The organism is Pseudomonas khorasanensis (assembly GCF_014268505.2).
Lineage (GTDB): Bacteria > Pseudomonadota > Gammaproteobacteria > Pseudomonadales > Pseudomonadaceae > Aquipseudomonas > Aquipseudomonas khorasanensis.
On sequence record NZ_JABWQP020000004.1, the window covers coordinates 173,015 to 288,357 of the forward strand.

General features: G+C 60.4%; 97 protein-coding genes, 2 tRNA genes and 4 pseudogenes (1 of these 103 cut by a window edge). 51 read left to right on the forward strand and 52 right to left on the reverse strand.

Annotation, left to right across the window (positions count from 1 at the left end):
• Positions 1–85: 85 nt before the first annotated feature.
• Positions 86–799: a PqiC family protein gene (locus HU727_RS12310; RefSeq protein WP_186531763.1), complete on the forward strand. Its 714-nt coding sequence runs from the start codon at positions 86–88 to the stop codon at positions 797–799.
• A 345-nt stretch (positions 800–1,144) separates the two neighbouring features.
• Here the strand turns inward: HU727_RS12310 and HU727_RS12315 are convergent, their stop codons facing one another.
• Positions 1,145–2,647 carry an AhpA/YtjB family protein gene (locus HU727_RS12315; RefSeq protein ID WP_186531761.1) on the reverse strand — a complete coding sequence of 501 codons (1,503 nt, stop codon included), beginning with the start codon at positions 2,645–2,647 and terminating at the stop codon, positions 1,145–1,147.
• Between the two features lie 134 nt (positions 2,648–2,781).
• Here HU727_RS12315 and serB point away from each other — a divergent pair, with 134 nt between their 5' ends.
• Positions 2,782–3,996: a phosphoserine phosphatase SerB gene (gene serB / locus HU727_RS12320; RefSeq protein ID WP_186531759.1), complete on the forward strand. Its 1,215-nt coding sequence runs from the start codon at positions 2,782–2,784 to the stop codon at positions 3,994–3,996.
• 103 nt (positions 3,997–4,099) lie between these two features.
• Here serB and HU727_RS12325 read toward each other — a convergent pair whose 3' ends face one another.
• From HU727_RS12325 to HU727_RS12340, 4 genes are all read right to left on the reverse strand, one after another.
• Positions 4,100–5,848 (reverse strand): cyclic-di-GMP receptor FimW-related protein, encoded by a 1,749-nt coding sequence (locus HU727_RS12325; RefSeq protein ID WP_186531757.1) that lies wholly within the window; start codon positions 5,846–5,848, stop codon positions 4,100–4,102.
• Between the two features lie 67 nt (positions 5,849–5,915).
• Positions 5,916–6,776, reverse strand: coding sequence for an archaetidylserine decarboxylase (asd, locus tag HU727_RS12330; protein ID WP_186531755.1), 861 nt, complete (start codon positions 6,774–6,776; stop codon positions 5,916–5,918).
• Positions 6,776–7,609, reverse strand: a complete 834-nt coding sequence (rhdA, locus tag HU727_RS12335; protein ID WP_186531753.1) for a thiosulfate sulfurtransferase — start codon at positions 7,607–7,609, stop codon at positions 6,776–6,778. Before rhdA ends, asd begins: the two co-directional genes overlap by 1 nt.
• A 42-nt stretch (positions 7,610–7,651) precedes the next feature.
• Positions 7,652–9,190: an HDOD domain-containing protein gene (locus tag HU727_RS12340; RefSeq protein WP_186531752.1), complete on the reverse strand. Its 1,539-nt coding sequence runs from the start codon at positions 9,188–9,190 to the stop codon at positions 7,652–7,654.
• A 166-nt stretch (positions 9,191–9,356) separates the two neighbouring features.
• Here HU727_RS12340 and motA point away from each other — a divergent pair, with 166 nt between their 5' ends.
• From motA to dinD, 3 genes are all read left to right on the forward strand, one after another.
• Entirely contained in the window at positions 9,357–10,208 is an 852-nt protein-coding gene (motA, locus tag HU727_RS12345; protein ID WP_186531751.1) for a flagellar motor stator protein MotA, read from the forward strand.
• A gap of 3 nt (positions 10,209–10,211) precedes the next feature.
• Complete coding sequence (motB, locus tag HU727_RS12350) at positions 10,212–11,276, forward strand: flagellar motor protein MotB (RefSeq protein ID WP_186531750.1); 1,065 nt, start codon at positions 10,212–10,214, stop codon at positions 11,274–11,276.
• Between the two features lie 156 nt (positions 11,277–11,432).
• The gene (gene dinD, locus HU727_RS12355; RefSeq protein WP_186531749.1) at positions 11,433–12,281 is read left to right on the forward strand and encodes a DNA damage-inducible protein D; all 849 of its coding nucleotides are present in this window, start codon (positions 11,433–11,435) and stop codon (positions 12,279–12,281) included.
• Positions 12,282–12,356: 75 nt separating this feature from the next.
• Here dinD and HU727_RS12360 read toward each other — a convergent pair whose 3' ends face one another.
• The 4 genes from HU727_RS12360 to rsgA form a co-directional block, all read right to left on the reverse strand.
• The gene (locus tag HU727_RS12360) at positions 12,357–12,848 is read right to left on the reverse strand and encodes a toll/interleukin-1 receptor domain-containing protein (RefSeq protein ID WP_186531748.1); all 492 of its coding nucleotides are present in this window, start codon (positions 12,846–12,848) and stop codon (positions 12,357–12,359) included.
• Positions 12,848–13,807, reverse strand: coding sequence for a caspase family protein (locus HU727_RS12365; protein WP_186531747.1), 960 nt, complete (start codon positions 13,805–13,807; stop codon positions 12,848–12,850). Before HU727_RS12365 ends, HU727_RS12360 begins: the two co-directional genes overlap by 1 nt.
• A gap of 2 nt (positions 13,808–13,809) precedes the next feature.
• Positions 13,810–14,217: a TIR domain-containing protein gene (locus tag HU727_RS12370; protein WP_186531746.1), complete on the reverse strand. Its 408-nt coding sequence runs from the start codon at positions 14,215–14,217 to the stop codon at positions 13,810–13,812.
• A gap of 211 nt (positions 14,218–14,428) precedes the next feature.
• On the reverse strand, positions 14,429–15,460 hold the full coding sequence (rsgA, locus tag HU727_RS12375; RefSeq protein ID WP_186531744.1) for a small ribosomal subunit biogenesis GTPase RsgA: 1,032 nt from the start codon (positions 15,458–15,460) through the stop codon (positions 14,429–14,431).
• A 107-nt stretch (positions 15,461–15,567) separates the two neighbouring features.
• Here rsgA and orn point away from each other — a divergent pair, with 107 nt between their 5' ends.
• Positions 15,568–16,110 carry an oligoribonuclease gene (gene orn / locus HU727_RS12380; protein ID WP_186531742.1) on the forward strand — a complete coding sequence of 181 codons (543 nt, stop codon included), beginning with the start codon at positions 15,568–15,570 and terminating at the stop codon, positions 16,108–16,110.
• An 84-nt stretch (positions 16,111–16,194) separates the two neighbouring features.
• Positions 16,195–16,806 (forward strand): trimeric intracellular cation channel family protein, encoded by a 612-nt coding sequence (locus tag HU727_RS12385; RefSeq protein WP_186531741.1) that lies wholly within the window; start codon positions 16,195–16,197, stop codon positions 16,804–16,806.
• 29 nt (positions 16,807–16,835) lie between these two features.
• Here HU727_RS12385 and queG read toward each other — a convergent pair whose 3' ends face one another.
• A complete protein-coding gene (gene queG, locus HU727_RS12390; protein ID WP_186531740.1) occupies positions 16,836–17,900 on the reverse strand; it encodes a tRNA epoxyqueuosine(34) reductase QueG in 1,065 nt (354 codons plus the stop codon).
• A gap of 63 nt (positions 17,901–17,963) precedes the next feature.
• On the opposite strand from queG, the gene HU727_RS12395 reads away from it, so the two are divergent.
• From HU727_RS12395 to HU727_RS26120, 13 genes and pseudogenes are all read left to right on the forward strand, one after another.
• On the forward strand, positions 17,964–19,463 hold the full coding sequence (locus HU727_RS12395; RefSeq protein ID WP_186531734.1) for an NAD(P)H-hydrate dehydratase: 1,500 nt from the start codon (positions 17,964–17,966) through the stop codon (positions 19,461–19,463).
• Positions 19,451–19,921: a tRNA (adenosine(37)-N6)-threonylcarbamoyltransferase complex ATPase subunit type 1 TsaE gene (tsaE, locus tag HU727_RS12400; RefSeq protein WP_186531732.1), complete on the forward strand. Its 471-nt coding sequence runs from the start codon at positions 19,451–19,453 to the stop codon at positions 19,919–19,921. Before HU727_RS12395 ends, tsaE begins: the two co-directional genes overlap by 13 nt.
• Positions 19,922–21,352 (forward strand): N-acetylmuramoyl-L-alanine amidase, encoded by a 1,431-nt coding sequence (locus tag HU727_RS12405; RefSeq protein WP_186531730.1) that lies wholly within the window; start codon positions 19,922–19,924, stop codon positions 21,350–21,352.
• A complete protein-coding gene (gene mutL, locus HU727_RS12410) occupies positions 21,349–23,256 on the forward strand; it encodes a DNA mismatch repair endonuclease MutL (protein WP_186531728.1) in 1,908 nt (635 codons plus the stop codon). Before HU727_RS12405 ends, mutL begins: the two co-directional genes overlap by 4 nt.
• On the forward strand, positions 23,256–24,227 hold the full coding sequence (gene miaA, locus HU727_RS12415) for a tRNA (adenosine(37)-N6)-dimethylallyltransferase MiaA (RefSeq protein ID WP_186531727.1): 972 nt from the start codon (positions 23,256–23,258) through the stop codon (positions 24,225–24,227). Before mutL ends, miaA begins: the two co-directional genes overlap by 1 nt.
• A 93-nt stretch (positions 24,228–24,320) precedes the next feature.
• Positions 24,321–24,581: an RNA chaperone Hfq gene (gene hfq / locus HU727_RS12420; protein WP_007902656.1), complete on the forward strand. Its 261-nt coding sequence runs from the start codon at positions 24,321–24,323 to the stop codon at positions 24,579–24,581.
• A 12-nt stretch (positions 24,582–24,593) separates the two neighbouring features.
• Complete coding sequence (hflX, locus tag HU727_RS12425; protein ID WP_186531726.1) at positions 24,594–25,895, forward strand: ribosome rescue GTPase HflX; 1,302 nt, start codon at positions 24,594–24,596, stop codon at positions 25,893–25,895.
• Between the two features lie 96 nt (positions 25,896–25,991).
• A complete protein-coding gene (gene hflK, locus HU727_RS12430) occupies positions 25,992–27,164 on the forward strand; it encodes an FtsH protease activity modulator HflK (protein WP_186531722.1) in 1,173 nt (390 codons plus the stop codon).
• Entirely contained in the window at positions 27,164–28,033 is an 870-nt protein-coding gene (gene hflC, locus HU727_RS12435) for a protease modulator HflC (RefSeq protein WP_042557389.1), read from the forward strand. The genes hflK and hflC overlap by 1 nt, the downstream gene beginning before the upstream one ends.
• A 312-nt stretch (positions 28,034–28,345) precedes the next feature.
• Positions 28,346–29,533 carry an ATP phosphoribosyltransferase regulatory subunit gene (locus tag HU727_RS12440; protein ID WP_186531720.1) on the forward strand — a complete coding sequence of 396 codons (1,188 nt, stop codon included), beginning with the start codon at positions 28,346–28,348 and terminating at the stop codon, positions 29,531–29,533.
• Positions 29,534–29,587: 54 nt separating this feature from the next.
• On the forward strand, positions 29,588–30,877 hold the full coding sequence (locus HU727_RS12445) for an adenylosuccinate synthase (protein WP_186531719.1): 1,290 nt from the start codon (positions 29,588–29,590) through the stop codon (positions 30,875–30,877).
• A 1,114-nt stretch (positions 30,878–31,991) separates the two neighbouring features.
• Positions 31,992–32,045, forward strand: a pseudogene (locus HU727_RS26115) (hypothetical protein); the annotation flags it as partial.
• 390 nt (positions 32,046–32,435) lie between these two features.
• Positions 32,436–32,951 (forward strand): annotated as a pseudogene (locus tag HU727_RS26120) (methyl-accepting chemotaxis protein); the annotation flags it as partial.
• 94 nt (positions 32,952–33,045) lie between these two features.
• Here HU727_RS26120 and HU727_RS12455 read toward each other — a convergent pair.
• The 4 genes from HU727_RS12455 to HU727_RS12470 form a co-directional block, all read right to left on the reverse strand.
• Positions 33,046–34,611: an ABC transporter permease gene (locus HU727_RS12455; protein WP_186531717.1), complete on the reverse strand. Its 1,566-nt coding sequence runs from the start codon at positions 34,609–34,611 to the stop codon at positions 33,046–33,048.
• On the reverse strand, positions 34,611–35,621 hold the full coding sequence (locus tag HU727_RS12460; protein ID WP_186531716.1) for an extracellular solute-binding protein: 1,011 nt from the start codon (positions 35,619–35,621) through the stop codon (positions 34,611–34,613). The genes HU727_RS12455 and HU727_RS12460 overlap by 1 nt, the downstream gene beginning before the upstream one ends.
• 277 nt (positions 35,622–35,898) lie before the next feature.
• Positions 35,899–35,985 (reverse strand) — tRNA-Leu (locus HU727_RS12465).
• A gap of 180 nt (positions 35,986–36,165) precedes the next feature.
• Positions 36,166–36,252 (reverse strand) — tRNA-Leu (locus HU727_RS12470).
• 225 nt (positions 36,253–36,477) lie between these two features.
• Between HU727_RS12470 and rnr the strand changes: the two genes are divergently transcribed.
• The 7 genes from rnr (at position 36,478) to dnaB (ending at position 43,771) form a co-directional block, all read left to right on the forward strand.
• Positions 36,478–39,108, forward strand: a complete 2,631-nt coding sequence (gene rnr, locus HU727_RS12475; RefSeq protein WP_186531715.1) for a ribonuclease R — start codon at positions 36,478–36,480, stop codon at positions 39,106–39,108.
• The gene (gene rlmB, locus HU727_RS12480; RefSeq protein ID WP_097089872.1) at positions 39,105–39,869 is read left to right on the forward strand and encodes a 23S rRNA (guanosine(2251)-2'-O)-methyltransferase RlmB; all 765 of its coding nucleotides are present in this window, start codon (positions 39,105–39,107) and stop codon (positions 39,867–39,869) included. The genes rnr and rlmB overlap by 4 nt, the downstream gene beginning before the upstream one ends.
• 306 nt (positions 39,870–40,175) lie before the next feature.
• A complete protein-coding gene (rpsF, locus tag HU727_RS12485; RefSeq protein ID WP_016771938.1) occupies positions 40,176–40,598 on the forward strand; it encodes a 30S ribosomal protein S6 in 423 nt (140 codons plus the stop codon).
• Positions 40,599–40,627: 29 nt separating this feature from the next.
• A complete protein-coding gene (gene rpsR / locus HU727_RS12490) occupies positions 40,628–40,858 on the forward strand; it encodes a 30S ribosomal protein S18 (RefSeq protein WP_002551829.1) in 231 nt (76 codons plus the stop codon).
• 36 nt (positions 40,859–40,894) lie between these two features.
• Positions 40,895–41,788, forward strand: a complete 894-nt coding sequence (locus HU727_RS12495) for a hypothetical protein (protein ID WP_186531714.1) — start codon at positions 40,895–40,897, stop codon at positions 41,786–41,788.
• 18 nt (positions 41,789–41,806) lie between these two features.
• Positions 41,807–42,253, forward strand: coding sequence for a 50S ribosomal protein L9 (rplI, locus tag HU727_RS12500; RefSeq protein ID WP_003221136.1), 447 nt, complete (start codon positions 41,807–41,809; stop codon positions 42,251–42,253).
• Positions 42,254–42,373: 120 nt separating this feature from the next.
• On the forward strand, positions 42,374–43,771 hold the full coding sequence (gene dnaB / locus HU727_RS12505) for a replicative DNA helicase (RefSeq protein WP_186531712.1): 1,398 nt from the start codon (positions 42,374–42,376) through the stop codon (positions 43,769–43,771).
• Between the two features lie 86 nt (positions 43,772–43,857).
• Here the strand turns inward: dnaB and HU727_RS12510 are convergent, their stop codons facing one another.
• Positions 43,858–45,774 carry a hypothetical protein gene (locus tag HU727_RS12510; protein ID WP_186531710.1) on the reverse strand — a complete coding sequence of 639 codons (1,917 nt, stop codon included), beginning with the start codon at positions 45,772–45,774 and terminating at the stop codon, positions 43,858–43,860.
• A gap of 588 nt (positions 45,775–46,362) precedes the next feature.
• Between HU727_RS12510 and HU727_RS12515 the strand changes: the two genes are divergently transcribed.
• The 4 genes from HU727_RS12515 to HU727_RS12530 all read left to right on the forward strand — a co-directional run bounded on the left by HU727_RS12515 (position 46,363) and on the right by HU727_RS12530 (position 55,756).
• Positions 46,363–48,666 (forward strand): YgiQ family radical SAM protein, encoded by a 2,304-nt coding sequence (locus HU727_RS12515; protein WP_186531708.1) that lies wholly within the window; start codon positions 46,363–46,365, stop codon positions 48,664–48,666.
• A gap of 338 nt (positions 48,667–49,004) precedes the next feature.
• Positions 49,005–52,280 carry a transglutaminase family protein gene (locus HU727_RS12520; protein ID WP_186531706.1) on the forward strand — a complete coding sequence of 1,092 codons (3,276 nt, stop codon included), beginning with the start codon at positions 49,005–49,007 and terminating at the stop codon, positions 52,278–52,280.
• A 99-nt stretch (positions 52,281–52,379) separates the two neighbouring features.
• On the forward strand, positions 52,380–54,866 hold the full coding sequence (locus tag HU727_RS12525) for a circularly permuted type 2 ATP-grasp protein (protein WP_186531704.1): 2,487 nt from the start codon (positions 52,380–52,382) through the stop codon (positions 54,864–54,866).
• Positions 54,866–55,756: a transglutaminase family protein gene (locus HU727_RS12530; protein ID WP_186531702.1), complete on the forward strand. Its 891-nt coding sequence runs from the start codon at positions 54,866–54,868 to the stop codon at positions 55,754–55,756. Before HU727_RS12525 ends, HU727_RS12530 begins: the two co-directional genes overlap by 1 nt.
• Positions 55,757–55,964: 208 nt before the next feature.
• Here HU727_RS12530 and HU727_RS12535 read toward each other — a convergent pair whose 3' ends face one another.
• Together HU727_RS12535 and HU727_RS12540 are read right to left on the reverse strand one after the other, a co-directional pair.
• Complete coding sequence (locus HU727_RS12535; protein WP_186531700.1) at positions 55,965–56,162, reverse strand: hypothetical protein; 198 nt, start codon at positions 56,160–56,162, stop codon at positions 55,965–55,967.
• A 68-nt stretch (positions 56,163–56,230) separates the two neighbouring features.
• Positions 56,231–56,818 (reverse strand): cytokinin riboside 5'-monophosphate phosphoribohydrolase, encoded by a 588-nt coding sequence (locus HU727_RS12540; protein WP_186531699.1) that lies wholly within the window; start codon positions 56,816–56,818, stop codon positions 56,231–56,233.
• Positions 56,819–57,159: 341 nt separating this feature from the next.
• On the opposite strand from HU727_RS12540, the gene azu reads away from it, so the two are divergent.
• Entirely contained in the window at positions 57,160–57,603 is a 444-nt protein-coding gene (gene azu, locus HU727_RS12545) for an azurin (protein WP_186531697.1), read from the forward strand.
• A 131-nt stretch (positions 57,604–57,734) separates the two neighbouring features.
• Here azu and nadE read toward each other — a convergent pair whose 3' ends face one another.
• From nadE to HU727_RS12560, 3 genes are all read right to left on the reverse strand, one after another.
• Entirely contained in the window at positions 57,735–58,562 is an 828-nt protein-coding gene (gene nadE / locus HU727_RS12550; protein WP_186531695.1) for an NAD(+) synthase, read from the reverse strand.
• Positions 58,563–58,566: 4 nt separating this feature from the next.
• Entirely contained in the window at positions 58,567–59,790 is a 1,224-nt protein-coding gene (pncB, locus tag HU727_RS12555; RefSeq protein ID WP_186531690.1) for a nicotinate phosphoribosyltransferase, read from the reverse strand.
• A 211-nt stretch (positions 59,791–60,001) separates the two neighbouring features.
• On the reverse strand, positions 60,002–60,901 hold the full coding sequence (locus tag HU727_RS12560; protein ID WP_186531689.1) for a LysR family transcriptional regulator: 900 nt from the start codon (positions 60,899–60,901) through the stop codon (positions 60,002–60,004).
• Positions 60,902–61,063: 162 nt separating this feature from the next.
• Between HU727_RS12560 and amaB the strand changes: the two genes are divergently transcribed.
• The 9 genes from amaB to HU727_RS12605 all read left to right on the forward strand — a co-directional run bounded on the left by amaB (position 61,064) and on the right by HU727_RS12605 (position 72,218).
• Positions 61,064–62,554, forward strand: a complete 1,491-nt coding sequence (amaB, locus tag HU727_RS12565; RefSeq protein ID WP_275967717.1) for an L-piperidine-6-carboxylate dehydrogenase — start codon at positions 61,064–61,066, stop codon at positions 62,552–62,554.
• Between the two features lie 155 nt (positions 62,555–62,709).
• Positions 62,710–63,993, forward strand: coding sequence for an L-pipecolate oxidase (gene amaA, locus HU727_RS12570; protein WP_186531687.1), 1,284 nt, complete (start codon positions 62,710–62,712; stop codon positions 63,991–63,993).
• 368 nt (positions 63,994–64,361) lie between these two features.
• The gene (locus tag HU727_RS12575) at positions 64,362–65,495 is read left to right on the forward strand and encodes an ABC transporter substrate-binding protein (protein WP_186531686.1); all 1,134 of its coding nucleotides are present in this window, start codon (positions 64,362–64,364) and stop codon (positions 65,493–65,495) included.
• Positions 65,496–65,736: 241 nt separating this feature from the next.
• Positions 65,737–66,651, forward strand: a complete 915-nt coding sequence (locus HU727_RS12580; protein WP_041480712.1) for an ABC transporter permease subunit — start codon at positions 65,737–65,739, stop codon at positions 66,649–66,651.
• Between the two features lie 3 nt (positions 66,652–66,654).
• Positions 66,655–67,956 (forward strand): high-affinity branched-chain amino acid ABC transporter permease LivM, encoded by a 1,302-nt coding sequence (livM, locus tag HU727_RS12585; protein ID WP_186531684.1) that lies wholly within the window; start codon positions 66,655–66,657, stop codon positions 67,954–67,956.
• Complete coding sequence (locus HU727_RS12590; protein WP_186531682.1) at positions 67,953–68,825, forward strand: ATP-binding cassette domain-containing protein; 873 nt, start codon at positions 67,953–67,955, stop codon at positions 68,823–68,825. Before livM ends, HU727_RS12590 begins: the two co-directional genes overlap by 4 nt.
• Complete coding sequence (locus tag HU727_RS12595) at positions 68,822–69,538, forward strand: ABC transporter ATP-binding protein (RefSeq protein ID WP_186531674.1); 717 nt, start codon at positions 68,822–68,824, stop codon at positions 69,536–69,538. The genes HU727_RS12590 and HU727_RS12595 overlap by 4 nt, the downstream gene beginning before the upstream one ends.
• 836 nt (positions 69,539–70,374) lie before the next feature.
• A complete protein-coding gene (locus HU727_RS12600; protein WP_186531672.1) occupies positions 70,375–71,139 on the forward strand; it encodes an SDR family oxidoreductase in 765 nt (254 codons plus the stop codon).
• 173 nt (positions 71,140–71,312) lie between these two features.
• Positions 71,313–72,218, forward strand: a complete 906-nt coding sequence (locus tag HU727_RS12605) for a cation diffusion facilitator family transporter (protein ID WP_186531671.1) — start codon at positions 71,313–71,315, stop codon at positions 72,216–72,218.
• A 118-nt stretch (positions 72,219–72,336) separates the two neighbouring features.
• Here HU727_RS12605 and HU727_RS12610 read toward each other — a convergent pair whose 3' ends face one another.
• The 7 genes from HU727_RS12610 to HU727_RS12640 form a co-directional block, all read right to left on the reverse strand.
• The gene (locus HU727_RS12610) at positions 72,337–73,473 is read right to left on the reverse strand and encodes an AGE family epimerase/isomerase (protein ID WP_186531670.1); all 1,137 of its coding nucleotides are present in this window, start codon (positions 73,471–73,473) and stop codon (positions 72,337–72,339) included.
• A 169-nt stretch (positions 73,474–73,642) separates the two neighbouring features.
• The gene (locus HU727_RS12615) at positions 73,643–74,215 is read right to left on the reverse strand and encodes a HupE/UreJ family protein (RefSeq protein ID WP_186531669.1); all 573 of its coding nucleotides are present in this window, start codon (positions 74,213–74,215) and stop codon (positions 73,643–73,645) included.
• A gap of 27 nt (positions 74,216–74,242) precedes the next feature.
• Complete coding sequence (ureG, locus tag HU727_RS12620; RefSeq protein ID WP_186531668.1) at positions 74,243–74,857, reverse strand: urease accessory protein UreG; 615 nt, start codon at positions 74,855–74,857, stop codon at positions 74,243–74,245.
• A gap of 21 nt (positions 74,858–74,878) precedes the next feature.
• Complete coding sequence (locus HU727_RS12625; RefSeq protein ID WP_186531667.1) at positions 74,879–75,553, reverse strand: urease accessory protein UreF; 675 nt, start codon at positions 75,551–75,553, stop codon at positions 74,879–74,881.
• Positions 75,550–76,050 carry an urease accessory protein UreE gene (ureE, locus tag HU727_RS12630; RefSeq protein WP_186531666.1) on the reverse strand — a complete coding sequence of 167 codons (501 nt, stop codon included), beginning with the start codon at positions 76,048–76,050 and terminating at the stop codon, positions 75,550–75,552. Before ureE ends, HU727_RS12625 begins: the two co-directional genes overlap by 4 nt.
• A 301-nt stretch (positions 76,051–76,351) precedes the next feature.
• Entirely contained in the window at positions 76,352–76,984 is a 633-nt protein-coding gene (locus HU727_RS12635; protein WP_186531664.1) for a TetR family transcriptional regulator, read from the reverse strand.
• Between the two features lie 153 nt (positions 76,985–77,137).
• Entirely contained in the window at positions 77,138–77,644 is a 507-nt protein-coding gene (locus HU727_RS12640; RefSeq protein ID WP_186531662.1) for a hypothetical protein, read from the reverse strand.
• Between the two features lie 382 nt (positions 77,645–78,026).
• On the opposite strand from HU727_RS12640, the gene HU727_RS12645 reads away from it, so the two are divergent.
• On the forward strand, positions 78,027–80,102 hold the full coding sequence (locus HU727_RS12645) for an AsmA family protein (protein WP_186531660.1): 2,076 nt from the start codon (positions 78,027–78,029) through the stop codon (positions 80,100–80,102).
• Positions 80,103–80,219: 117 nt separating this feature from the next.
• Here HU727_RS12645 and HU727_RS12650 read toward each other — a convergent pair whose 3' ends face one another.
• Both HU727_RS12650 and HU727_RS12655 read right to left on the reverse strand, forming a co-directional pair.
• A complete protein-coding gene (locus HU727_RS12650; RefSeq protein ID WP_186531658.1) occupies positions 80,220–80,750 on the reverse strand; it encodes a ferritin-like domain-containing protein in 531 nt (176 codons plus the stop codon).
• 98 nt (positions 80,751–80,848) lie between these two features.
• A complete protein-coding gene (locus HU727_RS12655; protein ID WP_186531656.1) occupies positions 80,849–81,787 on the reverse strand; it encodes a LysR substrate-binding domain-containing protein in 939 nt (312 codons plus the stop codon).
• A gap of 122 nt (positions 81,788–81,909) precedes the next feature.
• On the opposite strand from HU727_RS12655, the gene HU727_RS12660 reads away from it, so the two are divergent.
• The 3 genes and pseudogenes from HU727_RS12660 to HU727_RS12670 all read left to right on the forward strand — a co-directional run bounded on the left by HU727_RS12660 (position 81,910) and on the right by HU727_RS12670 (position 83,634).
• On the forward strand, positions 81,910–82,548 hold the full coding sequence (locus tag HU727_RS12660) for an FMN-dependent NADH-azoreductase (protein WP_186531654.1): 639 nt from the start codon (positions 81,910–81,912) through the stop codon (positions 82,546–82,548).
• Between the two features lie 4 nt (positions 82,549–82,552).
• Positions 82,553–82,648, forward strand: a pseudogene (locus HU727_RS12665) (QacE family quaternary ammonium compound efflux SMR transporter); the annotation flags it as partial.
• Between the two features lie 107 nt (positions 82,649–82,755).
• On the forward strand, positions 82,756–83,634 hold the full coding sequence (locus HU727_RS12670) for an esterase/lipase family protein (protein WP_186531652.1): 879 nt from the start codon (positions 82,756–82,758) through the stop codon (positions 83,632–83,634).
• A gap of 117 nt (positions 83,635–83,751) precedes the next feature.
• On the opposite strand, the gene HU727_RS12675 is transcribed toward HU727_RS12670, so the two are convergent.
• A complete protein-coding gene (locus HU727_RS12675) occupies positions 83,752–84,639 on the reverse strand; it encodes a DMT family transporter (protein ID WP_186531651.1) in 888 nt (295 codons plus the stop codon).
• A gap of 185 nt (positions 84,640–84,824) precedes the next feature.
• On the opposite strand from HU727_RS12675, the gene HU727_RS12680 reads away from it, so the two are divergent.
• Positions 84,825–85,130 carry a PsiF family protein gene (locus HU727_RS12680; protein ID WP_186531650.1) on the forward strand — a complete coding sequence of 102 codons (306 nt, stop codon included), beginning with the start codon at positions 84,825–84,827 and terminating at the stop codon, positions 85,128–85,130.
• Positions 85,131–85,335: 205 nt separating this feature from the next.
• Entirely contained in the window at positions 85,336–86,349 is a 1,014-nt protein-coding gene (locus HU727_RS12685; protein ID WP_186531649.1) for an AI-2E family transporter, read from the forward strand.
• A 201-nt stretch (positions 86,350–86,550) separates the two neighbouring features.
• Here HU727_RS12685 and HU727_RS12690 read toward each other — a convergent pair whose 3' ends face one another.
• Entirely contained in the window at positions 86,551–87,819 is a 1,269-nt protein-coding gene (locus HU727_RS12690; RefSeq protein ID WP_186531648.1) for an Hsp70 family protein, read from the reverse strand.
• A gap of 290 nt (positions 87,820–88,109) precedes the next feature.
• Between HU727_RS12690 and HU727_RS12695 the strand changes: the two genes are divergently transcribed.
• The 3 genes from HU727_RS12695 to HU727_RS12705 all read left to right on the forward strand — a co-directional run bounded on the left by HU727_RS12695 (position 88,110) and on the right by HU727_RS12705 (position 90,967).
• On the forward strand, positions 88,110–89,054 hold the full coding sequence (locus tag HU727_RS12695) for a DnaJ C-terminal domain-containing protein (protein ID WP_186531647.1): 945 nt from the start codon (positions 88,110–88,112) through the stop codon (positions 89,052–89,054).
• 23 nt (positions 89,055–89,077) lie between these two features.
• Positions 89,078–89,383: a chaperone modulator CbpM gene (locus HU727_RS12700; RefSeq protein ID WP_186531645.1), complete on the forward strand. Its 306-nt coding sequence runs from the start codon at positions 89,078–89,080 to the stop codon at positions 89,381–89,383.
• Positions 89,384–89,572: 189 nt separating this feature from the next.
• The gene (locus HU727_RS12705; RefSeq protein WP_186531644.1) at positions 89,573–90,967 is read left to right on the forward strand and encodes an SET domain-containing protein; all 1,395 of its coding nucleotides are present in this window, start codon (positions 89,573–89,575) and stop codon (positions 90,965–90,967) included.
• A 60-nt stretch (positions 90,968–91,027) separates the two neighbouring features.
• Here the strand turns inward: HU727_RS12705 and ureC are convergent, their stop codons facing one another.
• From ureC to urtA, 11 genes are all read right to left on the reverse strand, one after another.
• Positions 91,028–92,728, reverse strand: a complete 1,701-nt coding sequence (ureC, locus tag HU727_RS12710) for an urease subunit alpha (RefSeq protein WP_186531643.1) — start codon at positions 92,726–92,728, stop codon at positions 91,028–91,030.
• 139 nt (positions 92,729–92,867) lie between these two features.
• Complete coding sequence (locus tag HU727_RS12715; protein WP_186531642.1) at positions 92,868–93,173, reverse strand: urease subunit beta; 306 nt, start codon at positions 93,171–93,173, stop codon at positions 92,868–92,870.
• Positions 93,170–93,706 (reverse strand): GNAT family N-acetyltransferase, encoded by a 537-nt coding sequence (locus HU727_RS12720; RefSeq protein ID WP_186531637.1) that lies wholly within the window; start codon positions 93,704–93,706, stop codon positions 93,170–93,172. The genes HU727_RS12715 and HU727_RS12720 overlap by 4 nt, the downstream gene beginning before the upstream one ends.
• A gap of 4 nt (positions 93,707–93,710) precedes the next feature.
• Entirely contained in the window at positions 93,711–94,244 is a 534-nt protein-coding gene (locus HU727_RS12725; protein ID WP_186531636.1) for a GNAT family N-acetyltransferase, read from the reverse strand.
• A gap of 8 nt (positions 94,245–94,252) precedes the next feature.
• Entirely contained in the window at positions 94,253–94,555 is a 303-nt protein-coding gene (gene ureA / locus HU727_RS12730; RefSeq protein ID WP_033055605.1) for an urease subunit gamma, read from the reverse strand.
• A gap of 155 nt (positions 94,556–94,710) precedes the next feature.
• Positions 94,711–95,550 carry an urease accessory protein UreD gene (locus tag HU727_RS12735; protein ID WP_186531635.1) on the reverse strand — a complete coding sequence of 280 codons (840 nt, stop codon included), beginning with the start codon at positions 95,548–95,550 and terminating at the stop codon, positions 94,711–94,713.
• A 43-nt stretch (positions 95,551–95,593) separates the two neighbouring features.
• Positions 95,594–96,292 (reverse strand): urea ABC transporter ATP-binding subunit UrtE, encoded by a 699-nt coding sequence (urtE, locus tag HU727_RS12740; protein ID WP_186531634.1) that lies wholly within the window; start codon positions 96,290–96,292, stop codon positions 95,594–95,596.
• 145 nt (positions 96,293–96,437) lie between these two features.
• A complete protein-coding gene (gene urtD / locus HU727_RS12745) occupies positions 96,438–97,307 on the reverse strand; it encodes an urea ABC transporter ATP-binding protein UrtD (RefSeq protein ID WP_016771888.1) in 870 nt (289 codons plus the stop codon).
• Positions 97,304–98,383 (reverse strand): urea ABC transporter permease subunit UrtC, encoded by a 1,080-nt coding sequence (gene urtC, locus HU727_RS12750; protein ID WP_186531632.1) that lies wholly within the window; start codon positions 98,381–98,383, stop codon positions 97,304–97,306. Before urtC ends, urtD begins: the two co-directional genes overlap by 4 nt.
• Positions 98,383–99,885, reverse strand: a complete 1,503-nt coding sequence (urtB, locus tag HU727_RS12755; protein ID WP_186531630.1) for an urea ABC transporter permease subunit UrtB — start codon at positions 99,883–99,885, stop codon at positions 98,383–98,385. The genes urtC and urtB overlap by 1 nt, the downstream gene beginning before the upstream one ends.
• Before the next feature lie 229 nt (positions 99,886–100,114).
• Positions 100,115–101,380 carry an urea ABC transporter substrate-binding protein gene (urtA, locus tag HU727_RS12760; RefSeq protein ID WP_186531628.1) on the reverse strand — a complete coding sequence of 422 codons (1,266 nt, stop codon included), beginning with the start codon at positions 101,378–101,380 and terminating at the stop codon, positions 100,115–100,117.
• A 306-nt stretch (positions 101,381–101,686) separates the two neighbouring features.
• On the opposite strand from urtA, the gene HU727_RS12765 reads away from it, so the two are divergent.
• Entirely contained in the window at positions 101,687–106,504 is a 4,818-nt protein-coding gene (locus HU727_RS12765) for a DUF4329 domain-containing protein (RefSeq protein ID WP_186531626.1), read from the forward strand.
• A gap of 50 nt (positions 106,505–106,554) precedes the next feature.
• Here the strand turns inward: HU727_RS12765 and HU727_RS12770 are convergent, their stop codons facing one another.
• From HU727_RS12770 to cbiE, 10 genes and pseudogenes are all read right to left on the reverse strand, one after another.
• Entirely contained in the window at positions 106,555–107,928 is a 1,374-nt protein-coding gene (locus tag HU727_RS12770; protein ID WP_186531624.1) for a PepSY-associated TM helix domain-containing protein, read from the reverse strand.
• 127 nt (positions 107,929–108,055) lie between these two features.
• Positions 108,056–110,176: a TonB-dependent copper receptor gene (locus HU727_RS12775; protein ID WP_186531622.1), complete on the reverse strand. Its 2,121-nt coding sequence runs from the start codon at positions 110,174–110,176 to the stop codon at positions 108,056–108,058.
• A gap of 84 nt (positions 110,177–110,260) precedes the next feature.
• Positions 110,261–110,707: a DUF2946 domain-containing protein gene (locus HU727_RS12780; protein ID WP_186531620.1), complete on the reverse strand. Its 447-nt coding sequence runs from the start codon at positions 110,705–110,707 to the stop codon at positions 110,261–110,263.
• A 21-nt stretch (positions 110,708–110,728) separates the two neighbouring features.
• A complete protein-coding gene (locus HU727_RS12785) occupies positions 110,729–111,208 on the reverse strand; it encodes a copper chaperone PCu(A)C (protein ID WP_186531618.1) in 480 nt (159 codons plus the stop codon).
• 47 nt (positions 111,209–111,255) lie between these two features.
• Positions 111,256–111,654: a DUF2946 domain-containing protein gene (locus HU727_RS12790; RefSeq protein ID WP_186531616.1), complete on the reverse strand. Its 399-nt coding sequence runs from the start codon at positions 111,652–111,654 to the stop codon at positions 111,256–111,258.
• Positions 111,655–111,767: 113 nt separating this feature from the next.
• Positions 111,768–112,091, reverse strand: a complete 324-nt coding sequence (locus HU727_RS12795) for a helix-turn-helix domain-containing transcriptional regulator (RefSeq protein WP_186531614.1) — start codon at positions 112,089–112,091, stop codon at positions 111,768–111,770.
• 4 nt (positions 112,092–112,095) lie between these two features.
• Positions 112,096–112,430 (reverse strand): annotated as a pseudogene (locus tag HU727_RS25730) (type II toxin-antitoxin system RelE/ParE family toxin).
• Positions 112,431–112,486: 56 nt separating this feature from the next.
• Positions 112,487–113,212, reverse strand: a complete 726-nt coding sequence (locus tag HU727_RS12805) for a cobalt-precorrin-6A reductase (RefSeq protein ID WP_186531610.1) — start codon at positions 113,210–113,212, stop codon at positions 112,487–112,489.
• Positions 113,209–114,306 (reverse strand): cobalt-precorrin-5B (C(1))-methyltransferase, encoded by a 1,098-nt coding sequence (locus tag HU727_RS12810; protein WP_186531608.1) that lies wholly within the window; start codon positions 114,304–114,306, stop codon positions 113,209–113,211. Before HU727_RS12810 ends, HU727_RS12805 begins: the two co-directional genes overlap by 4 nt.
• Positions 114,299–115,343, reverse strand: partial view of a precorrin-6y C5,15-methyltransferase (decarboxylating) subunit CbiE gene (gene cbiE / locus HU727_RS12815; RefSeq protein WP_186531606.1) — the 3' portion only. It continues 167 nt past the right edge of the window; only the last 1,045 of its 1,212 coding nucleotides appear in the window; the start codon falls outside the window, past its right edge — the gene reads right to left on this strand; the stop codon is at positions 114,299–114,301. Before cbiE ends, HU727_RS12810 begins: the two co-directional genes overlap by 8 nt.

Below are 115,343 nucleotides of genomic sequence, written 5' to 3' on the forward strand. Positions count from 1 at the left end.
CAAGCGCCGGCGTGGCCGAGCGTTCTTCATATTTATTGAGTATTTTCACTGTGGTCAGCCTTGTGGCGGCCACCTGGACGGGATGATGACTGCTCTGCGCGTTCCTCTTATTTTGTTACTCGCCGGTGTTCTTGGCCTGGCGGGTTGCAGCGTTCACCAGCCAGTGTCGCTGTATCAGCTGGACAGCGGTAGTCCGGTTCAGCCTGCGCAAAGCTCGGGCATGGCGGTTTTACTGGGGCCGGTGATCGTTGCCGACTACCTGCAGCGCGAGACGTTGTTGCAACGTCAACCGGACGGCAGCCTGCAAGCGGCGACCGATGGTCGTTGGGCAGGTAGCCTTTCGTCGGATATCGATCAGTTGCTGATGCGTCAGGTAGCCGGTCATCTGGATAGCCAGCGCGTAGTGCTGGCACCGGCCACGGCCGGATTCACTCCTGACGTGCAGGTGTTGCTGACGATCACTCGCCTGGATTCGGGGGCTAAACAGCCGGCGATTCTCGATGCGCAATGGCGGTTGATCGATCGCCGTGGTCAGGTGCGTGATAACCGCATCGTGCATTTGCAGGAATTACACGCTGGCAGCACCGCTTCGCAGGTGCAGGCACAAGGGATTTTGCTGCAGCGCTTGGCCGAGCAACTGTCGGTGGCGCTCAAACCGCTGGCCAATCAGCCGCCAGTGGCAGAGGCACCGCGTAAAGCGGCGCGAAAACCCGCAGCGCCGGCGGCGGATGCCGAAAAGCAGCCGAAGATACCGATGGCCTCGCCGATTCGTACCGACATGGAAGTGTTTCGCTTCTAAGGCTGAATCGCATCAGAACAGAGCCCGCCTTGCGGGCTTTGTTGTGTCTGGAGGTGAGGTGGAAGATCAAAAGCCCCTCACCCTAGCCCTCTCCCGGAAGGAGAGGGGACCGACCGAGGTGTCTGGCGTCTTACATCGACCTGAGAGATCTTGGCGATTATGGATTCACAGCCAAACGTTCATGTCGATGTAACTCTCGAATTTCCCCCAATCGGTTCCCTCTCCCTCTGGGAGAGGGCTAGGGTGAGGGGCTTTTCAGGATGCACACGGTTCCAGTAACGCCGCGCACAGAAAAGCCCGCAGACAATCACTCATCTGCGGGCTTTGGTGCATCGGGCCTAAGATTTACGCCCGTCGGTCATGCATCCGCGCCAGTTGCCGCTCCAGCATCGACGGATAAGGCTCCATGAGCCGCTCGACGCAGCAGGCGCCCTCAGGGCTGGCAATCGGCCGGATCCGTGCGCGCTGACGGATCAGCGCGTCATCGCTGATCTTGCGTTCGACCAGCAGCAGATTGCGGCTGTGTTGCGACAGCGCCAGTGCATCCTGGGCCGAATCGGTCAGCAGCAGATCAATCTGGCTCAGGCCGAACAGCTCATCACCCAGCGTCAGGCCCAGTTGCAGTTGCAAGGTGATGCCGCTGTCCGCGACCTCGATCTGCAACTGGTGGCCCAACGCCCGCAGCAGTTCACCGCAGCAGATCGCGTTGGTCAGGTAGTCGTCGCCGCAATCTTCGGTATGGAACAGCAGCAGCGTGCTGCCATCGTTCAGGGTTTCGATTTCGCCCTGGTACAGCGAGGCTGCCTGCTCGAGGCAATCACGATAGCGTTCCTGCAACTCTTCCAGACGTGCGCGGGGCAAACGGCGCAGTTGCTCCTGCGAGCCCAGCTGCACAGCCAGTACGGCGGTGTGCTGCGGCACATTCGGCGTCGGTTTGCGGATAAGCGGTTGCACATCGCTGCCGAGTGACTCGTCTCGCAGGTCGGCGAACGCGTCGTCGTCATCGTCTTCGACGGTGCTGACCAAACGGCGCGGCGCCGGTTTTTGCGCGGCCAGCGGACGGGTTTCATCGAAGCTCGGATCGCGCAGGTTGCGCACCTCGAATTCTGGCTCGTCCTCCTCGTCCTCCAATTCTGGCTCCGGCTCAGGCGCCGGTTCCGGGGCGTAGCTGGCGTGCAGTTGGCGCGCCAGATCACCGATTTCATCCTGGCGATCAATCCCCGGCGTGTGTTCGTCGATTCGGCGCAGCCAGACACGCAATTGCAGCAACGGCGTGGAAAGGTAACGGCCCATGCGCAGGCTCAGTGCCAGGGAAAGTGCCAGCAGAATTGCACTCAAAATGCCCATGCTTTGCAGGCTGATGGTCATCGGCTGCTGGAACTGGTCCATGTCCAGACTGATGCGCAGTTGCCCCGCCGTCACGTCCTGGAAAGTGATCTTGCTCTCGTACATGCCCTCGGCTTCACCCAGCAGGCTGTGTTTGGGCCGCTGACCGGCCTCGGCGAGGATGCGGTTATCCACACTGTAAATCGCCGCGTGGGCGACCAGTTTGTTCTTGGTCAGGTTGTTGAGCAGGACGTTGAGGCTGAGGATGTCGTTGGACACCAGCAGTTCGGTCGCGGAGGTGGCGGTCTGCGTGGTGAGACTTTCGCCCAGCGCATCGGCCTGCTCGTGCATGGCCTGCTTGAATTGCAGACCCATCACCCCGGCATAGATCACCAGGGCCAGAGCGACCAGGATCACGTTGTGGCTGGCAATGCGTAATGCAATCGGTACACGGCGGTGGCGCAATGCACGGAAGATCAGCAGAAAGAAATTATCGGTTTTGACTGGCGTGGGCCGGTTCACTTGAGCTCGGCTCTTTGTCCGTGAAGTTGACGCGCAGTATAGCGACAGGCCCTTGGCCGGCAAAGCGCTCGCGGTGCCCGATGGTCACTGAAAGTGGGTAGAATGCGGTTTTTTTCCAGTTGCGGGGGTGCGCGTTGCGCGAAATCGTCCTGATTAACATCACGGGAGTCGACCGTCCGGGTCTGACGGCGGCCATCACCGGTGTTCTGGCGCAAGGTGGTGTCAACATTCTCGACATCGGTCAGGCGGTGATCCACGACACCCTGTCGTTCGGCATCCTGGTTGAAATTCCCGATTCCGAGCAAGGCAAGTCGGTGCTCAAGGACATTCTGTTCAAAGGCTACGAACTTGACCAGCAGGTGCGCTTTACCCCGGTGTCCGAAGAGGATTACCAGCAATGGGTGGGCAATCAGGGCAAGAAACGCCACATCGTCACCCTGCTGACCCGCAAAGTGACCGCCGGCCAGCTGCAGGCCGTCAGTGCGATCACCGCCAAATATGGTCTGAATATCGACCATATCGACCGGCTGTCAGGGCGTATGCCGCTGGATACGCCGGCGGACAAGGGCAAGGGCTGCATCGAATTTTCCGTGCGTGGTGAAGCGGCGGATCCGCAGGCGTTGCGTGCTGAATTCCTTAGCGTTGCTCAGGAATTGAACGTCGATATCGCTTTTCAGGAAGATTCGCTGTTCCGTCGCAACCGGCGTCTGGCCGTATTCGACATGGACTCGACCCTGATCGAAGCTGAGGTCATCGATGAACTGGCCAAGGCAGCCGGCGTGGGTGATCGGGTTTCGGAAATCACCGAACGTGCCATGGCCGGCGAACTGGATTTTCGCGCCAGCTTCAAGGAACGTCTGGCACTGCTCAAAGGCTTGGACGTCAGCGTGCTCGACTCGATCGGCGCTTCGCTGCGCTTGACCGAAGGCGCCGAGACCCTGTTCGCCGAACTCAAGCGACTGGGTTACAAGACTGCGATCCTGTCGGGCGGTTTCACCTATTTCGCCAAGCAATTGCAGGCCAGACTGGGTATCGACTACGTCTTCGCCAACGAGCTGGAAGTGGTAGATGGCAAATGCACCGGCGTGGCGATCGAGCCGATTGTCGATGCGCAGCGCAAGGCTGATCTGCTCAGGGAATTGGCGCACAAGGAAGGATTGCGTCTGGAGCAGACCATTGCGGTCGGCGACGGCGCTAACGACTTGCCGATGCTGGCGATTGCCGGGTTGGGCGTGGCGTTTCGCGCCAAGCCATTGGTCAAACAATCGGCGAAGCAGGCGATTTCGACGCTGGGTCTCGATGGCGTGTTGTACCTGTTGGGCTTCCGCGATCGCGACGGGCAGCTTTAAGTCTTTTATCGAATGATCCGGCCCCTTCGCGAGCAGGCTCGCTCCCACAGGAAACCTTATTCCAATGTGGGAGCGAGCCTGCTCGCGAAGGCCGCACCTTGACCTACAGTGACTTCCACAACGAATCAAAATCCTCCTGACCCGCGCCATTCTGCGCGGGATCCAGCGAGCGATACGCAAACTGATTGAAACTGTGCGTACTCGCCACCCGCCGATCGAGACCGGCGCGGTGTTCCTCGCCTTGGGTATTGATCAGCACCTTGCTGCCTTCCTGAAACGGTAATCGCGGCGCCAGCAGCGTTGCCGGCAAGTCGATCGCGCTGAACTGCGGCAGCAACAACCCGCGCAAATACTGACTGTGCTCATCGCTCGGGCGCACCAGTTGCAAGCCGCAGGGCTGTGCGTGTGGCGCGACCAGTTCGATGCCTATCTGCGTGCCGCTGCCGCGCACCTGCCGAATCCAGCGAATCACTGCAATGCTCCAGCCTTTGCTCTCGCTGTCCTCAATGCCAAGCATTTCCCCGGCCTGCAATTCGGCCGGCACTTCACTCGGCCAGGCCAGGCAATAGCCGCCGGGGCTGTGATTGATCACGGGCAGGGCGTAAGTCGGATAGTTCGGTACGTTGTTGGGGCCTTCGTCCTCGCTCAACTGGTCGTACTGGATTTCCTCGTACGGCAAAAGATCATCGTTGCCTTGCGGGGCCGCGTCGAACGCTTGGCTCCAGCTGTCCTTTTCACCCTGGACCACAACATTCCCGAAATTTGCCGCGCGGGCGCCGGGGTGTTTGAGCAGTTCGCTGAATGTGCGTTCGCCGCTGAGGTAGAAGTGCAGGGCGCTCATGCCAACGCATACGGTCAACGTACCTTGGCCGGCGATGCGCTGAAAGCTGCGTTCGGCAGCCTGTCCCCAAGTAGCGTGCAGGTGTTGCAGGGTATCGACGCTGAGTCCCGCAGAGAGAGGCAGTGGCGTTGCTGCCGGCTGATGCAGCAAGTGATTTTCGAGCTGCATGACCAGCGGTTGGGGATCGAAGCCCAACAGCCCGCCCTGTTGTTCGCTGCGAAACATCTTGCGGTAGCGCGGGCCGACATCGAGCTCGGGGCTGATTGCAAACAAGCCGTCTTCGGCACATACGGGATTCAGCCTGGGCAGGGCACTCCACGGCTCGATGACCTCGGCCAGCCGCGAAATCTGGCTCTGACGCAGCTGATTGCAACGGGCGCTGCCCAGCATCAGGGCGGCGATGTAGGTCTGTTCGACGCTCAGTTCGCTGGTCAAATAAGCCAGGTCATCGCGCAGCCGACGCTGATGCAACTGCAATTGCACGGCGCTGCGATACAGCTGATGCAACTCGAGCCACAGGTGTTCCGGCGGTGAGCTGTACAGCTGCGTGGCGCGGACCAATTGCCCCTTGAGCGCATGAGCGGCACGTTGCAACGCCGTGCTGACCAGCGCCGCACGCTCCTTGCTGTATTTGGGCGCGATACGCAGCACGATCTGTTTGTAGCCGATGGCCAACTGAGCCTGCAGCGCCTGGCACAAATTGCTGACTTTGCGCGATCGCTCGTCGAGCATGATCGCCTGATGCAGGAAATGCCGTTCCAGGTGCTGACAGACGAAGTACACCTCGGGCCGCAGCAGCTCCAGCAGATGCAGGCGATTGTCGCCAGGCGTGAGTAATGAATTGAGTTCGCCCAAGCCTTGATAGAGCAGGCGGGCGGTTTCGCCGATGTTGGCCTTGGGCAGGCCGGCAATCCAGCGCTTGAGGTCGCGCGGGCTGGCGTCGCAAAACGACAGGCGCGTTTGCGTGGGAGTCGGAGCACGCAGCTTGGCGGAAAAGAGGGTCTGGCTCATGACCAAAACCATAGCAGTAAATACAGCCCTTTGCGGGAGCCGCCCTTGGCGGCTCCCGCAAAGGTTTTCACGCTTTCGGCAGTGCCAGGCCCTGGCCCATCTGCACAGGCGAACCGGCCACCAGCTCTTCAGCCCATTTCACCTGATCGGGCCCGAACAGCACGATCGCCGTCGAACCCAGCTTGAAGCGACCCAGTTCAGCGCCTTTTCCCAGATGAATCGGTGCGCGGGCGGCTTCGTCGTAGCGAAAGGTTTTCAGCTCGCGCTTGGGTGGCGTGACCAGGCCGGCCCATACGGTTTCGATCGAAGCGACGATCATCGCGCCGACCAGCACAACGGCCATCGGCCCGCGCTCGGTGTCGAAGATGCACGCTACGCGCTCGTTGCGGGCAAACAGCTCCGGAACGTTTTCGGCGGTGGTCTGGTTGACCGAGAAGATCCGGCCGGGGATGTAGACCATCTCGCGCAGGGTGCCGGCCAGCGGCATGTGTACGCGGTGATAATCCTTTGGCGACAGGTAAATGGTAGCGAAATCGCCGCCCATGAATGGCGCGGCGTTGGCCGCGTCACCACCGAGCAGTTCCAGCACGCTGAAGCTGTGGCCCTTGGCCTGGAACACGCGACCGTGCTCGATCGGGCCGAGCTGGCTGACCGCGCCGTCGGCCGGGCTGAGGACCGCGCCAGGAGTTTCGTCCAGCGGCCGCGCGCCGTCCTTCAGCGCGCGAGTGAAGAACGCATTGAAGTGCTCGTAAGCGGTGAGGTCTTCGACCAGCGCTTGCGACATGTCCACCTGATAACGCTTGGCGAACCATTGGGTGAAGGCATTCTTGAACCAGCGCACGCGGCACTCGGCAATGCAGCCGGCCAGACGCGAAAGCAGATGATGCGGCAACAGGTACTGACTGAGGATAAACAGACGCTCTTTCATTAGTTGTCCTTGGAAGCTTGATTCTCGACAGGCGTGTCGGGGTGGTTGCCCCATTCGCCCCATGAACCGGCGTAGCCCTTGACCCGCGAATAACCGAGGGATTTGGCCACCAGATAAGTAAAGCCCGACCGGTGATGGGTCTGGCAGTGGGTAATGATTTCCTTGTCCCTGGTGATCCCAAGGTTTTCGAGGATCTGCGGCATGTCGGTGCGAATGCGCAACTGGCGCGCCTTGTCCATACCGGCAGTCCACTCGAAATTGACCGCGCCCGGGATATGCCCGCCCTTCGCCGCGAGGACTTTCTCGCCGGAATACTCCTGCGGCCCACGCGCATCCCAGATCGCCAGATCGGCGGCGCCGAGACGGCTTTGCAGGTATTCGCGGGTGGCGGTCGGTTCTTCGTGCAATGTCACCGATACCGGGCCACCGACGGCGGCCGGCACCTGGATCGACATGGGCATGCCAGCCGCCAGCCACGCCGGCAAACCACCGTCTATATAGTGGTACTTATCGTGGCCGATGACGTCGAGCAGCCAGATAAAGCGTCCGGCCCAGCCACCGCCCTCATCGTCATAGACGACATACACGGCGTCCTGGCGATGGCCGAGCTCACCGAACAACGCTTCCAGGTCGGCTTTGGCCGGCAGCAGGCCGGGCGCTGGCGGCTGGCCGAGCTGGGTGCGTTTGGGGTCGACAAAGCGTGCGCCCGGCAGGTGACCTTCGGCGTACCGGGCAGGGCTGGTCAGGTCCACCAGAATCAGTTCCGGGGACTCGAGACGCGGGAGCAGGTCGCTCGGCTCGATGACGAGCGGCAAGCCAGAGAAGTCAGACATGTGAGGTCTCCAGAGCACAAAGGGGGCGATTGTAGCGCAGGCTCACTGGCCACGGCTGCTAAAGCTGTGCAGCGCTTTTTCGATGCATTGCGCGGTTTTGCCGAAGGCTTGCACGGTGATGTCGGCGAACGGACCGCCGCCCTGATCGGCGACAACGATCATGATCACCCGGCCGTTGTTGACCAGTGAGCGCAGGAACAGATGCTCGCCACGGAACAACGTGCGCAGCCCCGCTGGCAGCAGTGCGGAAAACTGAGCGTTGTTCTCCGGCGTGATCCGCACCTGGGCCTGTTGGGCGAGCAGACGCTGCAGCACTTTGCTTTGGCCGACCGCAAAACTCAGCGCCGCGGCGTCCTTCGGCAGGCCGGCGGTTTGATTCACTCGCAGGGTCGAATGCGTGCGGTCGGCCATCAGGATCATCACTCGGCGCATGCCGCTGGCCACCAATGCCTCGCGGGCGGCGACAGTCAGACTCATGGCGTTGGTAAAACGGCTGGGCTCGGCGAGGAGTTCGGCGCACTGCCGACGCCACTGGCTCAAGTCCTCGGCATTCGGTGCTTGCGCCGGGCGCATTCCGGCGGGCAATCGATGCGTGCCCCATGGCCACAGCAGTGCAACCGCGGGGTGCCACAGATCCACCATTGCGTGCTGACGCGCACTGTTTGCGGCTTGCTGGTGCAGTTGCTGTTGCACTTCGTCCATCGGGATTTGCAAATAAAGGCTGGTCAGGTATTGCCAGCGCTTGCTGTGCGGGCTGTCCCAGGCTTGCTGCGCCGAAAGCGCCAGGCCGTTGGCCAGCAGCACGGTGTTGGCCGGCTGGTTGAGCCAGCGACGCAGTGTCGGGTCATCGTCCAGGCGATTCTGCTGGCGCAACGGGTGTTCGCTGTCACGGGCGATGCGCAACACTTTCACCAGCTCGCGTTTTTCACTGAGAAGCAATTTGTAGCCTTGCTCGACCCAAATGGGCAGGTGCCATGCCTGAACCAGCGCCTCGGCGATGTTCAACAGGCGCACGCCGAATAACTGTTTTTCGACGACACGCGCCGACTCGCCCTTGTAAATGACCCGCAGTTCCCACTCTTCAAGCAACTGCGGATACGTCAGCGCCAATGGCCACAGTGGTGACAAAAACAACAGGCTGCCCCAGTGAATGTCCTGCCACAGCCGCGCCAGGCGGCTGGCAAAAAAACCGTTGGCCTGTTGCGTCGCGTGCTGGCTGATCAACTGCAACTGGCGCAAGGCTTTGGGGATTTGCATGTGCGGTTCGGCGGGCAGGCGTGCGAGCAGTTCTTCGGTGCGGGCCAGGCCCAGGCGATTGATCGCCACCTCAAGATTTTCCGCCGGCGCGGCCATGGTGCCGTGGGTGTGACGATTCGCCTCACGGATGATGCTCAAGGCCAGCGCCGGGCTGTCCTGCATCAGGTCGGCGATGTCGCGCAGCGAGCTGCGATTGTCGCGGATCGCCCGGCAGACTTTGTCGTGAGCCTCTTGCGGCACGGGCAGGCGGACGTTGTCGAGCAGCTTGACCCAGCCGTCCAGGGTGGTCGGTTTTACGAGCGGGACGTTCGTTTCATTAGCCATGTCTGGACGAAATCTTCACTGACTGTAGACGCGCCCGGCATGGGCTAAATTGGCTTTTCGCCTGAACTGGCTATAGTCTGGCGCAGTTTTGCCGATAAGTAGAAGAAGAGATTTTTTAACTTCCGAATATGACCTTGAACCCGACTTAAATAAGTACTTTCTACCTATGGCTAAAATTATCGGCATCATCGTCGTATTCGCGAGCGTGCTCGGCGGATACGTGCTCTCTCACGGCAAGATTGCCGCCCTGATTCAGCCCTTCGAGGTGTTGATCATCGGCGGTGCGGCCCTTGGCGCGTTCCTGCAGGCCAACCCCGGTTACATGACGATGCACGTGCTCAAGAAATCCTTGAGCATGTTCGGCTCGCGCTTTACCCACACCTTCTACCTCGAAGTGCTTGGGCTGATCTACGAGATCCTCAACAAGAGCCGCCGCGAAGGCATGATGGCCATCGAGGGCGACATCGAAGACGCGGCAGCAAGCCCGATTTTCGCCAAGTACCCGGCGGTGCTCAAGGATGAACGCATGACCGCGTTCGTCTGTGATTACCTGCGCATCATGTCCTCCGGCAACATGGCGCCGCACGAGCTGGAAGGCCTGTTCGACATGGAGCTGTACAGCCTCAAGGAAGATCTCGAGCATCCATCGCACGCCGTCAACGGCATCGCTGACGGCATGCCGGGTTTCGGTATCGTCGCGGCGGTACTGGGCATCGTGGTGACCATGGCCTCGCTGGGCGAAGGCGACCAGGCGTCGATCGGTCTGCACGTCGGTGCGGCACTGGTGGGTACCTTCTTCGGTATTCTCGCGGCGTACGGCTTCTTCGGCCCGCTGGCCAACTCCCTGGCCCACGATGCCAAGGAAGAACTCAACGTCTACGAAGCCATCAAGGCCTCGCTGGTAGCTTCGGCGTCCGGCATGCCGCCATCGCTTGCGGTCGAGTTCGGGCGCAAGGTTCTGTATCCGGCCCACCGTCCAAGCTTTGCCGAGCTGGAACAAGCCGTTCGCGGTCGTTAAGAAATGGAAAATAATCAGCCGATCATAGTCAAGCGCGTCAAGCGCATTGCCGGCGGGCATCACGGCGGGGCGTGGAAAATCGCTTTCGCCGACTTCGCCACGGCGATGATGGCGTTCTTCCTGGTGCTGTGGCTGCTGTCCACCGCGACGCCGGAACAGAAGATCGCCATTGCCGGTTATTTCAAGGACCCGGTCGGCTTCTCCGAAAGTGGCACGCCTTACATCATCGACCTGGGCGGCACGCCGACCCTGGCGCCGGAAAATACTCTCAATCCGGAAGTGAAGTCGCAGCCGCAACCGGACAAGGTCACGGTCGACACCGAGCAAGTCGAAGGCATGGCCGAGCAGGTCGAGAAAGAACGCCTGGAACTGCTGCTGCAAGAATTGCAGAACAAGGTCGACGAGAACCCGCAACTGCAGAAATTCAAGGATCAGATCCTCTTCGAAATCACGCCGAATGGCTTGCGCATCCAGATCATGGACGCCGAGAACCGGCCGATGTTCGACTCCGGCTCTGCGCGCCTGAAGCCGTACTTCGAAGACATTTTGCTGGCCATGGCCGACACCATCAAAGCGGTGCCGAACAAGATCAGCATCAGCGGCCACACCGACGCCAAGCCATACATCGGCACGGGTGATTACGGCAACTGGGAACTGTCGGCCAATCGCGCCAACGCGGCACGTCGCGCATTGGTGGCAGGCAGCTATCCGGATGCGCAGGTGGCGCGGGTGGTCGGTTATGCCTCGTCGGCACTGTTTGATCGGGAAAAACCGTTCAACCCGGTCAACCGCCGCATCGACATCGTCGTGCTGACCAGGAAGGCGCAAGCAGCCATCGAAGGCGCGCAAGGCGCGGATGCCGCGAAGCCTGCCGATCAGAGTCAGAACGACACCGCTCCGGCGACGCCGGTCGACCCGAACGCGCTACCGGCCGACAAGCAACCGGTGCCAGCTCATGAGTTGCGCGAACGGTTGAACCTGTTCGACGACGCGGCGCCGAAACCGGCTGAGCCGGGGAGTGCGCCGCCAACGCCGGGAGCTGCGCCAGCAACAGCACCGAAGCAGTGACCCACAAAAAAGCCGACAGAGATGTCGGCTTTTTTGTGCCCACTGGCGGCAGCAAGACTGCTTTAATTCGTGTCTGATTGATAATCGCCTCGGTCTGCGTATCGGTGTGCTCTAAACTGCGGCTACCAAATCCTCTGATCGACAGGGAGTCGCCATATGGAAGATCAAACTATTTTTATGCAGCAGCAATTCGACGGGTTGTCCCATCGGGTGCCCGGGGAGGGCATCGAGTTCTGGTTTGCTCGCGAGCTGCAAGAGCCGCTGGGCTATGCTCGTTGGGAAAATTTTTTCACTGTTGTCCAACGAGCAATAACTTCGTGTGAAAGCACCGGAGTCGCTGCGGAGGATCATTTTCGTGGCGTCACGAAAATGATCGACGTTGGCAAAGGTGGGCAGCGAGCTACCGATGATTTTATGCTCACGCGTTACGCCTGTTACCTGATCGCTCAGAATGGTGATCCGCGCAAACAACCCATCGCGTTCGCTCAAAGTTACTTTGCCCTTCAATCACGTAAGCAGGAGCTCGTCGAAGACAGGATGCGTTTGCAAGCACGCTTTGATGCTCGTGACCGCTTACGTGAGTCAGAAAAAGAACTGTCGCAGAATATTTACGAGCGAGGCGTGGACGATGAGGGCTTCGCGCGCATCCGCTCACGGGGTGATGCCGCACTTTTTGGCGGGCAGACCACCCAAGCCATGAAGGATCGTTATGGCATCGTCAAGAGCCGACCCCTGGCAGATTTTTTACCGACGTTGACCATCGCTGCAAAAAACCTCGCTACCGAGATGACTAATCACAATGTGCTTCACGTCGATCTTGATGGGGAGACGGCCATTGTCAAAGAGCATGTCCAGAACAATCTGAGCGTGCGCGATATGTTGGATCAGCGAGGTATCCGGCCTGAAGAGCTTCCTCCGGAGGAAGATATCCGCAAGCTTGAGCGTCGGGTTAAATCACAGGAAAAAAGTATCGCAAAGCAGTCGCCCAAGCTGCCGGCGGAATGAGGCATCAGGTTCTGGGTAGCCTGCGCGAAGCTGAAAGCCGACGAAGATGTCGGCTTTTTTATTCCTCTGTCTGTCTCAAAAACCGCGCCGAACCCGATTTTTCAGTGCCTCGTGGAAGGAATCGGCGTTGTGTTTGTTTTCGGTTCGCCTGGATTGATTGCCGGTGACGGAGTCCAGTGTCATCGAGCGCTTGACGCTGCCTTCGGTGCGATAGGCATCAATGAAAAAATCCAGGTCGCGGTCCGTACTCAGCTTCGGCCATTTGTCCAGATACAACGGCAATTCCGCCGGCCCGGTCCTGAATGAGCAGATCCGTCGGTTGCTGATCGTCGCCTCGCCAATTTCGAACGGCACCCACCACGACGACGCCGTTTTCTCCGACACCACAGCCAGCAAGTGCGTGCACTCGGTGATGTTGCGCGTGATGACGCCGGTGATGTCGTCGGTGGTCTGAGATTCCGGATCAAGCACATCGAGGTAGGTCTTGATGTTGGCCTGGGTCAGGCGGCTATTGATGGCGATCGCATGGGCGCGATCCATGTGGCGGTAGCTGATGAATACCGGCATCAGAAATGTCCCTTGAGTGCGAGTTCGCGGTAATAGGCGCCGAGTGCGGTGAGGCGGCAGCCGGTGGAATTGAGAGCGGCGTAGTACATGTGTTCGGCGTCGACCGGTTCGATCAGGCTGTGGCGATTGCACTTCTGCAGTTGCGCGAAGACTTCGCCGTGCTCAGGGTCGAACGTCGCTTCGGTGGGTTCATAGCTGGGATCGAGCGCAAACACCGACTCGGCTTCGGCAAACCAGTCGGGCAGTTTGCGCAGGATTTCCTTGGGGATCAGCGGTGAGACTTCACGCAGGGAAATGAACTGCGAGACGTTGGTCTTGAACACCGGGCGCTGCTCCCAGGCACCGAGGGCGTTATCGACGAAGGAATACAGGCTGCCCGGTGTGATCTTGCCGAGGATGTTCGCCGCGCCGCCGTGCAACGCTTGCAGCAGCAGGCCGGTAAACACCCCGTGCTGCGCGCCTTCCATCGCAGGCTCTTCTTTTTTGCAGGCGGTCAGGATGGTCAGGCCTTCGCCGATGATGCTGCTCTCGGTGCGCAAAGCACGCACTTCGCCGGCCGAACCGCTCTGGCAGCAGTCGAGGATGATTACTTTGTTTTTGATGCGCGAGGCTTTGGTCGCCCAATTGAGAATGTCGCTGATGCGAATGCCGTGGCTGGCGTTGCGGTAATCCTGTGGGATCAGCATGCCTTCGTCAGTCTCGGCATCGAAGCTGCCGTGGCCGGCGAAATACAACAGCGCCACGTCGCAATCGCCGGAAAACAGCTCGCGGATCTGGTCTTCGAGCTTTTCGCGACTCAAGCATTCTTCGGCGGATGTCAGGACGATGTTCTTGAAGTTTGGGTCGCCATTGGCGTCGGTTTTAAGCACGGAAGCCATGGCCATCGCGTCATTGCAGCAACCGCTCAGACGCGAAACGTGGGCGTAGTCGTTGATCCCGATAAACAGTCCTTTGCGCATGGTCACACCGCCGTGTGCAGTCGGATCGCACTGACGATGCTGTTGGTGTTCCACGCGCATTCGGCGTGGGCGGCATTACGGACCACCGTGGAAATTCGCTCGGCGCCGAAAGGTTTGACCGCAATGATCACCTTGCCCATGCGATTGGCGATCTCGATTTCCTTGTTGATCCACTTGCTGTACGTCGAATACATGCCGGCCATTATCAGCACCGCTGAGCAGGGGCGGATCTTGTTTTCGATCGCCAGCTCAAGCTGCCTGTCGGTTTGCGCGCCCATGATCGGGTTGTGCGGCGGCACCGAAAAATTCTTAAAGCTGAAATCCGTTTTGGCGTTGAGCAGGCGTACCAGATTGTCGTGGGCATCGACGTAATTCCACGAATGGCTGATGAACAGGTGGTAGGTTTGCATGGGGTTCCTCGGAGGTCGCGACAGTGCGAAGAGGAACTGAATGTAGGCATCTGGAGGGGGCCTACAAGGCGTTGGCAGCAAAAGAGAAATGTCCTGCAAGCAGGCAGGAAAATGCCCTTCAGAACAATCTGATGTTTAAGTCGTCGGGGAATTTGTAGGGGAGGGTCGAGCAGCCGGCAGTACCTGGAACAGGCACTGCCGGCGTGGCTGTTTAATAGCCGTTTTCAGGCAAACTGGCGATGATCGAGCGATAGCTGTTCATCCGTTGCTGCTGCACGCGGCCATCTTCCAGCGCGGCGAGCAATGCGCAACCCGGTTCGCGGTCGTGCTTGCAGTCACGGAAGCGGCAGGTGCCAAGCAGGTCGTCGAACTCGATGAAGCCGGCTTCGACGTCGGCGCGGCTGACGTGACCGAGGCCGAATTCGCGGATGCCCGGAGAGTCGATCAATTCGCCACCGCCCGGGAAGTGGAACAGGCGCGCGGTCGTCGTGGTGTGCGTGCCCTGGCCTGACAGCTCGGACAACGGCCCGACGCGGGTTTCGACTTCCGGCAGCAGGCTGTTGACCAGCGAGGACTTGCCGACGCCGGACTGGCCGACGAACACGCTGATGCGCCCGTCGAGCTGCTTCTGCAGCTCTTCCATGCCGTTGCCGTGGTGCGCCGACACTTCCAGCACCGGATATCCCAATGTGCGGTAAACCGCCAGCAGCGCGTTGAGCGCCGGGGCGTTCTGCTCGTCGATCAGGTCGAATTTGTTCAGCAGCAGAAGCGGACGGATGCCAGCGTGTTCGGCTGCGACCAGATAACGGTCGATCAGGTTCGCATGGGGTTCGGGCAGCGGGGCGAAGACGATGACGATCATGTCGACGTTCGCCGCAACAGGCTTGAGCTGGCCACGGCTGTCCGGGCGGCACAGTTCGGTGCTGCGCGGAAGCTGCGCGACGATCACGCCAATGCCCTGGTTGCCGGCGCGCCAGACTACTTTATCGCCCGTGACCAGCGCCGGCAGGTTGGCGCGTAAGTGGCAGCGGAACACCTGACCGGCGAGTTCGCCGTCGGTGGCCTCTACCTCGACCTGCACACCGAAGTGGGCGATCACCAGACCGTGTTGCTCAGGCCCAAGGTCGCCGCCCTCGAGGGCTTCGACCGCCGAGGACTCGCGTTTGGCGGCGCGTGCGGCGCGCTCGCCCTGAATCTTTTCGATGCGCCAGTTTTGACGACGATTGAGTTGGCGTTTGGCCATGGGTGTTCCGTCTGAAGAATGCAGCTATTAAGTAAAACGGCCGCGAGTTTAGCACGCCCGGCCAGCGGCCTAGGCTAAACTGCGCAGCATTGCCTAGGAGTCCGAATATGCAAAACCCGCAAAACTTGATCTGGATCGACCTGGAAATGACCGGTCTGGACCCGGACAACGATGTCATCATCGAGATGGCCACCATCGTCACTGACAGTGACTTGAATACTTTGGCCGAAGGTCCGGTGATTGCGATCCATCACAGCGACGAAGTGCTCGCGCGGATGGACGAATGGAACACTCGCACCCACGGCAATTCCGGTCTGACCCAGCGCGTGCGCGACAGTCGCATCAGCATGGTTGAGGCCGAAGCCGAAACCATCGCCTTCCTGGAAAAATGGGTACCGAAGGGCAAGTCGCCGATCTGCGGCAACAGCATCTGCCAGGATCGTCGCTTCCTTTATACCCACATGAAGGCGCTGGAAAGCTACTTCCATTACCGCAACCTCGACGTCTCGACGCTCAAGGAACTGGCCGCACGCTGGGCCCCGGACGTGCGCGACAGCTTCAAGAAAGGCAGCACGCACCTGGCGCTGGATGACATCCGCGAATCGATCGCCGAGTTGAAGCATTACCGCAAGCACTTCATCAAGTTCTGATGTGATCCCGGCGTTATGCGGCGCCCTCTTTTGGTGCCGTAGGGAAATGGCTAGACTGCGCGCCTTCTTGCAAGGACCGCCACCATGTTGCTGATGCTCTATCTGATCGCCATCACCGCTGAAGCCATGACGGGCGCGCTGTCTGCCGGGCGTCGCGGCATGGACTGGTTTGGCGTGGTGCTGATCGCTTGCATCACGGCGCTGGGCGGCGGTTCGGTGCGCGACGTGCTGCTGGGGCATTATCCGCTGACGTGGGTCAAACACCCGGAATATCTGGTGCTGACTTCGGTGGCGGCAATGTTCACTGTCTTCACCGCACGCTGGATGCGTCACCTGCGCTCGCTGTTTCTGGTGCTCGATGCTGTCGGCCTGGTGGCGTTCACGCTGATCGGCTGCATGACCGCTCTGGAAATGGGCCACGGCATGTTGGTGGCGTCGGTCAGCGGGGTGATCACCGGCGTGTTCGGCGGCATTCTGCGTGACATCTTCTGCAACGACATTCCGCTTATTTTCCGGCGCGAGCTATACGCCAGCGTCTCGTTCGCGGCGGCGTGGTGCTACATGCTTTGCCTGTATCTGAATGTGCCCGGGGAGCAGGCCATTCTCATCACCCTGTTCGGTGGCTTCCTGCTGCGGCTGCTGGCGATTCGTTTTCACTGGGAAATGCCGAAGTTCGTTTACAACGATCAGCCCTGACGCACACCCTGCGGCAGCTCCTGCAGGGGTTAGGCCAGGCCGTGTTGTTTGAGCGCCCATTCCACGTGTTCGCGCACCAGTTCCGATGGGTGATCGCGTCGTGACTTGAGTGCTTCCACTACCGGAATGCTCGACGGCGCATTGCCAAGACCCACCGCCAGGTTGCGCAACCAGCGCTCATACCCGGCGCGCCGCAACGGCGAGCCCTCGGTGTTGCCCAGGAATTTTTCTTCATCCCACATAAACAGTTCCGCCAGCCCGGCATTGTCGAGATTGTGCCGTGGCTTGAAATCGTTCTCTGCCGAAGGGCGGGCGAAACGGTTCCACGGGCAGACAATCTGACAATCATCGCAGCCGAACACCCGGTTACCAATGAGTGGCCGCAGTTCTTCGGGAATGGCGGTTTTCAGCTCAATGGTCAGATAGGAAATGCAGCGTCGCGCATCCAGCACATACGGGCCGACGAAGGCATTGGTCGGGCAGATGTCGAGGCACGCGGTGCAGCGCCCGCAATGTTCCGTGCTGTGAGGTTCATCCACCGGCAACGGCAGGTCGACGAACAGTTCGCTGAGGAAAAAATAACTGCCGGCCTTGCGGTTCAACACCAGCGTGTTTTTGCCGATCCAGCCCAGCCCGGCCTGCTCGGCGATGGCTTTTTCCAGCACCGGTGCACTGTCTACGAAGGCGCGGAAACCGAAAGGGCCGATCTGCGCCTGAATCCTGTCGGCCAGTTGCTGAACACGTTTACGGATCAATTTGTGGTAATCGCGGCCCAAGGCATAACGCGACACGTAGGCTTTGTCAGGTTCGGCCAGACGCTTGGCCATTTCGGTATCGCCCGGCAAGTAGTCCATGCGCAGCGAGACCACCCGCAAAGTGCCCGGCACCAGTTCTTCCGGATGCGAGCGTTTGCTGCCATGGGCGCCCATATAGTCCATCTCACCGTGGTAGCCGGCGTCGAGCCAGCGCTGCAGATGCTGCTCGTGCTCGGCCAGGTCCAGACCGCTGATGCCGACTTGCTGGAAGCCCAGCTCGCGGCCCCAATCCTTGATCGATTGGGCGAGGGCGGGCAGGTCTGTGGTGATGGCGGACATGGGGCGAGAGAAACCGGAGCTGAGGTGCGTATAATTCTGCCAGACATCGGAGCCCGAAGACGCATGCCGCAGACGAAAGATGAATTACCCGACGCGCTGTACCGCGCCGCGCAGGTGCGCGAGATCGACGCGCGACTGATCGCCGCCGGTACGCCGGGCTTCGAATTGATGCAGCGCGCCGCCCGAGCGATGTGGCGCGCACTGGTGCGCCAGTGGCCGTCGGCGAATGAGCTGACGGTGCTCGCCGGGCACGGTAATAACGCCGGCGACGGTTATCTGGTGGCACTGCTCGCGCACCGTGCCGGTTGGTCGGTGCGGGTCCTGGCGGTCGGCGATCCGCAACGTTTGCAGGGCGATGCGGCATCGGCCCATGCCGAGGCACTGGCTGAAGGCGTCGCAGTGCTGGACTGGCAGGCGCAAAGCGAACTGCGCGGCGTCGTGCTCGATGCCTTGCTCGGCACAGGCTTGAAGGGCGAGGTTCGCGAGCCGTATGCCACCGCGATCAGCGCAATCAACGCCAGCTGTTTGCCGGTCGCTGCCGTCGATATTCCGTCCGGACTGTGCGCCGACACCGGCCGGGAACTGGGTATTGCGGTGCGTGCCGACATTACAGTCACGTTCATCGGCCTGAAGCTCGGACTGTTGACCGGCGATGCGGCGGATCGCGTCGGCGAGCTCGTTTTCAATGATCTTCAGGCTGCTGCCGAAACCTTCGGTGACATTCCAGTCAGCGCTCGTCGCCTCAGCGCCGCTAATCTTCCACCGCTTGCCACGCGCTCCCCGACTTCGCACAAGGGCCGCTTTGGCCATGTGTTGCTGATCGGCGGCGATCACGGTTTTGGCGGGGCGATCCTGCTAAGTACTGAAACGGCCCTGCGCAGCGGCGCGGGCATGGTGTCGCTGACAACACGCCCTGAGCATGTTCCCGCCGCGCTGACCCGCGTACCGGAAGCGATGGCGCTGGGCGCCTCGTCAGCGAATCAATTGATGGGCCTGCTGGAAAAGGTTTCGGTGCTGGTGGTCGGGCCAGGCCTCGGTCAGGCCAGTTGGGGGCGCGCCTTGTTGTCGGCAGCCGCCAATGCAGCGTTGCCGCAGGTATGGGATGCTGACGCGTTGAATCTGCTGGCCAGCGGTTTTGTTCAATTGCCCAAGGACTGCGTGATCACTCCGCATCCGGGCGAGGCGGCGCGTCTGCTGCAAATCAGCACCGCCGAGGTACAGGCTGATCGCCCGGCGGCGGCGCTGGCATTGAGCAAAAAATACTCTACGGTTGTGGTGCTCAAAGGCGCCGGCAGCCTGATCGCTCACCCGGACGGCCGTCTGGCCCTGTGTCATCAGGGCCACCCGGCCATGGCCACCGCCGGTCTCGGTGATGTGTTGGCCGGTTTGGTCGGCGCGTTGCTGGCCCAGGGCATGGACGCTTTCGACGCGGCCTGCCTCGCGGTCTGGCTGCACGCCAATGCCGGTGCGCAACAAGGTAAATTCGGCCGTGGGCTGGCGGCCAGTGATCTGATTCCAGCCATTCGTCAGTTGTTGGAGGAGCATGCACCGTGTCTGAAGTAACCCTGTACCTGGCCGATGAACAGGCGATGAGCGACTTTGGCGCACGGATCGCCCGCGTGACCCAGGGCCACGGTCTGATTTTTCTCGAAGGCAATCTGGGCATGGGGAAAACCACCCTGTCGCGGGGCATCATTCGCGGGCTGGGTCATGTTGGCGCGGTAAAAAGTCCGACGTTCACGTTGGTCGAGCCCTACGAAATAGGAGACGTCCGCGCCTTCCACTTCGACCTTTATCGCCTGGTCGATCCGGAAGAGCTCGAATTCCTGGGGATCCGTGATTACTTCGAAGACGATGCCCTGTGCCTGATCGAGTGGCCCGATAAAGGTGCAGGCTTTTTGCCAAAGCCTGACCTGACCATTACCATAAGCCCGCAAGACAGCGGACGTTCGCTGACAATTTTGTCCCAGGGCTCGCGTGGCGAGGCCTGGTGTGCCGCTTTGGCAACGGAAACCAATTAAATGATGGGGTTAGGTATGCGCTTTCGCGCGATGGTAGCTGCCGCTGGACTGATGTTGATGGCAGTAACCGTCAACGCTGTGGCCGATTCAAAGGTCAACAGCGTGCGCCTGTGGCGGGCGCCGGATAACACGCGGCTGGTCTTCGACCTGACCGGGCCGGTGCAGCACAGCGTATTCACCCTGACCGCTCCGGATCGGCTGGTGATCGACATCAATGGCGCCACACTGGGCGCACCGTTGAATGTGCAGACCGCGAACACGCCGATCACCGCGATGCGCTCGGCCCAGCGCACGCCGACCGATCTGCGGGTGGTCATCGACCTGAAAAAAGCCGTCACCCCGAAAAGCTTTTCGCTGGCGCCCAACGCTCAGTACGGCAACCGTCTGGTAGTCGATCTGTTCGACAACCCGGCCGACGCCGCTCCTCCACCTGCACCTGCGCCACGGGTGGCGACGGTGCCGGCGGTGCCAGTCACCCCGACCGAGCCGACGATCAAATTGCCGCCGGCCCCGGCCGGCAAACGCGACATTATTGTGGTGATCGACGCCGGCCATGGTGGCGAAGACCCAGGCGCATCCGGCTCGCGCGGCCAGCGTGAAAAAGATGTGGTGCTGCAAATCGCGCGTGAGCTGCAACGTCAGGTCAACGGCATGAAAGGCTTCCGTGCCGAGCTGACTCGTACCGGCGATTACTTCATTCCGTTGCGCGGCCGCACCGAGATTGCCCGCAAGAAGGGCGCCGACCTGTTCGTTTCGATCCACGCTGACGCCGCGCCTTCCACAGCAGCATTCGGCGCTTCGGTGTTCGCCCTGTCGGATCGTGGTGCAACGTCGGAGACCGCCCGTTGGCTGGCCGACAGCGAAAACCGTTCCGACCTGATTGGCGGCGCCGGCAACGTCAGCCTCGACGACAAGGACCGCATGCTCGCCGGCGTGCTGCTCGATCTGTCGATGACTGCGTCGCTGACCTCCAGCCTCAACGTCGGCCAGAAAGTCCTGACCAACATTGGCCGGGTCACGCCACTGCACAAGCAGCGCGTGGAACAGGCCGGGTTCATGGTGTTGAAATCGCCTGATATTCCGTCGATTCTGGTCGAAACCGGCTTCATCTCAAACGCCAACGAAGCCTCAAAACTCTCCGCGGCGAGCCACCAACAGGCGCTGGCGCGGTCGATCAGCAGCGGTGTGCGTCAGTTCTTCCAGCAGAATCCGCCACCGGGCACCTACATCGCCTGGCTGCGTGATTCCGGCAAGATAGCTCAGGGGCCACGCGATCACCGCGTCGGCCCGGGTGAAACCCTGGCGATGATCGGCGTGCGCTACCAAGTGTCGCCGGCCTCGTTGCGCAGCGCCAACAATCTGAAGAGTGACGAGCTGAAAGTCGGCCAGCACTTGACCATTCCCGGCACCGAACTGGCGTCCAAAGAATGAATCAGGTGCTCAACACTGCCCGTATCGAGCTGCTCAGCCCACGACTGGCGAACCAGATCGCCGCCGGCGAGGTGGTCGAGCGTCCGGCCTCGGTGATCAAGGAACTGCTGGAAAACAGCCTCGACTCCGGCGCCAAGCGCATCGACGTCGATGTCGAGCAGGGCGGCGTCAAACTGCTGCGCGTACGTGACGACGGCAACGGCATTTCCGCCGATGATCTGCCGCTGGCACTGGCCCGTCACGCCACCAGCAAGATTCGCAATCTCGAAGATCTTGAGCAGGTGATGAGCCTGGGTTTTCGTGGCGAGGCGCTGGCATCGATCAGCTCCGTGGCGCGCTTGACCCTGACCTCGCGCACCCGCGATGCCGATCAGGCCTGGCAGGTCGAGACCGAAGGCCGTGACATGGCACCTCGGGTTCAGCCCGCGGCGCATCCTGTCGGCACCTCGGTGGAAGTCCGTGACCTGTTCTTCAATACCCCGGCGCGGCGCAAATTCCTCAAGACCGAAAAAACCGAATTCGATCACCTGCAGGAAGTGATCAAGCGTCTGGCGCTGGCGCGTTTCGACGTCGCGTTCCATTTGCGCCACAACGGCAAAACCATCCTCAGCCTGCATGAGGCCCATGACGATGCGGCCCGTGCCCGGCGCGTGGCGGCGATCTGTGGTGCGGGTTTTCTTGAGCAGGCGTTGCCGATCGAGATCGAGCGTAACGGCTTGCACCTGTGGGGCTGGGTTGGCTTACCGACCTTCAACCGCAGCCAGGCAGACTTGCAGTATTTCTTCGTCAACGGCCGTGCCGTTCGCGACAAACTGGTGGCCCACGCGGTGCGTCAGGCTTATCGCGACGTGCTGTTCAATGGCCGTCACCCGACCTTTGCGCTGTTTTTCGAAGTCGACCCGGCCGCCGTAGACGTCAACGTGCACCCCACCAAACACGAAGTGCGTTTCCGTGACGGGCGCATGGTCCACGACTTTCTGTATGGCACCTTGCACCGTGCGTTGGGCGACGTGCGCCCGGAAGATCAACTTGCCGGCTCAGTCACCACCGCCATCGTCCGGCCGAGCGGCATCGAGGCGGGCGAATTCGGCCCGCAGGGCGAAATGCGTCTGGCAGCCAATGCGCTGCTCGAGCAACCGCAGGCGCAACCGGCGTTCAATACGTCATCCGGTGCCAGCGCTGGCGGCGCCTATCAGTATCAGTACACGCCGCGTGTGCAATCGGCCGTACCCGCCGCCGAGGCTCAAGCCGCTTATAAAGAATTTTTCGCGCCGCTCCCCGAGGCCAATGCCAACGCGCTGCCGGCCGGTCAGGAAGACATCCCGCCTCTGGGCTATGCGCTGGCACAGCTCAAGGGCATCTACATTCTTTCGGAAAACGCCCATGGGCTCGTGCTGGTGGACATGCACGCCGCTCACGAGCGGATCATGTATGAACGCCTGAAGATCGCCATGGCCAGCGAAGGCCTCAGCGGCCAGCCGTTGCTGGTGCCGGAGTCGCTGGCTGTCAGCCAGCGCGAAGCCGATTGTGCCGAAGAGCACGCGGCCTGGTTTCAGCGGCTCGGTTTCGAGTTGCAGCGTCTGGGCCCGGAAACCCTGGCGATCCGCCAGATTCCAGCCCTGCTCAAGCAGGCCGAAGCCAACCGACTGGTGGGCGACGTGTTGTCGGATCTTATGGAATACGGCACCAGCGACCGCATCCAGGCGCACCTCAACGAACTGCTCGGCACCATGGCCTGCCACGGCGCGATCCGCGCCAACCGCCGCCTGGCCCTGCCGGAAATGAACGGTCTGCTGCGCGACATGGAAAACACCGAACGCAGCGGTCAATGCAACCATGGCCGACCGACCTGGACCCAATTGGGCCTGGACGATCTGGACAAACTGTTCCTGCGCGGCCGTTGATGAGCCAGTTACCTCCGGCGATTTTCCTGATGGGCCCGACCGCTGCGGGCAAGACCGACCTGGCCATCGAGTTGACCAAGGTGCTGCCGTGCGAATTGATCAGTGTCGACTCGGCGCTGGTCTATCGCGGCATGGACATCGGTACCGCCAAGCCCTCGAAGGAACTGCTGGCCGAATATCCGCACCGTTTGATCGACATTATCGACCCGGCTGAAGCTTATTCTGCAGCCGATTTCCGTCGCGATGCGCTGCAAGCCATGACCGAGATCACCGCTCGCGGGAAAATTCCGTTGCTGGTCGGCGGTACGATGCTCTATTACAAGGCTCTGGTTGAAGGTCTTGCGGACATGCCGGCGGCAGATCCCGAGGTGCGCGCGCAGATCGAAGAAGAGGCTGCACGCCTCGGTTGGCAAGCCCTGCACGAACAATTGGCGCTGATCGATCCGGTTTCGGCGGCGCGCATTCATCCGAACGATCCGCAGCGCCTGAGTCGCGCGCTGGAAGTGTACCGGGTCAGCGGTCGGAGCATGACCGCGCTGCGCGAGCAACAATCTGCGCAAAGTACTGAAGCAGCCGCTTCGGGACGGCAACAATTGCCCTATACTGTCGCGAACCTGGCCATTGCCCCGGCTAATCGTCAGGTACTGCACAAGCGTATTGAACAAAGATTCACAAATATGTTGGAACAGGGATTCATCGACGAGGTCGTAGCCCTTCGTAAGAGAAGTGACCTGCATTCAGGGTTGCCGTCTATACGTGCGGTAGGCTACCGCCAAGTCTGGGATTATCTGGACGGCAAGCTGACATTGGCTCAAATGCAGGAGCGCGGCATCATCGCCACGCGCCAGTTGGCCAAGCGCCAGTTTACCTGGCTGCGCAGTTGGGAAGATTTACACTGGCTGGACAGTCTTGATTGCGACAATCTGCCACGCGCCTTGAAATACCTTGGGACCATCTCCATATTGAGCTGAGTCCTTGCAATTGCCGTCTATCCTTGGGGGTGTGGCGGCCAAAGCCATCTGAATTATCTTTATTATTATTGAATCCTTAAAGGAGTGCGGCACATGTCAAAAGGGCATTCGCTACAAGACCCTTACCTGAATACTTTACGTAAAGAGAAAGTTGGGGTTTCCATTTACCTGGTCAACGGGATCAAACTGCAAGGCACGATCGAGTCGTTCGACCAGTTCGTGATTTTGCTGAAAAACACCGTCAGCCAGATGGTCTACAAACACGCTATCTCGACAGTAGTGCCGGTTCGTCCAATTCGTCTGCCTAGCGCAACCGAATCCGAAGCAGGCGATGCTGAGCCAGGTAACGCCTGATAGGAGTCTCCTTTGTTCTTTGAGCGCCACGGTGGTGGTGAGCGAGTCATCCTCGTTCACTTGGATGGACAGGACCCTGAGGCGCGCGAAGATCCGCAGGAGTTTCAGGAGTTGGCTAATTCGGCTGGCGCCGAGACCGTTGCGTTTTTTAACGTGCCGCGTCATCGGCCAACCGCCAAATACCTGATCGGCAGCGGCAAGGTCGAGGAATTACGCGACCTGGTCAAAGCTGAAGAAGCTGACCTGGTGATTTTCAATCACATTCTCACGCCCAGTCAGGAGCGTAACCTCGAACGTGTGTTCGAGTGTCGCGTGATCGACCGCACCGGGTTGATTCTCGATATTTTCGCCCAACGTGCCCGTACCCATGAGGGCAAGCTCCAGGTCGAACTGGCCCAGCTTGACCACATGAGCACCCGGCTGGTTCGCGGCTGGACTCACCTTGAGCGCCAGGGTGGCGGTATCGGTATGCGCGGCCCGGGTGAAACCCAGCTGGAAACCGACCGCCGTTTGCTGCGGGTTCGCCTGCGGCAGATCAAGGGGCGGCTGGAAAAGGTGCGCAGTCAGCGCGAGCAGTCGCGACGCGGCCGATCGCGAGCCGACATTCCTACCGTATCGCTGGTGGGATACACCAACGCCGGCAAATCCACACTGTTCAATAACGTGACGAAATCCGACGTTTACGCGGCCGACCAATTGTTCGCCACGCTGGATCCGACTTTGCGCCGCCTGGACATCGACGACCTCGGGCCGATTGTTTTGGCCGATACGGTGGGTTTCATCCGGCACCTGCCCCACAAGCTGGTCGAAGCATTTCGGTCTACGCTCGAAGAGTCGAGCAACTCCGACTTGCTGTTGCACGTTATCGATGCGGCTGAACCGGATCGCATGTTGCAGATCGAACAGGTGATGGTGGTGCTGGGCGAGATTGGCGCTCAGGACTTGCCGATCCTCGAGGTCTATAACAAACTCGATTTGCTTGAAGGCGTTGAGCCACAAATCCAGCGCGATGCCGACGGCAAGCCGCAACGGGTCTGGCTCTCGGCGCGTGATGGCAGCGGTCTGGAATTGCTTGAGCAAGCCATTGCCGAGTTGCTGGGCAGTGATTTGTTTGTCGGCACATTGCGCTTGCCGCAACAATTCGCTCGACTGCGTGCGCAGTTCTTCGAACTCGGCGCGGTGCAAAAAGAAGAACACGATGAAGAGGGCGTCAGTCTGCTGACCGTTCGTTTGCCCCGGGTTGAGTTGAATCGACTGGTAAGCCGCGAGGGATTGCAGCCGATGGAATTCATCGAGCAACACACTTTGCAATAAAAGCCTGAAAAAGCGGTTGTGCCGCAACGGCAGGCATTCTGTAGCATTGGTCGGCGCGCCGTGGGTGCGTCTTTGCTTTATCAGATGGAGAGCGCTATGGCTTGGAATGAGCCGGGTGGCAACTCGAATAATCAGGATCCCTGGGGTGGCAAGCGCCGCAATAACGGCGACCGCAAGGGGCCACCGGATCTCGACGAGGCCTTCCGAAAGCTGCAGGAAAGCCTGAACGGGTTGTTCGGTGGTGGTAAAAAACGCGGTGATGACGGCGGTGGTTCGGGCAAGCGCAGTGGCGGCTTCGGCGGTCTGCTCGGCATCGGCCTGGTCGTGCTGGCGGCTGTCTGGCTGTACAGCGCGGTTTACGTGGTGGACGAACAGGAGCAAGCCGTGGTGCTGCGCTTCGGCAAGTACTACGAGACTGTCGGCCCCGGCCTGAATATCTACTTCCCGCCGATCGACAAGAAGTACATGGAGAACGTGACGCGTGAGCGTGCGTACACCAAGCAGGGCCAGATGCTCACCGAAGACGAGAACATCGTCGAAGTGCCGCTGACCGTGCAGTACAAGATCAGCAACCTGCAGGACTTCGTGCTGAACGTCGATCAGCCGGAAATCAGCCTGCAACACGCGACCGAAAGTGCCTTGCGTCATGTGGTGGGTTCCACTGCGATGGACCAGGTGCTGACCGAAGGCCGTGAATTGATGGCCAGTGAAATCAAGGAGCGTCTGCAACGTTTCCTCGATACCTATCGCACCGGTATTACCGTTACGCAGGTCAACGTACAGAGCGCAGCAGCACCGCGTGAAGTACAGGAAGCCTTCGATGACGTGATCCGCGCCCGTGAAGACGAGCAGCGTTCGCGTAACCAGGCGGAAACCTATGCCAACGGCGTCGTGCCGGAAGCGCGTGGTCAGGCCCAGCGCATCCTTGAGGATGCCAACGGTTACCGCGACGAAACGGTCTCGCGCGCCAAGGGTGAGGCGGACCGCTTTACCAAACTGGTCGCCGAGTATCGCAAGGCACCTGAAGTGACCCGCCAGCGTCTGTACCTGGACACCATGCAGGAAGTCTTCAGTAACACCAGCAAGGTCCTTGTGACCGGCAACAAAGATGGCCAGAGCAACCTGCTCTACCTGCCGCTGGACAAAATGATTCAGAACAGTTCGGGCGGCAATTCGCCGGTCACCGGTTCTGCTGCCGCGAGCACCAACACGGACGTCACGCCGCATGTCACTGACGTGCCGCAGTCGCGCACAAGGGAGACCCGCTGATGAGCAATAAATCGCTGATCGCCCTGATCGTTGGCGTCGTCGTGGTATTGGTGGGCTGGAACTGCTTCTACATCGTGGCTCAGACCGAGCGTGCGGTGCTGCTGCAATTCGGTCGTGTGGTTCAGGCGGATGTTCAGCCGGGTCTGCATGTGAAAGTGCCTTACGTTAACCAGGTGCGCAAATTCGACGCACGCCTGTTGACGCTGGATGCACCGACACAACGCTTCCTGACCCTCGAAAAGAAAGCCGTCATGGTCGATGCCTACGCCAAGTGGCGCGTGAAAGATGCCGAGCGCTTCTACACTGCGACATCCGGCCTCAAGCAAATCGCTGACGAGCGTCTGTCCCGTCGTCTTGAATCCGGTCTGCGTGACCAGTTCGGCAAGCGCACCCTGCACGAAGTCGTATCGGGTGAGCGTGATGCGTTGATGGCTGACATCACTGCATCGCTGAACAAAATGGCAGAAAAGGAGCTGGGTATCGAAGTGGTCGATGTCCGGGTCAAGGCCATCGATCTGCCGAAAGAAGTTAACCGCAGCGTGTTCGAACGTATGAGCACCGAGCGTGAGCGTGAAGCTCGCGAGCACCGCGCCAAGGGTAACGAGCTGGCCGAAGGCATCCGTGCCGACGCCGATCGTCAACGCCGCGTGTTGCTGGCCGAAGCCTATCGTGAATCCGAAGAGGTTCGCGGTGACGGTGACGCCCAGGCCGCTGCGATCTACTCCAAGGCCTACGGTCAGGATCAGGAATTCTACGGCTTCTACCGTAGCCTGCGTGCCTACCGTGAAAGCTTCGCGAACAAATCCGACGTCCTGGTCCTTGACCCAAGCAGCGACTTCTTCCGTTACCTGGAAAAGTCCAAGCCTTGATGCGACGTTGACCTGAATCATTCCGCCCGGCGGCTAAAACCTCGGGCGGGGTGATCCTTTGGGAAAACGTGTGTATGATGCGGCAGCCGGGAAATTCCCGGCTTTTTTGCGTCTGCACGTTTGATTGCTGTTTTTGTTGCAGGCGTCGGGTTTGAATGGCCCGAGCGTTTTCGAGGAAAGTGATGGGCGAAGCCGGAGTCAGGCCTTTCGCTGCGTCGTTCATGCGCGCGCGTTTTGAACGAACCGGTCATTTTCTGCTTCACTCAAGGCTCGCCCTAGTGCTGGCCGCCCGGATCAAAGGGGAATGGCGTAATGGCAACGGTAGACCGCTGGCTGCTGCCAGATGGCATCGAAGAAGTACTGCCACCGGAAGCGGCGCGCATTGAAGTCGCGCGTCGTCAGGTGTTAGATCTGTTCCAGAGCTGGGGTTACGAGTTTGTCGTGACTCCCCATATCGAGTACCTGGAATCCTTGCTGACCGGTGCGGGCCAGGACCTGGATCTGCGTACCTTCAAGGTCATCGACCCGCAATCGGGCCGGCAGATGGGTTTCCGTGCAGACATCACGCCGCAGGTTGCGCGCATCGATGCGCATACCCTGCGTCGCGAAGGCCCGAGCCGTCTGTGCTATGCCGGCAGCGTGCTGCATGCGCAGCCGCGTGCCTTGTCGTCCTCGCGCAGCCCGATCCAGCTGGGCGCCGAGTTGTACGGCGATGCCAGCCCGAGCAGCGACGTTGAAGTGATCAGTCTGATGTTGGCGATGTTGCAACTGGCCGACGTGCCGGACGTGCACATGGATCTGGGGCACGTCGGTATCTACCGCGGTCTGGCGCGTGCTGCCGGTTTGTCCGGTGAAGTCGAACAGCAGTTGTTCGATGCCCTGCAACGTAAGGCCATCGACGAGGTCATTACCCTGACCGAAGGCCTGCCGGCCGATTTGTCCGGCATGCTGAGGGCGCTGGTCGATTTGTGTGGCGGCCGGGAAGTGTTGAGTGCCGCCCGCGAGCGTCTGGCCAATGCGCCGGCCCCGGTGCTGGCGGCGCTGGAAGACTTGCTGGCGATTGCCGAGCGTCTGTCGGCGCGCTTCCCGCAGCTGCCGCTGTACTTCGATCTGGGCGAGCTGCGCGGTTATCACTACCACACCGGTGTGGTGTTTGCGGTGTTCGTGCCGGGCGTTGGTCAGTCCATCGCGCAGGGCGGTCGTTACGACGACATCGGTGCCGACTTCGGTCGCGCCCGTCCGGCGACCGGTTTTTCTACCGATTTGAAAACCCTGGTGACCCTGGGGCGTGCTGAGATCGAGCTACCGTCTGGCGGTATCTGGATGCCTGACAGTACGGATGCAGCACTCTGGCAGCAGGTTTGCCAGTTGCGCAGTGAGGGTCAGCGTGTCGTTCAGGCGTTGCCTGGACAACCTTTGGCCGCCGCCCGTGATGCGGACTGCGACCGGCAATTGATTCTGCAGAACGGGCTTTGGCAAGTATCGCCACTGGCTTCTTGAGTTTTCCTGCCGGCCATCGCCGGCACCAAGTTTGCGCGAATGAGGACAAGTGTTATGGGTAAGAATGTCGTAGTCCTGGGCACCCAATGGGGTGATGAGGGCAAAGGCAAGATCGTTGATCTGCTGACCGAACATGCTGCCGCCGTAGTGCGCTACCAGGGCGGCCACAACGCTGGCCACACCCTGGTGATCGACGGCGAAAAAACCGTCTTGCACCTGATCCCGTCGGGCGTGCTGCGCGAAGGCGTGCAGTGCCTGATCGGTAACGGCGTGGTGGTTGCACCTGACGCTCTGCTGCGGGAAATCACCAAGCTGGAAGAGAAGGGCGTACCGGTGCGCGAGCGCCTGCGTATCAGCCCGTCCTGCCCGCTGATCCTGTCCTTCCACGTCGCGCTGGACCAGGCCCGTGAAAAGGCCCGTGGCGAGCTGAAGATCGGTACCACCGGTCGCGGCATCGGCCCGGCGTACGAAGACAAGGTAGCCCGTCGTGGCCTGCGTGTCGGCGATCTGCTGAACATGCCGCGCTTCGAAGACAAACTGCGTGAGCTGGTGGACTACCACAACTTCATGCTGGTCGGTTACTACAAAGAGCCGGCCATCGAATTCGAAAAGACCCTGGCCGAGTGCAAGGAATACGCTGAACTGCTCAAGCCGCTGATGCTGGACGTGACCGCCGAGCTGCACGACCTGCGTCGTGCCGGTAAAGACATCATGTTCGAAGGCGCCCAGGGTTCGTTGCTCGACATCGACCACGGTACCTACCCGTACGTGACCAGCTCCAACACCACCGCCGGTGGCGTGGCGACCGGTTCGGGCGTTGGCCCGATGTTCCTGGATTACATCCTGGGCATCACCAAGGCTTACACCACTCGCGTAGGTTCCGGCCCGTTCCCGACCGAGCTGTTCGACGACGTGGGTGCGCACTTGGCCAAGCAGGGCCACGAGTTCGGCGCCACCACCGGCCGTGCCCGTCGTTGCGGCTGGTTTGACGCCGTTATCCTGCGTCGCGCTATCGACGTGAACAGCATCTCGGGCATCTGCCTGACCAAGCTGGACGTACTCGACGGCCTTGAAGCCATCAACATCTGCGTCGGCTATAAAGACGCGCAAGGCAATGCCGTTGCCCCGACCGACGCGGACAGCTACGTGGGCCTTCAGCCCGTGTACGAAGAAGTGCCGGGCTGGACCGAGTCGACCGTGGGCGCCAAGACCCTGGAAGAGCTGCCAGCGAACGCTCGTGCGTACATCAAACGCGTTGAAGAGTTGATCGGCGCGCCGATCGACATTATTTCGACGGGCCCGGATCGCAACGAAACCATCGTTCTGCGTCATCCGTTTGCCTGATAAGTCGTTGATGTAAAAAACAAAGGCCCCTTAATCGGGGCCTTTGTCGTTTATGCCTGTTGGACGGCATGACCTTTGCTGTGAATCTGTCTACAAGAGTGCCATCAAATTAATGGCGTCAGAAGTAGAGGGATTCATAGTGTCAGCCGTTCTCTCACTGTTACAAAGCCGTTTGTTGCGGCCGGTGTTCGTTACCTTGGGTGTCGCCCTTTTGGTGCAGGTGTTGGTCGCGGTTGCCCTGACGCGGAGCACGGTCACCGCGCTGGAAGCTGATCTGGCCGCACGCCTCGGTGCCGACAGCCAGAAACTCTCCGGTGAATTGGAGCAGGCCGGACGGGAAGTGACGTCGAGCCTTGATGCGCTTTCAGCCAATACCCGCCAGCGTCTGACCGCAGGCCTTTCCACGCGCCTGAAGGAAGAGCAGGCGCAACTGCGGGCGACCCTGGAAAAGGATCTGAAAGATTCCGCCAATGACATGGCGCAATTGCTGGCCTCCGTCGCGCCGCGCGCCATGTGGGACAGCGACGTTCCGACCCTGTCGGAGTTTGCCCGACGCGCCCAGCGCAATCCCAATGTACTGTTTGTGGTGTACGACGACGCCACCGGCCAGCATCTGACCCGTTACCTCAATCGCGAAAACCCGATCAACAAAGCCTTGCTGGAAAAAGGCCAGGGCGAGCGTGCGCTGGATAAAGTGCTCGATGCGGCGAAGAACGATCCTTCGGTTTATTACCTCGAGGCGTCGATCAATCCCAACGGCGTGGAAATCGGCAAAGTGCTGATGGGTGTGTCCACCGCCTCGGTGGAAACCGATCTGGCCGAGCTCGACAAGCGCTTTCTGGCGCTGATTTCCAGCAGCGATCAACTGGTCGGTGACAGCCTTAAAGGCGCCGCGGCGGACAGCGCCAAAGCCATGCAGGCGCGCTTGCAATCGGCCCAATCCACCGCTAGCGAAATGAAAGCCAACACGGCCCAAACCGTTCAAGAAGCTGCTGCGACGTTACGCTGGCGCATCGGCCTGGGCCTGGCGCTGGTTGGCTGCGGCGTTCTGCTGTTGCTGGCTGTAGTTCTTGGTCGTCGCGTGGTCAATCGCCTGAAAATGCTTAACGCGGCGATGGACGATCTGGCGGCAGGCGAGGGGGACCTGACCAAGCGCGTGCAGATCAACAGCAACGACGAAATCGGTGACATGGCTTCAGCGGTCAACCGCTTTGTGGACAAACTGCAGCCGATTGTCCGCGAGGCCGGCGATGTCGCTCAGCGTACTGGCGTGGAAATCGGGGCGATGACCTTGCGCAATGCCGGCGCCGATGCGGCGGCCGGAATGCAGCGTGATGAAGTTGCAGAAAGCTTGCGCGCGCTGTCGCAAATGGCTGACGAGGCGCAATCGGAAAGTCACGCGATGCAGGCAGCGCTCAGGCAAGTCGTGGAGATCCGTCAGGCCACTGACGAAAACACTCGCACCTCGGCGAAGGTCGGCGGCTTGATCGAGGCGCTCGCCGGACAAGTCGATACCGGGGCGAAAGTCATCGAACGGCTGGCGCAGCAGAGCCAGCAGATTGAAGTGGTTCTGACGGTCATTCACGGGATTGCCGAGCAGACCAATCTGCTCGCATTGAACGCGGCGATTGAAGCGGCGCGGGCTGGCGAGACCGGGCGCGGTTTTGCCGTGGTCGCTGACGAAGTTCGCGCATTGGCGAGCAAGACGCAGAGCTCCACTGGCGACATTCAGGCGCACATTGTGGCTCTGCAGCAGGGCGCGCGGGAGGCGGTCGAGGCGATCGGTCAGGCCGGGCGTCAGGCCAGCGAGGGCTTGCTGGTGTTGCGCGACAGTGCGCGTTTGCAGCAGTCGGTTCAGGCATCTGTCGAGCAGGTTCATGCCGCGATCGGCCTGGCGACGCAAGCGGCAGCACATCAGGCGCAGGGGGCGCAGGCAGTGCGTGGGCGCGTCGAGACGATTCATGCCCAGGCCGAGAAAGCGGCGCAGGCAGTGGTGGAGACCACGGCCAGTGGCAAGGTGCTGGATGGCTTGGCTGCGCAATTGAAGGCAAGCCTGGGGCAGTTCCGGGCTTAAGATCAAAAGATCGTCCGATCGCGGCCCGAGCCTTCGGCCCCACCTACAGGGAAACGCAGATTCCCATGTAGGAGCTGTCGAAGGCTGCGATCCTTTAGCGGCTCAGATACATCCGCGTTGTGAGCAGATAAACCGGCAACCCTGAGACCAGAATCAACAGCGCCGCATAAGGCGCCGCTGCCGCAAACTCGACATTCGCCGTATGCGCCCAGACTTCGGTCGCCAGCGTATTCAGCCCGGTCGGGCTTAGTAACAAGGTTGCCGTCAGCTCCTTCATCGCATCGAGAAACACCAACGCAAACGCTGCCCCCAATGCTGGGAAAATGATCGGCAACGTCACCCTGCAAAACGCCGTGAGCGACGAAGCGCCCAGCGTCCGCGCCGCTTCTTCCAGCTGCGGCGCAGCCTTGTTCAGCGCCGTGCGGATCGGTGCCTGAGCCAACGGCAGAAACAGCAGTGCATAGGCGATCAGCAGCAGTCCCGAGGTCTGATACAGCACCGGCACGTAATGCAGGGCGAAATACACCAGCGTCAGAGCAATCACCAACCCCGGCAGCGCGTGAAGCAAATAAGGCAAGCGTTCGGCCCAGATCGCCAACTGACCTTTATAGCGCACTACCAGCAATCCCACCGGTACGGCCAGCACCAGGCACAGCGCCGCGCCGCCCAGCGACAATGCCAGCGACGACAACAGCGCTTCGCTAATCGCCGCCACCGGGAAGGCTGCCGATGAACCGACCGCCAGCCAGTACGCCAGCATCCCCAGCGGTATCCCGCTGCCGATAATTGCCAACGCCAGACAATACAGCTGACCGAGCGCAGCCCACCGCCCGAGTCGCACTTGTTCAGCCTGTCGCGCCGCGCCCTGGCCGGTGCGCACATGCCGGCCCTTGCCGCGCACTCTCAACTCCAGCCACAGCAGCATCAAACACAGCGCCAACAAGACGGCCGAGAGCATCGCCGCGTTGGCGTTGCTGAATTCCAGTTCGAATTGCTGATAGATCGCGGTGGTAAAGGTTTGCAGGCCAATGATCGAAAGCGCGCCGAATTCCACCAGCATATGCAAGGCAATCAAAAGCGAGCCGGCCAGCAGCGATGGCCACAGCAGTGGAAGGGTGACGCGAAAAAACACACCCCAGCGATTCTGCCCCAGCGTACGTGCGGATTCTTCGAGTGAGGGATCAAGGTTGCGCAGGGTGGCTGCGACCGGCAGAAAGATCAGCGGATACTTCGACAGGCTCATCACCAGAATGGCGCCGCCGAGGCCTTCGAACTGTGCGCTCAGCGACACCCAGGTGAAGCTGCTGACGAAGGCCGGCACCGCAAACGGCAGGCACAGGATCACACCCCACAGGCGTCGGCCGGGCAAGTTGCTGCGCTCCAGCAGCCAGGCGAGTGATAGACCGACCACGCCGCAAGTGATGGTCACGCCCACCATCAGTGCCAACGTATTTCGCAACAGACCAAACACATACGGGCGCCACAACAAGTGCAGCGCCTCGGCCCAGCCGGCCTGCCAGGCTTTCAATCCGACATAGGCGAGTGGCAGCAGGCTCATGACCACAAGCAGCAACACCGGCAGCACCAGCCAGATCGACGGCCGTTTACTTTTTGGCACGTAACCCCCGCGCGCGGCGGGGGCCGATAACGATGTTGCCATCAGTTCAGGCCAACTTCGCGTTCCAGCTCCAGTGCTTCTTCGGCGTTGCCAAGGTCGGCCGGCGTGACGTCTGGCGCTTCCAGCTCACTGAACGGCTTGAGGCCGCGATCCGATTCCATGCCTTTATGCAGCGGATATTCGGCCGTCGTCTGGGTGATCACACGCTGTCCTTCTTCGCTGGCCATAAAGGCCAGGAATTGCTGAGCTTCCTTTGGATGTTTACTGGACTTCAACACGGCAGCGCTGGATACGGTGATCAAGCCGCCCGCGTCACCGCCAGTGAAGTAATGCAGTCTGGAATCAAGCTTGCCCTTCTCGCGTTGCAGGGCAAACCAGTAATAGTTGTTTACCAGCACTGTAGCGACTTCGCCGTTTTCCACGGCTTTGAGGGCGACCATGTTGTTGCTGTAGGTCTTGCCGAATGCGCGCAAGCCGGTCAGCCATTCTTCAGCGGCGTCGCGACCGTGCATTTTGATGATTGCGACAGCCTGCTCCTGAAAGGCACCACTGGTCGGGACAAAGCCGACCTTGCCCTGCCACTGCGGCTCAGAGAACTCCATGATCGATTTGGGCAGGTCTTTCTCATCGATCAGTTTAGGGTTGAACGCAACAACGCGAACCCGGGCGGTGACGCCGATCCAGGTGCCGTTGGCGGCCACGTACTTTTCCGGCAGCACGGCCAGAGTGGCGTCATCGGCTTTGGCCAGCAGGCCTTGCTCACCCAGATTGTTCAGCGGTGGCGACTCTTCGGTGTAGATCACGTCGGCAGGGGAGCGGTCGCCCTCTTCGATAATCTGGCTGGCGAGCTGATTGCTGCTGCCCTTGCGCACGTTGACGTGAATGCCGGTCCTGGCTTCGAACGCCTTGGCAATCGCGTCGCCGACTTCCTTGTGCTGGCCGTTGTAAAGAGTCAGGGAAACCGCATCGGCAGCCTGGGTGAGGGGAGTGGCGAGTGCCAGGCCGAGGAGGGTGAAGGTCAGGCCTCGGCGCAGGGTATTTCGAAACGTCATTCGCAGGGTTCCTCACTGTCGCATTGCAAAATCTTGCAACAATGATAAACGATATTGTTTCTCATGTGCGCCTTGTGAGGCGACTGGCGATCGTGTAGGCGCTGTCGAAGGCTGCGATCTTGTTTTTGATTGTCAGGAAAAAACAAGGTCAGGGATCGCAGCCTCGTTGCACTCGTCAGCTCCTACAGGCGATGAGGAGGATTGCGGAGCGCAGAAACGCAAAAACCCGCTTTCGCGGGTTTTTGTGAAATCCAAGGTCTGAACCTTGAATTTGAATTGGTGCCCAGAAGAAGACTCGAACTTCCACGACCGTAAGGTCACCAGCACCTGAAGCTGGCGTGTCTACCAATTTCACCATCTGGGCAATCATCGCAAGCGTCACCGCTGTTGATGTGGCGCACTATACGGAGCCGTTTTTGATCTGTAAACCCCTGATTTAATTTTAATAAATCAGGTTGAGCAAAAGCTTTCCATGAGATGCACAAAACCCGCTTTCGCGGGTTTTGTGTGAGTCTTGAAACTGATCTAGTCTCAAACTCGAAATTGGTGCCCAGGAGAAGACTCGAACTTCCACGACCGTAAGGTCACCAGCACCTGAAGCTGGCGTGTCTACCAATTTCACCACCTGGGCATCATCGAAAACGCTTGTGCGTCGTCGATGGCGCGCACTATACGGAGCGTCTTTTTAACTGTAAACCCCTGCTGCGTAAAAAACTGAATTTTTTTACCAGCGGCGTTCAAACCTGTATCAGAGCGTCGATACAGGGCCTTGTACGCCCTTATGAAGTCGGAAATTTCCCGTTTCACGGCGCCTATGCCAAACTAACCCTTATATAGACAAGGTGAAAACTCTCTAATGGCCGATTGGCAGTCCCTCGATCCCGAGGCCGCTCGTGAAGCGGAAAAATATGAAAACCCTATTCCCAGCCGCGAACTGATCCTGGCGCACCTCGCCGATCGGGGTTCGCCTGCTGCCCGCGAGCAACTGGTCGAAGAGTTTGGTCTGACCACAGAAGACCAGATCGAAGCCCTGCGCCGCCGTTTGCGTGCAATGGAGCGCGACGCTCAACTGATCTATACCCGCCGTGGCACGTACGCACCCGTAGACAAGCTCGACCTGATCCTGGGCCGCATCAGCGGTCACCGTGACGGCTTCGGCTTCCTGGTGCCGGACGACGGCAGTGACGACCTGTTCATGAGCCCGGCGCAAATGCGTCTGGTGTTCGACGGTGACCGCGCGCTGGCGCGAGTTTCCGGGCTCGACCGTCGTGGTCGCCGTGAAGGCGTCATCGTCGAAGTGGTCTCGCGGGCTCACGAAACCATCGTCGGTCGATACTTCGAAGAAGGCGGCATCGGTTTCGTCGTCGCCGACAACCCGAAGATCCAGCAAGAAGTGCTGGTCACGCCGGGCCGTAACGCCAACGCGAAGATCGGCCAGTTCGTAGAAGTCAAAATCACCCACTGGCCGACGCCGCGCTTCCAGCCGCAAGGCGATGTGGTTGAAGTGGTCGGCAACTACATGGCGCCGGGCATGGAAATCGATGTCGCTTTGCGGGCATACGATATCCCTCACGTCTGGCCTGAAGCGGTGCTCAAAGAAGCCGCCAAGCTCAAGCCCGAAGTTGAAGAGAAAGACAAAGAAAAGCGCATCGATCTGCGTCACTTGCCTTTCGTGACCATCGACGGCGAAGACGCGCGCGACTTCGATGACGCGGTTTATTGCGAAGCCAAACCGGGCAAGCTGCGCCTGTTTTCCGGTGGCTGGAAGTTGTACGTGGCCATCGCCGACGTCTCCAGCTATGTGAAGATCGGTTCGGCGCTGGACAACGAATCCCAGGTTCGCGGCAACTCCGTGTATTTCCCGGAGCGCGTGATCCCGATGCTTCCGGAGCAGCTGTCCAACGGCTTGTGCTCGCTGAACCCGCACGTCGATCGCCTGGCCATGGTTTGCGAGATGACCATCTCGAAAACCGGCGAAATGACTGATTATTGCTTCTACGAAGCGGTGATCCACTCCCATGCACGCCTGACCTACAACAAAGTCAGTGCGATGCTGGAGACGCCGAAACTTACCGAAGCGCGCCAGCTTCGCGGTGAGTACAACGATGTTCTGCCGCACCTCAAGCAGCTTTACGCGCTTTACAAAGTACTGCTGGGTGCTCGTCACGTGCGTGGCGCGATTGATTTCGAAACGCAGGAAACCCGGATCATCTTCGGCTCCGAGCGCAAGATCGCGGAAATCCGTCCGACTGTTCGTAACGATGCGCACAAACTCATTGAGGAATGCATGCTGGCGGCCAACGTGGCCACTGCTGAATTCCTCAAGAAACACGAAATCCCTGCGTTGTATCGCGTCCACAACGGTCCGCCACCGGAGCGTCTGGAAAAACTGCGCGCCTTCCTTGGTGAGCTCGGTCTGTCTTTGCACAAAGGTAAAGAGGGGCCGTCGCCGAAGGATTATCAGGCCTTGCTGGCAAGCATCAAGGATCGTCCCGATTTCCATCTGATCCAGACGGTGATGCTGCGTTCGTTGAGCCAGGCGGTGTACAGCGCCGATAACCAGGGTCACTTCGGCCTGAATTACGAAGCCTATACCCACTTCACCTCGCCGATCCGTCGTTACCCGGACCTGCTCACGCACCGCGCGATCCGCAGCGTGATCCATTCGAAGCAGGATACCCCGCACGTACGTCGTGCCGGTGCGATGACCATTCCGAAGGCGCGCATTTATCCGTACGACGAAGCCGCCCTGGAGCAGCTCGGCGAGCAATGCTCGATGAGTGAGCGCCGTGCCGACGAAGCGACCCGCGACGTTGTGAACTGGCTCAAGTGCGAGTTCATGAAAGATCGCGTCGGCGAGTCCTTCCCGGGCGTAATCACTGCGGTAACCGGTTTTGGCCTGTTCGTCGAACTGACTGATATCTACGTCGAAGGCCTGGTGCACGTCACCGCGCTGCCGGGTGATTACTACCACTTCGATCCTGTGCATCACCGCCTGGCGGGCGAGCGCACCGGTCGCAGCTTCCGTCTCGGCGATACCGTTGAAGTGCGGGTCATGCGCGTTGACCTTGATGAACGCAAGATTGACTTCGAGATGGCGGAAAAAACCATCAGCGCGCCAATCGGTCGCAAAAAGCGTGGTGCTGAAACCGCTGCGCCTGCGGCCAAAACTGCCGCAGAGCCAGCTCCGGCAAAAGCCGCCGGTCGTCGCCCGGCGAAAGAGAAGGCTGCCGAAGCCTATCGCCCGAGCGACGCTGTGGCGAAAAACGCCGAGTTGCGCAAAAGCCGTGAAATGAAGAAAGCTCTGCTTTCTGACGCCAAAAACGGTGGTAAAGCGGCGTCCGGGGGAAAGACCGGACGGTCGGCGCCTGAGACGGCCGCCGGCGGCAAGCCAGCCAAACCGAGCAAACACCGTAAAGGCCCGCCTAAAGCGGGTTCCGCTCCAGCCAAAAGTGGCGGGGCGCGTAAACCGAAGGCGAAGTCATGAGTCAGTTGGAAAAAATCTACGGCGTTCACGCGGTAGAAGCGTTGCTGCGTCATCACCCGAAACGCGTCAAGCAGATCTGGCTGGCGGAAAGTCGCAACGACCCGCGCGTGCAGACCTTGATCGAGCTGGCGAACGAGAATCGCGTCCAGGTCGGCCAGGCCGAGCGCCGCGAAATGGACGCCTGGGTTGAAGGCGTGCACCAGGGCGTGGTCGCGGATGTGAGTCCGAGTCAGGTGTGGGGCGAGGCGATGCTCGACGAGTTGCTTGATCGCACCGAAGGCGCGCCGCTGTTGCTGGTGCTCGACGGCGTGACCGACCCGCACAACCTCGGCGCCTGCCTGCGCTCGGCCGATGCGGCCGGTGCGCTGGCGGTCATCGTGCCTAAAGACAAGTCTGCAACCTTGACGCCGGTCGTGCGTAAAGTTGCCTGCGGCGCGGCGGAAGTCATTCCGCTCGTAGCGGTGACCAACCTGGCGCGCACCCTGGAAAAGCTTCAGCAGCGCGGCTTATGGGTCGTCGGCACGGCGGGCGAGGCCGAGGTCAGCATTTATGACCAGGACCTCACCGGCCCGACCATCCTGATCATGGGCGCCGAAGGCAAAGGCATGCGCCGCCTGACCCGCGAGCACTGCGACTATCTGGTGAACCTGCCGATGGCCGGCAGCGTCAGCAGCCTCAACGTTTCGGTGGCGACAGGTGTCTGCCTGTTCGAAGCCCAGCGCCAGCGCGGCGCCAAGGCCAAGGCTGCCGCGAAGAAATAAGCTTCACGCAATCAACTGTGGGAGCGAGCCTGCTCGCGAAGAGGGAGTGTCAGTCGACGTATTTGTTGTCTGACAGGCCGCATTCGCGAGCAGGCTCGCTCCCACATTCGGTTACGGTGTCTGGAAGATCGGTGGTTGTTCAAATATTCACCAATTGCCTTGCGCCCCCGCAGTCCCTTCTCTACAATTGCGCCCCTTGCTGTGACGGCAGGCACGCATGTGCCCCGCGCCAGCAAGTCCATAAGTGTCATTCACTCCTTGTCTGACCGTTTTTGAGCGGCAGGCTACAACCCGTAAGGAGCATTCATGCGTCATTACGAAATCATCTTTCTGGTCCACCCGGATCAGAGCGAGCAAGTCGGCGGCATGGTTGAGCGTTACACCAAGCTGATCGAAGAAGACGGCGGCAAAATCCACCGTCTGGAAGATTGGGGCCGTCGTCAACTGGCCTACGCAATCAACAATGTTCACAAGGCTCACTACGTGATGCTGAACGTTGAGTGCACTGGCAAGGCTCTGGCCGAGCTGGAAGACAACTTCCGCTACAACGATGCAGTGATCCGTAACCTGGTCATCCGTCGCGACGAAGCCGTTACCGGCCAGTCCGAGATGCTCAAGGCTGAAGAAAACCGCAGTGAGCGCCGTGAGCGTCGCGACCGTCCTGAGCACGAAGGCGCCGAAGGCACCGACAGTGATGACAGCGACAACAGCGATAACGCTGACGAGTAATCCACGGACCTTATTAAGGAGCCTATCAAATGGCACGTTTCTTCCGTCGTCGTAAATTCTGCCGCTTCACCGCTGAAGACGTGAAAGAGATCGATTACAAAGATCTCAACACTCTGAAAGCCTACGTATCCGAGACCGGCAAAATCGTTCCAAGCCGCATCACCGGTACCAAAGCTCGTTATCAGCGTCAGCTGGCCACCGCTATCAAGCGCGCCCGCTTCCTGGCCCTGCTGGCCTACACCGACAGCCACGGCCGCTGAGACCGGGCAGTCGACAAGTAGCAAAGGATTGAATGCATGCGTGCCTTAGCCGAGTTCATCATGCGAGGCCGTATGCAGGCCACTCTTGTAGTGGCCGGGTGTGCAACATTGCCGTTGTTGTATTGGTTGGGCGCTGCCGCCGGGAGCCTTGTGCTGCTACGGCGCGGATTGATGGACGCCCTGGGCGTTCTGTCACTGGGACTGCTGCCGGCATTGATCTGGTGGTTGTATGCCGATGACCCACGGGCACTTCTGGTGCTGTTGGGGTCTTCGGGACTTGCGTTGGTTTTGCGCGCAAGTGAGTCCTGGGTTCGCACGCTGCTGGTCAGCGTAGCGGTAGGAGTGGTGTTTTCAGTGGTGCTCGGGGCTGCGTTTGCAGCCCAGATCGAGATGCTTGCACAGGCCCTTATAAAGGTCATGCCGGCGCTTCTCGGTGAGACTTACAAGCAATTGTCGGTCGATGAGCAAGCGCGTTTCGCGTCCCTGATTGCACCGGTCCTGACCGGACTGATTGCGGCCTTGTTGCAAATCGTCAGCGTGCTGAGCCTGATTGTCGGGCGGCATTGGCAGGCGTTGTTGTACAACCCGGGTGGTTTTGGTCGCGAGTTTCGCGCCATTCGCATCCCGCTGGGGCCGGCGATGTTACTGCTGGCGTTGATGCTTCTGGGCCCGAATCTCGGCGCACAGATGGCCATGTTGACGCCGTTGTGCAGTGTACCGTTGGTGTTCGCCGGACTCGCCCTGATTCACGGGCTGGTCGGGCAAAAGCGACTGGCCGGTTTCTGGTTGGTGGGGTTGTACGTCACGCTGCTGTTGTTCATGCAGCTGATCTATCCGTTGCTCGTGGTTCTGGCCATTGTCGACAGCCTGATTGATTTTCGCGGTCGTCACGTGTCGAAAGACACCGACAGCGCGAACGGTGAAGGTTAAAAGTTAGAGGATTTTCACATGCAACTGATCCTTCTGGAAAAAATCGCCAACCTGGGCAACCTGGGCGACAAAGTAAACGTTAAGGCCGGTTACGGCCGTAACTACCTGCTGCCTTTCGGCAAGGCTACCGCTGCGACCGCTGCCAACCTGGCTGCGTTCGAAGAGCGTCGCGCCGAGCTGGAAAAAGCTGCCGCAGACCGTAAAGCATCGGCTGAAAGCCGTGCTGCCCAACTGGCCGAGCTGGAAGTGACCATCACTGCCACCGCTGGCGACGAAGGCAAGCTGTTCGGTTCGATCGGTACTCACGACATCGCTGACGCACTGACCGCCTCCGGCGTTGAAGTGCAGAAGAGCGAAGTTCGTCTGCCGAACGGCACCATCCGCAACGTGGGTGAATTCGACGTGGCTGTGCACCTGCACGCCGAAGTTGAAGCCACCGTACGCGTTGTCGTGGTAGCAGCTTAAGCAACATCGATCGGCTGGCGGCTTGTCCGTCAGGCGGTTAACATCGGGCACGATCCTGTTTACAGGTCGTGCCCTTTGTCTTTCTGAATTCCCTGCTTTTCATCCAACACTCAAGTGGCCATGAACGATATCTCCGCTCCCGAGCAATACGATCTGCAAACCGCTGCCCTGAAGGTGCCGCCGCATTCCATCGAGGCCGAACAGGCCGTACTCGGTGGTTTGATGCTGGACAACAACGCCTGGGAACGCGTGCTTGATCAAGTCTCCGATGGCGATTTCTATCGACATGACCACCGCCTGATCTTCCGAGCGATCGCCAAACTGGCCGATCAGAACTCGCCGATCGACGTCGTGACCCTTGCAGAGCAACTGGACAAGGAAGGTCAGACGTCGCAGGTCGGCGGCCTCGGGTATCTTGGCGAACTGGCGAAAAACACGCCGTCGGTCGCTAACATCAAGGCTTATGCGCAGATCGTTCGTGAACGCGCGACCTTGCGCCAGCTGATCGGTATCAGCACCGAAATTGCCGACAGTGCGTTTAATCCGGAAGGCCGCAGCGCCGCCGAGATTCTCGATGAAGCCGAACGGCAGATCTTCCAGATCGCCGAAGCGCGACCGAAGACCGGTGGCCCCGTGGGCGTGAATGATCTGCTGACCAAGGCCATCGACCGCATCGATACCTTGTTCAACACCGCAGACGCGATCACTGGCCTGTCCACGGGCTACACCGACCTCGACGAGAAGACCAGCGGCTTGCAGCCGTCCGACCTGATCATCGTCGCCGGCCGTCCGTCGATGGGTAAAACCACCTTTGCGATGAACCTGGTGGAAAATGCAGTGTTGCGCAGCGAAAAAGCGGTACTGGTGTACTCCCTCGAGATGCCAGGCGAATCGCTGATCATGCGTATGCTGTCGTCGCTCGGCCGTATCGACCAGACCAAGGTGCGTTCCGGCCAATTGGAAGACGACGACTGGCCACGCCTGACTTCAGCGGTCAATCTGCTCAACGACCGTAAACTGTTCATCGATGACACGGCCGGTATCAGCCCGTCGGAAATGCGCGCGCGGACTCGGCGTCTGGTGCGTGAGCACGGCGAAGTCGGCCTGATCATGATCGACTACCTGCAGCTGATGCAGATCCCTGGTTCCAGCGGTGACAACCGGACCAACGAAATCTCCGAGATCTCGCGATCCCTGAAAGCGCTGGCCAAGGAATTCAACTGCCCGGTGGTCGCACTGTCGCAGCTCAACCGTTCCCTTGAACAACGTCCCAACAAGCGTCCGGTGAACTCCGACTTGCGTGAATCCGGAGCGATCGAGCAAGACGCCGACGTAATCATGTTCGTCTATCGCGACGAGGTGTATCACCCGGAGACCGAGCACAAGGGCATCGCCGAAATCATCATCGGCAAGCAGCGGAACGGCCCGATCGGTTTCATCCGTTTGGCGTTCATCGGTAAATACACGCGCTTTGAAAACCTCGCCCCGGGCAGCTACAACTTCGACGACGACGAGTAACAACAGATCGGGCGATCCGCTCTGCCTTGGCGGTTACCCAGGTCTGCCAGCGCCGCCCCCGCTGCCTGAAGGGTGTCACTGAACGGCTACCCGACACGGTCAGTGGAGGTCGCCGCCAGGTCGAAAATCCTTTGCGCTGTGCGTCCGTCGATGTATTCGCGCCATATGGCGACATGTTTTCGGTGCGCCATTTCTTCTTTGCGTTGCGATACGATGCCCTTCGCGCTCTGCTCAAGGGTTTTCAAGTGGGCGCCGCGTACGTTGAAATTCAGACTCGGGGTGTCCGGCGCCGCATAATGGAAATGCGCGTGCCAGAGTGGGGATCCGGTCTGGGCATCATTGATCGAATAGATGTCGAGATATTCTCGGTCCTTGCCTTTGCCTCGTTTCAAGCGATCGCCGCTCTTCAATACACGAATGTGGCCTTTGTCGATCAGATAAATCAGTCGGTCAGCACTCAGGAAATCTTTGTCCTTGTAGATCCGGATGCGTATCTGTTCGCCCTCATCGCGCAGGCGCTTGCTGTCAAGCCTCAGTTGCCGTAGCAACTCGCCGGTCTCGGCAGCCGCGGGTTCATGCCGTTGCAGCGCTACGGCGATGTCATCCAGTGTTTTGGCTTTGCTTTGGAGCATTTCGACAATATTGTCCGGGTTGTTGTTTTTCCGCTCCTGTCTGAGTGCGGCGTCCACGTGTGAGTCGGTCTTGTTCAGGTGTTGATCGGCTTCGGCAAGCAGCGCGGACAGACCTTTTTCCCTGGGCGGCAGCCACGGACGCCATTCTCCGTCCCGGTGCTCGTAGGTTTGCAGGACTTGCTCCGGATGAAGGGGATTGTGCACGTCGAGAACCTCCTCTCCCTGCGCGGTGCGTCGTGATTCGCCGATCCTGATCTTGTAGATGCCATGCTTTTTCGCCCGAAAGAGTCGCCAGGGCTTCGGCGCGGGGCCGCTTCTGCGTTGCTCCGGGATAAAGTCGAAATCAATCGGTTGCTCGTGGCCAGGTCGCGTCAGCCCTACTGCCTGTTCGTGGTAGTAACGGGTCAAGCGGCGTCCCAGCGTGTGCTCGAACTCTCTGATTTCTGTACTGATTTCATCGCGTGAAATGACGTGCTCCGGGCCTGGCGGCAATTCAAGTCTTTCGTACCAGTCACGGATTGCCGCACATTGTTTCGTCAACTCATTGAGTACGGGCGTGCGGGCGACGTCCGGTATGTGCTCGAGTACGCCATAGACGGTTGTGGCCTGAGCAAACTGAGTCGCCAGATAGGACGCCTTGGGGGCCTGACTGGCAGGTTGCGGATGATCAAGGAGCACGCTTTTGGCAAAGACCCACATGGCAGCGATTCGATGGGTTTCGATCGGTGAGAGGATGCCCTCGTTAGAGTCAGGGCGCGGGACGTGCCATTTTTTAACCAATTGGTCGTCGATTTGCTGGCGCTTTTTCATGTAGCCCAGCATTTTGCTCAGGAAGGCCACGGCCCTGGGGCGGTTATGGTCGGGAAGGTCGAACAGGGAACCTTCGAGAGCCTGACGGGACAGGCCGCTTTCAATCAGTTGCTCGTAGGCGAGTATTTTTCCTTTAAGTAACGCTATGATTCTCTGTCGGTAGCCTTCGGTTGTCTTGAGATCAACAATCGCACTTTTGTTGGCATTGCAGAAATCGGTTGCTTCCTCGAATGCTTGCAGCTCCCGCCGATGTTGCACTTCGCGCTCAACCAGAACGAAGCGTTCACCTTCCGTATCTTTTACGCCCAGCCATTTCGTCCTCAGGCGCTGACTTTCCAGCCCGGCTGTTTCGATCTTGTCGAGGAGGCGGTCAAGCTCGGCCTCCACCTCCAGATAACGAAATACGTTCGCACGTTGCGCTCCCTGGAAAGTCGCCCCCATGAAGCGTTCGCGCGGTTGCCAGAGGCGGCTTGCAGCGTCGAGCTGCAAAATAGGCCCCGAAGGATTCAGCTCGCTGGGCAGTTTGGCGCGGTAGAGGCCGCTGGCTGGATCCAGTCCCACCTGTACGGTCCCGCCCTGCGGCACTCTTACGTATTCACGTCCCTTGAATACCGAAACACCTTGGGCATTCGGAGCGGGGAGCACAGTCGGCGCAGTAATCCAGTAACCTCGCAGCGAACGTTCGCCTGCTACGGGCGTTGGCCCAGGGTCGGCGGATGCGCTGATCGAGACCCGAGGCGGCTGCGACGTTATGGTGTCGAGGCCAGGATCGATCGTCGCTCCCGAGGCGGCTTGAGCGGGATCCCTTGACGCAGGCCGGCCGTCGAGGGCAAGCGCGTGAGCGGGCCGGGCGACCGGATCAGTGGTTCGTGGTACATGAACCGAGGCGGTTGTTGTGCCCCTGACAGGCGGTTTGACTGGCATTGCATGTCATCCTTTAACGTATCTCGCCTCGCTACTCCCGGGCGGGAGGCTACGGACGGTTGGCATCCTTGCCGTGTGCGGTGTCGTGCGTTTACATGAGCGCGGAGTGTTCAGGTTGACGAGGCGGACGGCTTCTCGGAGAAACCGACCATTGCCGTCGGAATTGGTCAAATTTTGTGCTATATTCCGCGCCCGCGATTTTTCACTTCAACACCGGTCGTCGACATGCAAGCAGCCAAGCCGTTATTTGACTATCCAAAATATTGGGCCGAATGTTTCGGGCCAGCGCCATTCCTGCCGATGAGCAGGGAGGAGATGGATCAGCTTGGCTGGGATTCGTGTGACATCATCATTGTTACCGGAGATGCCTACGTCGATCACCCATCGTTCGGCATGGCAATCATCGGCCGGCTGCTGGAGTCGCAAGGCTTTCGCGTCGGGATCATTGCGCAGCCAAATTGGCAGTCCAAAGACGATTTCATGAAGCTCGGCGAGCCGAACCTGTTCTTCGGCGTCGCGGCCGGCAACATGGACTCGATGATCAACCGCTATACGGCGGACAAGAAAATCCGCTCTGACGACGCCTACACCCCGGGCGGCATGGCCGGCAAGCGTCCGGATCGCGCGAGCCTGGTTTACAGCCAGCGCTGCAAGGAAGCCTACAAGCATGTGCCGATCGTGCTTGGCGGCATCGAAGCCTCGTTGCGCCGCATCGCACATTACGACTACTGGCAGGACCGCGTGCGCAACTCGATCCTGATCGACGCCAGCGCCGACATTCTGCTGTACGGCAACGCCGAGCGCGCGATTGTCGAAGTCGCTCAACGTCTGTCCTACGGCCACAAGATCGAAGACATTACTGACGTGCGCGGCACCGCGTTCATCCGTCGTGACACGCCACAAGGCTGGTACGAAGTTGACTCGACGCGCATTGATCGTCCGGGCAAGGTCGACAAGATCATCAACCCGTACGTGAACACCCAGGACACCCAGGCCTGCGCCATCGAACAGGAAAAAGGGCCGGTCGACGATCCGGAAGAAGCCAAGGTCGTACAGATTCTGGCCAGTCCACGGATGACCCGTGACAAGACCGTGATCCGTCTGCCGTCGATGGAGAAAGTGCGCGGTGATGCGGTGCTGTATGCCCACGCCAACCGCGTGCTTCACCTCGAAACCAACCCGGGCAACGCCCGCGCGCTGGTGCAGAAGCATGGCGAAGTCGATGTCTGGTTCAATCCGCCGCCGATTCCAATGACCACCGAAGAAATGGACTACGTGTTCGGCATGCCGTACGCACGCGTCCCGCACCCCGCGTACGGCAAGGAAAAAATCCCGGCCTACGACATGATCCGTTTCTCGGTAAACATCATGCGTGGCTGCTTTGGCGGCTGCACCTTCTGCTCGATCACCGAGCATGAAGGCCGGATCATCCAGAACCGTTCCGAAGAGTCGATCATTCGCGAAATCGAAGAGATCCGCGACAAGGTGCCAGGCTTTACCGGCGTCATTTCCGACCTCGGCGGCCCGACCGCGAACATGTACCGCATCGCCTGCAAGAGCCCGGAAATCGAATCCGCGTGCCGCAAGCCGTCCTGCGTGTTCCCCGGCATCTGCCCGAACCTGAACACCGATCACTCGTCGCTGATTCAGCTGTATCGCAGCGCACGTGCCCTGCCGGGCGTGAAGAAGATCCTGATCGCTTCCGGCCTGCGTTACGACCTCGCGGTCGAGTCGCCGGAGTACGTCAAAGAGCTGGTGACCCACCACGTCGGCGGTTACCTCAAGATCGCCCCGGAACACACCGAGGAAGGTCCGCTCAATCAAATGATGAAGCCGGGCATTGGCAGCTATGACAAGTTCAAGCGCATGTTCGAGAAGTACACCAAGGAAGCGGGCAAGGAGCAGTACCTGATTCCGTACTTCATCGCCGCGCACCCTGGCACCACTGACGAAGACATGATGAACCTGGCCCTGTGGCTCAAGGGCAACGGCTTCCGCGCCGACCAGGTGCAGGCGTTCTACCCTTCGCCGATGGCCACCGCGACGGCGATGTACCATTCGGGCAAGAACCCGCTGCGCAAAGTCACCTACAAGAGCGACGGCGTGACCATCGTCAAGAGCGAAGAGCAGCGCCGTTTGCACAAGGCATTCTTGCGTTATCACGACCCGAAAGGCTGGCCAATGCTGCGTGAAGCGCTGATCCGCATGGGCCGTGCCGATCTGATCGGGCCGGGCAAGGACCAGTTGATCCCGGCGCATCAGCCAGCCACTGACAGCTATCAGAGCGCCCGCCGTAAAAACTCGACACCGGCCGGCAGCCATAAAGTGGCGAAAGAGAAAACCACCAAGATCCTCACCCAGCACACCGGTCTGCCCCCGCGTGCCAGTGATGGTGGTAATCCCTGGGACAAGCGCGAGCAGGCCAAGGCTGCGGCGTTCGCCCGCAACCAGCAGGCTGCCAAGGAGCGCAAGGATGCCGCCAAAGGCAAAGGGCCGAAACCGACCCGCAAGCCGGTAGTCCCGCGCTGATTCGCGACCGATACAAGCACAACGCCAACCTTAGGGTTGGCGTTTTGCATTTCAGACCTCAAGAAATGAGTTGTTGCCGCTGGCCTCTTCGCGAGCAGGCTCGCTCCCACAGGAGAACGCATTCCAAATGTGGGAGCGAGCCTGCTCGCGAATGCGTCCGGTCAAACACAGCAAGAATCAGCGTCCGCAACATTTGCGGGCAACTTCGCCAAAGCTTTTCCTCGCATCGCCCGGTTTTGGTGCTGTACTGCCTTGAGCATTCGCGAAAGCGCTCAGGCCCGTGCATGGCATAAGTCTTGCGCGCTTTCCATTACGCCCAGGCTCGCAGGAGGCACGCCGTGTCGATTCATGTCGCATTGCATCACGTCACGCATTATCGCTACGACCGCGCTGTCGAACTCGGCCCGCAGATCGTGCGCCTGCGCCCGGCGCCCCACAGCCGCACGCGGATTCTGTCCTACGCGCTGAAAGTCTCGCCCGAGCAGCATTTCATCAACTGGCAGCAAGACCCGCAAGGCAACTACCTGGCGCGTCTGGTGTTTCCCGAGAAAACTCGAGAGCTGCGCATCGAAGTCGACCTGCTCGCTGAGATGGCCGTATTCAACCCGTTCGATTTTTTTCTGGAGCCGTACGCCGAAAAAATCCCGTTCGCCTACGCCGCCGACGAGCGCAAGGAGCTGGCGCCGTACCTGGAAACCCTGCCGCTCACGCCAACCTTCAAGGCCTACCTCGACGGCATTGATCTCACTTCGCTGCCTGCCGTGGATTTTCTGGTGGCGCTCAATCAACGTCTCAGCGAAGACATCGGTTACCTGATCCGCATGGAGCCGGGCGTGCAAACCCCGGAGCGCACCCTTCAGAACGCGTCTGGCTCCTGCCGCGATTCGGCGTGGCTGCTGGTGCAGCTGTTGCGCAACCTGGGCCTGGCGGCGCGGTTTGTGTCCGGTTATCTGATTCAACTGAGCGCAGATGTGAAGAGCCTCGACGGCCCATCCGGCACCGAGGTGGATTTCACCGACCTGCACGCCTGGTGCGAGGTGTATCTGCCGGGTGCCGGCTGGATTGGTCTGGACGCAACGTCTGGACTGTTTGCCGGTGAAGGGCATATTCCGCTGGCGTGCAGTCCCGACCCATCCTCGGCGGCGCCGATCAGCGGCATGGTCGAGCCGTGTGAAACGCAGTTCAGTCATGAAATGAGCGTGGAGCGGATCTGGGAGGCGCCACGTGTCACCCAGCCCTACACCGACGCGCAATGGCTGGCGATTCAGGCGCTGGGCCGGCGGATCGACGCCGACTTGCTGGAAGGCGATGTGCGCCTGACCATGGGCGGCGAGCCGACGTTCGTCTCCATCGACGATCCGGATGGCGCCGAATGGAACACGGCGGCGCTGGGCGAGGACAAGCGCCGGCTCTCCGCCGAATTGTTCCAGCGCCTGCGTAAGCACTACGCGCCCAGCAGTCTGGTGCATTTCGGCCAGGGCAAGTGGTACCCCGGCGAGCAACTGCCGCGCTGGTCGCTTAACTGCTATTGGCGGCGCGATGGCGTAGCGGTCTGGAAAAACGACGCGTTGATTGCCGACGAACAGCAGGACTACGGGGCCGATGGCGAACTCGCCGGACGCTTTCTTGCCAGCGTTGCCGAACGCCTGAAGCTGCCTGCCAGATTCGTCTTCCCGGCCTACGAAGACAATTTCCATTACCTCTGGCGCGAGGGGACGTTGCCCGGCAATGTCAGCGCCGAGGATTCGCGCCTGGAGGAACCGCTGGAGCGGGCGCGACTGCGCAAGGTCTTCAGCCAGGGGCTCGGCAAGGTGATTGGCCAGGTGCTGCCGCTGGCGCGCACGGCCAAGGGCGACCAATGGCAGAGCGGGCGCTGGTATCTGCGCGATGACCACTGCCGTCTGGTGCCGGGGGATTCACCGTTGGGCTACCGCTTGCCGCTCGGCTCGCAGCCTTGGGTGAAAGCCGCCGAGTACCCGTTCATCCATCCGCAGGATCCGAATCAGGACTTTCCTGAATTGCCCGATGCTGCGCGTCTGAGCCAGCATGGCGAAGCCGCCACGGCCGACGAGCGTGCACCGACAATCGACGAATCCGCCGACTGGCTGACCCGCACCGCCTTTTGCGCTGAACCCCGCGAGGGCCGTCTGTATCTGTTCATGCCGCCGCTAGAGCGCGTCGACGACTATCTGGAGTTGGTTGCGGCCATCGAGGCCACCGCCGAAGAGCTGCATTGCCCGGTGTTGCTCGAAGGCTACGAGCCGCCGAGCGATCCGCGCCTGAGCAATTTCCGCATAACCCCGGACCCGGGCGTGATCGAGGTCAACGTGCAGCCTTCGGCGAGTTGGGAGGAGTTGGTCGAACGCACCGAGTTTCTTTATGAACAGGCACGGCAAACCCGCCTGACCACGGAAAAGTTCATGATCGACGGACGCCACGCCGGTACCGGCGGCGGCAACCATTTCGTCCTCGGTGGCGAGACGCCGGCGGACTCACCGTTTCTGCGCCGCCCGGATCTACTGCGCAGCCTGATCAGTTACTGGCACAACCATCCTTCATTGTCGTATTTGTTTTCCGGTTTGTTCATCGGCCCGACCTCACAGGCACCGCGTGTCGACGAAGCGCGCAACGATGCGCTGTACGAACTGGAAATCGCCTTCGCACAGATGCCTGAACCGGGCGAAGAATGCGCGCCGTGGCGGGTGGATCGACTGCTGCGCAACTTGTTGATCGACGTCACGGGCAACACCCATCGCGCTGAATTCTGCATCGACAAACTCTATTCGCCGGACGGCGCCACCGGTCGCCTCGGCCTGCTGGAGCTGCGTGCCTTTGAAATGCCGCCGCACGCGCGCATGAGCCTCGCCCAGCAATTGTTGCTGCGCGCGCTGGTTGCGCGTTTTTGGCGTGAACCTTACGCACCGCCGAAACTGGTGCGTTGGGGCACCGAACTGCACGACCGTTTCATGCTGCCGCACTTTATCGAGCAGGACTTCGCCGAAGTCATCGCCGAGCTGAACAGTGTGGGTTATCCACTGCGGGCAGAGTGGTTCGCGGCGCATCTGGAGTTCCGCTTTCCCAAGGTCGGCGATTATGCCGTCAACGGTATCGAGCTGGAGCTGCGTCAGGCGCTGGAGCCATGGCATGTGCTGGGCGAGGAGGGCTCGGCTGGGGGAACCGTGCGGTATGTCGATTCATCGCTCGAGCGGTTGCAGGTCAAAATCAAAGGTCTACCCCCGCAGCGGTATCTGTTGACCTGCAACGGCGTCGCCGTGCCGTTGCACCCCACTGGGCGTGTCGGCGAGTTCGTGGCGGGGGTGCGCTTCCGGGCGTGGCAACCGGCCAACTGCCTGCAGCCGACCATCCCGGTGCACGCGCCGCTGGTATTCGACCTGCTCGACACCTGGATGGAGCGTTCGCTGGGCGGCTGCCAGTATCACGTCGCTCATCCCGGTGGGCGCAATTACGAAACCTTGCCGGTCAACGCCAACGAAGCGGAAAGCCGGCGCATGGCGCGGTTTTTCCGGGTCGGCCACACGCCGGGGAAACTGGCAGTACCGCAGGTTCAAACCAACGACGAGCTGCCGATGACACTGGATTTACGCCGTTTCTAAGTCGTCACTTGTTCAGAAGCATGTCGCAGGATTTTTCGTATATCCGGCGTCATGTGCCTGCGTTAGTCTGACCGTTCCTTGCTGTCTGCCGAGCTATCCATGCCTGACCTGCTAGACCGCTACCCGCTGAGCGCGGGCACTTATCACGAACTGCTCGACGGCAGCGGTGCGGTGCGCCCGCATTGGCGGCGACTGTTCGACCAGTTGCAGCGCAGCAGCCCTGCACAACTGGCGCAGCGGCAGGCATTGCTGGCGCGGCAGATTCAGGAAAACGGCGTTACCTATAACGTCTATGCCGACCCGAAAGGGGCTGACCGGCCGTGGGAACTGGATCTGTTGCCCCATGTGATCGCAGCGGATGAATGGCAGCAGCTGTCGGCCGGCATTGCTCAGCGCGCGCGATTGCTTAATGCGGTGCTGGCGGATCTGTACGGCCCGCAGCGACTGATCCGGGAGGGCCTGTTGCCGGCGGAGCTGGTGTTCGGGCACAACAATTTTCTCTGGCCCTGTCAGGGCATCGTGCCGCCGGACTCGGTTTTTCTGCACCTGTACGCAGTGGATCTGGCGCGCACGCCGGACGGCCGCTGGTGGGTCACCGCCGATCGTACGCAAGCGCCGTCGGGCGCCGGTTACGCACTGGAAAACCGCACTATCGTCTCCCGTGCTTTCCCCGAGTTGTACCGGGATCTGAAGGTTCAGCACCTGGCGGGATTCTTCCGCACGCTGCAGGAAACCCTGGCCCGTCAGGCGCCCGATGGCGATGACACGCCGCTGGTGGTCCTGCTGACACCGGGGCGTTTCAACGAAAGTTATTTTGAGCATCTGTACCTGGCCCGCCAGCTCGGCTATCCGCTGGTGGAGGGCGGCGACCTGACGGTACGCAATGCCACGGTGTACCTGAAAACCCTCAGCGGCCTGCGCCGGGTGCACGCCATCATGCGGCGCCTCGATGATGATTTCTGCGATCCGCTGGAGTTGCGTACCGACTCGGCGCTTGGTGTTCCCGGTCTGCTGGAAGCAGTGCGTCAGGGACGGGTGCTGGTCGCCAACTCTCTGGGCAGTGGTGTGCTTGAGTCGCCGGGGTTGCTCGGCTTTCTGCCGAGGATCAACCAGTTCCTGTTCGGCGAGGAACTGATATTGCCGTCCATCGCGACGTGGTGGTGCGGTGAGGCACCGGTGCTGGCGCAGGCGTTGGAAAAGCTGCCTGAACTGCTGATCAAGCCGGCTTTTGCGTCCCAGAGCTTCGTACCGGTATTCGGGCGCGATCTGAGTGAAAAACAGCGCGAATCCCTCGCTCGGCGCATGCAGGCACGGCCCTATGCGTACGTTGCGCAAGAGTTGGCGCAACTGTCCCAGGCGCCGGTCTGGCAAGCGCTGGACGGACAACTGCAACCCAGGGCGATCGGCATGCGCATGTATGCAGTGGCCAGTCACGACGGCTACCGCGTCCTGCCGGGCGGCCTGACGCGAGTGGCAACCGATGCCGATGCCGAAGTGGTGTCGATGCAGCGCGGCGGGGCAAGCAAGGATACCTGGGTGCTCAGCGACCGCGCACCGAATGATGAACAATGGAAGGCGCAGCGAAATGTCGGGGTGCATGATCTCATCCGTCGCGATCCGTACCTGCCTTCGCGTGTCGTGGAGAACCTGTTCTGGTTCGGCCGCTATTGCGAGCGTTGCGACGACAGTGCGCGGTTGCTGCGCATCATGCTGGCGCGCTATGTCGATGGCGATGACCCGCAGGCATTGCAGGCGGCGGTCGATCTCGGTGAGCGACTGGCGTTGCTGCCGGACGAAGGTGATTTGCCGCAGCGTTTGCTCGCTGCGCTGCTGGGCGAGGATTGGTCGTTCAGTCTGCGTTCCAACCTGCACCGCCTGCAATGGGCCGCGTCGCAAGTGCGCGGCAAGCTGTCTCGGGAGAACTGGCAGGCGCTGGTCGAATTGCAGCGTGAAGCGATGGAGTTGGAAGTCGACGAACCGGATTTCGGCGAACTGCTGGATTTCCTCAACCGTCTGGTGATGTCGCTGGCGGCGCTGTCAGGGTTTGCGCTGGATGACATGACCCGCGACGAAGGCTGGCGCTTTCTGATGATCGGTCGGCGGATCGAGCGCCTGCAATTTCTCAGTAGTAGTCTGGCGGCGTTTCTGCGCGGCGCGGGTGCGTTCGACCAGGCGGGGCTGGAATGGCTGCTTGAGCTTGGCAACAGCAGCATCACCTACCGCTCGCGGTACCTGGCGGTGGCACAATTGATTCCCGTGCTTGATCTTTTGTTGCTCGATGAACAGAACCCCCACGCGGTGTTGTTTCAACTGAAACTGGTCACTCGGACTTTGAAGCGCTTGAACGACGATTTCGATGCGCCTCGGGAAACCGGCTTGCCGCAGCTGGTTGAACGCCTGTCACGGTTCGATCTGGGGGGTCTGGAAAATCCTTTGTTTGGCAAATCCAGCGTACGTGCTGCGCTCGACGGCCTGGCGGATCTGCTGCAGGAAATTGCCGAAGCCAGCGGGCAAGTATCGGACCGTCTGGCCCTGCGCCATTTCGCCCATGTCGATGATGTCAGCCAGCGAACGGTGTCTGTCTGATGAGCGCTCATTACCAGATTTTTCACGACACCAGCTATCACTACGACAGCCCGGTTTCCCTCGCCCAGCAACTGGCGCACCTGTGGCCACGCGAGTGCACGTGGCAGCGCTGCACCGAGCGGCAATTGCAGATCAGCCCTGAGCCGACGGTGCGACGCGATGAACTGGATGTGTTCGGCAATCCGTTGACCCGGCTGGCGTTCGAACGACCACATGATCAATTGCAGGTCAACGCACGGCTGACAGTTGAAGTGCTGACGCGGCCGGTGTTGGATTTCAATCGATCCCCGCCGTGGGAGCTGACGCGCGATGCGCTGTCCTACAGCAGCCGACCGATGCCCGCGGATTTGCTGGAAGCCTGTCGCTACCGGTTCCAGTCTCCCTACGTGCACTTGAAGCGCAGCTTTGTCGAGTTCTCGCAAAGCTGCTTTGCACCAGCGCAACCGCTGTTGCTGGGTGTGCAGGCATTGATGCAAAAGATTTTCAGCGAGTTCACCTTCGATGCCGAAGCCACCCAAGTGGCGACGCCGCTGGTGGAAGTGCTTGAACGTCGGCGTGGGGTCTGCCAGGACTTCGCCCATCTAATGCTCGCCTGCGTACGCTCGCGTGGGCTGGCGGCGCGTTACGTCAGTGGCTATTTGCTGACCCAGCCACCGCCGGGGCAGCCACGCTTGATCGGCGCTGATGCCTCCCATGCCTGGGTGTCGGTGTTCTGTCCGGTACTCGGTTGGGTGGATTTCGATCCGACAAACAATGTGCAACCTGCGCTGGAACACATCACGTTGGCGTGGGGCCGGGATTTTTCCGATGTGTCGCCGTTGCGTGGGGTGATTCTGGGCGGGGGCAGTCATGATCCGGAAGTGCGGGTGACGGTGATGCCGTTGGATTGACACGGTACCTGTGGGAGCGAGCCTGCTCGCGAAAGCGTCAGGTCAGCCAATATATTTGTAACTGATACACCGCTTTCGCGAGCAGGCTCGCTCCAGGGGATACGGGTGAACTTTGGGAATGGGGAAGGGCTGTGAGGGCCGGCAGTAAAACCGCCAGCCCCGTCACAAATCCGCAGGGTCTGATTTGGATCATCAAACCCGGTGGGGCTCAGGCGTCGGGCGCCTGATCTTTCGGTGCATCGGTTGCATCGGGTGCTTCAACATCATCATCTGTCGCCACTTCACCGTCAGGGTTCAGTGCCGCTTCTTCAGCGGTTTGTTTCTTGCGCTGAAGCTTTTCCTCTTTCTTCTGTTCCTTTGCCAGGTCTCGTTGACGTTTGGCGAAGGAGTAATTGGGTTTGGCCATGGGCGATCCTCTTGGGTCGAAGGTGAGGTTGAGCGGCGCGTATTCTGCCCTGTATCGGTGTCCGGGGGTTAACCGGGTTTTTGGTCGACCCACTTTGGCGTGACGGTCGGCTGCCACTGATCGAGGGCGTCGAGCAGGGTTTGCGGCGATTCGCTCACTTGCAGCATGTCACGGTGTGGCGCGCGAACGAAGCCTTCGCCGACGATATGATCAAGAAAAGCCGTGAGTTTGCTGTAGAAACCGTTCACTTCGAGCAAGCCCAGCGGCTTCGGATGGTAGCCGAGCTGGCCCCAGGTCCAGACTTCGAACAGCTCTTCCAGCGTGCCGAGGCCACCCGGCAACGCGATAAATGCATCGCTGAGTTCGCTCATTCGCGCCTTGCGGGCGTGCATGCCGTCAACCACTTCCAGGCGCGTCAGGCCTTTGTGGCCGATTTCCTTGTCCATCAGACTTTGGGGAATGATGCCGATCACTTCACCGCCTGCGGCCAGGGCAGCATCGGCAACGATGCCCATCAGACCCACGGCGCCACCGCCGTAGACCAGGGTCAACTTGCGCTCGGCCAGAGCCCGGCCAAGGGCTTTGGCGGCTTCGGTGTAGGCTGGGTCGGTGCCGGCGTTGGCACCGCAAAACACACAAACGGACGTAAGGGACATGCCTTTCTCCTGAGTCGATCAGTCGCACAGGGTAAAGGCTGGAAAGCGTCGATCCAAGGGCTAGACTTCGGATTCCGGTGATTCAAACGTACCGCTGGCGCCACGGGCGTAAGCGGCGAGCAAACTGCGCAACAGGCCGTTGAGGAACATGACAGGCACTCCGTTTCATGGGGATGTGCGCATCATAGGATCGGCCGAGGGTGCTGGCTGTTAGATTGTGTCGATGAGCGTCATAGCCTGAAAGTTGTATACAATTTTTGACACAAGTCATAGGAACTTGCGAAGATTTCAGGCAGTCTTTGCCTCATTCGTGTTTGTTAACCCTGCCTTGGAGATTCACCATGTTTTCCAAAGTTGTTGCAGTATCCCTGCTGGCGCTGGCCAGCAGCCAATTGATGGCTGCCGAGTGCAAAACCACCGTTGATTCCACCGATCAGATGTCCTTCAACACCAAGGAAATCGTGATCGACAAGAGCTGCAAGACTTTCACCGTCGAACTGACCCACTCAGGCAACCTGCCGAAGAATGTGATGGGCCATAACCTGGTGATCAGTAAAGAAGCTGACATGCAGCCGATCGCCACTGACGGTCTGGCGGCCGGTATCGAAAAAAGCTACCTGAAGGATGGCGATGCACGCGTTATCGCGCACACCAAGATCATTGGCGCCAAGGAAACCGATTCGTTGACCTTCGATGTGGCCAAAGTAGCTGACGGCGGCTATGGCTTCTTCTGCTCGTTTCCTGGTCACATCTCGATGATGAAAGGCACCATTACTGTCAAGTAAGCCGTTCAACCGCGTCATCGTTCTTCGCGAGCTAGCTCGCGAAGGGGCTATCAGCCTCACTGAAATACTGATGGCCAAAGAAAAGCCCGTTCAGGATCACGCCTGAACGGGCTTTTTCATGCCTTCAAGCATCAAGGCGCAAACGGCATGACCCGCTTGTGATGCGTCTTGTTGTACGTATCGATGATGATTTTCGCCGCCTCTTCGCGCACCGGCTCGCCATGCAGGAAGGCGTCGATCTCGGCGTACTTCACACCGTGGGCGGCTTCGTCCGGTTTGCCCGGCGAAAGGTCTTCCAGATCCGCAGTCGGCACTTTTTCCACCAACGACTCTGGCGCGCCGAAGCTGCGCGCAACCGCGCGGACCTGGTTTTTCACCAGCCCGCTGAGCGGCGCCAGGTCGCAGGCGCCGTCACCGAACTTGGTGTAGAAACCCATGACAGCCTCTGCCGCATGGTCGGTGCCGATCACCAGGCCCTGACACGCGCCGGCGATGGTGTACTGGGCGATCATGCGCATCCGCGCCTTGGTGTTGCCGAGTACGAAATCCACCGTCGCTGCCGGCTTGCCTTCGAAGGCGGCGACTTGAGCGGCCAGTGCCTTGACCGCCGGGCCGATGTTGACCGTCTGGCATTCGTCAGGGGCGATGCATTCCAGCGACGCCTGCGCATCGTGCTCGTCGAACTGGGTTTCGTACGGCAGGCGCACGGCGATGAATTTGTAGCTGCTGTCGCCGGTCTTTTCCCGCAACTCACGAATCGCGCGCTGGGCCAACAGCCCGGCGGTCAGCGAATCGACGCCGCCGCTGATGCCCAGCACCAGCGCCTTGAGCCCGGAATTGACCAGGCAGTCCTGAATGAAGGTAATGCGCCGCGCGACTTCGGCCTGCAGGGCGTTGTGGTCGGCGAACGGCGGTTGCACCTTGAGCTGTTCAGCAATCTCACGCTGTACGGCTTGCATGAATTCACTCCTTGCTAGATTGGCTGGGATCGGCAGGAACCTGAAACACATGTCGCAGATAGGCGACGAAATTAGGGTCTTTGCAATGCGTCTTGCCTGGCTCGTCGGAGATCTTTGCCACCGGTTGGCCGTTGCAGGCAGTCATTTTAAGCACGATGCTCATCGGTTCGACACCCGGAATGTCACAGGTGAGGTTGGTGCCGATGCCGAAGCTCACATTGATACGACCGTGCAGCGCACGGAAAATCTCCAGGGATTTTGGCAGGGTCAGACTGTCGGAAAACACCAGGGTCTTGCTCATCGGATCGATGCCAAGCTTGTGGTAATGAGCGATGCATTTTTCGCCCCAGGTCACGGGGTCCCCGGAATCGTGGCGCAGGCCGTCGAAGAGCTTGGCGAAGAACAGATCGAAATCACCGAGAAACGCATCGGTGGTGATGCAGTCGGTAAGGGCGATGCCGAGCAAACCACGGTATTCGCGAACCCAGCAATCGAGGGCGGCGATCTGGCTATCGATCAGCCGCGGGCCGAGTTGCTGATGGGCCATGATCCATTCGTGCGCCATGGTGCCCAGCGGTTTCATGTCGAGTTCGCGGGACAGGTGCACGTTGCTGGTGCCGACGAACCGCCCCGGGAAATCGTGCTTGAGCACGTTGACCACTTCCGCTTGCACGCCGAAGGAAAAGCGTCGGCGCGTGCCGAAATCGGCGACCTGCAGTTGCGATAGCTCATCGGCCGAAGCGTTGGCGGTCAGCCAGTCGAACTTGCGATAGAGCTGTTCGCGCGCCTGCTCCAGCGACGTTTCCCGGTAGCGATAGCGATTGCGCACTTCGCTGACGATTGCCAGCAGCGGCACCTCGTAAAGGATGACATGCAGCCACGGCCCGCGCAGGCGGATGAACAACTCGCCGTTCTCGATGCCGGTGTGCAGGTAGCGCAGGTTGAAGCGGAAGAGGCCGAGGAAACGTAGGAAGTCCGGCTTCAGAAACGTGATGCGCTCAAGGAAGCTCAACTGGTCGGCGCTCAGGCTCAGTTCGGCCAGGCGCTCGATCTGGTGGCGGATCTCGGCCAGATAGGGGCGCAAGTCCTCGGCGTTGCGGCAGCGGAACTCCCATTCGACTTCGACGTTGGGGTAGTTGTGCAGCACCGCCTGCATCATCGTCAGTTTGTAGAAGTCGGTGTCGAGCAGGTTCTGCACGATGCGATCGGCAAACACACTCTCGCTCATAAAAGGGGTCTCCAGTTGCGCCGCGCCTTGCGCGGTCTCAATCGATGGCGCTAGTGGCGCATATCGGTGGTGGGGATTGCCAGCATTTTTTAAGCACACCGTAGATTGAAAGTGGGAGCGAGCCTGCTCGCGAATACGCTGTCGGCCACATGCGCTGGCCGATCAGACGCTTTCGCGAGCAGGCTCGCTCCCACGCGAATCTCCGTTTAGTTCAAGCGGGGCTGTCGACCTGCTCCAGCATCCACTTCACAAAGTCGCGCACCTTCGGCACTTCCGCCGCGTGTTCCGGGTAGGCGAGGTAATAGGCATCGGTACTGGGCATCGCATGCTGCCAGGGCATGACCAGTTTGCCGTCGGCCAGCTCTTCTTCCACCAGAAACTTCGGTAACAGCGCCACGCCGCAACCGACCTGCGCGGCGCGGATGCACATATAAAAGGTTTCAAAACGCGGACCGTGGTAGCTGTGTTCGGTCTGGTAGCCTTGGCTGGCGAACCAGTCATGCCAGGCCTGTGGGCGCGACGCATTCTGCAGCAATACCAGATCGGCCAGTTGCGTCGGGTCAGTAAACGGTTCGTCCGGCAGGCTGCCCGGGGCGCATACCGCGACCAGCTCTTCGCCGAAGAGCTTCAGGCATTCGGTGCCGGGGCGCGACCCCTGACCGAAGTAGAACGCCAGATCGCTGCGACCCTGCACCAGATCGTCGGCGTCCTGTTCGTTGCATAAATCCAGATGAATCGACGGATGGCGCAGACGCCAGCCCTTCAAGCGCGGCACCAGCCAGCGAGCGCCGAAAGTCGAGGGTGTGGAGACCCTCAGGACTTCGGTTTCGCCGCCGTAGGAACGCAGGTAATGCGTCGACATCTCCACCTGGGTGAGGATTTTTCGTACTTCCACCAGGTACAAGTCCCCGGCCGGGGTCATCTGCAAACGTCGGCGCACTCGACGAAACAACAAGTGCCGCAACAGCTCTTCGAGCTGTGCGACCTGTTTGCTCACCGCACTTTGGGTCAGGTTCAGCTCCTCGGCGGCGCGGGTGAAACTCAAGTGCCGGGTCACGGCCTCGAAGCACTGCAGCGCGGTGATCGAAGGCAGGTGGCGTTTGTTCAGCATGGCCGATCCTCTTCTTGTCTTTCTTCAGGCAGCATGAATAAACGGAATGATATCTGGCGTAAAGGTCGTTTGTTGCATCGTCGCAGTGACGCTACAACTAAAGGTCTGTCCGTCCGTGAAAAAACGGTCGCACATAGTCTGCATTTGTTTGAGGAGAGACCGATGGTAGCCGCATTGCTTGATCGTCTGGGAGTCAACCCGGCCCTGTACCAGAACGGCAAAGTGCCGGTGCACTCGCCCATCGATGGCAGCCGCATCGCCTCCGTGAACTGGGAAGGTGCCGCCGAAGTCGAGCAACACATCAGTCGCGCAGATCATGCTTTCGAGCAATGGCGCAAGGTGCCTGCACCACGTCGCGGCGAGCTGGTGCGTCAGTTCGGCGAAGTGTTGCGTGAATACAAGGCCGATCTCGGTGAGTTGGTGTCCTGGGAAGCGGGCAAGATCACCCAGGAAGGTCTGGGCGAAGTGCAGGAAATGATCGACATCTGCGACTTCGCGGTCGGCCTGTCCCGCCAGTTGTACGGCCTGACCATCGCCTCCGAGCGCCCTGGCCATCACATGCGCGAAACCTGGCATCCGCTCGGCGTGGTCGGGGTGATCAGCGCGTTCAACTTCCCGGTTGCCGTGTGGGCGTGGAACACCACGCTGGCGCTGGTCTGCGGCAACCCGGTGGTGTGGAAACCGTCGGAGAAAACCCCGCTGACCGCGCTGGCCTGCCAGGCGTTGTTCGACCGCGTGGTGAAGAATTTCAGCGATGCGCCAGCGAGTCTCTGCCAGGTAGTCATTGGCGGCCGCGACGCCGGTGAAGCGCTGGTCGAAGACCCACGCGTCGCGCTGATCAGCGCCACCGGCAGCACGCGCATGGGCCGTGAAGTGGCGCCCAAAGTCGCCGCACGTTTCGCCCGCAGCATCCTGGAGCTGGGCGGCAACAACGCGATGATCCTCGGTCCGAGCGCCGACCTCGACATGGCTGTGCGGGCGATTTTGTTCAGCGCCGTAGGCACCGCCGGTCAGCGTTGCACCACACTGCGTCGCTTGATCGCTCACGAGTCGGTGAAAGAGGAAATCGTCACCCGCCTCAAGGCTGCGTATTCGAAAGTGCGCATCGGCCATCCGCTGGAGGGCAATCTGGTCGGCCCGCTGATCGACAAACACAGCTTCGAAAACATGCAGGATGCGCTTGAGCAGGCATTGAGCGAGGGCGGCCGGGTGTTCGGCGGCAAGCGTCAACTGCAAGAACAGTTCCCCAACGCTTACTACGTGTCGCCGGCCATCGTCGAGATGCCCGAGCAGAGCGACGTGGTCTGCAGCGAAACCTTCGCGCCGATCCTCTACGTGGTCGGTTACAGCGACTTCCAGGAAGCGCTGCGCCTGAACAACGCCGTGCCGCAAGGCCTGTCGTCGTGCATCTTCACCACTGACGTGCGCGAGGCCGAGCAATTCATGTCGGCGGTTGGCAGCGACTGCGGCATCGCCAACGTCAATATCGGCCCGAGCGGTGCGGAAATCGGCGGCGCATTTGGCGGCGAGAAGGAAACCGGCGGCGGCCGCGAATCGGGCTCGGACGCCTGGCGCGCCTATATGCGCCGGCAGACCAACACCGTCAACTACTCGCTGGAATTGCCGTTGGCGCAGGGCATTACATTCGACTGATCGGGAGATTGATGCGATTGCCCTGTGGGAGCGAGCCTGCTCGCGAATGCGTCAGGTCAGTCGACACTGATGTTGGCTGATTTACCGCTTTCGCGAGCAGGCTCGCTCCCACAGGATCTGCAGTGTGTTTGTTGGGTTTCTATTGGAGTCTGGCAATGCCGTTACGCGAAGAATGTCTGTGGGAAAAGCTCACGCCACAACGGCCCGATAACACGGCGCTCAAGGGCGAGGTCAAGGTCGATGTCTGCGTGATCGGCGCCGGATTCACCGGGTTGTCGGCGGCGCTGCATCTGTTGGAAAAAGGCAAAACCGTCTGCGTGCTGGAAGCTCATCGTGCAGGGCACGGAGGCTCCGGACGCAACGTCGGACTGGTCAACGCAGGCATGTGGATCCCGCCGGACGAGATCGAAGCCGGTTTCGGCGAGGCGGTCGGCAGTCAGCTCAACCGCATGCTCGGCGCAGCGCCAGCGCTGGTGTTCAGCCTTGTGGATAAATACAACATCGATTGTCAGTTACGCCGCGAAGGCACCTTGCACATGGCGCACAACGCCAAGGGCGAGGCGGATCTGCGCAGTCGCGAACAGCAGTGGAAGCGTCGCGGCGCGCCGGTCGAACTGCTGACCGGCAAGGCCTGCGAGCAAGCCACCGGTACGCAAAAAATCGCTGCGGCGCTACTCGATCGCCGCGCCGGCACGCTCAATCCAATGGCGTACGTGACCGGCCTGGCCAACGCCGTGCTCGGCCTCGGCGGGCAGATGTTCGATCATTCGCCGGTCTCCCGGCTCGAACGCATCGGCGCGAAATGGTCGGTGCAAACCGCGCAAGGCTCAGTGTTTGCCGAACAAGTGGTGATCGCCTCCAACGCTTACACAGAAGGCGACTGGACCGAACTCAAGCGCAACTTCTTCCCCGGTTATTACTATCAAGTGGCCTCTGTGCCGCTGACCGAAGACGCTGCTCAAGACATTTTGCCGGGCGGGCAGGGCTCGTGGGATACGCGCCAGGTGCTCAGCAGCATTCGTCGCGACAAGGACGGCCGCCTGTTGCTCGGCAGTCTGGGCAATGGCAATCAAAAACCGGCCTGGTTTCTCAAGGCCTGGGCCGACCGGGTCCAGCAGCATTACTTCCCCAACCTGAAACCTGTCGAATGGGAATGCACCTGGACCGGGCGGATTGCCTTTACGCCCGATCATCTGATGCGTCTGTTCGAACCGGCGCCGGGGCTGGTGGCTGTCACGGGCTATAACGGCCGTGGCGTCACTACCGGCACCGTTGTCGGCAAGGCCTTCGCGGACTACCTGTGCGACGGTAACCCTCAAGCACTGCCGATTCCCTTCGCACCGATGCAGCCCCTGGCGGGCGCAGGCTTGCGCAGTTGCCTGTACGAAGCCGGTTTCTCGCTGTACCACGCGGGCCAGTGCCTGCGGATTGTCATTTGAGTGTTGAAATTTGTTGCCGCGAGCAGCGCTTTTCGACGCAGCGACTAGCCTGTAATGGTGCGGGGCGTAGCAGTCCCGCACCAGCAGTGTGCAGTTCGGTGACGCCGGCTGTTACAGGCTGGTTGCACGTCGTTTGTCGCTGCGGTTGCAATGATGGCGCGTGCGGGTTGCGCCTGGAAAAATACAGGGTTTCACCTTCCGCGGTTTAGACGGTTGCACGCCCAATGAAAATGGGAACGAAACAGTCGAAATAACAACAATGCAGCGACTTTTTGAAGAATAAAAAACCGATGGCACGGGCCTTGCTCTGAGCTTTGAGTGAAATGAAGTCGCAGTGCCAACTAAAAAAAACCTTGGAGCACCACCTCATGTCCCAGACGTTTTACAAGAAAGGCTTTCTGGCCCTCGCAGTGGCTACTGCGTTGGGTGTTTCTGCGTTTGCTCAAGCTGATATCAAGATCGGTGTGGCGGGTCCAATGACGGGCGCCAACGCGGCGTTTGGCGAGCAGTACATGAAGGGTGCACAGGCGGCGGCCGATGCGGTCAACGCGGCGGGTGGCGTCAACGGGGAGAAAATCGTACTGGTCAAGGGCGATGACGCTTGCGAGCCAAAACAGGCTGTAACGGTTGCCAAGGACCTCACCAACCAGAAAGTCGCCGGCGTTGTCGGGCACTTCTGCTCCTCTTCCACCATTCCAGCTTCGGAGATCTACGACGAAGCCGGAATCATCGCGATTACACCGGGTTCGACCAACCCGCAAGTCACCGAGCGCGGCCTGAGCGCCATGTTCCGTATGTGCGGGCGTGACGATCAGCAGGGCATCGTTGCCGGCGATTACATTGTCGACATGCTCAAAGGCAAGAAAGTCGTCGTGCTCCACGACAAGGACACCTACGGCCAGGGTCTTGCGGACGCCACCAAGGCTCAGCTGGAAAAACGCGGCGTCAAGCCAGTGCTGTACGAAGGCCTGACCCGTGGTGAAAAAGACTTCAGCACCATCGTCACCAAGATCCGTGGCGCCGGGGCCGACGTCGTCTACTTCGGTGGCCTGCATCCGGAAGCCGGTCCGCTGGTTCGCCAACTGCGTGAGCAGGGCCTCAAAGACGTCAAGTTCATGTCCGATGACGGCATCGTCACCGACGAACTGGTCACCACCGCTGGTGGCCCGCAATTCACCGATGGCGTGCTGATGACCTTCGGCGCAGACCCGCGCCTGCTGCCGGACAGCAAGACCGTTGTAGAGGAATTCCGCAAATCCGGTACCGAACCGGAAGGCTACACCCTGTACGCCTACGCCTCGGTTCAGACCCTGGCGGCAGCGTTCAACGGCGCCAAGAAAAACGATGGCGAAGCCGCAGCCAAGTGGCTGAAAGCCAACCCGGTGAAAACCGTGATGGGCGAGAAGACCTGGGATGCCAAGGGCGACCTGAAAGTCTCCGACTATGTGGTTTACCAGTGGGACAAGGACGGCAAATACCACCAGCTGGAAAAACAGAAGTAAGGGCTGAGGCGATCAGATGATCCTGCAAGTCCCTGTGGGAGCGAGCCTGCTCGCGAAGACGAACTGACAGACAACCTTTGCGTTGAATGTTCAACCGCTTTCGCGAGCAGGCTCGCTCCCACAGAGGGTTCAGTGGTGATCGGGCTGATCGCGCTCCGACATTGCTCCGACGTAAATCTGTATTTTTCCTAGAAGAGCCGCACGCCCCGGCGTGCAGGTTCTCACTGCGTGAGATTGCGTTATGGATGGTATTTTCCTGCAGCAACTGGTCAACGGCCTGACCCTCGGGTCGGTCTATGGCCTGATCGCCATCGGCTACACAATGGTCTATGGCATCATCGGCATGATCAACTTCGCCCACGGCGAGGTTTACATGATTTCCGCTTACCTGGCGGCAATCAGTCTGGCTCTGCTGGCTTACTTCGGTATCGAATCTTTCCCGCTGCTGATGCTCGGCACGCTGATCTTCACCATCGTCGTCACGGCGGTGTATGGCTGGGTCATCGAACGCGTCGCCTACAAACCCCTGCGCAACTCCACCCGACTGGCTCCGCTGATCAGCGCCATCGGCATTTCGCTGATTCTGCAAAACTACGCACAGATCGCTCAGGGCGCCAAACAACAGGGCGTGCCTACGCTGCTGACCGGTGCCTGGCGTGTCGAAGTCGGTACCGGCTTCGTGCAACTGACGTACACCAAAGTCTTCATCCTGATCGCCGCGTTCGTCGGCATGGGGCTGCTGACCTACATCATCAAATACACCAAACTCGGCCGCATGTGCCGTGCGACCCAGCAAGACCGCAAGATGGCTTCGATCCTGGGCATCAACACCGACCGGGTGATTTCCTATGTGTTCATCATCGGTGCAGCCATGGCGGCCCTGGCCGGTGTGCTGATCACCATGAACTACGGCACCTTCGACTTCTATGCCGGCTTCATCATCGGCATCAAGGCGTTTACCGCGGCGGTACTCGGCGGGATCGGTTCGCTGCCGGGCGCCATGCTTGGAGGGATCATCCTCGGGATTTCCGAGTCGCTGTTCTCCGGTCTGGTCAACTCCGACTACAAAGACGTGTTCAGCTTCTCGCTGCTCGTACTTGTTCTGGTCTTCCGGCCGCAGGGCCTGTTGGGCCGTCCTCTTGTGTCGAAGGTGTAAGCGATGTCTGCAACCACTGAAAAATCCATCGATATCAAAAAAAGTCTGGTTGAGGCGATCCTGGCTGGCCTGATTGCCCTGATCGTATTCGGGCCGATCGTTGGCGTTGTGCTCGACGGTTACAGCTTCAACCTGGAAACCACTCGCGTGGCGTGGATCATCGCCATCGTCATGGCCGGTCGCTTCGCGCTCAGCCTGTTCCTGCAAACGCCCAAGGGCCTGAAGATTCTCGACGGGTTCGAGAGCACCGGGTCTGGCGTGCATGTGCTGCCGCCCGATTACAAATCCCGCCTGCGCTGGATCATCCCGCTGATGATTGTGCTGGCCGTGGCCGTACCGTTCTTCTCCAACTCCTACCTGCTGGGCGTGGTCATTCTCGGTTTGATCTACGTGTTGCTGGGGCTGGGGCTGAACATTGTGGTCGGTCTGGCCGGTCTGCTCGACCTGGGTTATGTGGCGTTCTACGCCATCGGCGCCTACGGTCTGGCGCTCGGTTATCAGTATCTCGGTCTGGGATTCTGGACGGTGCTACCCCTGGCGGCGATCACTGCAGGACTGGCCGGCTGCATTCTCGGGTTTCCGGTGTTGCGCCTGCATGGCGACTACCTGGCAATCGTGACCCTGGGTTTCGGCGAAATCATTCGTCTGGTGCTCAACAACTGGCTGTCGCTGACCGGTGGGCCGAACGGGATGGCGGCGCCGCTGCCGACCTTTTTCGGTCTGGAATTCGGCAAGCGCGCGAAGGATGGCGGGGTGCCGTTTCATGAGTTCTTCGGCCTGACCTACAACCCGGACGTGAAGTATTACTTCATCTATGCGGTGTTGTTCCTGGTGGTATTGGCGGTGTTGTACGTCAAGCATCGGCTGGTGAAGATGCCGGTCGGGCGCGCCTGGGAAGCCCTGCGTGAAGATGAAATCGCCTGCCGCTCGATGGGCCTGAACCACGTGCTGGTCAAGCTATCGGCGTTCACCATCGGCGCTTCGACGGCGGGTCTGGCCGGGGTGTTCTTTGCCACCTATCAAGGCTTCGTCAACCCGACCTCGTTCACCTTCTTCGAGTCGGCGCTGATTCTCGCCATCGTCGTGCTCGGCGGCATGGGCTCGACCATTGGCGTGGTCATCGCCGCGTTCGTGCTCACCGTTGCCCCGGAACTGCTGCGCGGCTTTGCCGAGTATCGGGTGCTGCTGTTCGGCATCCTGATGGTGTTGATGATGATCTGGCGACCACGGGGGCTGATCCGCATCAGCCGCACCGGGGTCAAACCACGCAAAGGTGCCATCCACTATGAGAGGACTGCGCCATGAGTGAAGTCGTACTCTCTGTTGAAAAACTGATGATGCATTTCGGTGGCATCAAGGCCTTGAGCGATGTCAGCCTTAAGGTCAAACGCAACTCGATCTTCGCCCTTATCGGCCCCAACGGCGCCGGCAAAACCACAGTGTTCAACTGCCTGACCGGGTTCTACAAGGCTTCGGGTGGCAAGATTGAACTCAGCGTGCGCGGTCAACAGACCAACGTCATCCAGTTGCTGGGCGAGTCGTTCAAGGCGACCGACTTCGTTTCGCCGAAATCCTTTCTCAGCCGTCTGTACTACAAGATGTTCGGCGGCACGCACCTGGTGAACCGCGCGGGCCTGGCCCGCACGTTCCAGAACATTCGCCTGTTCAAGGAAATGTCGGTGCTGGAAAACCTGCTGGTGGCGCAGCACATGTGGGTCAACCGCAACATGCTCGCCGGCATTCTCAATACCAAGGGCTATCGCAAGGCTGAAAGCGATGCGCTGGACTGCGCCTTCTACTGGCTGGAAGTGGTCGATCTGGTGGACTGTGCGAACCGTCTGGCCGGTGAACTTTCCTATGGCCAGCAGCGCCGTCTTGAGATTGCCCGGGCCATGTGCACGCGCCCGCAGATCATCTGCCTCGACGAACCGGCCGCCGGCCTCAACCCTCAGGAAACCGAAGCGCTGAGCGCGATGATCCGGCTGCTGCGCGACGAGCATGATCTGACCGTGGTGCTGATCGAACACGACATGGGCATGGTCATGAGCATTTCCGATCACATTGTGGTGCTGGATCACGGCGTTGTGATTGCCGAGGGCGGGCCCGAAGCGATCCGTAACGATCCGAAAGTGATCGCGGCCTACCTGGGCGCTGACGAAGAGGAGCTGGTATGAGCCAACCGATCCTCGAACTGATAAACCTGGACGTGTTCTACGGCCCGATCCAGGCGCTCAAGGGCGTTTCGCTGCAGATCAACGAAGGCGAGACCGTCAGCCTGATCGGCTCCAACGGCGCCGGCAAGTCGACATTGCTGATGTCGATCTTCGGTCAACCAAGAGCGGCGGGCGGGCAGATCCTTTATCAAGGTGTCGACATCACGCAAAAGTCCTCGCACTACATCGCCTCCAACGGCATTGCGCAGTCGCCGGAAGGGCGGCGGGTGTTCCCTGACATGACCGTCGAGGAAAACCTTTTGATGGGCACTATCCCGATTGGCGACAAGTACGCCAAAGAGGATATGCAGCGCATGTTCGAGCTGTTTCCACGGCTCGAAGAGCGGCGTAACCAGCGGGCGATGACCATGTCGGGCGGTGAACAGCAGATGCTGGCCATCGCTCGCGCGTTGATGAGCCGGCCGAAGTTGTTGCTGCTCGATGAGCCGAGTCTGGGCCTGGCGCCGATTGTGGTGAAACAGATTTTTGCCACCCTGCGCGAACTGGCGAAAACCGGCATGACGATTTTCCTGGTCGAGCAGAATGCCAACCACGCGCTGAAGCTGTCTGATCGCGCCTACGTGATGGTCAACGGCGAGATTCGCCTGACCGGGACGGGTAAAGAACTGTTGGTGAATGAGGAGGTGCGCAACGCCTATCTGGGCGGTCACTGATTCTGGCGCCGTCATCCACAGCCCCGGCGACGCAAAGTCCCGGGGCTTTTTGTCCCCAAATCCTCCTCAACCCCTGTGGGAGCGAGCCTGCTCGCGAATGCGGTGTATCAGTCACTTGATTGTCTGGATATGCCATCGCTTTCGCGAGCAGGCTCGCTCCCACAGTTGAATTGTGCAGATTCCAGAATTGTGGAAAACAAATTCCCCAAGCTGCCAAAGCGCGACATATAGACGCTGCAAATGGCTGTTTTTCCAGAGTTTGACTTGTCCCCGTTTGCTGTGGAGCTGGCTGTGAATAACGTGGGTGTATGTGGTTGAAGGCCTTGTAAACCGTGGCTTTCAAGCGTGTGGTTGTTTTTTGATCAGGTGTTTTCTGGCAGCCGACAGGCACCAATGTCAACCTTTTTCGTGCCCCGATAACGTCGCTGATTCTCCATGCTCTGACCTGTGGATAAGTCTGTGACTAAACTCTGGAAAGACCGCGCCAAGGGCCGTAATTGCTGGCCTCTCGCGATCACTGGATTGAAACATCGGTCGTGCAGAATGCCATGTCCCGCACATATGCCGTTTCGGGGTCAAGCAAAAAACTTTCTATTTCGCCAGCAAAGCCTTGTGTGGCGCGGCTTTACGCATTTTTACTTGCCCCCGAAAACTGTGGAAGGGGCTGTGGATAACATGCGTGCACATGGCTACAGGCCACGCCCGGCGGGGTCTGCGCAGGGTTGTTCGTTTTTTGTACAGTTCGAAGGTGTTGCCCGTATACGCGAGGGCGGGCATGCTGCTTGCTGATTTTCTATTCCAGGGGCTGCCGCAGCGGCCGAAGCAAGGAGAACACGATGTCCAACACCCTGTTTATCACCGGCGCGACCTCCGGTTTTGGTGAAGCCTGTGCCCGTCGTTTTGCCGAGGCGGGCTGGAAACTGGTGCTGACCGGCCGTCGTGAAGAACGCCTCAATGCACTCTGCGCAGAGCTTTCGAAACAGACTGAAGTCCACGGTCTGGTCCTTGATGTGCGGGATCGCAAGGCAATGGAGGAGGCGATCGCCAATCTGCCGCCATCGTTTGCCAGGCTGCGCGGCCTGATCAACAACGCCGGCCTTGCGCTCGGCGTGGACCCGGCGCCGAAATGCGATCTGGACGATTGGGACACCATGGTCGACACCAACGTCAAAGGCCTGATGTACGCCACTCGCTTGCTGCTGCCGCGCCTGATTGCTCACGGCCGTGGCGCCGGTATCGTCAACCTCGGTTCAATTGCCGGCAATTACCCTTACCCGGGCAGCCACGTGTATGGCGCGACCAAGGCGTTCGTCAAACAGTTCTCGCTGAATCTGCGCTGCGATTTGCAAGGCACTGGCGTGCGGGTCAGCAATATCGAGCCGGGCCTGTGCGAGAGCGAGGTTTCCCTGGTGCGTTTTGCCGGTGACCAGGAACGCTACAACGCGACCTACGCCGGCGCCGAGCCAATCCAGCCACAAGACATCGCCGAGACGATTTTCTGGGTCATGAACGCCCCGGCGCATATCAACATCAACAGCCTTGAACTGATGCCGGTGAGCCAGACCTGGGCCGGATTTGCCATCGAACGCAACAAGGCTTGATACCGCGCTGAGGCCATTCGCGAGCAGGCTCGCTCCCACATGGACATGCATTCCCTGTAGGAGCGAGCCTGCTCGCGAAGACGCCGGCGCAGGCAAAACAAGGCGATAAGCTAAACTCCGTCCTCAATAACCCCACCGCACCCCGCGGTCACAGGGTTTCCAGAGGAGTCAACGTGAGTAACCGAGGTGAGCAGTCGCTGCTCAAACAATCGACCATCCTGATGTTCGCGGTGTCGATCGCGGGTATCGTCACCGGTTTTGTTTCGGGTTCCCAATCCATCCTGTTCGATGGCTTTTTTTCCCTGATCGCAACGTTCATCAAGGTCCTGATGCTGATCACGGCCAAACTGATCGCCAAGCAGAGCAATCAGCGTTTCCAGTTCGGGTTCTGGCATCTGGAACCGATGGTGCTGTTGATCGAAGGCAGCTTCCTGCTGCTGATCGCGATCTATGCGTTTCTCAACGGTGTATTCGGCATCATCAATGGCGGTCGGGAAATCGAGCTGGGGCTGGTGATCGTCTATGCAGCTGTGTTTACCGTGATCGAGTTCGCCTACTTCTTCTACGTGCGCCGACGCAACCGCAAGCTCAAATCCAGCCTGATCCAGTTCGACAACATCAGCTGGCTGGTGGACGCGATGCTGTCCGTGGGGTTGTTGATCAGTTTTCTCGCGGCGCTGTTGTTGCAGTCTCAGGGGTACGGCGAGTGGGCGGTGTATGTCGATCCGCTGATCCTCATCGTGCTGGCCCTGACCATGCTGCCGCCGGCGTTCAAGATCCTTGGCCCGGCGTTACGTGACGTGCTGGGGATAGCCCCGGACACGCTGGATGATCAGGTGCGTCAGGTGATGGACGCGGCGAAGCTCGAGCATGGTTTCGACGATTACGTGTCCTACGTGCAAAAACACGGCCGGGCACGGTTTATCGAAATTCATGTGGTCTTGCCGGCAGATTATGCGCTGGGCAACGTCGCGCAGCTGGATGCGTTGCGTGAGGAGATTTCGGCGCAACTGGGTGAGCCGGATGCGGCGCGATGGTTGACTATCAGCTTTACAGGCGACAGGAAGTGGATTGCCTGATCCAGACTGATTGATGTCCCTGTGGCGAGCGAGCTTGCTCGCGCTGGACTGCGCAGCAGGCCTGGTTTTTTGAGAGCGCTACGCACCCTGGCGGGAGCAAGCTCCCTCGCCACAAGGTTCAGCGCTGCAGGTATTCAGCCAACCCGTAATAGCAGGTCGCCAAGTGATACGGCGTCGTCGACGGCATGTCTTTGCGGCTGACTTCGCCCTGCTCGTCGCGGCACTCATGCCAGCCACCCGCGTGCAGAAAGCGCTGTTGCAGCGCCTGTAACTGACGCAGCACCACGTCTTCGCTGGCAGGGCGTAAAGTCAGTGCGCGCAAATATTCAGCCTGGGCCCAGATCCGCTGCGTCGCGTTCTTCGCACGTCCGTCCGTTTTCAGATCAAGCATTGCGAGTACCGCGCCCGACGGTTGGTCCACCCCATGTCGCTCGGTAAAGGCAAACGCCTGATCCAGCGCGCAATGCAGTGTCGAACCGCGCAGCAGGGCTGAGGATTCCAGCAGGAAATACCATTCGAACTGATGCCCTGGCTCGTACCAGTTATCCACAGCACGCAGCGGTTTTTCCATCAGCACGCCATGCTGCGGATCGATGAAACCTTTGTGCATCGCTGTGCATAACTCAAGCAGCGCCTGTCGCGTCTGGGCGTCCTTGCGAACCTGCAGCGTGGCGAGAAAGGCTTCGGCCAGGTGCATCAGCGGGTTTTGCAGCGGGCCGGTTTGCAACGTCGTCCAGTCGCGGTCCAGGCACGCCTCGTAGAGGCCATCGCCGGTGGCGAAGCGCCGGCCAATCACTTCCAACGCGGCATTCAGGGTCGACTCGGCCAGCGAGTCCCGGGACTTTTGCCAGTAATGTGCGCAGGCGAACAGGATGAACGCGTGGGTGTAGAGATCCTTGCGCTGATCCAGCGGCTTGCCTTGTGCGTCAATGCTGTAGAACCAGCCGCCGTGCTCGGCGTCATGGAAGTGCCGCTGCAGCGAACGAAACAATGCCGCCGCGCGCGTTTCGGCGTTATCCACAGCCCCGATCAGGCTGGAAAACAGGTACAGCTGCCGCGCGCAGGCCATCGCCCGATAGCGTTGCGGTGGCAGCGGTTGATGCGCGGCGTCCAGCGCTTCGTAGGGCAGCGCCATGTCGGCATTCCAGCCCGGGCCTTGCCAGAGCGGCACGATGACATGCAGAAAATGCTGCTGCACGTCGGCAAACAGGGCGGTCAATTCAGGCAGGGCAGCGGAGCGGGAAGCGTGGGGCATGGGCGGGTGTCGTCACGGGCTGGGGCGATTGCGCGACATGGTAGCAGAGAGCACTGCTTGAGAGACGTTGTGTCTATCAGGCTGCTTTCGCGAGCAGGCTCGCTCCCACTGGTCGACAAACCGGTGGGAGCGAGCCTGCTCGCGAAGAGGGCGGTTCAGTCAATAGAGATTAGCCTGCAAGCAACCAGACCCCTGTCGCCGCCGACGCAGCGCCCGCCAATCGTACAAGCGGTGCTGCGGCTTGAGGCAGAACACGCACCACGCCATAACCGGCCGCATGCAGCGCCGCTGTAGCCACAACAAAGCCGGCTGCGTACGCCCATGGATTGCTCATGTCCGGCAATTCCAGCCCGTGCGCCACACCATGGAACAGCGCGAACACCGCGGTCGCCAGCACCGCCATCACCAGCGGCGGACGCACCGCCAGTGCCACCGCCAGCCCAAGCGCCAGCACCGATGCAGCGATCCCGCTTTCCAGCGCCGGCAATTGCAGACCCTCAAAACCGAGGATGCCGCCGATCAGCAGGGTGCCGACAAACGTGCACGGCAGCGCCCAACGCGCCGCGCCTTGTTGCTGCGCCGCCCACAGACCCACGGCCAGCATCGCCAGCAAATGGTCGAGACCGCCGATGGGGTGGCTGATGCCGGCGACCAAGCCGCTTTCGCCGTGCCCCGGGTGCGCGAAGGCCAAGGCTGGTGTCAGCAGCAGCGCCACAGCGCCAAGAATGCGTTTGAGTGTCATGGATAAGCTTCCTTGTTGATAAGTGGATCAGGCGGCGGTCAGCAGACCCTGGCGTTCGATGAAGGCGATGATGTCTTCAAGGCCTTGACCGGTTTTCTGGTTGCTGAACACAAAGGGTTTACCGTTGCGCATGCGTTTGGTGTCGCTGTCCATCATTTCCAGCGAGGCGCCCACCAGTGGCGCGAGATCGATTTTGTTGATCACCAGCAGATCGGATTTGCAAATGCCCGGCCCGCCTTTGCGCGGCAACTTGTCGCCGGCCGAGACGTCGATCACGTAGATGGTCAGGTCGGACAACTCGGGGCTGAAGGTTGCCGAGAGGTTGTCGCCACCGGACTCCATCAGAATCAGGTCGAGCCCCGGAAAGCGCCGGTTCAGTTGATCGACCGCTTCGAGGTTGATCGAGGCGTCTTCGCGAATCGCCGTGTGTGGGCAGCCTCCGGTTTCCACGCCAATGATTCGCTCCGGCGCCAGTGCTTCGTTGCGCACTAGAAAATCCGCGTCTTCGCGGGTGTAGATATCGTTGGTGACCACGGCCAGGTTGTAGCGCTCGCGCAGGGCAAGGCACAGGGCCAGGGTCAACGCAGTCTTGCCGGAGCCGACCGGGCCGCCGATGCCGACGCGCAGAGGTTGTGTGTTCATTTGCTTCTCCAAGATAAAGCCCTAGGAACGGAACAGACGGCTGTACTGGCGCTCATGGGCCATGCACGCCAGGGACAGGCCGAAGGCGGCGCTGCCGATGTGTTCGGGGTTGATGCGGGTGGCGTCGTGCTGAGCCTGCTGCAGCAGCGGCAGCAGTTCGCTGGTCAGGCGCTGCGCGGCTTGCTGGCCCAGCGGCAGGGTTTTCATCAGCACGGCGAGCTGGTTTTCCAGCCAGCTCCACAGCCACGCCGCGAGGGCGTCCTGTGGGCTGATCTGCCAGGCGCGGGCTGCCAGCGCCCAGCCAAGCGCCAAGTGCGGTTCGGCGCAGTTTTCGAGAAAGTCGCGGGCCGGCGCGTCGAGCTCCGGTAAGCCGTTGAGCAGCTGCTGCAGCGAATAGCCCATCTGCCGGCTCTCCTGATGCAGCTCGCGGGTTTCGCGGCTGGCACGGTGGCTCTCACAGATCTGTCGCAGTTCTACCCAGTTTTCCTCGGACGCTGCCTGACAATGGGCGAGCAGCAGCGGCGCTTCGAAGCGCGCAAGGTTGAGCAACAATTGATCGCTGATCCAGCGTCGGGCGCTGTCAGGATTGCTGACCCGGCCGTTATCCACAGCCATTTCCAGACCCTGCGAATAGCTATAACCGCCAATCGGCAACTGCGGACTGGCCAGACGCAGCAGCGCCCAGGCCGGATTCACAGGCGTACGCCGAACTGGTGAAGTTTGGGCGCGTAATTGAAGTCTTCGTCACCGTGGCGCGAATGGTGATGGCCGCCACCGTAGGCGCCATGCTCTGGTTGGAACGGCGCTTCAATCGCCTCGACTTGTGCGCCAAGCTGTTCGAGCATCGCCTTGAGCACGTAATCGTCGAGCAAGCGCAGCCAGCCATCGCCGACTTGCAGGGCGACGTGGCGATTGCCGAGGTGATACGCCGCGCGAGTCAGCTCAAAAGTGTTGGCGCAGGTGACGTGCAGCAATTGTTCAGGGCGGGCGCAGACGCGAACCACACGGCCGTCTTCGGCCTGCAGGCATTCGCCGTCATACAGCGGTGGCTGACCGCGCTCCAAAAACAACCCGACGTCTTCGCCCTCGGCACTGAAACAGCGCAAACGGCTTTTACTGCGTGCTTCAAAGGTCAGGTGCAACTCGGCGGCCCAGACGGGTTGAGGGTCGATTCTGCGATGAATCACCAGCATCGGAAAGCTTCCAGCAATGGACAATGTTCAGGCTAGAGCAAGGGCCGCGCCAATCGGACGATCTGTAGGAAATAGCTGTCGGCACCGGGTTGATCTTTAAACAGGTGCGGGGATTCTGGAAGGTTTTGGTGCATGAAGAATTTGTCATGCACCAAAGCGAGGCTGTCGCCACGAACCTTATGTGGGAGCGAGCTTGCTCGCGAATGCGGTGGGTCATCGATATAGATGCTGGATGAGACGACGCCTTCGCGAGCAAGCTCGCTCCCACAGGGGAATTAGGTCAGGGCTGAATAAAGGATGGTTATTCGGTACTGCCCAGCCCCTGCCAGTGCTTCAGGCCAATAAAGATGAAGCGCAGTTGCTGGGTAATTTTTGCTTGTGGCGTCAGGTGCTCGGGTAGCGCTTCGGCCGGCGGGTCGATGATGTCGGGAAGGGTGGCGAACACCGATTTGACGATCAGGTCGGCCATGACGCTCAAGCCTGAAATGTCCAGATGCTGCAGCTTGGGCATCAACGCCAGATCCGCCGCCAGGTCGGCGCTGATGTTCTCGCGCAAGCGACCGATCGCCTGTCGTACCGGCAGCGAGCCGCCGTACTGCTCACGGGCCAGAAACAGGAATTGCGAGCGGTTGGCGTTGACCACGTCGAGAAAGATCCGCACCGACGCATCGATGATGCCGCCCATGACGAATTCGTTGTGGCGCACCAGGCGAATGGTCTCGCGGAAGGTCTGGCCGACTTCGCTGACCAGGACCAGGCCCAGTTCATCCATATCGGCGAAATGACGGTAAAAACCGGTGGGCACGATGCCGGCGGTTTTGCTCACTTCACGCAGGCTCAGGCTGCCGAATCCTCGGCCGCTTTCCATCAAGTGGCGGGCAGCGTCCATCAGGGCGTTGCGGGTCTGTTGTTTCTGTTCGGCGCGGGGCAGCATCGCAGAGTGTGTTCTTCGGCAGGACAAGCGCCGCACTCTAGCAAATCGGCTTTGTCGGCGTCGAACGGGCAGGCGTAAAGCGAGGGTTTATCAGCGCAGAAAAATCAAAAGCCCAATCCGGTGATTGGGCTTTTTTGCCAGGCCGTCATGGGCTCAGCTCAATTTGCTGTTGCGTTCGATCACACGGTCACCACCGCCTTCGGCGATTGCTTGACCCAGTGGGGTTTTATCGAAGCCGTCATCAGCCAGGGTTTGACCTTGTGGCGTGCGATCGGAACCATCGGACGCGAGGGTCTGGCCTTGTGGAGTGCGGTCGGAACCGTCGGCTGCGAGGGTCTGGCCTTGTGGGGTGCGGTCGGAACCGTCTTGAACCAGGCCTTTCTCTTCGAGGCGATTGCGACCGTTCTCAGCCAGGGCCTGGCCCTGTGGGGTGCGATCCGAGCCGTCTTGCACCAGACCTTTTTCTTCCAGACGATTGCGACCGTTTTCAGCCAGGGTCTGACCCTGTGGAGTGCGGTCGGAACCATCGGCGGCAACAGCCTGGCTGAATACCGAGTGGCTGGATTTCACTTGTGGAGTGGCCTGATCGGCAGCGGGCAGGGCGAAAGCAGTGCTGGCTAGCATCGACAGGGTAACGCTGAGCAGTAATTGGCGTTTCATGATAGTGGCTCCTTGGGAGGGCGATAAAGTGGGTACGAAGGCAATGCTACTCTCGATAAGTCGATATAAAAGTTCATAAACGCAATGGTAATAATCAACAGAATTGATTGTTCGGCGCAGAGGCTCTAGCTCGGGCCTTTGCGGGCGCCGGTTTTGCACCGGCGTGGGTATTTTCGACTCACTTGCGCCTCGCAAAAGTGCGCGACGCGGTAACACTGCTCGACCGAACAGTCAGATTCGCCGCGTTTTTTTGGCTTAAACTGCCTTGCCATAAAACCTGCGGGCCTTTCGCCAGTCACAGACTGCGTGGCGGCCGTTTCGGTTTGTCGTTTTAGCTGTGCGTCGGGATGTCGGCGTGCGGTCGTGATCAGGAGCTTTGTGCATGACGCGCACTGGAAAAATCTTCAGCTGGACCTTCGCCATCCTTGCGCTGCTGCTGGCAGCCCTGATTCTGATCATCGTGTTTTTCGACTGGAACCGGATCAAACCAACGCTCAACGCCAAAGTCTCTGAGGAGCTGCACCGACCGTTTGCCATTAACGGCAACCTCGCGGTGGTCTGGCAGCGCGAGTTGGAGGAGGGCGGTTGGCGTGCCTGGGTGCCGTGGCCGCACGTGGTGGCCGAGGATTTGAGCCTGGGCAACCCGGCCTGGTCGAAGCAGCCGCACATGGTCACCCTCAAACGGGTCGAACTGCGCATTTCACCGCTGGCTCTGCTGGCGCAGCGCGTGGTCATCCCGCGCATCGACTTGACCGAACCCAATGCCGAACTGCAACGGCTGGCCGATGGCCGCGCCAACTGGACGTTCCAGTTCGATCCCAAGGATCCGAACGCCGAACCGTCGAGCTGGGTAGTCGACATCGGCGCGATCGGCTTCGACAAGGGCCACGTCACGCTTGACGATCAAACGCTCAGGACCAACCTTGATGTGTTGATCGATCCGCTCGGCAAGCCGATTCCGTTCAGCGAGATCGTCGGCGACAAAGCCGCGAAAAACGCTCAGGACAAGGGCGGCGCACCGCAGGACTACGCCTTTGCGCTCAAGGTCAAAGGCCAGTACAACGCGCAGAATCTAACCGGGCAAGGCAAGATCGGCGGATTGCTGGCTCTGCAGGACGCGAGCAAGCCTTTCCCGTTACAGGCTCAGGCGAAAATTGGTGACACGCGCATCGAACTGGCCGGCACCCTGACCGACCCGCTCAATCTCGGCGCGCTCGACTTGCGTCTGAAGCTGGCCGGCGACAGCCTCGGCAATCTTTATCCATTGACCGGCGTGACGCTGCCGGACACGCCGCCGTATTCCACCGATGGTCGCCTGATTGCCAAACTGCACGATGAAGGTGGCGCGAAATTCAGCTACGAAAAATTCAACGGCAAGATCGGCGACAGCGACATTCATGGCGACCTGACTTACGTCGCCAGCCAGCCACGGCCGAAACTCAGCGGCGCGTTGCTCTCCAATCAACTGCTGTTCGACGACCTCGCGCCGCTGATTGGCGCCGATTCCAACGCCGAGCAAAAAGCTCGTGGCGGCGCGAGCAAGCAGCCGGCCGATAAAGTGCTGCCAGTCGAGGAGTTCAAAACCGATCGCTGGCGCGCCATGGATGCCGACGTCGAGTTCACCGGCAAGCGCATCGTCCACAGCGAGAAGCTGCCGTTCAACGACCTTTATACCCACCTGAAGCTCAACGATGGCGAGCTCAGCCTGGAGCCGCTGCGCTTCGGCGTGGCCGGCGGCACGCTGGACGCGCGGATCCGCCTCAATGGTCGCACCGAGCCATTGGAAGGCCGGGCCCGACTGACGGCCCGCAAGTTCAAGCTCAAGGAGTTGTTCCCGACGTTCGAGCCGATGAAAACCAGTTTCGGCGAGCTCAACGGTGACGCCGATATCACCGGGCGCGGCAACTCGGTGGCCAAGTTGCTGGGTGGTGCCAATGGCAGTCTGAAAATGTTGATCAACGACGGCGCGATCAGCCGTGAGCTGATGGAACTGGCCGGGCTCAATGTCGGCAACTATGTGGTCGGACGGATCTTTGGCGACAAGGAAGTGAAGATCAACTGCGCGGCGGCGGACTTCGATATCAAGACGGGCCTGGCGACCACGCGGCTGTTTGTGTTCGATACCGAGAACGCAATCATCTACATCGATGGCACGGCGAACATGGCCACCGAGCAACTGGACCTGACGATAACCCCGGAATCCAAAGGCTGGCGCTTGATTTCGCTGCGTTCGCCGCTGTATGTGCGAGGAAAATTCATCAAGCCGAATGCGGGCGTCAAGGCTGTACCGCTACTTTTGCGCGGGGCCGGGATGGTGGCGCTGGGAGTCATTGCTGCGCCAGCGGCAGGGTTGCTGGCACTGGTGGCGCCGAGTGGCGGCGAGCCGAATCAGTGTGCACCGTTGCTGGAGCAAATGAAGCAGGGCAAGGCGCCGGTGACCGTCAAACCCAGCAAGTAATGGGGCGTCTGTGGGCTTCTTCGCGAGCAGGCTCGCTCCCACATTCGAACGCATTTCTTCAATTAAAATACGTTCCGGTGTGGGAGCGAGCCTGCTCGCGAAATCGGTTCAACAGGATTACAGGTCTTTCAGGATGTCCGCCATGTCATCGGCGTGCTCTTCTTCCTGCGCGAGGATGTCTTCAAAGATGCGTCGCGTGGTCGGGTCCTTGTCACCGATGTACTGGATGATTTCGCGGTAGCTGTCGATGGCGATTCGCTCGGCCACGAGGTCTTCGTAAACCATTTCCTTGAGGGTGTTGCCGGCCACGTATTGCGCGTGGGACAGCGCACTCAGCAGGTCAGGGTTGAACTCAGGCTCACCGCCCAGTTGCACGATGCGTTCGGCCAGGCGATCGGCGTGCTCGGCTTCCTGATTGGCGTGCTCGAGGAATTCATTGGCAGCGACGTTGGCTTTCAGGCCGTTGGCCATGAAGTAGTGGCGCTTGTAGCGCAAGGTGCACACCAGTTCGGTGGCCAGCGACTCATTGAGCAAACGCAGCACTTCTTCGCGGTTGGCGCTGTAGCTCTCGGTCACCGCGCCGTTTTCCACGTGTTGCCGCGCGCGATCGCGCAGGGTTTGAACATCAGACAAATGCAGGTCACTCATTTCATTCTCCTGGAGGCTAATCCGATAGGCGCCACGTTCTACAGACGCGGTCGCTACCCAGGGTGTGAGTCACGCGCGCAGCGAAAAGTTTTATCGTCTTACCCCGGATTTGCTGCACATGCCGCCGAAGGTTGCGACCGCGGTGTCAGCCCGGACAACAGCGCTTCGTCCTGCAACCACTGAAAAAACGCACGCACCGGCGGATGCCGCTCGCGCCCGGGAACGCAGAGCGCGCTGTAACCGGCGCCGTCGACCTGTACCTCGCTCTTGTAGGGCACCAGCACGCCGCTGGCGACGCTTTGCGACACCAGAATATTGCTCGCCAGCACCAGTCCCTGGCCGGCGATGGCGGCTTGCAACGCGTAATGCTCTTCGTCGTATTCGCGACTGACCGGTTGCTGATCGAGCCAGCCTTCGCCGGCCTTGGTGCACCACGCCTCCCAGCCGTGGGCGTACAGCTTGGAATTGTGCCAGCGCACACTGATCAGTGTCGGCACGCGCCGGGCGGCCAGCGCCACCTGCTCGGGCGAGCCGTAAACCCCGAAGGATTCGTCGAACAGGCATAGCCCATACAGGTTCGGGTAGTCGTCGAGGCTGTAGCGCAGCACCAGATCGACGCTGGCGTCCTGATGCAGATCGATGACTTCGCAGTGCGTATCGAGGCGTACGTTGATACTTGGGTGGCGTGCATAAAACCGCCCCAGGCGCGGCACCAGCCACAGCGCGGCGAACGCTGCTGTGGTCGAGATCGTCAGCGTAGTTGCGTTGCGCTGAGGACGCAGGGTGTCGACGCTTTGCGCGACTTCTAGCAACGCGCCATGCACGCTGCGAAACAAACGCTCGCCGCCCTCGGTCAGGCGCACCTGGCGCGGCAGGCGTTCAAACAAGGCAACGCCGAGCCAGTCTTCCAGCGAACGGATCTGATGCGAAATCGCCGTAGGCGTCACCGCCAGTTCTTCAGCAGCTGCCTTGAAACTCAGCAAGCGTGAAGCGGATTCAAACGCACGCAGGGCGGTCAGCGGCAGCGAGGCGAACATTGAAATTCTCCATGGATGAAATCAATTCATCCCGAATGATTTTTTATCGTTTGAGGACAGCCAGTTGCGAGCTCCATGCTGAAGGCCTCAGGTGGTTTTGATTCTAGTCGGGAGATTTACAGATGAGCAAAATTCTTGTGGTGCACGGTAGCCCGCGTGGCGACAGGTCGACTTCGCGGCGGCTGGCGGAAGGGTTTTTGAAAACCTGGCAGGGGCTTCATCCAGAGGCTCAGGTGACTCGCCGCGAAGTGGGGCGGGCGCTGATTCCTGCGGTCAACGAGGCATTCGTGGCGGCGGCGTTTTATCCAGAGCCCGCAGCGCGACCGCTGCCGATGCAGGCGGACCTGGCCTTCAGCGATCAACTGGTCGACGAGTTGTTCAATCACGATCGGCTGCTGATTTCCACGCCGATGTACAACTTCAGCGTGCCCAGCGGCCTCAAGGCCTGGGTCGATCAGATCGTGCGGCTGGGGCTGACCTTCGATCACACGCTGGACAACGGCGTTGCGCAATACACCCCCTTGTTGCAGGGCAAGAAAGCGCTGATCGTCACCAGTCGCGGCGGTTTCGGCTTCGGGCCGGGCGGTGAGTTGCAAGCGCTGAACCACGCCGATCCATGGCTGCGCACCGCGCTGGGTTTTGTCGGCATCAACGACGTTGCGGTGGTTGCGGCCGAGGGCGAGGAATCCGCCGAGCGCACCTTTGCGGTGTCGGTGGCAGAAGCCGAGCAGCACCTGCTTGAACTGGCCCGGGTGTTTTGAGCCGATCCGTTCGCTGGGTACGGTGTTTCTTGGTTTTGCATTGCTGGGCGAGAGCCTGACGCTGGTCAAACTGGTTTCGGTGGGGCTGATTGTGGCGGGGGGGTGGGGCTGCGCCAATCGGCTCTTTGATTTGTCATCGTCAGGGCGGATGCTTGGCGGGCGTCTTGCACGTCAGGCATTCCCTCACCGACCACAAGGATGTAGCCCATGTCGACACGTTATCCGCTGGTGCTGGTGCCGGGCATGCTTGGGTTTGTCCGGTTGCTGCTGTATCCGTATTGGTTCGGCGTAATCAAGGCGCTGCGCCGCAGTGGTGCGACGGTGATCGCGGTGCAGGTCTCGCCGCTCAATTCCACCGAGGTACGCGGCGAGCAGTTGTTGGCGCGGATCGATGAGATCCTGCGTGAGACGGGCGCGACAAGGGTCAATGTGCTCGGCCACAGCCAGGGAGCGCTGACGGCGCGTTATGCGGCGGCGAAGCGCCCGGATCTTATCGCCTCGGTGACGTCGGTGGCCGGCCCCAATCACGGTTCCGAGCTTGCCGATCATCTTGAAAAGCATTATCCCGCCGCCAGTGCCAAGGGGCGCCTGCTTGAAGCACTGCTGCGTTTGGTGGGTTGGCTGATGGCGCTAATGGACACCGGTTATCACGGCCCGAAACTGCCGGTGGATATCCACGCCTCCCATCAATCGCTGACCACGGCGGGTGTGGCGCTGTTCAACCAGCGTTATCCACAGGGCCTGCCCGACACCTGGGGCGGGCAGGGGCCGGAAGAGGTCAACGGCGTGCGCTATTACTCGTGGTCGGGGACGCTGCAGCCGGGCAAGACTGATCGTGGAGGCAATCTGTTTGACGGGACGAATCGCAGTTGTCGGTTGTTCGCGAGAACCTTCGTTCGCGAGCGCGGGCAGTGCGACGGTATGGTCGGCCGTTACAGCTCGCATTTGGGGACAGTGATTGGCGATGACTATCCGCTCGATCATTTCGACATCGTCAACCAGTCGCTGGGGCTGGTCGGCAAGGGAGCTGATCCGGTGCGGTTGTTTGTCGAGCATGCGGCGCGGCTGGCGGCGGCCGGGCTTTGATCTGCTTTTGTGGCGAGGGAGCTTGCTCCCGCTGGACTGCGCAGCAGGCCCTGGCTTTCGAAAAAAGGGGGCGCTTCGCGTCCCAGCGGGAGCAAGCTCCCTCGCCACAAGGATGAGTCAGACGATACTGATTTTGCGGCCCAACACCGTGGTCCAGCGCTCAGACAAAACCACCCCGCCCAAGGTCAGCAAACCACCGATCAGGTGATACATCGCCAGTTGTTCTTTAAGCACCACCGCCGCAATCAATGCCGTAATCAACGGCAGCAAATTGAAGAACAACGTCGTGCGGCTCGGCCCCAGCCGCTGCACAGCCTTCATCCATGCCAGCGGCGCGACCATCGAGGCGAGCAGGCACGCGTAAAGCACCAACGGAATGTTCTGCAGGTTCAGACCGGTTTTCGGCGAAACAGCGTACAGCGGAAACAACACCACAATCGCCACCAGCACCTGCAAATACAACAACACCAGCGGCGGCAGACGCAGTTGCCACTTTTTCAGCAGGGTGCTGTAAACCGCATAGGCCAGCGTCGCGATCAGCATCATCGCGTCACCCAGGTTGACCCCGTGTTGCAGCAGCGCACCGAGGCTGCCGGACGACACCACCACCAGCACACCGGTGAACGACAACACGGCGCCGACCAGCGCGCCGGCAGTCAGGCGCTGGCCGAGGCTGATGATCGCCATGGCCAGCGACATCAATGGCATCAGCGACAGAATGATGCCCATGTTGGTTGCTGTGGTAAGCGTCGCGGCGAAGTAGGCGAGGCTTTGATACACCGCCATGCCAAGGACGCCGAGAATGAATATCCGCCCCAGGTTCGGACGTATCTGCGGCCAGTGCGCGATGACTTTACTGAGCATGAATGGCGTGAACAGCAGACCTGCCAGCAACCAACGGTAGAAACCGATCTCGGCCGGAAAAATCGCACCGACCGCCAGTTTGTTGATCACGGTGTTGCCGGCCCAGATGAAAATCGCCAGCAGAGGAAACGCGTATTGCATGAGTTAAAACCAGTACGTAGATGAAGCGTGATTATCCCTTGTTCACGCTCCGCGCAGGAAATCGACTTCGATCTCGGCTACAGCAGCGGCTCGGCGTTCACCTGGAGGGCAGGAAGGTGTAACAGGATTTGGCTACACTGCGACAGAGGCCGCATCCATCGGTGCGGCAACAAGGAGAAAACGCCATGAAGATGCTGCGTGTGCCGTTGTTGATGATGGGCCTGCTTTTGTGTTCCCAGGGTTTCGCCGCCACGGCGCAACAGAACAAGATGACCACCTGCAATGCCGATGCGACCGCCAAGAGCCTGAAGGGCGACGAGCGCAAAGCCTTTATGAGTACGTGCCTGAAAGCGACACCGGCGGCCAATGACGGCAAAGTCCTGACACCGCAGCAGCAGAAAATGACCACCTGCAACGCCGATGCGAAAACCCAGGCGCTGACCGGGGACGCGCGCAAGGCGTTCATGAGCGAGTGCCTGAAGAAGAAATAATCGTCCAAAATCTTGTTGTGAGCGTGCCGGCCTCTTCGCGAGCAGGCTCGCTCCCACATTGGAATGCGTCTCCCCTGTGGGAGCGAGCCTGCTCGCGGTAGCGCCCGTGGGCGCACCGTCAATCTCAAGCCCCGCATATCCCTAGTGCTAACCCCGGATCGCTGGCAGACTGCCCATCCTTTTACGCCGTTCGTTTTGAGGCTGTATGCCAACGTTTTCTGAGCGTCATGTTGTGTTCTGGGTCAGTTGCATCATCATCTTCGGCGGTTTGCTGCTGGTGCTGCCGCTGCGCTTGTTGCCGAGCCTGCTGGCCGGGTTGCTGGTGTTCGAGCTGGTCAACATGCTGACCCCGCAACTGCAGCGGCTGATCGAAGGTCGGCGCGCCCGCTGGCTGGCGGTGGCATTGCTCGGCACGCTGGTGGTGAGCGTGCTGGCGTTAATATTTGCCGGGGCCATCAGTTTCCTGTTGCATGAAGCGGAAAACCCTGGCGCCTCGCTCGATAAATTCATGGGGGTGGTCGACCGCGCGCGCGGGCAATTGCCGCCGTTCATCGATGCCTATCTGCCCGCCAGCGCCGCCGAATTTCGGGTAGCCATCGGTCAGTGGATGAGCAAGCACTTGTCCGACCTGCAACTGGTCGGCAAGGATGCCGCGCACATGTTCGTCACCTTGCTGATCGGCATGGTGCTCGGCGCGATCATCGCCCTGCAGCGCATCCCCGACGTCACCAAGCGCAAGCCACTGGCTGCCGCCCTGTTCGATCGCCTGCACCTGCTGGTGCAGGCGTTTCGCAATATCGTCTTCGCGCAAATCAAGATTTCCCTGCTCAACACCCTCTTCACCGGGATTTTCCTGGCGGTGATCCTGCCGATGTTTGGCATCAAGCTGCCGCTGACCAAAACCCTGATCGTGCTGACCTTCCTGCTCGGCCTGCTGCCGGTGATTGGCAACCTGATGTCGAATACACTGATCACCATCGTCGGCTTGTCGCTGTCGATCTGGGTGGCGATCGCTGCACTGGGCTACCTGATCGTTATCCACAAGCTCGAGTATTTCCTCAACGCGCGGATTGTCGGCGGGCAGATCAGTGCCAAGTCCTGGGAGTTGCTGCTGGCGATGCTGGTGTTCGAAGCCGCGTTCGGCCTGCCGGGGGTGGTGGCGGGGCCGATTTATTACGCGTACCTGAAGAGCGAATTGAAGCTGGGCGGGATGGTGTAGTCCCGATCGTTCCCACGCTCTGCGTGGGAATGCATTCCGTGACGCTCCGCGTCACAGCCTCGACAGGGGACGCGGAGCGTCCATGGCGGCATTCCCACGCGGAGCGTGGGAACGATCATCGAAAGCAGCTTCGAGCTGCAAGTAAAAAGCAGAAGCGAGAGCTGCAGTGGCTCTTGCTTTTGCTCTAGCTTGCAGCTGCCCCTAAACGCCATAGCGTTTCATGGCCTCAATCGCCAGGCCGCTACCAATACTGCCGAAGATGTTCCCTTCAACATGCCGTGCATTCGGCAGCATCGCCGAAACGCTGTTGCGCAGCGCCGGGATGCCGCTCGAACCGCCGGTGAAGAACACCGTGTCGACTTGATCGACTGCAACACCGGCGTCGTTCAGCAACTGCGTGACACTGCCGCGCACCCGCGTCAGCAGCGCATCGATCGCTGATTCGAACAATACGCGCGTGAGCTCGACGCTCAGCCCGGCCTCGATGCGGTCCAGCGGCACGTGGCGGCTGTCGGTGTGGGTCAGGTGGATCTTGGTTTCTTCGACTTCCATCGCCAGCCAGTGCCCGGCGCGCTGTTCGATCAGCTTGAACAGGCGATCGATGCCGCCGGTGTCTTCGATGTCGTAGCGCATGCTGCCCAGCGCCAGCGTGGTTTTCTGCGAGTACACCGAGTTGATCGTGTGCCAGGTCGCCAGGTTCATGTGGTGACTGGTCGGCATGTACGCGCCGCTTTTCATTCGGCTGCCGTAGCCGAACAGCGGCATCACGCCTTGCAGGCTCAACTGTTTATCGAAATCGGTCCCGCCGATGTGCACGCCGCCGGTGGCGAGGATGTCGTCATGGCGGTTATCCACAGCGCGACGCTCGGGCGACAGGCGTACCAGGGAAAAGTCCGATGTACCGCCGCCGATGTCGACGATCAGCACCAGCTCTTCTTTTTCGATGGTCGACTCGTAGTCGAACGCCGCTGCAATCGGCTCGTACTGGAAAGACACTTCCTTGAAGCCGATTTTGCGTGCTACCTCGACCAACGTGTCTTCGGCCTCCTGGTCCGCCAGCGGATCGTCATCGACAAAAAAAACCGGACGGCCCAACACGACTTCTTCGAATTCCCGACCGGCGGTGGCTTCGGCGCGGCTCTTGAGCTGGCCGATGAACAGCCCGAGCAAGTCCTTGAACGGCATCGCCGTACCGAGAACGCTGGTGTCGTGCTTGATCAGCTTGGAACCGAGCAGGCTCTTGAGCGAACGCATCAGGCGGCCTTCGTAGCCTTCGAGGTACTCGTGCAGCGCGAGGCGGCCGTACACCGGGCGGCGCTCCTCGATGTTGAAGAAGACCACCGACGGCAGGGTGATCTTGTCGTCTTCCAGCGCGATCATGGTATCCATGCCGGGGCGCAGCCAGCCGACGGTGGAGTTGGACGTGCCGAAGTCGATGCCGCAGGCACGGGCTGGAGAGGCGTCTTTCATGTCTTTCGGTTCCGGTCAAAAAACGGCCGCGCAGTGTATGTCAGCGCGCGGCAGATTCGAAGGCCGGTCATCTGCTATTTCACGGCGGACTGGCTTGAAAGTGGCGACTTTGCCCCAAACTTGCTGGCATGGGCCGGCAGACACACCGGCGGTTGCAAGAACCGCCGTCCACTGCCGATAAACTTCTGCGGCGCCACCCGGTCACAACCTTGAGATCGGTCAACCCGGCACGCGCGAATTGGCGCACGCTGGCATCGGCGCGAAATCGATAACGGATGGTGATTCCTTCAATGGACTTCAAAGACTATTACAAGATACTCGGCGTGGAGCCGACAGCAGACGACAAGGCGATCAAGGCGGCCTATCGCAAGCTGGCGCGCAAATACCACCCCGATGTCAGCAAGGAAAAAGACGCCGAGGCCAAATTCAAGGACGCCTCGGAAGCTTATGAAGCGCTGAAAAGCGCCGACAAGCGCGCCGAATACGACGAGCTGCGCCGTTACGGCCAGCACGGCCAGCCGTTCCAGGGGCCACCGGGCTGGCAGAGCCGTGGCGGCTTTGGTGGCGGCGGTGGCGACACAGGCGACTTCTCGGACTTTTTCAGTTCGATCTTCGGTAATCGCGGCCCCGGTTTCGGTGGCGCTGACGGCCGGCAATCACGCGGGCGAAGAGGGCAAGACGTGGAAATGGAACTGCCGGTCTTCCTTGAAGAAACGCTGTCGAACGAATCGAAAAAAGTCACCTTTCAGGTGCCGCAATACAACGCTCACGGCCAGCACGTCAGCAATACCAGCAAAAGCCTGAACGTGAAGATCCCGGCGGGCGTGGCCGATGGCGAGCGCATTCGTCTCAAAGGCCAGGGCGCACCGGGCGTCGGTGGCGGAGCGAATGGCGATCTGTACCTGACCATTCGTTTTGCGCCGCACCCCAAATTCGATGTTGAAGGCGAAAACCTGATCATCACTTTGCCGCTGGCCCCTTGGGAGTTGGCGCTGGGCACCGAAGTGGCCGTGCCGACCCTCACCGGCAAGATCAACCTGAAGGTTCCGGCCGGCAGCCAGAACGGCCAGCGCATGCGCGCCAAGGGGCACGGTTTGCTGAACAAGGCCGGCGAGCGCGGTTATCTGTTCGTGCAGCTCAAAGCCGTGATGCCTAAAGCGTCGGACGATGAGGTCAAGGCGCTGTGGCAGGAACTGGCGAAGAAAGCCGCCTTCAACCCGCGAGAGAACTTCTGAACCTGACCACGGAGTAGCCCGTCATGAGCAGCCCCCTGAGCGTTCAACTGGACCTGGCAGAATTCTGTGAGGCGGCCGATTTATCGGACGTCTACGTGATCGAAATCGTCGAGCACGGCATCCTCGAACCTCAGGGCGAGCAGCCCCGTGACTGGCGTTTCACCGATTACGAACTGACCCTGGCCAGACGCGCCGCCAAGCTGCGGCGCGATCTGGAGCTGGAGTGGGAGGGCGTGGCGCTGGCGCTGGATTTGCTGGAGGAGGTCCGCGAGCTGCGCGCCGAAAACCGTATGTTGCGCCAGCGGTTGGGGCGGTTGGTGGTTGAGTAGGCTGTCTGAGCGGGACAGTTCATTAGCCGTTTCGCTCACACAGGGTTTGTGTTTGCAGCTGTTTCCACCAGTGTTAAGCACGAGCACAGTCTGATAGTTTTCCGGGCCACAGGTCGGCAATGGATGCCGGCTGTCAAAGCGTCAGCCACGTCGGCCGGCGCTTTGCAAACTTAGCAAGGAAGCCTTTTCATGCCAGTCAGACCGCCGCCCAAGCCCGGCACAGTCGATGTACGTCCCCCCTCTCGCACGCCAGTTGATTCAACTCCGCAGGGTGCCGAAACGCTGCGTCTCACGCCCGATTCGGTCATTACCGAAACCGCGGCACAGGCGAGACAATCCGGCAGTGGCGTGGTGGCAAGCGAAGGAGCCGCCGCTACACGCAACGTACAGGTTCATCAATCGCCCTCCATCTCAACTCGGATATCGACGGCTGAAGCGACATCGCTGCAGCGCTACCTGATTCCGTCGACGGTCGCGTTACCAGGCGCCGATGCTCAGGGATTTCGCGCATTCAAGGGACGTCATTACGTCGACCTGCAGGATGGCGGCACCGTGCTGATCGGTGTCGATGCCGAAACGGGTCTGCACCGGACCAGACTGGCCAGCGAGGCGCGAGCGTCCGGCCCCGCACTAGCGTTCGATCCGCTGAACAATCACTGGTATCCGCTACAGGATTTCACCGCGTCTGCGGACGGTTCCGCACTCATGCCACGAAAAAGCCGCAGGGTGAGCCGGCAGAGTGATGATGAATTCGGGTCAGCACTTGAAGAGCTGCTCGATGATGGCGCAGACGAGACGTTTTATCTGGCCTCCGAATCAATGCCGATCAAACCCTACACGGCAGAAGAACTGAGCGCGATGCGTAGCGAAGCGCGCTATTCGTTCCTGGCCAATCAATTGGGCACTTACAACCGCGCCAACAATGGCAAGTACCCACTCAGAGACACCGCTGGCAGGCCGATTCGCATCAGAAAACTGCAAACCAGAATGCGTTTCGAGAACGGCGACGTCTACACCTCCGAGCAAATCAAACCCTACATCAAGTTTGAAGGGTACGAGGATGTTGCGCGGCTGTATGAGGAAAAGCTGCAGTGGCGAGTGTTCACCGAAGCCGATGTCAAAGTCCCCGGGGAGCGGGCATTGATCGGTCAGTCCATGGTGGTAGCCAACCGGCGTATTGCCAAAGGCGAGGCGCTGGGTGTTTACGGTGGCGCCATAACGCCGACACGCTTTGTCCAGCCTCACGAGCAGACCTTCGCCATGCTGGCAGGGGTGCGTTTGCAGTATGGCCCCGGAGAGTTTATCCCCGATCCGCTGGCGATACTGGGTGACACCATCATGTCGCGGATCAATTCCAACTTTGAATATGACGCGACGGGAAAACCAGTCCGTCAGGCGAAGGAGGGGTACAACATCGAACTCGTTCCGTTCGATGTCGAGGCGCAACAATGGATAGGCAAACACCTGGTGACCAAGGACTTTATTCTCAACGCCGTGTTCGCCACCCGGGACATTGCTGCGGGAACCGAGCTGCGTCTGGATTACAACTACAGCGAACAGCAGGTGTCGTGGGCTTTTCCTTGATCAAACGATGACTGCTGCTGAATACGGACCCGCGCATCCGTATTCAGCCCGTGGCGGTTTTCAGAACAAAAAATACCGCTGCGCCATCGGCAGTGTTTCTGCCGGTTCACACCACAACAACACGCCATCGGCCTTGACCTGATAGGTCTGCGGATCGACGTCGATGCTCGGCAGATAGTCGTTGTGAATCAGGTCGGTTTTCTGCACGTCACGGCAGCCTTTCACCACCGCAATCTTTTTCTTCAGCCCCAACGCTTCGGGCAATCCGGCCTCCTGCGCCGCCTGACTGATAAACGTCAGGCTGGTGGCATGCAACGAGCCGCCGTAGCTGGCGAACATCGGCCGATAGTGCACGGGTTGCGGCGTTGGAATCGAGGCGTTGGCGTCGCCCATCAGACTGGCTGCGATCGCGCCGCCCTTGAGGATCAGCGTCGGTTTCACGCCGAAAAACGCCGGGCGCCACAAAACCAGATCCGCCCATTTGCCCACCTCTACCGAGCCCACTTCATGGCTGATGCCATGGGTGATCGCCGGGTTGATCGTGTACTTGGCGATGTAGCGCTTGGCGCGGAAGTTGTCGTTGCCTTCGCCATCCTGAGGCAGCGGGCCGCGCTGTTTTTTCATTTTGTCGGCGGTCTGCCAGGTGCGCGTGATCACTTCGCCGACACGGCCCATGGCCTGGCTATCGGAGCTGATCATTGAAAAAGCGCCCAGGTCATGAAGGATGTCTTCGGCGGCAATCGTCTCGCGGCGGATGCGGCTTTCAGCGAAGGCGACGTCTTCGGCGATGCTCGGATCGAGATGGTGGCAGACCATCAACATGTCGAGGTGTTCGTCGATGGTGTTACGGGTGAACGGCCGGGTCGGGTTGGTCGAACTTGGCAGCACGTTGGGGAAGCCGCAAGCCTTGATGATGTCCGGCGCATGACCGCCACCGGCACCTTCGGTGTGATAGGTGTGGATGGTGCGGCCCTTGAACGCGCCGAGGGTGGTTTCGACGAACCCGGATTCGTTAAGGGTGTCGGTATGGATCGCCACCTGTACGTCGAACTGATCGGCGACGGTCAGGCAATTGTCGATGCTCGCCGGGGTGGTGCCCCAGTCCTCATGCAGCTTCAAGCCAATCGCCCCGGCCTTGACCTGCTCGATCAGCGGCTCCGGCAGGCTGGCGTTGCCCTTGCCGGTGAGGCCGATGTTCATCGGGAAGGCATCCGCCGCCTGGAGCATGCGCGCCAGGTGCCACGGGCCGGATGTGCAGGTCGTGGCGTTGGTGCCGGTGGCCGGGCCGGTGCCGCCGCCGATCATGGTGGTGACGCCGCTCATCAGCGCCTCTTCGATCTGCTGCGGGCAGATGAAGTGGATGTGCGTGTCGATGCCGCCGGCCGTCAGAATCATGCCCTCGCCGGCGATCACTTCGGTACCGGCACCGATGGCGATGGTCACGTTTGGCTGCACGTCTGGATTGCCCGCTTTGCCGATGGCGGCGATGCGCCCGTCCTTCAGGCCGATGTCCGCTTTGACGATGCCCCAGTGATCGATGATCAGCGCGTTGGTGATCAACGTGTCGACGACTTCGGCCGCCAGCAACTGGCTTTGGCCCTGACCGTCACGGATGACTTTACCGCCACCGAACTTCACTTCCTCGCCATAGGTGGTGAAGTCTTTTTCGACTTCGATCCACAGCTCGGTATCGGCCAGGCGCACCTTGTCGCCGACGGTGGGGCCGAACATGTCGGCGTAGGCTTGTCTGGAAATCTTCATGTGCTTGCCTTGGGATTCAATTGGTTCTGAAATCGCTCGCATTACTCGCTTTCGCGAGCGGGCTCGCTCCCACATTTGATCGCGTTCTCATGTGGGAGCGAGCCTGCTCGCGAAGGGGCCAGAGCGGGCACCTTGTTATTTACAGATCACCCATGATTCGTCCGGCAAAGCCGAATACCCGCCGATGCCCGGCGTAGTCCACCAGCTCGACTTCGCGGCTCTGCCCTGGCTCGAAACGCACCGCGGTGCCGGCCGGGATGTTCAAACGCATGCCACGACTGGCCGTGCGGTCAAAAACCAGCGCGTCGTTGGTTTCGAAAAAGTGATAGTGCGAACCGACCTGGATCGGGCGGTCGCCGCTGTTGGCGACTTTCATGCTGATGGTGCGGCGACCGACGTTGAGCTCGATGTCACCGGGCTGGATCTGATACTCACCAGGAATCATCGCTGGGCTCCTTGCAGGATTTTGTAATAGAGGGCTGTCGGTCGATAGGTGCCGTTCGGATCGCAGGCGTAATCGGGAATTTCGCCGGCGCGGGTGTAGCCCAAGGCCTGGTAAAAAGCTTCCGCCGGCGAGCCGGCTTCGGTGTCGAGGTAGAGCAGGCCGCGTTTTTGGGTGGGCGCTTCGAGTTCCAGAGCAGTCATCAATTGCTGGCCGAGGCCACGCCTGCGGGCGTGTTCGCGCACCAACAGTTTCTGCACTTCGGCGCGGTTAAGGCCGTTGGGCTTCTGGCACAGGCCCAACTGCACGCTAGCCAGCACCTGCTCGTCCTTGACCACCACCCAAAGCAGCACGCTGCCCTTGTTGACGTTGTCCTGCACCTCGTCGAAATAAGCGCGCGCCTGTGCGGCATCAAGGTCGGCCTTGAAACCGACGCTGGCACCGTAACCGACGGCATCGAGCAACAGATCGATCAGGCCCTGACGATAATGGGCAAAGCTTTCAGCGTTGACGCGGCGCAACTGGGCGGCGTTCATCGAGTCACTCCTTGTGGGCGCCCGGCGGTTGCGCGCCAGGGTTGAGGGTCAGTTGCATGAACGTCAGGTCGAGCCAGCGGCCAAACTTTGTGCCGACCTGCGGCATCTGCCCGGTGATGACGAAACCGGCGCGCTCGTGCAGACGAATCGAGGCCGCATTGCCGCTTTCGATGGCGGCGACCATCACGTGTTTGCCGCAGGCTCTGGCGCGCTCGATCAGCGCGCTCATCAGTTGCGGGCCAAGGCCGTTGCCGCGTTGGTCGCTGCGCACATACACCGAATGCTCGACGGTGTGGCGGAAACCATCGAAGGGCCGCCAGTCGCCGAACGAGGCGTAACCGAGCACCGCGTCTGCACTGTCGACAATCACCAGGATCGGATACGCCTGTAGCTGACGTGCGGCGAACCACGCCTGGCGGTTGCCGAGGTCGACGGCTTGTTCGTTCCAGATCGCCGTGGTGTTGAGCACGGCGTCGTTGTAGATATCGCGAATCGCTGCGAGGTCGGCGTCAGTCGCATCGCGGATGCTGTAAGTCATGGGCGGCCTCAGGCGATCGGTTGGTGGACGGTGACCAGTTTGGTGCCGTCGGGGAACGTCGCTTCGACCTGGATCTCCGGGATCATTTCCGGGATGCCTTCCATCACTTGCTCGCGACTGAGCAAGGTGGTGCCGAAGTGCATCAGCTCGGCCACGGTCCGCCCGTCACGGGCGCCTTCGAGCAGCGCGGCGGAAATGTAGGCCATCGCTTCCGGGTAATTGAGTTTCACGCCGCGCGCCAATCGCCGCTCGGCGACGAGGCCGGCGGTGAAAATCAGTAGCTTGTCTTTTTCGCGTGGGGTCAGGTCCATTGTCGGTTCCATCAGGGCAGATTGAAAAATTGTCTGATCGCGCAAATCCCCTGTGGGAGCGAGCCTGCTCGCGAATACGGTTTCATATTCAGCGCATGTGTTGGCTGACATGACGCTTTCGCGAGCAGGCTCGCTCCCACAGTTGGAAATGCATTTCAGGTATTCCAGATTCGGGGTGACAGGGCTTCTCGACCGAGCAGGGCGGGCCGCAGCAAACGCCACAAATCGATCAGCCAGGCCCGAGCCAGCAGCGCTTCGCCAGCCAGACAACGGGCCACCAGCAGCCCAGGCAATTGCGTCAGATCCCCGCGCACTTCATGGGCCAGTGAACGACAGCGTTCCAGCAACTCGGCATCAATTTCACCGGTCACCAGCATCGTCGCAAACACCGGTTGGCCATCCAGCCCGATCGGTGAGTCGAGCAAACCGTCAGCGCCGACAATGCGCTGCCGTTCGTGCCAGAGCAACCGGCCATCGCGACGAATGTCCAGCTGCGCCTGAAAATGCCCGAGGTCGAAACGCTCGCCGCTGGCCGGCCGACCCAACGCCACCACATCCCAGTAGAACAGCCGCGCATCGCCTTGCAGATCAATCGTTGTCTTGAGTTCCGCCTGCGCGGCGCTGTAGACAATGGTTTCCTGCGGCAGCCACTCCAGCGTCGCGCCGGGCGCCACTTTCAGGTCGAGGGTCTGGTAGGCAGGCCCGACGGCGCGGTACCACTTGGCGGCGCCGGGGCTGGTGATCTGCGCCCAGGCGTTGTGTTCGACGCGGGCGCTGATGTCCAGGCGATCACCGCCGGCAATCCCGCCCGGCGGGTGAACGATGATGTGCTGACAGACCTCGGGGCCTTCGGCGTACAGATGCTTTTGCACCCGCAACGGGCCGAGGTGGCGACGCATGACCGGGCGCGTACTGTCGCCGAAACGCGCGTAGGCCAATTCCAGCTCGGCGTGCCAGCTCGGGGTAAACAGGGCAGTGGGAACGGGTAAATTCATGTCTTCTGATTATCGTCTGGAGGCTACAGATTAGATCGTGCTGTCAGATGGTGACGAGCCCGCGCACGCCCTCGGCTTCCATGTTTTTCCCGCGACCCTGCTGGACGATCTCGCCACGGGACATCACCAGGTATTGATCCGCCAGCTCTGCCGCGAAGTCGTAGAACTGCTCCACCAGCAGAATCGCCATGTCGCCTCGTGCGGCCAGCTGTTTGATCACCGCGCCGATCTCCTTGATCACCGACGGTTGAATGCCTTCGGTGGGTTCGTCGAGGATCAGCAGGCGCGGGCGGCTGGCCAGGGCGCGACCAATTGCCAACTGCTGTTGCTGACCACCGGACAAATCGCCACCGCGCCGTTGCTTCATTTGTAACAGCACCGGGAACAATTCGTAGATGAAATCTGGAACTTCCTTTGCTTCACTGCCGGGAAATCGCGACAGGCCCATCAGCAGATTCTCTTCCACCGTCAGTCGCCCGAAGATCTCCCGACCCTGCGGCACATAGGCGATGCCAGCGTGTACGCGCTGGTGAGGCTTGAGCGCGGTGATCGGTTTGCCTTCCCAGTTCACCGCGCCTTCCCTGGCCGGCAGCAGGCCCATCAGGCATTTGAGCAAAGTGGTCTTGCCCACGCCGTTACGGCCCAGCAGGCAGGTGACTTCGCCGACCTTCACGTCAAAGCTCAGGCCTCGCAGGATGTGGCTACCGCCGTAATATTGGTGAAGTTTGTCGACTTGCAGCATGTTCACGTCTCCCACTGATCGTTCCCACGCTCTGCGTGGGAATGCCGCCATGGACGCTCTGCGTCCGCCGTTATGTGACGCAGAGCGTCACGGGATGCATTCCCACGCAGAGCGGGGGAACGATCTGAACTTGAAGCGGGCCGATTCAACGCCCCAGATAAACCTCAATCACGCGCTCGTTTTCCTGCACCTGTTCCAGCGAACCTTCGGCCAGAACACTGCCCTGATGCAGCACGGTGACGTGGTCGGCGATCGAGCCGACAAAACCCATGTCATGCTCGACCACCATCAGCGAATGCTTGCCGGCCAGCGACTTGAACAGCTCGGCGGTAAACTCGGTTTCGGCATCGGTCATGCCCGCCACCGGTTCATCGAGCAACAACAATTGCGGGTCCTGCATAAGCAACATGCCGATTTCCAGAAACTGCTTCTGCCCGTGGGAAAGCAGCCCGGCCTGACGATTGACCGAGGTGGTCAGGCGAATCGTCTCCAGCACTTCGCTGATGCGATCCTTTTGCTCGCCGCTCAAGCGCGCACGCAAACTGGCCCACACTGACTTGTCGGTCTTCTGCGCCAGTTCAAGGTTTTCGAACACGCTGAGCGCTTCGAACACCGTGGGCTTCTGGAATTTGCGGCCGATGCCGGACTGGGCAATCTGCACTTCGCTCATCTGCGTGAGGTCGAGGGTTTCGCCGAACCACGCCTTGCCATGGCTGGGGCGGGTCTTGCCGGTGATCACGTCCATCAGCGTGGTTTTACCCGCGCCGTTGGGGCCGATAATGCAGCGCAGCTCACCGACGCCGATGTACAGGTTCAGATTGTTCAGCGCGCGAAAGCCGTCAAAACTGACGCTGATGTCTTCCAGGGTCAGGATCGTGCCATGGCGGGTATCGAGGCCCGGGCCGACCCGCTGGCCGAGGCCGATCGAATCGCGGCTGGTGCCTTCGTCCTTGTTCGGCTCGACGGGGAAAAAGGCTGGCTCCAGCATGAATTCAGCGCTCGCCGTGACTCTCATGATTCACCTCGTTTCTTCAGCAGACCGATCACGCCTTTGGGCAGGTACAGCGTCACGATGATGAACAGTGCGCCGAGGAAGAACAGCCAGTATTCCGGGAACGCCACGGTGAACCAGCTCTTCATGCCGTTGACGACCCCGGCGCCCAGCAGCGGCCCGATCAACGTTCCGCGACCGCCAAGGGCAACCCAGACCGCAGCCTCGATCGAATTGGTCGGCGACATTTCGCTGGGGTTGATGATGCCTACCTGCGGCACATACAGCGCACCGGCCAGGCCACACAGCACCGCGCTCAACACCCAGACGAACAGCTTGAAACCGCGCGGGTCGTAGCCGCAGAACATCAAGCGGTTTTCCGCATCACGCAACGCCGTCAACACCCGCCCGAATTTGCTTTGTGCTAATCGCCAGCCTATGAACAGACTCGCCACCAGCAACAACACAGTGGCTAAAAACAACACCGCGCGCGTGCCCGGTTCGGTGATGCCAAAACCCAGAATCGTGCGGAAATTGGTGAAGCCGTTGTTGCCGCCAAACCCGGTCTCATTGCGGAAAAACAGGAGCATGCCGGCGAAGGTCAGTGCCTGGGTCATGATCGAGAAGTACACGCCCTTGATCCGCGAGCGGAACGCAAAGAAACCGAACACCAGCGCCAGCAAACCCGGCGCCAGCACCACCAGGCACATCGCCCAGAGGAAACTGCTGGTGCCAGTCCAGTACCACGGCAATTCGGTCCACGACAAAAAGGTCATGAACGCCGGCAAGCCATCGCCAGCCGCCTGGCGCATCAGGTACATGCCCATCGCATAGCCGCCGAGGGCGAAGAACAGACCGTGGCCCAGCGACAGCAACCCGGCGTAGCCCCAGACCAGATCCAGCGCCAGGGCAACGATGGCGTAGCAGAGGATTTTGCCGATCAGTGTCAGGGTGTAAGCAGAGACGTGCAGCGCATTGTCCGGCGGCAACAGTGAAAGCAGCGGTAGCGCAACCAGCAAGGCCAGAATCACCACGCCGACCAGAACGGTCACTTTCGGCCCGGCCTTTTGTGTCGCTGTAAGCATCAGAGGCTGGTTCATCAGTCGATCACCCGTCCTTTCAGTGCGAAGAGGCCTTGCGGACGTTTCTGGATGAACAGAATGATCAGCGCGAGGATGAGGATCTTGCCGAGCACCGCACCGATCTGCGGTTCGAGAATCTTGTTGGCGATGCCCAGCCCGAAGGCTGCCAGCACGCTACCGGCCAACTGGCCGACGCCACCGAGCACCACCACCAGGAACGAATCGATGATGTAGCTCTGGCCGAGGTCCGGGCCGACATTGCCGATCTGGCTCAGCGCCACGCCACCGAGGCCGGCGATGCCCGAGCCGAGACCGAAGGCGAGCATGTCGACACGCCCGGTCGGCACGCCACAGCAGGCGGCCATGTTGCGGTTCTGAGTGACGGCGCGAACGTTCAGACCCAGGCGGGTTTTGTTCAGCAGCAGCCAGGTCAGCACTACTACGAACAGCGCGAAAGCGATGATCACGATGCGGTTGTATGGCAGCACCAGATTCGGCAACACCTGAATGCCGCCGGACAGCCAGGCCGGGTTGGCCACTTCAACGTTCTGCGCGCCGAACAACAGACGGACAAGCTGAATCAGCATCAGGCTGATGCCCCACGTGGCGAGCAGGGTTTCCAGCGGCCGGCCGTACAGGTGGCGAATCACGGTTCGCTCCAGCGCCATGCCGATCGCGGCGGTGACAAAAAACGCTACTGGCAAAGCGATCAACGGATAGAACTCGATGGCCTGCGGTGCGTAGCGCTGGAGCATCAGCTGCACGATGTACGTCGAGTAGGCGCCGAGCATCAGCATTTCGCCGTGCGCCATGTTGATCACCCCGAGCAGGCCGAAAGTGATCGCCAGACCGAGGGCGGCGAGCAGCAGGATCGAGCCCAGCGACATACCGCTGAACGCCTGGCCCAGCACTTCGCCGATCAGCAGTTTGCGCTTGACCTGAGCGAGGCTGGTTTGCGCCGCTGTGAGTACGCCGGCATCGCTTTCTACCCCCGGTTCGAGCAGATTTTCGAGCCGTGTGCGTGCCAGCGGATCGCCGGTTTCACCGAGCAGACGCACTGCAGCGAGGCGCACTGCCGGGTCAGTGTCGACCAGCTGCAGATTGGCCAGAGCAAGGCTCAGCGCGGCATGAACACTTTCGTCTTTTTCGCCTGCCAGTTGCTGGTCGAGGAATTTCAGCTGCGCGGGTTTCGCGCTTTTCTGCAATTGCTGCGCGGCGCCCTGACGAGTTTTGGCGTCGGCGGCGAGCAATTGGTGGCTGGCCATAGCGGTGTCGATCAGACCGCGCAGGCGATTGTTCAGGCGCAGGGTTTTCGGTTGGCCGTCTATGGTCAACTCGCCTTGTTGCAGCGCGTTGATCAGTTCGACACGGGCCGGATCGGGCTGCGCGGCCCAGGCTTCGAGCAGTTTGGCCTGTTGCATCGGATTGACCGCGACGAAGTGTTCGGCATCGCCGGCGTGGGCCAGCATTGGCAACAACAGTGCGATGGCGAGAAGCAAGCGGTGTATGGCAGTGGGCATTAGTGGTGTCCTGTTCAACCGCCCCCTCACCCTAACCCTCTCCCGGAGGGAGAGGGGACTGACCGAGGTGTCTGGACGATGTGCTGCGACCTGCGAATTCGAGTCGAGCTCAGGCTTTGAAGAGCATGAAGATCGGCTCCCTTTCCCCCTCTCCCTGAGGGAGAGGGCTGGGCGGGCGGCGTTCCGATGAGGGGGAAGTCTCATGCCCGCCTCAAAAACTGAATTCGCCTCAGTTGCTCTTCACCGCATAATCCGGCTTCTTGTCGTTGCCCTGAATGAACGGGCTCCACGGTTGCGCGCGGATCGGGCCTTCGGTCTGCCACACCACGTTGAACTGACCGTCTGCCTGGATCTCGCCGATCATCACTGGCTTGTGCAGGTGATGATTGGTCTTGTCCATGGTCAGGGTGTAGCCCGACGGCGCGGCGAAGGTCTGGCCGGCCAGGGCTTCGCGGACTTTGTCGACGTCGGTGGATTTGGCTTTTTCCACCGCTTGCGCCCACATGTGGATGCCGACGTAAGTGGCTTCCATCGGGTCGTTGGTCACCGCTTTGTCGGCACCCGGCAGGTTGTGTTTCTTCGCGTAGGCTTTCCAGTCAGCGACGAATTTCTTGTTCGCAGGATTGTCGACCGACTCGAAGTAGTTCCACGCCGCGAGGTTGCCCACCAGAGGTTTTGTGTCGATGCCGCGCAGCTCTTCTTCACCGACCGAGAACGCCACCACCGGCACGTCGGTGGCTTTCAGACCCTGGTTGGCCAGCTCTTTATAGAACGGCACGTTGGAGTCGCCATTGACCGTCGAGATCACCGCCGTCTTGCCACCGGCAGAGAACTTTTTGATGTTGGCGACGATGGTCTGGTAATCGCTGTGACCGAACGGCGTGTAGACCTCTTCGATGTCCTTGTCAGCCACGCCTTTGGAATGCAGGAACGAACGCAGAATCTTGTTGGTGGTGCGCGGGTAGACGTAGTCGGTGCCGAGCAGGAAGTAGCGCTTGGCGCTGCCGCCTTCTTCGCTCATCAGGTATTCAACCGCCGGGATCGCTTGCTGGTTCGGCGCGGCGCCGGTGTAGAACACGTTCGGCGACATCTCCTCGCCTTCGTATTGCACAGGGTAGAACAGCAAGCCGTTGAGCTCTTCGAATACCGGCAACACCGATTTGCGCGACACCGAAGTCCAGCAGCCGAACACCACCGCGACCTTGTCCTGCGTCAGCAACTGGCGGCCCTTTTCGGCAAACAGCGGCCAGTTCGAAGCCGGGTCGACCACCACCGGCTCGAGCATTTTGCCGTTTACGCCACCCTTGGCGTTGATTTCGTCGATGGTCATCAGCGCCATGTCTTTGAGCGACGTTTCGGAGATCGCCATGGTCCCGGACAACGAATGCAGAATCCCGACCTTGATGGTCTCGGCCGCCTGGACAGTCCAGGTCATGCCCATCGCGGCAATGCTTGCCGATAGTGTGAAAGCCTTGATCAAACTGCGACGCTTCATTGTGCGATCCCCTGAACGTTTGGAGTTTTTCTGGTTGGCAGATGCGGACGACTGAAGGGTGTTTTGCAAGGGCTGTGCCCGGTCGGGTTCGGGCAGGGAAATGTCGTGTTAGAGCGGTTGCGCGACAGGAGCGTGCACCAGGAGGGGACGGGTTGCTGGCGATGGTGCGTCGGGTGCGCCAGATTGGGGCGCGAGCTGAAGCTCAGATGCGGTTACAGAAACGATAGATATGTACCACAGCGCATGCTAACGGGCGGCACACACTCATTCGATCGATATCCCGATTTTCTTTCCAGGATCTTTATCATGAATGACCAGTCAGGTCGGCCCGCTCGTGCCGTTACGTCCACCCCCAAAATCAGACTGCCGCCTTTGAGTCAGGCTTTTCTGTCCGAGGAGGATGCAGCGTTTTGGGTTCACACGCGCATCCCTAAAAAACTGGCGTCGGAACATGGCAGCCTGATTCTCCTGCGACCGGACGGCAAGTACGTGGCGACATCACCGGTCCCCGCGAAAAGCAATACGTTCGATTTCAGCGCCCTCATCGAACGGGATGCTTCGGGCAATCCCGAGCCGCCTGGCGGATATCGGTTCGTTGCAACCCTGCACAGCCACATCGCTGCTCACGCTGCTGCCCGGGAACATCCGGAACTGGATGAACGGGACGTACGTCTGCTTATCAACTTCTTCTCCAGAATTGATTTCAAAGACGTTGTGGATCGTCGTGCCGACTTGCGCAGTGCCTACCTTTCCGGCCCCGACGGTACCTTGCTCAAGTATTCGCCCAGTGGCTCACAGGAGGAGCTCGATTACTACCGATGGCACGAGGCAGGCGCACAGCCGGGACCGGAACCCTGGACTCGCGATGCGCTGAGCTTCATCAATAGGCTGGCGATTGTTGGTGAGCTGAAAGTCATCGTGTCAAATGCCGACTGGGGCTTCTCGGTGGGCATGGTGCCGCCGGACTGGCGACCGGGGCACAGGTTCTCCACGAGCAGAGTGACCGAGCTGCCACTGATGACCCGCGTCTGCGCCAACGCCGAGCGGGCGGTGCTGGCCGCGTTGAAATCCAGGGGCGCGCTGACCGCCGGACTGGTATTGAAAAAACTCACCGGCAATCAATATGTCGCGACCCATGCTCGAGCGACCGGTTTGGCCGCATGGGACGCCGAACGAGTTTTTCCGGTGGATGCCAACGGGCGGTTGCAGCTGCCGGCAGGCTACTTGCTGGAGGGCTTTTACTTCGCCTCGCGACCCGACCCCACGCAGTTTCCGTCTGCACAGCCGTGGCTTTACGAAAACTTTTTTACCCCGCAGGAAATCGCCCTGGCGATTGAGGCCTTTGGTCGAAGCAAGCATCTGGCTAAGGTCGGGCAAGGGTTGTCCCTGTATATGCAGGCGCAAGACCAGTCAATGCTGAAGTACAGCTTCAGCGGCGATCCGGTTGAAGCGGCGCTGAGCGTCGTGCACCCCGACGGGACGATCGGCGACAACGGCGTGCAATCGAGGTTATTGGCCGGCACTCTTCGTCCTCGCGAGTTTGTCTCGATGCTGGTGTTGGCTGGCGGGCTGGAGGTGCTGCGTGGCAGTGCATTGTGGGCGCGTCTGGGGCCGGTGGATTTGCAGTGGCAACCCTTCGCCCATTTCACCTGGCCGGTATTGAGCAGGGAGTTTCTATCGGCTGATGACGCTGCCCGTTATGCACACGATGAGGTGGGAATCCGCCGTGACCGAGAGTACGTCGGTTATATTTTCCAGCGCAGCGACAACCGCTTCGTCGCGTCCGAACCCATGCCCGGGGATATCGAAACGCTCAGACAGGGTCAGCTCTACCCTGCGGACAATCACGGTCGTGCGGTCTACCCCGATGAACACATCTTGCAGGCACGCTATGTGTCGCATGTTGCGTTGTCGCAGCTGGATCGGGTGCACATCGATTATTTGCGCCTGACACCCTGGGAGGCGTTGCTGAGCCTGCAGATGTTCAGCATCGATGAAACCCGGCAAGCGTTGTTCGACGGTATTGTTTTATATGGCTCGGGTGCCCGGGACAGTTTGATCAGGTTCACACCCTCGACGAGCCCTGCGGCGCAGGATCTGGAAAAACGATTGGGCACCCGTCGGGATCCCGGAACCCTGGTTCCTGAATTGGAGAGCGGCGACAGGCGCCCGGAGGCGTTCGTCCGCGCCCAGGCGGCCGCCGGTGAGTTGGTGAGCCTGATGGATAATCCGGTGTGGGGTTATCGCGGTCCGGTGCTCCAGAACTTTAGCCTGCCGGCGCCGCCCGTACCGATTTTGCCGCCGATTTCGTCGACGATGCCCCCATTGCCCCTGCCGTCTCCGTGGTTGCCCAAGCCCTCTCTTGCGCCGCTTCCTGCCATCGCAATACCCATCCCGTTCGAGTCGATGACTTTGCCCTGGAAACGCCCCGGGTCCGTCACTTACGGAGCAGTCTTTGCCTCGGCGGACGAAGCGGCGCAGAGTCAGCACACACGCGAGCTGCGCTTGCAGGATGCCAACCGCGCGTGGTTTGGCTTCATTCTCAAGCATCGAACCCGCGACGAATTCATCGCCACTGAGCTGATCCCGGTCAACGCGCAACGTGACAATCTGTTTCGACTCGAATCGGTGTTTGCCAGTCGGCATTCGGAACCCTGGTATCAGTTCCCCGAAGGCTTCGTTCTGTATGGCAGTTTCTATTCACATCAGTGGATGAAGCGTACAGCGAATGACGCCTTTGCGTGGCTGGCGCAATTTTTCATGACCCCTGACGATCTGACTGTTGCGATGTACTACTCGCCGCGCCGGTCTGTCATCCTGTCAGGCTTACCCGTGGCGCTGTATATCGCCACTCGGGACGGCGCGTTGCTTAAGTTTGTACCGGCCAGGTCCAACAAGCTGTTCCGCGATGCGACGTCTGCCAAAACTCTCGCGACCTTCAAGGCAGATCTCGCCTCGGCGAAGTCATCGCCATCGGACTACGTCCATGCGGTGGCCGGCAGCGGTGAACTTTCCGTCATGTGCACCAGCCTGTGCTGGGATCGTCCGGGGCGCGTCACGATGACCTGGCGGCCTTACGCCAATGCGCAGCGGCGCTGGCTGGGACCGGTCTTTCACAGCGCCGATGACGCGGCGGTCCATGCCGGAACGCTGTTGCCGTCGATTCAGGACAGAACCTTCGGCGGCCTGATTCTGAGCAAAGGCGATGGCCTGTTTGTAGCCACTGCGCCGATTGAAGTCTCAAGCGAAGATTTCGATATCACAGAGATCATTCCGGATGAGATGAGAGACGCAGGGTTGTTTCCCGTCGGCTGCAGCATCAAGGCGCGCTACCGTTCCAGAATCGTAAGAGAGTTGTCGGTGGTGTTTTCAGCGGTTCAGAAGCAGAGCTACCTCAACATGCTGTCGGTTGACACTGTGTATTCGGCCTTCACCCGTGTGCCGCAGACGAACTGGGATGAGTATCTGTTCGCGCCGGACGGCTCACTGATTCGCTACCATCCAGGCGTTTATGATCGGTTGAAAAGCGATCTCATGGCAGTGCTGACCGATTACAAGACCGTGCCGGCTGCGCTTGACGCACGCGTCATCAAACAGCGGCTGCGCAGCGGTGATTTGAAACCGGGTCAATGGATCGACTCGCTGGCGAAATCAGGCGATTTGCATGTTGTCACGGGCAGCGATCTCTGGGGCATGCCCCGCCAGGTCAGCCGATGGGTTCCTTTCTCGGCGGATCTGCAGCCTGTAGGCGATTACACCCAGGCCACCCGCGCCCCGGTGTGCAGCCCGATCTTCGTTCAGGCGGATGGCGCCGCCCGCTATGTGCATGAAGCAAATGTCAGCCGCGCGACCCAGACCTTCGGTTTCATCCTGCATTCAAACGAAGGCCTTTTCCTCGCTACAGTGCCTGTTACGACGCAGCGTTCCGGCCTGGCGGTAGATCGGGTATTCGAGCAAGGAAAGCTGCTGTCCGGGTATTCGCTGGATGCGATCTATCTACGCGCAGCGCTGCCGCCAGCCGGGGCACTGCCCGGTGACTTGCGTAACTCCTTTATCTCGCCCAGTGATGTTCAGCTGGCGTGCCGGTGGGCCAATACGCCGCAGGGCTACAAACCGATCTACGTTTCGTGCGCCGACGGCGCGCTGTTGAGGTTGCAATTACATCCCTTCGAACCCGGTGATTTTTACGACCGGTTCGGGCAGGTCGAACTGCGTCGCAATACCTTTGTATCGATGGAGCAGGGTGTTGAGGATGAACGCGACATAGCCAAAGGTACCTTCAGCTCTGTCGATTATGTGCACCGGATGGCCCGGGCGGGTCAGCTCGACGTGATTGAAACCAGCGACTACTGGTCGCGTCATGGCCGGGTGCAGGAAGACTGGCAGCCGCGTCAGGCCGATGTGTCCGCGGAGCAGCGCTGGCGAGACCATCCAGTCCCGGCGCTGGGTCCGGTTTTTAATCACCCTGACGACGCTGCCCGCTACGCCCATCAGCGAGTCACCGGTGCTGCCGCTATCGACACCGGCTATGAAGGTGCGATTCTGGCACCGCCAGCCGCGAGGCGGTTTGTCCCACTGGAACCGATCGGTTACCTGGCCACCGAGGCCAGTCCGCTGGTTCGACTCCTGCGCAAGCCTACGGATCCTTCAGCCAACTGGCGCACCCCGGGGGCGCGCTATCCCGAGGGTTACTCGTTGGTGGCTACCCACCAATTTCACCTCTCGGGCAACACCGCCCTGGGCCAGGACGTCGATAAGGTGCACGCCAATTTCGCTTCGCCCTCGATGGTCCTTGAACGTACCCATCAACCGCGAGACAAGGGCGTGAGCATCCGGGACTATTATTATTCGACGATGCACGATGTGCTGATCAAATACGCCCCGGTGTACTCGCCGGCCGAGCGAGAACTGCTGATGACCCAGGACGTAGCCTTTGAGGGCGGGCGGTGGATCAGCCGGCTCAGCCCCGGCGAATTTTTAACGCGGCTGGTGGAGCTGGGTGATTTCAGGGTGTTGATCGCCGGTTTTTACTGGCACCAGACCGGGCGCATGGGGTCCGCCTGGCGAACCCGTCGTCAGCAGGCCCCGGCACCGGGAACCGTGCGGAGGCGGGACGAGCTGTAAGTCGGCCGAGCTGACAGGCGCGGGTCGCTAAAGCTGCCCGCGCCCCTACATCAGTCCGACACATCCGCTGCACGCTGACCGAGTCGCGGCAACATAAAACGGTCCAGCAACCACACCACCACCAGCGACGCCCCCACCAGCGGAAACACCACCGCCAGCGCCAGCATGATCACCACGCCGGTTTTCCATTTCGGCAGATCATGGCGCAACGGCGGCACGCCGAATTTGCCGTCGGGACGACGCTTCCACCAGATCACCACGCCGCTGACGGCACTGAGCAGGATCATCAGGCAGATCAGCAATACGACGATCTGGTTGAAGGTACCGAACATCTTGCCTTCGTGAAGCATCACGCCGATTTCCGTGGCCCGTGCGACTGTGCCGTAGTGCTCGAAACGCACATCCGCGAGGACCTTGCCGGTGTACTGATCGACATGCAACGTGGCGTCGTTGCGCGGGTCATCGGCGAATACCGCAATGGTAAACACCCCGGTGGCGGTGGTTGGCAGGGTGATGCTGTAGCCGGGTTCAACCTTGCGTTCAGTGGCAATGTCCTGCACGGCTTGCAGGCTGACGTCCGGCGCGGCGGGGCCGGCATGGGCGTTGCCGTGGGCCATATGTTCGGCGTGGTCGCCGGACATCGGCATCGGTGTATTCTCCATCGCCCATGGCACGGTCTGGCGGGTCGCGCTGTTGAGGCTGCGCGCCTCGATGTCCGAGGTTGGCACGTTTTCCCACATCGCGGCCGGGAACACGTTCCACACCTGCGCGTATTGCTTGCCCCAGAAACCGGTCCAGGTCATGCCGCTGAGCAGCATCACCAGCAATAAAGTCGCGCCCCAGAACCCGGTGACCGCGTGCAGGTCACGCCACAACACGCGGCCACGACTGCTCAGGCGCGGCCACAAAATGCCCGCCGCCTGACCGCGCGGCCACCACAAAAACAGGCCGGATACCACCAGCACCACGCCCCAGCCGGCGGCCATTTCGATCAGCCGGTCACCGATCGTGCCGATCATCAGTTCGCCGTGAATGGCGCGCGCGATGGCTTGCAGATTCTGTTTGGCGTCCTGCTCGCCGAGGATGTCGCCGTGGTAGGGGTCGACAAACACGTTGAGTTCCTGCCCAGCGTTTTTTACCACGAACTGTGCGCTGCGTTCGGCGTTCGGTGGAGGCAGGTATTGGGTGACCTGGCCTTGCGGATAGGCATTTTTCACCCGCTGCAGCAAGTCATCGGCCGGCACCTTGTGATGCCCGGCCGGGACTTCGAGCAGACTGCTGTACATCAGCGAGTCGAGCTGCGGCTTGAACAGATAGATGATGCCGGTCAAGGCCAGCATCACCATGAACGGCGCGACGAACAGACCGGCATAGAAATGCCAGCGCCAGGCCAGGTTGTAGAAGTTCGGTTGAGGCTTTTGCATCACGTTTGCTCCGCTATGCTTGGATCTTTTCGTTATTTGTCGAGGTTGCTGCGCAACCTTTCGCGAGCAGGCTCGCTCCCGCAGGTTCACCACTGTTCATGTGGGAGCGAGCCTGCTCGCGAAGCTTTCAGAAACTCATATCCACTTTGGTCCAGAGCGTGCGCCCCGGTTCATTAATTGGCTGCGGGTCGTTGGCCGGGTAACCGAACCCGGCGTTGCCGGCCAGGTTCAGGTGCTCGGCGTACGCCTTGCCGAACAGGTTGTCGACGCCGCTGCTGATCTTCCAGTGCTTGTTGATCCGGTACGCGCCGTTAAGCGAAAACACGCCGAAGCCTGAGCTCTGGTCGTAATCCTTGCCGACCACGTTGCCCTTGTTCGCGTCGATGCGGTGCTGTGCGGCGACCACCCGCCACAGTGCTCCGGCGCTCCACCGATCCTGGCTGTAGGTCAGGCCGAAACGTGCATCCAGCGGCGGCATTTGCGGCAGGGCCGAGCCATCGCTGCTGTTCTTGCCCCAGGCGTAGGCCAGCGTCGCATCGGCCTTCCAGTTGTCGGTGAGGTTGTACGCAGCGCCCAGTTCGCCGCCCACGATCCGCGCGTCGATGTTCTCGGCGCGCGAGGTGCTCATGCCCATCATTCGTGGCGTGTAGTCGAAGAGAATGTAGTCACGAACCACGCCGATATAGCCCGATGCCCAGGCTTCGAGGTCGGCGCTTTTGTAGTTGACGCCGAAATCCAGTTGCGTGGTTTTTTCAGGCTTGATCGAGTCGAAGGCGTTGACCGAACCTGCGGGACCGGCGTTGGGTGAAAACAGCTCCCAGTAATCCGGGAACCGCTGTGCGTGGCCGAGGCCGGCGTAGAGCGTGGTCGGACTGTCGGCCAGATCGTGCTCGTAGCGCACAAAACCGCTGGGCAAGGTATCAGCGCGGGTGTCGTCAGCAGTCGGGTTGGGGCGTGACATCATTGCCGACCCGGTCGTTTGTCGATAATCCCTGGCCGAAGCGCGATCGACCCGGGCGCCAGTGATCAGGCGATCACGGTCGGCGGCGTACCAGGTCATTTCGCTGAACACGCCGTAGTTGTGGAAGTCCGCGTCCTTGCTATACGGCAGATTTTTATACGCATCGATGCCCATCGCGCTGCGCTGGCGGTGCTCGTTGGTCTGAGCGTCGAGGCCGGTGATCAGTTGAATATCCGCCCAGCGCCAGGTCGCCTTGATCCGCGCGCCGAGGGTGCGGCGGTCAACGTTGGACGCCATGGGGCCGGCCATCATCCCGGTACCGGATGGCGTGCGCAGGGTGTAGTTGTCCATCACATGGTCGGCATAGTTGTAGTAGACCTGTGCTTCGAGTTTCTCCAACACATCGCTGATGTTGGATTTTTCAAAGCGCACGCCGAGGCTTTCGCGCAGAAACTGCGAGCCGTCCATGCCGCGCCCGGCATAACGTGCTTCGCCATCGCCCTTGCCGGCGGTGAGTTCGATCAGCGTGTCGGCATCCGGCGTCCAGCCCAACGCGATATCGCCGTTCCACTTGTCGTAGCGCGAGGCGACGATGTCGTTGTTGCCGTCGCGATAATCGTCGGAATGCGCGGTGTTGCCGATCACCCGCACATAGCCCAAAGAACCGCCGGCAGCGGCATCGATCACCTTGTCGAAACGGCCGTGGGAGACGGCCAGTACGCTGGCGTTCACGCGGGTGCCCAGTTCGCCGAAACTCTCCGGTTCACGGTCGAACAGCACCGTGCCGGCAGACGCGCCCGGCCCCCAAAGCACAGTTTGCGGCCCTTTGATCACGGTGAGTTTGTCGTAGGTTTCCGGCGAGATGTACGAGGTTGGCGCATCCATGCGGCCCGGGCAGGCGCCTAGCATCATGCTGCCGTTGGTAAGTATGTTCAGACGCGAACCGAACATGCCGCGCAGCACCGGGTCGCCATTGGTGCCGCCGTTGCGCACCAGGGCGAAGCCGGGGATGGTTTTCAGATAGTCGCCGCCATCGCTGGCCGGCACCGGTTGGCGTGGGTCCTTGGGGTTGGTGACGATGGTCAGTGGCGAGCTCGGGGCGATGGCGGTGATCACCGTCGGGCTCAGTTCATCTCTGTGGCCGATGTGATCATCGGCTATCACCAGTGGTGACAGCAGTGCGCCGCAAAACACGGCGATAGCGTGCCTGAACCGAATCCGCGAGGGGTTCAGGGCGAAGAACGCGCGAGCAGAATCCGCGCAGGGAACAACAGTAAACCTGGACATGACAATTTCCATCGAACAGTCGTAAACACCACGGCCGGCAGCCTTGAGCTGTCTTCTCCACCGTGTGCAATCAGAGGTGCGTGTTTATGCGGCGATGGGCGGGGCGCGGGTGCGAGCGCCGGGGAAAAAGGCTTGCCGGGCATGACCCAGGCGCGGGGAGGGCGGGGTGAAAGTGTTCAGCGGGGGGATGTTGAAGGCGACGAAATCCCCGCCGCCGGTCAGCGCCGGGCAATTGAACAGCAGGCTGCAATAACCGCATTTTTCCCACAGCACGTGGTGCGAAGATTGCGGTGGGCAGTGCTCGGCGGCAGGTCGTGCGTCATGCGCGCCGTGATCCATGCCCGGCATGTCCATCGACATGTCCATACTCAGCGGCATCGACGTCGAGGCGTGCTGATCCATCGGCATCGACTGGGAAATCAGTGGGCCGATGAAGATCATCAACATGGCGAACAGGGCGATCCAGCTGCCACGCGTCAGCGGTTGAGCCTGACGGTGATGCGGAACGGGCCTGGCGCGCAAAGGGCGCATGGGCAAAGTCAGCCGGTTCGGTTACTGAGCGTGCACATGGGCCTGTGTGGATTGCGGCGGCTTTTTCTGCACGGCGACTTCCACAGTGACGTCACCGGCTTTCTCGAAGTGCATCGTCAGGGGGAAGCGCTTGCCGTCGCTGAGCAGGCTGCGATCGGTCGGGTTGAGCAGCATTACGTGCCAGGCCATCGGCGCGAAGGTCACGGTGCCGCCGGGCGCAATGTCCACGCTTTGCACTTGTTGCATCTTCATCAGATCGCCCTGCATCACGTGCTCGTGCAGTTGCGCTTCGGGGGCGATGGGCGAATCGACGCTGAGCAGTCGGTCCGCGGTTTTGCCGTTGTTGTGAATGATGAAATAGGCCGCGACGGTCGGCGCATTCGGCGGTAGCTCCTGGGACCACGGATGGGCGATTTCCAGCGCACCCACCTTGTATTCGTGGGCATGGACAAAGCACGCCGGCAACAACAGCGCAGCGAGGACGATGAGTTTCTTGAACATGGCAGTTCTCCAGAACGATTTGAAACGCGGGTTATTGCGCGAACAAATCAGGCCAGAGGGGATGCACGGGGATTGAGACTCGGCCATTGCTGGCGTGGAGCGGGGGCTTGCAACGAGACGGGCGCGACGCTGCGATTACTGTCGAAGCGAGCGAAATAAAGCTGCGGCGAATGCCCCGGCAGCGCCAGCAGTGGCGCCGAGCCTGAGCAACACCAGCAATGCTGCATATTCGAGTGGGTGTCGTTTGGCGGCGTCTTGGGATCCGTGGCTCCGATGTCGATCGCCACCATTTTCATCCCGCTGCCGGTGCAGAAACTGCTCCAGAGTATTTGCTCGGCCGGCGAACTGGCCGCCTGTGCCATCGCCCCGGTCATCGGCATGGCGAGCATGTTGAACAGCACTGCAAAGCAGGCGATCCAGGCAAATGCTAACCGGCGTCGGTTCATGGGACAGGTCCGTTGGGTGGGCGATCAGGCGTGGACTATTTAGCCTGATCAGGGCCGATAAGTAAAAAAGCGTCGTGCGGTTTGGTGTCGCAGAGACCTTATCAACCAGTCGCTTAGCTCACCGGTACTGCATGAACCTCCATATCTACACCCAGCGTAGCTCGAATTACCGAAAATATTTTGGCCAGGTTGTCCATGCTCGGATTGCCTTTGGCTGACAGCATTCGATGCAGACTTTTGCTGGGCTTTTCAGTTTCCCTTGCAAGCTCTTCAAATCCGACAGTCGCGTTGACAAGATCGCGCAAAATGATTCTGGCCACCTCTGGCTCGCCATTCAGAAACAGCGTTGCAGCCTCGTCCAGTAATGCCTGGGCAAATTCGGGGTCACGTTGGGCACGCTCTGCAATTGTATGTTTGTAGCTTCGAGTGAGCGCCATCAAATTATCTCCGGTTCTGTTCAGCTTTCTTTCGGATTCGAAATTCGGCCATCAGTGCTTTCACCTGTTTGATGTCCTGCTTCTGCGTGGATTTGTCTCCGCCACCGAACAAGATGATCAGTCGTTTGCCCTCTTGTACCAGATAGATTCTGTACCCGGATCCCCAGTTGATTCTGTATTCACCGAGGCCATCAACCACTTGATATTGGAGGTGTTACCCATCTCCAACCGTGCCAAGGCAGTGGAAACTCTTGCTGCGGCCTGCACGCTCAAAGTGGAAACCCAACGGCCAAACGGGCTTGAATCGTCTTCTTGTAGATATTCTTCGAGTGTGATCACAGTCGGCCCTGAAGGTAACAAATAGGTTACTTATCATGCAAGCCGTGGATCTTGCCTCAGGAAGTGAACGTCTCCAATTCAACAAGTGTTTCTTGAAGCGTCCAAAACTCCCGATCAACCCCCGGCAACCCCGGCCGCTTCAACACTATCACCGGCACCCCACGTTCCCGAGCCACTTCCAGCTTCGGCTCGGTCGCGCTGCTGCCACTGTTTTTGCTGATCAGTACATCGATCTGCCTGCGATCGAACAGCGCTCGCTCATCCTCAAGCAGAAACGGCCCACGCGCGCCGATGACTTCGCTGCGTTCGTTGCCGGGATAAACGTCGAGGGCGCGCAGGGTCCAGAATTGTTCGGCAGGGATTTCGTCGAGGTGCTGCAACGGTTCGCGGCCCAAGGTGAACAGTGGGCGGGTAAACGGTTTGAGGGCGTCGATCAGTTCGGCCCAGTTGCTGACTTCGCGCCAGTCATCGCCCGGCTGCGGTTGCCACGCCGGACGGCGCAGGGCCCAGCAGGGGATGCCAGCCTGTTGCGCGGCGGTGGCGGCGTTCTGGCTGATTTGTGCGGCGTAGGGATGGGTGGCGTCGAGCAGCAGATCGATGCCCTCGTCGCGAATGAATTGCGCCAGGCCCTCAGCGCCGCCGTAGCCGCCGACCCGAACCTGACAGGTGAGATCGCTCGGCACACGGCCAACCCCGGCCAGACTGTAGATGTGCTGCGGGCCAAGGGTGCGTGCAATCGCCAGCGCTTCAGTCACGCCGCCCAGCAATAGAATCCGCTTCATGCAACACCTGCGGCATGGCCAACGACGCCACCCTGACGATCGATCGCAAACACCTCGACCTGCACCGATCCCGGCACCACGCTGCGGGCAAAGTCCAAGGCGTGGCGGCACACTTCGTCGCCCAGGGCGATCCCCGCCGCACTGGCCATGGCCAACGCCTGCTGACTGGTATTGGCCTCACGAATGCTCTGCTGCAACGCCTCATTCGCGCCAATCGCCGCCGCCCACTCAGCCAGTTGCGGCAAGTCGATGCTCGAATGCCGCGAGTGCAGATCCATGTGTCCTGCCGCCAGTTTGCTGATCTTGCCGAAACCGCCGCAGAGGCTGAGTTTATCCACAGGCACTTTGCGCAGATGCTTGAGCACGGCGCCGACGAAGTCGCCCATTTCGATCAGGGCGATTTCCGGCAGGTTGTAGATCCGGCGCATGGTGTCTTCGCTGGCGTTGCCGGTGCACGCGGCGATGTGCAGATAACCGTTGGTTTTGGCCACGTCGATGCCCTGATGAATCGAGGCGATGTACGCCGCGCAGGAAAACGGCCGGACGATGCCGCTGGTGCCAAGGATCGACAGACCGCCAAGAATGCCCAGACGCGGGTTCATGGTTTTCAATGCCAGCGCCTCGCCGCCCTCGACATTGACCGTGACGTCGAAGCCGCCGGCATAGCCGGTTTCGGCGGCGAGCGAGGTCAGGTGATCGCTGATCATTTTGCGCGGCACCGGATTGATCGCCGGTTCGCCGACGGCCAATACCAGACCAGGGCGGGTCACCGTGCCGACGCCGACACCAGCGTTGAAACGAATCCCCGGTTCGCTCAGCAATCGCACCCGCGAATAGAGCAGGGCGCCATGGGTAACGTCAGGGTCATCGCCGGCATCCTTGATCGTGCCGGCCTCGGCGCCGTTTTCACTCAGACGACAGAACTCCAGACGCATCTGCACCTGCTTGCCCTTGGGCAAAGTAATGTGCACCGCGTCGGCGCTGACGCCGGTGAGCAACAGGCGCGCGGCGGCGAGGCTGGTGGCCGTGGCGCAGCTGCCCGTGGTCAGGCCGCTGCGCAGGGGGGCGGGTTGTTCGGCGGTTTCGTCACGCATCGAGGGGTTTGACCAAATCCAGCAGGGTGATTGGCAATGCCTGACGCCAGGTGTCGAACTCGCCGAGCGGTTGCGCCTGGGCGACATGGATGCGTGTCAGTTCACCGCCGTACTGTTCGCGCCATTGCATCAGGGTGACTTCGCTTTGCAGCGTCACGGCATTGGCGACCAGGCGTCCGCCGGGCTTGAGGTGTTCCCAGCAGGTTTCGAACACGCCTTCGCGGGTGACGCCGCCGCCGATGAAAATCGCATCCGGACGCTCCAGCCCGGCCAGCGCTTGTGGCGCCTTGCCGCGAATCAGTTGCAGGCCGGGCACGCCCAGCGCATCGCGGTTGTGTTCAATCAGTTGCTGACGGCCCTCGTCGGCCTCGATGGCCAACGTCCGACAGCTGGGGTGCGCGCGCATCCACTCGATGCCGATCGAGCCGCTGCCGGCGCCGACATCCCAGAGCAGTTCGCCGGGCGTTGGCGCAAGACGGGCGAGGGTGATGGCGCGTACTTCACGCTTGGTCAACTGACCGTCGTGCCGGAATGCCGAGTCGGGCAGGCCGGCCAATCGTGACAAGCGCGGTGTATTGGCATCGGTCAGGCATTCGATAGCAATTACATTCAGATCGGCAACGACCGGGTTGTTCCAGTCATTGGCTGTGCCGTCGACACGGCGTTCGGCGCTACTGCCCAGATGCTCCAGAACGCTCATCCGACTCGGACCGAAACCGCGCTCACGCAGTAATTGCGCGACCGCCGCAGGGCTCTTGCCGTCATTGCTCAGCAGCAACAGGCGCACGCCGCTGAACAGTTGTGCATTCAGCGCCGCCAGCGGCCGGGCCACCAGCGACAGCGTCACCACATCCTGCAACGGCCAGGCGAGACGGGCGGCAGCCAGCGAACAGGAGGACGGCGCGGGCAGGATCAGCATCTCGTCGCCGGACACCAGACGCGCAAGGCTGGCACCGACGCCATAGAACATCGGATCACCGCTGGCCAGCACGCACACCGCTTTGCCACGTTGTTCCAACACTGGCGCCAGGGAAAAA

Bases quoted from the DNA above. Each gene is read 5' to 3' on its own strand.
- HU727_RS12310 (WP_186531763.1), top strand. From the start codon at position 86: ATGACTGCTCTGCGCGTTCCTCTTATTTTGTTACTCGCCGGTGTTCTT.
- HU727_RS12325 (WP_186531757.1), bottom strand. From the start codon at position 5,848: ATGAGCCAGACCCTCTTTTCCGCCAAGCTGCGTGCTCCGACTCCCACG.
- asd (WP_186531755.1), bottom strand. From the start codon at position 6,776: ATGAAAGAGCGTCTGTTTATCCTCAGTCAGTACCTGTTGCCGCATCAT.
- rhdA (WP_186531753.1), bottom strand. From the start codon at position 7,609: ATGTCTGACTTCTCTGGCTTGCCGCTCGTCATCGAGCCGAGCGACCTG.
- HU727_RS12340 (WP_186531752.1), bottom strand. From the start codon at position 9,190: ATGGCTAATGAAACGAACGTCCCGCTCGTAAAACCGACCACCCTGGAC.
- motA (WP_186531751.1), top strand. From the start codon at position 9,357: ATGGCTAAAATTATCGGCATCATCGTCGTATTCGCGAGCGTGCTCGGC.
- motB (WP_186531750.1), top strand. From the start codon at position 10,212: ATGGAAAATAATCAGCCGATCATAGTCAAGCGCGTCAAGCGCATTGCC.
- dinD (WP_186531749.1), top strand. From the start codon at position 11,433: ATGGAAGATCAAACTATTTTTATGCAGCAGCAATTCGACGGGTTGTCC.
- HU727_RS12360 (WP_186531748.1), bottom strand. From the start codon at position 12,848: ATGCCGGTATTCATCAGCTACCGCCACATGGATCGCGCCCATGCGATC.
- HU727_RS12365 (WP_186531747.1), bottom strand. From the start codon at position 13,807: ATGCGCAAAGGACTGTTTATCGGGATCAACGACTACGCCCACGTTTCG.
- HU727_RS12370 (WP_186531746.1), bottom strand. From the start codon at position 14,217: ATGCAAACCTACCACCTGTTCATCAGCCATTCGTGGAATTACGTCGAT.
- rsgA (WP_186531744.1), bottom strand. From the start codon at position 15,460: ATGGCCAAACGCCAACTCAATCGTCGTCAAAACTGGCGCATCGAAAAG.
- orn (WP_186531742.1), top strand. From the start codon at position 15,568: ATGCAAAACCCGCAAAACTTGATCTGGATCGACCTGGAAATGACCGGT.
- HU727_RS12385 (WP_186531741.1), top strand. From the start codon at position 16,195: ATGTTGCTGATGCTCTATCTGATCGCCATCACCGCTGAAGCCATGACG.
- queG (WP_186531740.1), bottom strand. From the start codon at position 17,900: ATGTCCGCCATCACCACAGACCTGCCCGCCCTCGCCCAATCGATCAAG.
- HU727_RS12395 (WP_186531734.1), top strand. From the start codon at position 17,964: ATGCCGCAGACGAAAGATGAATTACCCGACGCGCTGTACCGCGCCGCG.
- HU727_RS12405 (WP_186531730.1), top strand. From the start codon at position 19,922: ATGATGGGGTTAGGTATGCGCTTTCGCGCGATGGTAGCTGCCGCTGGA.
- mutL (WP_186531728.1), top strand. From the start codon at position 21,349: ATGAATCAGGTGCTCAACACTGCCCGTATCGAGCTGCTCAGCCCACGA.
- miaA (WP_186531727.1), top strand. From the start codon at position 23,256: ATGAGCCAGTTACCTCCGGCGATTTTCCTGATGGGCCCGACCGCTGCG.
- hfq (WP_007902656.1), top strand. From the start codon at position 24,321: ATGTCAAAAGGGCATTCGCTACAAGACCCTTACCTGAATACTTTACGT.
- hflK (WP_186531722.1), top strand. From the start codon at position 25,992: ATGGCTTGGAATGAGCCGGGTGGCAACTCGAATAATCAGGATCCCTGG.
- hflC (WP_042557389.1), top strand. From the start codon at position 27,164: ATGAGCAATAAATCGCTGATCGCCCTGATCGTTGGCGTCGTCGTGGTA.
- HU727_RS12440 (WP_186531720.1), top strand. From the start codon at position 28,346: ATGGCAACGGTAGACCGCTGGCTGCTGCCAGATGGCATCGAAGAAGTA.
- HU727_RS12445 (WP_186531719.1), top strand. From the start codon at position 29,588: ATGGGTAAGAATGTCGTAGTCCTGGGCACCCAATGGGGTGATGAGGGC.
- HU727_RS12455 (WP_186531717.1), bottom strand. From the start codon at position 34,611: ATGGCAACATCGTTATCGGCCCCCGCCGCGCGCGGGGGTTACGTGCCA.
- HU727_RS12460 (WP_186531716.1), bottom strand. From the start codon at position 35,621: ATGACGTTTCGAAATACCCTGCGCCGAGGCCTGACCTTCACCCTCCTC.
- rnr (WP_186531715.1), top strand. From the start codon at position 36,478: ATGGCCGATTGGCAGTCCCTCGATCCCGAGGCCGCTCGTGAAGCGGAA.
- rlmB (WP_097089872.1), top strand. From the start codon at position 39,105: ATGAGTCAGTTGGAAAAAATCTACGGCGTTCACGCGGTAGAAGCGTTG.
- rpsF (WP_016771938.1), top strand. From the start codon at position 40,176: ATGCGTCATTACGAAATCATCTTTCTGGTCCACCCGGATCAGAGCGAG.
- rpsR (WP_002551829.1), top strand. From the start codon at position 40,628: ATGGCACGTTTCTTCCGTCGTCGTAAATTCTGCCGCTTCACCGCTGAA.
- HU727_RS12495 (WP_186531714.1), top strand. From the start codon at position 40,895: ATGCGTGCCTTAGCCGAGTTCATCATGCGAGGCCGTATGCAGGCCACT.
- rplI (WP_003221136.1), top strand. From the start codon at position 41,807: ATGCAACTGATCCTTCTGGAAAAAATCGCCAACCTGGGCAACCTGGGC.
- dnaB (WP_186531712.1), top strand. From the start codon at position 42,374: ATGAACGATATCTCCGCTCCCGAGCAATACGATCTGCAAACCGCTGCC.
- HU727_RS12515 (WP_186531708.1), top strand. From the start codon at position 46,363: ATGCAAGCAGCCAAGCCGTTATTTGACTATCCAAAATATTGGGCCGAA.
- HU727_RS12525 (WP_186531704.1), top strand. From the start codon at position 52,380: ATGCCTGACCTGCTAGACCGCTACCCGCTGAGCGCGGGCACTTATCAC.
- HU727_RS12530 (WP_186531702.1), top strand. From the start codon at position 54,866: ATGAGCGCTCATTACCAGATTTTTCACGACACCAGCTATCACTACGAC.
- HU727_RS12535 (WP_186531700.1), bottom strand. From the start codon at position 56,162: ATGGCCAAACCCAATTACTCCTTCGCCAAACGTCAACGAGACCTGGCA.
- HU727_RS12540 (WP_186531699.1), bottom strand. From the start codon at position 56,818: ATGTCCCTTACGTCCGTTTGTGTGTTTTGCGGTGCCAACGCCGGCACC.
- azu (WP_186531697.1), top strand. From the start codon at position 57,160: ATGTTTTCCAAAGTTGTTGCAGTATCCCTGCTGGCGCTGGCCAGCAGC.
- nadE (WP_186531695.1), bottom strand. From the start codon at position 58,562: ATGCAAGCCGTACAGCGTGAGATTGCTGAACAGCTCAAGGTGCAACCG.
- pncB (WP_186531690.1), bottom strand. From the start codon at position 59,790: ATGAGCGAGAGTGTGTTTGCCGATCGCATCGTGCAGAACCTGCTCGAC.
- HU727_RS12560 (WP_186531689.1), bottom strand. From the start codon at position 60,901: ATGCTGAACAAACGCCACCTGCCTTCGATCACCGCGCTGCAGTGCTTC.
- amaB (WP_275967717.1), top strand. From the start codon at position 61,064: ATGGTAGCCGCATTGCTTGATCGTCTGGGAGTCAACCCGGCCCTGTAC.
- amaA (WP_186531687.1), top strand. From the start codon at position 62,710: ATGCCGTTACGCGAAGAATGTCTGTGGGAAAAGCTCACGCCACAACGG.
- HU727_RS12575 (WP_186531686.1), top strand. From the start codon at position 64,362: ATGTCCCAGACGTTTTACAAGAAAGGCTTTCTGGCCCTCGCAGTGGCT.
- HU727_RS12580 (WP_041480712.1), top strand. From the start codon at position 65,737: ATGGATGGTATTTTCCTGCAGCAACTGGTCAACGGCCTGACCCTCGGG.
- livM (WP_186531684.1), top strand. From the start codon at position 66,655: ATGTCTGCAACCACTGAAAAATCCATCGATATCAAAAAAAGTCTGGTT.
- HU727_RS12590 (WP_186531682.1), top strand. From the start codon at position 67,953: ATGAGTGAAGTCGTACTCTCTGTTGAAAAACTGATGATGCATTTCGGT.
- HU727_RS12595 (WP_186531674.1), top strand. From the start codon at position 68,822: ATGAGCCAACCGATCCTCGAACTGATAAACCTGGACGTGTTCTACGGC.
- HU727_RS12600 (WP_186531672.1), top strand. From the start codon at position 70,375: ATGTCCAACACCCTGTTTATCACCGGCGCGACCTCCGGTTTTGGTGAA.
- HU727_RS12610 (WP_186531670.1), bottom strand. From the start codon at position 73,473: ATGCCCCACGCTTCCCGCTCCGCTGCCCTGCCTGAATTGACCGCCCTG.
- HU727_RS12615 (WP_186531669.1), bottom strand. From the start codon at position 74,215: ATGACACTCAAACGCATTCTTGGCGCTGTGGCGCTGCTGCTGACACCA.
- ureG (WP_186531668.1), bottom strand. From the start codon at position 74,857: ATGAACACACAACCTCTGCGCGTCGGCATCGGCGGCCCGGTCGGCTCC.
- ureE (WP_186531666.1), bottom strand. From the start codon at position 76,050: ATGCTGGTGATTCATCGCAGAATCGACCCTCAACCCGTCTGGGCCGCC.
- HU727_RS12635 (WP_186531664.1), bottom strand. From the start codon at position 76,984: ATGCTGCCCCGCGCCGAACAGAAACAACAGACCCGCAACGCCCTGATG.
- HU727_RS12640 (WP_186531662.1), bottom strand. From the start codon at position 77,644: ATGAAACGCCAATTACTGCTCAGCGTTACCCTGTCGATGCTAGCCAGC.
- HU727_RS12645 (WP_186531660.1), top strand. From the start codon at position 78,027: ATGACGCGCACTGGAAAAATCTTCAGCTGGACCTTCGCCATCCTTGCG.
- HU727_RS12650 (WP_186531658.1), bottom strand. From the start codon at position 80,750: ATGAGTGACCTGCATTTGTCTGATGTTCAAACCCTGCGCGATCGCGCG.
- HU727_RS12655 (WP_186531656.1), bottom strand. From the start codon at position 81,787: ATGTTCGCCTCGCTGCCGCTGACCGCCCTGCGTGCGTTTGAATCCGCT.
- HU727_RS12660 (WP_186531654.1), top strand. From the start codon at position 81,910: ATGAGCAAAATTCTTGTGGTGCACGGTAGCCCGCGTGGCGACAGGTCG.
- HU727_RS12670 (WP_186531652.1), top strand. From the start codon at position 82,756: ATGTCGACACGTTATCCGCTGGTGCTGGTGCCGGGCATGCTTGGGTTT.
- HU727_RS12675 (WP_186531651.1), bottom strand. From the start codon at position 84,639: ATGCAATACGCGTTTCCTCTGCTGGCGATTTTCATCTGGGCCGGCAAC.
- HU727_RS12680 (WP_186531650.1), top strand. From the start codon at position 84,825: ATGAAGATGCTGCGTGTGCCGTTGTTGATGATGGGCCTGCTTTTGTGT.
- HU727_RS12685 (WP_186531649.1), top strand. From the start codon at position 85,336: ATGCCAACGTTTTCTGAGCGTCATGTTGTGTTCTGGGTCAGTTGCATC.
- HU727_RS12690 (WP_186531648.1), bottom strand. From the start codon at position 87,819: ATGAAAGACGCCTCTCCAGCCCGTGCCTGCGGCATCGACTTCGGCACG.
- HU727_RS12695 (WP_186531647.1), top strand. From the start codon at position 88,110: ATGGACTTCAAAGACTATTACAAGATACTCGGCGTGGAGCCGACAGCA.
- HU727_RS12700 (WP_186531645.1), top strand. From the start codon at position 89,078: ATGAGCAGCCCCCTGAGCGTTCAACTGGACCTGGCAGAATTCTGTGAG.
- HU727_RS12705 (WP_186531644.1), top strand. From the start codon at position 89,573: ATGCCAGTCAGACCGCCGCCCAAGCCCGGCACAGTCGATGTACGTCCC.
- ureC (WP_186531643.1), bottom strand. From the start codon at position 92,728: ATGAAGATTTCCAGACAAGCCTACGCCGACATGTTCGGCCCCACCGTC.
- HU727_RS12715 (WP_186531642.1), bottom strand. From the start codon at position 93,173: ATGATTCCTGGTGAGTATCAGATCCAGCCCGGTGACATCGAGCTCAAC.
- HU727_RS12720 (WP_186531637.1), bottom strand. From the start codon at position 93,706: ATGAACGCCGCCCAGTTGCGCCGCGTCAACGCTGAAAGCTTTGCCCAT.
- HU727_RS12725 (WP_186531636.1), bottom strand. From the start codon at position 94,244: ATGACTTACAGCATCCGCGATGCGACTGACGCCGACCTCGCAGCGATT.
- ureA (WP_033055605.1), bottom strand. From the start codon at position 94,555: ATGGACCTGACCCCACGCGAAAAAGACAAGCTACTGATTTTCACCGCC.
- HU727_RS12735 (WP_186531635.1), bottom strand. From the start codon at position 95,550: ATGAATTTACCCGTTCCCACTGCCCTGTTTACCCCGAGCTGGCACGCC.
- urtE (WP_186531634.1), bottom strand. From the start codon at position 96,292: ATGCTGCAAGTCGACAAACTTCACCAATATTACGGCGGTAGCCACATC.
- urtD (WP_016771888.1), bottom strand. From the start codon at position 97,307: ATGAGAGTCACGGCGAGCGCTGAATTCATGCTGGAGCCAGCCTTTTTC.
- urtC (WP_186531632.1), bottom strand. From the start codon at position 98,383: ATGAACCAGCCTCTGATGCTTACAGCGACACAAAAGGCCGGGCCGAAA.
- urtB (WP_186531630.1), bottom strand. From the start codon at position 99,885: ATGCCCACTGCCATACACCGCTTGCTTCTCGCCATCGCACTGTTGTTG.
- urtA (WP_186531628.1), bottom strand. From the start codon at position 101,380: ATGAAGCGTCGCAGTTTGATCAAGGCTTTCACACTATCGGCAAGCATT.
- HU727_RS12765 (WP_186531626.1), top strand. From the start codon at position 101,687: ATGAATGACCAGTCAGGTCGGCCCGCTCGTGCCGTTACGTCCACCCCC.
- HU727_RS12770 (WP_186531624.1), bottom strand. From the start codon at position 107,928: ATGCAAAAGCCTCAACCGAACTTCTACAACCTGGCCTGGCGCTGGCAT.
- HU727_RS12775 (WP_186531622.1), bottom strand. From the start codon at position 110,176: ATGTCCAGGTTTACTGTTGTTCCCTGCGCGGATTCTGCTCGCGCGTTC.
- HU727_RS12780 (WP_186531620.1), bottom strand. From the start codon at position 110,707: ATGCGCCCTTTGCGCGCCAGGCCCGTTCCGCATCACCGTCAGGCTCAA.
- HU727_RS12785 (WP_186531618.1), bottom strand. From the start codon at position 111,208: ATGTTCAAGAAACTCATCGTCCTCGCTGCGCTGTTGTTGCCGGCGTGC.
- HU727_RS12790 (WP_186531616.1), bottom strand. From the start codon at position 111,654: ATGAACCGACGCCGGTTAGCATTTGCCTGGATCGCCTGCTTTGCAGTG.
- HU727_RS12795 (WP_186531614.1), bottom strand. From the start codon at position 112,091: ATGGCGCTCACTCGAAGCTACAAACATACAATTGCAGAGCGTGCCCAA.
- HU727_RS12805 (WP_186531610.1), bottom strand. From the start codon at position 113,212: ATGAAGCGGATTCTATTGCTGGGCGGCGTGACTGAAGCGCTGGCGATT.
- HU727_RS12810 (WP_186531608.1), bottom strand. From the start codon at position 114,306: ATGCGTGACGAAACCGCCGAACAACCCGCCCCCCTGCGCAGCGGCCTG.